We start from the raw sequence: 114,039 nt of genomic DNA, 5'->3' as shown, positions 1-114,039 counted from the left end.
TACCCTTTGGTACTTTTTATATGGATCGTCAGTTGTTCCGTAAATCAAAAAAGTAGAATTATTACAGTTATGATTAGTATGCGCTAATCATTGATGAACGCGAATTGAATTTTGAGTACCGGTTATTAAAGTATTCAGAACTTTTGTATTCGGGTACCTTTAACTCACCATTAGTTTTGCTACTGCATCATGTTCAACCTTTTTCATCACGCTTGTATAACGGTCAACAATAATTGTATCACTAAACTCCAACTCCATTTTTCTACGACCGCATTCACCCATTAATTGTAGTGAAACATCAGAGAACTCCATCATTTGCAGCATTTTATCCGCCAGATCTTCAGGATTGTGTGATTCGCAGAGTAAACCATTAAATCCGCCTACTACAACCTGATTACAACCAGGAACATTAGTGGTAACTATTGGCTTACTCATAGCAGCAGCTTCCATTAACGAGCGCGGTGACCCTTCACGATAAGAAGGCAATACAACACAATCAGCAGCACTTAGATATGGACGTACATCACTCGTTTTACCCAAGTAATCAATAAGTCCCTGCGATATCCAATTATCAATATCAACCAATGGAATTCCTCTTTTATGTTCAGGATCTTTACCACCAAGTAATTGGAACTTTGCATTTACGCCCTTGGCTTTTAATATTTTAATAGCTTCAATATATTCAATGATGCCTTTATCGAAAAGTATTCTTGACACCACAAGAAAAGTAAATGTGTTGTTGCGTTTAAATGGCTGCGGTTCAAATTGATTAAGATCTATACCAGACCCAGGAAGTAATTCTGTTTTGTCATCTCTTATTATTGCCTTGTCTAGAAAAAGCTGAAGGTCATCCGGGTTTTGGAAAAACACTTTTTTAGGGAAACGAAAGGAAATCTTGTATAAGAACTTTGCAATTTTAGACACTAGTCCTTCTTTCAAAAAAACAGTTCCTAACCCACAGACATTGTTAATTGCTGGTATTCCTGCCAATGCAGCGGCCATTGAACCATACACGTTAGGTTTGATTGTATAATGAAGAATTACATCTGGTTTTACTTTTTTGTAAAGCATGGTCAACTCCAGCATCAGGGCAAAATCTTTTAAAGGACTGGCACCTCTGCTATCCATGTAGACATTGTGATGGTTACATCCCACCGCTGTCAAAAGTTTTGTGTAATCATCCTCTGGGGCAATAGTGTGCACCTCATGGCCTTGCTCCAAAAGCGCTTTTACAAAATTCATTCGAAAATTGTAGATATTCCATGACGTATTAATAACAATAGCAACTCTCACACTTCAATGTTTTTCCTACTTACGCATAAATCAGTCCTGAGCGATTTAAAGGTCATTTTCGGCATTTCATCGATTTTTTTTCCTATCCAGAAAGGAAATATTCCCAAAAGTGGAATCATTTTCATGCTGAGTGATAGCTGCATTGTTTAGCTTTGAGCTATGGATTTGCAATATTTTTTCCATCGTTCTAAAAAGCTGAGTGATGAGAACAAAAAATTTCTTACTGGCCTGAAGAAGAAAGACATCCGAAAAGTAGATATAGCTTTTCACGAACTACATGAAGCTGTATTTGAGGAAACCGACTGTCTGGCATGTGCTAATTGCTGTAAAACGACCAGCCCTATTTTTTACCCGGTAGATATAGAACGCGCAGCCAAATACCTCCGCATTAAGCCGGGAGATTTTGTTGAGCAATACTTGAGAATAGATGCAGATAAAGATTACGTACTTCAATCCTCACCCTGTACCTTTTTAGGTGAGGATAATCATTGCACCATTTATGAGAGTAGACCCAAGGCATGTCGTGAATATCCGCATACAGATCGCAAAAAAATGGTGCAAATAATGGAGCTAACACACAAGAATACCCTTGTGTGTCCGGCTGTATTTGAAATAGTAGAGAGACTTAAGAAAGTTGGTGTTTAAAAACCACCTAGGGAAAGACCTATTGTTAGGGTGTTGATGTCCTTACCTTGAATACCTTCACCTTCCTTGAAATTGGTTGAAAGGTTATAATATCCGAATAGGTTTACGTTACCAACTCCGATACGAGCATAAACGCCATAGCGAAAATCATTCAAGTTCCATCTTTGTTTGCTCTTGAATTGTTTGGTTTCGCCATTCTCCTCGTATTTCACCTTAGTAAATGAGCTAATGCGAAAGCCAGGTCTGAATCCAATAGAAGTTTTAAAAGTTCTGGCTTGGTCATCAGGATTTGCGCTGAATCGTAACTCCAGGGGTGCATCGATGTAGTTAGCGATAAACTGGGATTTCAATACAGGTATACCTAACCTTTGCATTTGCAACTCTTCATTTGCATCATACTCCAACACAAGTGCATCCTTAAACTTATAGCGCTCCATACTAAAGCCTAAGCCTGGATGAAAAGAAAACTTACCTTTTAAAATTGGAATTTTAATGTCATGCTGGTAATATAGATTCAGACTTCTTGAACCCCAAAGACCTATATTAAAGGTGTCGGATGCGTTTAAAGCTCTGTTAACGCCTATCTCAACTAAGAAAGTGCCTGGGATATTGGGACGTCCTTTGGAAGTTTTTGCATTATTTTGAGCAAATGCGGCCAAAGTAAGTAAGGCAAAAAGGCCTGAAAGCAATGATTTCTTCATGATTTACCGATCGAATGTTCTAAACAAGATTCAAAAATAGTTTTTTTATGGGGCAACCCAAATAACGATGTTGCGAGAGATAAATTATTCTTTATTTTTGCAACCCGATTCAGTTAAACAACTGTTTGGAACCCGCACTCGTAGCTCAATTGAATAGAGCATCTGACTACGGATCAGAAGGTTCGGGGTTTGAATCCCTGCGAGTGCACTAACGAAGCCCCTTACTTATGTGAGGGGTTTTTTGTTTAATAAATCTGTTGTAATAATTGGGTGGGATGACGAGGGGCTGTGCGGCATGGTCGTGCGTACGAGTAATCCCTGCGAGTGCACTTGATAATGAGCCAGTTACATTAATTTGTAATGGGCTTTTTTATTTAGGATACATAAAAGAATTTTTTCGCTGTTCCAGATGTTCCGAAGGGCATCTGGAACTTTTCATGAACCGGATTTAAAATCCGGTTATTTGTAGTTCGAGATACGCTGCGCTAAACTGTACAACAGCTATAACAACCGGTCTGACCGCTGTATACAATAACAAGAAGCGGTCTGACCGATCGCTGTTGTTGAACCAAAATCAATTTTTAAAATCGCTGAAAACATCTCGAACAGCGCTTTGGGTTTTCACCGACCACGTTGAAATGGCAAGCTTACTCTATCCCTGTATAATTATAAGGAGTAATCGCTTTCAACTTTTTCTTTAACTCTTCCTTAACCGCTAAGCCATCAATAAAAGTGCTGATAGAAGCTTGAGTGATTTTTTCATTCTTGCGTGTCAAATCCTTTAACGCTTCATAAGGATTCGGATATCCTTCTTTACGCAATACAGTTTGTATAGCCTCTGCTACCACCGCCCAGTTGTCTTCTAAATCTGCATCGATAGCCGCTTTATTTAATTCCAGTTTATCAATACCGCGTTGCAGCGATTTAATAGAGAGATAAGTGTGTGCCAATGGTACTCCTATGTTACGCAATACAGTTGAATCTGTTAAGTCGCGTTGCAGGCGTGAGATTGGAAGCTTGGCAGACAGGTGTTCAAAAATGGCATTAGCAAAACCTAAATTGCCTTCAGCATTTTCAAAATCGATAGGATTTACTTTATGTGGCATGGCAGAGCTACCAATTTCACCTGCCTTTATTTTCTGTTTGAAATAATTCATGGCTACATATTGCCACACATCGCGACTGAAATCTATCAACACGGTGTTAATGCGTTTCAAATTATCGAAGATGGCTGCCAGATTATCATAATGTTCTATCTGTGTTGTAGGATGACTTCTGACCAATCCTAGTCTGTGGCTTACAAATTCATTACTGAATTTTTTCCAGTCTACTTCTGGATAGGCAATATGGTGTGCATTGAAATTACCTGTAGCACCACCAAACTTCGCTGAATGTGGAACAGTTTTCAGTAACTCTAATTGCTTATTGATTCTCGCTACGAATACACTAATTTCTTTTCCTAAACGAGTAGGAGAGGCAGGTTGTCCATGTGTACGTGCCAGCATAGCAACATCTTTCCACTCCAGGCTTTTAGCAGATAGTTTTTCAACAAAAGCATTTATGGCAGGTAATAATTCTTTATCCATAAACTCCTTCAGCGAAAGCGGAATAGAAGTATTGTTAATGTCTTGCGAAGTAAGACCAAAATGTATGAACTCTTTAAAATCGGCAAGCCCTAGTTCATCAAACTTTTGCTTAATAAAATACTCTACCGCTTTAACATCGTGGTTAGTTGTGGCTTCAATTTGTTTGATGGCCAAAGCATCAGCTTCAGAAAAATTTTTGTGGATCAGTCGAAGTTTTTCAAGGTCACGGGCCGGAAAGCTCTCCAATTCGTGTAGCACGCCTGTTAAGCTGATAAAGTATTCTATTTCTACCAATACCCGGTAGCGGATTAGACCAAATTCTGAAAAGTAAGGGGCAAGAGCCTGGGTATTGTTAAAATAGCGGCCGTCTATAGGCGAAATGGCTGTAAGCTGATTGAGTTGCACGTTTTATACGTTAAGGGACAAAAGTAATAAAAATCGTTTAGTACAGGTTATAAAAGGCTATGTTCGGTAGGGTGCTGAATGCCACTTTTTATAGCTTTGCGGCCTATGAAATTGAAACTCTTGACGGCACTTTTTTTGATCTCATTTACTGTTTATGCCCAGAAAAATGCTGCAGGTATCGAGTTTTTAGTAAAAAAGGCCAAAGAAACCATCAAAATAGACGGGGAACTGACCGAAGAGAGCTGGCAATCATCGCAAAAGGGTAAGGACTTTTGGGTGGCCAGACCCATAGACTCTATCGCACCGACAAACCCTACTTTTTTTTACATAACCTTCGATGATGATTTTTTATATGTGGGCTTTGAATGTATGTCTGAAGCGCGAGAACCTATTGTAGAATCGCTCAGAAGAGATTTTGACTATGGTCCAAATGATAACGTAGGTATTTATCTGAACACTTACAACGACTTTACTAACGGTTTCTATTTTAACATAACTCCTTATGGTGTGCAGCGCGAGGGCACAGTGGCCAATGCGGGTATAAGCGATGGAGATTATTCATCTTTTTGGGATAACAAATGGTACTCTGCTGTAAAGCGTTATGAAGATAAGTGGGTAGCTGAAATTGCAATACCTTTTAAATCAATTCGATATAATATCGATGAGTGGAATTTTAATGTGCTGCGTAATGATGTAGCACGCAACCAGGTGTCAAGCTGGATTGCAACGCCAGTACAATATATGCCTGCCTCTTTTCAAAATACCGGACGCATTATTTGGGAGCAGCCCTTACCTAAACCAGGTATGAACGTATCTCTTATACCTTACCTTACTACAGAGGCGAATAAAGCAGCAACTGAACCTTCTGACTATGGATTAAATTTTGGTTTTGATGCTAAAATTGGCGTCACGCCTTCGCTCAACTTAGACCTCACCGTTAACCCTGATTTCTCTAATGTAGAAGTTGACAGACAAGTAATTAACCTTACACGTTTTGAAGTTAATTTCCCCGAACGTAGACAATTCTTTTTAGAGAACACTGATTTATTTTCTACGCCTGGTTTTGGAGAGACCAGACCTTTTTTCTCAAGACGTATAGGCCTTGCACAAGACACGCTTGGTAATTTAGCCAAGGTGCCGATTGTATATGGTGCACGCCTGAGCGGTAAGCTTGGTCCTGGTTGGCGCATTGGTGTAATGAATTTACAAACCAGAGAAGAGAAAAAATTGGGCTTGCCTGATCAAAATTATACTGTTGCTGTTGTACAACGCCAGATTTTTAAAAGATCTAATTTCGATTTGGTTTTTATCAATAAACAATCACTTGGTTTAGATAAGTACGATTCAAACCGATATTATAATACCTCAGTACTTCGTAACAAGGTTGAGAATGGTGACACAACCTTAACATTTAATAAATACAATAGAGTAATTGGTGGTGACTTTAATTTATTTACCAAAACTAATCGATGGAATAGTGACGTATACTTTTTTAAATCACTCGATAATTTTACTGAAAGCGATAACTATGCCTTCGGTGCATTTGTAGGGTATTTTAGTCGCAACCTCACAGTATATGCTGGCCATGAAAATCTCGGTAAAAATTATAACGCGGAATCAGGTTATGTGCCACTTATGCAGGTGTACCCTGGTTATGCTAATGGTTTTTTTAGGGTAGAAAATCCTATTTATCCTAAGTCAACGCGTATTATAAATTTTCGTCCCAGCTATGGTTACAATTTTACCATGACACCCGATGGTAAAGTAACTGATCAAACTTTCTCTGCAGATTTTGGAATGTCATTTTCTAATACTTCGGGTTTAGGCATATCCTATTCTCGTATTTTTCAGGTATTACCCGGATCTTTTAATCCCCTTTTTCCAAAACAAGAAATTGCTTTTCAGTCAGGTGAAGAATATACCTGGTACGAGTTAGCTTTTGGCTTTAATTCAGATACACGTAAACTCTTTAACTGGGATGCCGGTGTATTATATGGCACATATTACAGCGGTGAGCGCGTAAATGTGAATGCTGCACTGCGTTACAGGGTGCAGCCATTTGGTAGTATTGCCCTTTCGGCAGACTATAACGATATAAAACTGGGTCAGCCATACGGAAGCGCAGTTTTTGTGCTTCTAAGCCCAAGACTTGACTTTACTTTCACAGATAAATTATTCCTTACTACTTTTGTACAATACAACAGTAGATTTGACAATATCAATCTGAACGCAAGATTTCAATGGCGTTTTAAACCAGCCTCCGATTTCTTTGTTGTATATACTGAGAATTATTTTCCAGAAGGCCTGCTGAGTAAAAACAGGGCATTGGTTTTAAAACTCACCTATTGGTTTAATCTTTAAAATTTTTCATTTTCTAATTCATACAAAATGGCCTTTAGTTTTTTCAAAAAATCCGAATCAAAGAAAGAAGAGCAACACAGTGGTCCACATTATTATGACCTGAAAGTGAAGCGTGTGGTGAAAGAGACAAAAGATGCCATCTCCATTTGGTTTGAACAACCCAGGGATAAAAAAATAGCATATAAGTCGGGCCAATTTTTAACATTAATTATTCCCATAGCAGGTAAAGAAGTAAGACGTGCCTATTCGTTATGCTCCTCACCCTTTACCGATGATGATTTGGCTGTAGCTGTAAAGCGTGTAGACAATGGGTTGATGAGTAACTGGCTACCCGATAATCTTAAAGAGGGGCAAAGCGTTAAGATCATGGAACCCATGGGGCAATTTACTACTGACTATGCCTCAGATAAAAAACGCCATGTTGTTATGTTTGCTGGTGGTTCAGGCATTACCCCAATGTTATCTATAATTAAAAGTTTGCTTACACAAGAACCTGAAAGCATTGTATCATTAATTTATTGTAACAGAGATATTGATAGCATTATTTTTAAAGATGAGCTGAGCAAGTGGGAAACGAAGTACGAAGGACGCTTACATGTAATACATGTACTGGATAACGCCCCTATGAATTGGCAGGGTTACTCTGGTTTATTAAACCATGACATGCTTAAAAAATTATTTGAGCGCATACCTAATTGGGGCATGGATAAGACTACCTACCTGATGTGTGGCCCGGAAGGGATGATGAAGAATGTTGATTCATTATTAGAGCAGCATAAAATTGCCAAGGATAAAATATTTAAAGAGAGTTTTGTACAAGGCACCATCGATAAAGACACGAAGAATGAGGCTATAGCAACTACGGCCAGTGAAGCAAAAACAAGAGAGGTAGTAATTCGCTATGATGGCATGGAGCACAAAATAACAGTGAAGCCATCGGATACAATTTTGGCGAGCGCCTTAGATCAGGGTGTAGATTTACCTTATTCTTGTCAGAGTGGTTTGTGCACTGCCTGCCGAGGTAAAGCGCTTAGTGGTCAGGTTAAATTAGATGAAGAAGAAGGCCTGTCACAATCAGAAAGAGCTGAAGGTTATGTGTTGACTTGCGTTGGCCACCCTATGTCAGATGATGTTGTGATTGAGATTGGTTAGTAGATTGACCTACTGATTTGACTAAGTAAACTTTTGGTGGCTTGGAGGTTATCATTGACGTGTAATGCCAAGCGGCATTAGGCGTTGGTGGTGGGTCTTAAGACATTCCCAGTGGTTTGATTGTAGTTTTTGTTGGGAAAACTTACTAACTTCCCTTCATCAACCAAACCGTCATCTATGGAAAGCACAGAAATTTACCAATCCTGGGATAAATTTATTATTCTTGGCGCCTATGTCAGTTTTGCCATCGCCATTCTTATTCTTTTATATCACGAATTACGACTCCTGCTGCTAAAGGATTTGAAGGAAAAATACGATTATGTAAACCTTCATGAGATACAGTATTTCTGGTATGCTGTAATTGCCTTAATAGTGGGTGTTGCTTTATATACCAATGCCATGGTCGCCAATGTATTCGATGTGCAGGGCATTACCGGAGTCGCAGTACGTGTATTTTATACCATTGGTTTTGCTGCATTGGCCTATGTTTCTCTATCAAGTTTGGTGCGCATTCTTTATCCGCGCGTTGTTGAAAGACGTTTACAAAGAATCAGAAATAAACCCCGTGTTTCTCCTGCTGGCAATGCTATGCGTAAGCTTACAGAAGCAGAAGAAGATGTGCACTTAGACCAGGATCAGATTGATCAGGAGTCGAGTGAAATACATTCTGTTGATTATGATGTGTGGATTGACGAGAAAAGTGGCTACAAGAAAATTGAAAAGTATATGGCATACCAACACGCTGAAGAATGTTCAGAGTGTGGTTTCTTTACATTGAAAATTGTAAACGAAGAAATTGAGGTTAAGCCAACACCAAACGAAACCGGTTTATTGTTAAAGCACTATCGCTGCACTTATTGCCGCCACCGCGAGGCTAAAGAAGTGATTATTGCTAAGCTTTCTACTAACGTGAAATAAGTTTTGTACTTAAACTTATCAGGAGCAGGTTATTCAAAATGAATGACCTGCTTTTTTTATGCGAACCTTATTTTTCAATTATGAGTTATACCAATTATAAAGTTAACTTCGATCTCAATTTCTATGCAGCCACTTCTTATCAGTGATTCATTACTAGTAAAATTAAAATCAATTGGAAGCATGCGCAGGATGGCAGCCGATGCCGTACTCATGAATGAAGATGATTATATTCAAGCTATTCCAATAGTATTGAATGGCTCTATAAAAGTAATGCGTACAGATGATGATGGGAAAGAAATACTACTCTATTACATAAAACCTGGCGAAAGTTGTGTTATGTCTTTTTTGGGCGCAACCTGCAACGAGCGCAGTAAGATCAAAGCTATTGTTGATGAACCTGCTGAAATCTTGATGTTGCCTATTAGCAAAGCTGTGGAATTAATTCGCAGTGCTCCGGAGTGGATTGAATTCATTTTTCAGCTATATAACAGACGTTTCGAAGAATTGCTAGATGTAATCAATGCCATCGCTTTTCAAAAGGTAGATGAAAGACTATGGGAATTGCTAAGGAAAAAATCCGAAATGAATAAAAGCAAGGAATTAGCAGTAACTCACCAGCAAGTTGCAGATGAATTAGGTACAGCACGGGAAGTTGTCTCCCGTTTGCTCAAACAATTGGAGAAGAGTAAAAAGATCACACTTTCAAGAAATAAAATCACAATCCTTTAGCTATGTGACTTAAGTTACGGTAAGCCGCAAGTGAGTACGGTAGTTTTGCATAAAAATTATTGTACATGGAAATTATTGGTTTTGCCGCAGCGATTATTATGGGTCTATCACTTGGCCTGATTGGTGGAGGAGGTTCAATTCTAACCTTGCCTATATTGGTTTATCTTTTTGGTTTAGACCCTGTTTTATCTACTGCCTATTCTTTATTTGTAGTAGGCTTAACAAGTTTTATCGGGTCATTTTCACATTTCAGACAAGGAAATGTTCATTTAAAAACCGCGATTATTTTCGGTATTCCTTCCATTATCTCTGTCTATGCTGTTAGAAAATTTGTAGTACCTATTATTCCTGATCCGTTCTTTAGTGTTGGCGATTTTGTGTTTAGCAAAGCCTTATTTGTTATGGTTTTGTTTGCTGTACTTATGCTGTTGGCTTCTTTTTCTATGATTCGCAAGCCAAAGCAAGAGAAAGAGGCAAAAGGCGAGGTTAAGTATAACTATCCACTCATTTTTGCAGAGGGTTTGTTGGTAGGTGGAATTACAGGGCTTGTAGGTGCAGGTGGTGGGTTTCTAATTATTCCTGCGCTGGTGTTATTGGCAGGTCTTCCAATGAAACAGGCAGTAGGCACTTCGTTGCTTATTATTGCCTTAAAATCTTTAATTGGTTTTACAGGCGATTTAGGGTCCGGTCTTTCAATTGATTATAACTTCATGTTAATGTTTTCTGGCTTTGCTATTGTTGGTATAGTACTAGGTAGCTATTTAACCAAATTTATCCCTAACGAGAAACTAAAACCAGCCTTTGGTTGGTTTGTATTGATAATGGGTGTTTATATTTTAGGAAAAGAGCTATTGTTTTAATACTTATCTGCTAATCTATTTAGACACCACTAGTTTCAAAAGGGTAGAGATTTGGTAAAAGAAACCATCCGTCAGACCACTGTAAGCGGAAGTAAACAGCGGTCAGGCAGATTTAAGGTAAAAAAATATTAACAGTAATACTTATGATGAACAGTAATACAAAGCAATTTGTAATTTGGGGTATTGCCGCAGTAGTTGGAGCAACAGCTGGATTTATCTATTGGTATTTCATTGGATGTAATAGTGGCAGCTGCGCCATTACTTCCTCACCAGTTAACAGTTCTATTTATGGTGGTATAATGGCAATTTTATTAGTAAATGTTTTTGATAAACAAAAAACTAAACCTGAAAATGAAAATCGAAAAACAATTGATCAAAAAGGATAATCCTGATTACCAGATAATCGGTGATGCTATTAAAAGTGTTGAAAGTGTTGTTGGCATTGATGCTAAGCATACCCACATCCTCATCATCAATAAATTACTTGAGCTTGATAAAAAGCTTGACAAGATTAGCAAGCAACTTAATAAGAAGATGGCCAAAAAGAAAAAGCAGAAATAGTATACTACATTTAAGCACAATCTTGTGCAAGTATTCTTATAGTCGTTAATGAAACAAGGCCTTAGAGAAAACTGGAAACAGTTTGCTATACTTATTTTGGTAAACGCTTTCGTTGGTGCCATGATTGGTATGGAGCGTTCTGTATTCCCAGACCTGGCTAAAGAAAAGTTTGGTATGCAAGGGCATACTGCGCTTTTATCTTTTATTATAACTTTTGGTCTGATCAAGTCTATTGCTAATTATGCTGCTGGCCGGTATACAAAATTGATAGGTCGTAAGAAAATGCTAATGCTGGGATGGGTCGCTGCATTGCCAGTACCTTTTCTGCTCATCTTCGCTAATTCATGGAATATGATTTTGCTGGCCAATATTTTTCTAGGTCTTAATCAGGGTCTCACTTGGTCAACCACAGTGTTGATGAAAATTGACTTAGTAGGAGAGAAGAACAGAGGTTTAGCAATGGGCCTTAATGAATTTGCCGGTTATCTTACCGTTTCTTTAATTGCTTTACTCAGTAGTTGGATTGCTGTTGAATATGGTGTTCACCCCTATCCTTTTTATATGGGTATTGGTTTTGCGTTTGCTGGTTTACTTATCACGCATTTTTGGGTAAATGATACTACAGCAATGGCGAAGCTTGAAGCTGGAGGTGATAGTAAGAGCGAGAAGAAAAACATATTCCTCTATACAACTTGGCAACATCGAAATTTGGGTGCAGTAACACAGACAGGCTTCGTTAATAATTTGAATGATGCTATGGCTTGGGGAATAATTCCTGTGTGGATGCATCAACAAAATTATACGTTGGGAGAAATAGGCTTAGTAGCTGCAGTTTATCCAGCCATGTGGGGTATAGGTCAATTATTTTCAGGTAAGCTTTCTGATGTTTTTTGTAAGAAGGATATACTGCTGTACGGCATGATTTTTCAGGCCATGGCCATTTTTCTTTTTCCCTTTATGCAGTCCTTACAAGCCTTGATTATACTCTCGGCTATTTTGGGCATAGGCACTGCGTTGGTTTATCCCACCTTTTTAAGCAGCATAGCAGAAAACACTACGGTAGAAGAAAGGCCTGAGAGTTTAGGCATCTTTCGTTTTTGGCGTGATTTCGGTTACGTAGCCGGTGGTTTAATGGTTGGTCTAACTGCCGATAGGGTGAGCGTTGTATTTTCAATAGAGCTTGTAGCGTTTATCACCTTAATTTCAGGAATTATCATCGCTTTCCGCATGTATTGCCCTACTACAAAATCATTTACCTGTTTTCAGGGTTAACTAAAAATTTCTTGTGTAACTTTTGTTACGGACTGACGAAAGTCATGTTTCTATCTTTGTATTAAATTGAACTAAATATTAAAAGTAACTTATGTTAGAAACCATTCAGCAACCCTGGCCTTGGTATGTGGCAGGCGCTCTTATTGGATTGACGGTACCAGCTTTGCTATTATTGGGGAATAAACATTTTGGTGTTTCCTCTTCTCTGCGTCACATTTGTGCCGCATGTATTCCTGGAAATATTTCTTTTTTTAAGTACGATTGGAAAAAGGAAGTATGGAATTTATTTTTTGTTGCAGGTGTCTTATTTGGTGGTCTTATCGCCACGCAGTGGCTAAGCAACCCTGCCCCTATTGTTGTTTCTGAAAAAACAGTAGCAGCTTTGCAAGTACTGAATATTGAAACAGACAATCAACTGATGCCTGCTTCTATTTTCAGTTTTAACAATCTCTTTACTATTCGTGGCCTCTTGTTCTTTGTTGTAGGAGGCTTTATGGTAGGCTTTGGTACACGCTATGCAGGAGGTTGCACCAGCGGGCACGCCATTATGGGTTTGTCGAATTTACAATGGCCATCATTGGTAGCTACGTGCTGTTTTATGGTGGGTGGCTTTGTAATGGTACACCTTATTTTTCCCTGGTTAATGACACTTTAATTATAAAGAAGATATTGTATGCAAAAAACTAAAGATGAATTTGTAGATACACAGGTGGTTCAACATCCTATTGAATGTGAAGCACCTAATGATCAGGTGGCAAATGAACCACTCATCAGCGCTAACATCAAATACATGGTAGTCGGTATATTGTTCGGGATTGTATTTGTTAAAGCAGAAATTATTTCATGGTATAGAATTCAGGAAATGTTTCGTCTGCATTCTTTTCATATGTATGGAGTAATCGGAACAGCTGTTGTAGTAGGACTTATTTCAGTTCTATTAATAAAAAGATTTTCAATTAAAACCATGCAAGGTGAAAAGGTTGTTTTTCATGATAAGACTTTTCATTGGGGAAATGTTATTGGCGGACTAATGTTTGGCTTAGGATGGGCTATTACAGGTGCTTGCCCAGGCCCTTTGTTTGCACAAATTGGTAGTGGATTTCTAGTGGTGATTGTCACCCTGCTTAGTGCGATTGCCGGAACATGGGTATACGGACTGTTGCGTGATAAACTTCCTCATTAATTTTATACGTACTGTAATCAAAGTCACAGAAAAAGTAAGGACAACAAATGACCTTTGTACGATATAAACAATGAAATTTTATGTTGTCCTTACTCTTCGAAAATAATCATCTCACAATCAAGCATCATAAAACCGATCAATATCTTTTACTGACATGGAAAGGTTTTATACCCAGTACGGAATTCAGGTCGCTTGCTTGTGAAATTATAAAAGCAGTTGAGAAAACCAAAGTAAATAAAATTCTTTCTGATAATACTGAATGGAAAATAATTTCACCAAACGATTATAGTTGGGCTGCAAGCCATTGGTTTCCGAAAGCAGAAGAGAGTGGGATTAAACAAATGGCAACTGTTTTAAGTACAGATGCTTTTAACAGACTGGCCGAAAGAACAGTGCAAAACATGGCGGATATCTCAGGTATGAAAATTCGAAATTTTGAACGTTTAGCAAAGGCTGCTGATTGGCTTACTGCTAATGCAACAGTAAAAGTAGCATAGCATAAGCCTAATGATGTTTATTTAGCAGGTAAAAATGAAAACAGAGTTTAAAGAAATACAAACTGTAACAAAGCTCATTACTAGCTTAATCATCACTTTATTGATTTTGGTTATTATGATGGGTACAACTGTTAGTATTCTCTACATTAAACCAACTTTCTTTTCAGATCTCATTAAAAATAAAGCGAATTCTGCCATAGTTAATAAAATCGAAAAATCAGTATTGTTTTGGAAGGCGCCTGAAGCAAATAACATTCCTGCAACACCCGCAGGTGATGAGATTCGTTATGGACGAGAATTAATTATTCATACAGCTGAGTATTTAGGCCCAAAAGGAAAGGTGTTAAGCATAAGTAATGGAATGAATTGCCAAAACTGTCACTTGGAAGCTGGCACTAAAGTTTTTGGTAATAATTACAGTGCAGTGGCATCCACCTATCCAAAATTCAGGGCAAGATCAGGTTCTGAAGAAACTATTGAAAAAAGAGTTAATGATTGTTTTGAGCGCAGTCTTAATGGAAAGCCCTTAGCCGAAAATAGTAAAGAGATGAAAGCTATTGTGGCCTATATTCATTGGCTTGGCAACGAAGTGCCTAAGGGTGAGGTACCCAAAGGGGCTGGTTTGGTTGAACTGTCTTATTTAGACCGTGCTGCTGATCCAATTAAAGGAAAGATACTCTACGAAGCAAAATGCACTGTTTGCCATGGCACTGATGGGCAAGGCATAATGAATAAGGATGGCAATGCATGGACTTATCCACCTTTGTGGGGTAAAAATAGTTACAATGATGGAGCAGGTTTATTCAGATTATCGCGCTTTGCTGGTTACATCAAAGCAAACATGCCACTGGGAGCAACACATGAAACACCTCTGTTAACTGATGAAGAAGCGTGGGATATAGCAGCCTATGTTAATGATATGGATAGACCCAAAATGGATATCAGCAAAGATTGGCCAGACATTTCTAAAAAACCGATAGACCATCCGTTTGGCCCCTTTGCAGATGGCTTTAATGAAAAAGAACACAAGTTTGGTCCATATCAGTCTATAATGAGCAAACGAAAAGAAGTGTTGGGTAAGAAATAATCAAGTAATGAAGAATGTGATACTGGCGTTCAGCCTTGCACTTTTAAGTGTACAATATACCTATGCCCAGCACCAGGACCCAAGTTGGTCAGTGCGCAGAGCGACTATAAATCTACAACACATGGAGAATGATAGCCTGTGTAACGTACTGCACAAGATGGGTACTTTCGAAGGACACTTACGAACATTTTTCATGGGTACAACTAATCACAATGAATACCCTGATTATTATGCACTTGGTGTTGGTGGTGGCCTTGGTTATTACTCGCCAATTATTAAGAATTTTCAAGTGGGAATGTCGGGCTTCATTATTTATAACATGGCTTCATCACATCTGGGCTCACGCAATGGTTTTACAAACAGGTATGAGCTTGGTTTATTTGATGTCAGCAATCCTGATAACCACGAAGACCTTGACAGGTTAGAAGATTTGTACATTCGATACTATTTAAATGCAGATAAGCATAGCTACACACAGTTTGGTAAATTCCATTTAGTTACACCATTGATTAATCTACAAGATGGTCGCATGCGTCCAAATCTTCAGGAGGGTATTTGGACAGAGTGGAATAATTGGGAAGGAATTAAATTGAAAGGCGGATTTTTTTGGAAGACCTCTCCACGCGGAACCATTCACTGGTATGATATTGGAAAATCCATTGGCGTGTATCCTATGGGCAGGGCGATTAATGGATCAAGAGCAGACTATGCAGGTCATGTAAAGACTTCCGGTATTACTATTCTTAACACGAGCCTAGCATTACATAAAAATGTCAAATCTGAAATATGGAATTACTATGTGCCAGATTTGCAAAACACTTTATTTCATAAGACTGAGTGGAAGAAGAAAAATGATCATGTACAATGGATGATGGGATTGCAATACATTTGGCAGCATGCTCTTTTTAACGATACCCTTGCTTTGGAGAAACAATATGTGAGCAAAGGAGAGCAATCCCATACATTTAGCGGGCGAATAGCAAGAAGTAATGTACATACCGCTGCTGAATGGAATTTGAGTTATACAAGAATAACAAAACACGGACGTTTTCTTTTTCCGCGTGAATGGGGAGTTGAGCCACTCTATACCTTTATGCAACGTGAGCGCATGGAGGGATCTGGTGATGCTAATGCCCTTGTGTTACAACATCAGCGCTATGCTGATAAGGGACACCACGTATTAGTTTCAGCTGGTATTGGTTCATTTTGGATGCCAGATGTAAATAATGCTGTGCTTAATAAATACGCAATGCCTGATTTCTTTCAGGCGAACTTGCGCGCGAAGTATAAGTTTACAGGATTCTTACAAGGATTGCAGGCAGATTTGCTTTATGTGTATAAAGGTAATATGGAAACAAACCTGCAAGAATCAGTGCAGTTTTATCACAACAAAATTGATGTTCATCATCTTTCCCTGGCACTTGATTATTATTTCTAATTGGCTAACTGAATTTAAATTTCTTTCATTCTTTTTCCTTTGACTGAAGTTAGGACAATGATATCAACTTTGATAAGAAGAGAATATTAACGACTTCATCTCCTCCCCATTTTAAAGCTTAATATCCGATTGTACTTTAAGATATTAATGAGATTGTAGTAATTTGTCTAAAGCATTAATGAGCCAATTATTTCATTGAAAGGTCTTTATAGAATAAACCGATCTGGATAAATCATCGTTTGAGCTTAATAGGATATAGAAGTGAATCTATATGTAATATTTTTGAAACACGATAATTTTTTTGTCTAACTGTAACTAAATAAAAGACCACAAAGCAAATTATTATAATACATTAACAATTTAACTTTTTTAAAAATGGAAAAAAACAAAAAAACAATTGAGTCATTTGACAAAAGATTTACAATTGAAAAGCATGCCGACAAAATAGTTGGGGGAATGACATTATCAGGTAACAATAGGCCTGTTGGCGCCAATACTATTTGTGAAACTGGAAATCCCTGGAATAGTTATATGACTGATGATTGTGCTGATGAATTTATAATCTACTTGCCATAAACTCAAGATGTTTATGGTGTTGGTTTAATAGATTTTGTTGCGTTCCGCGTAAATCATTTTAACTAGTATCATCAAGTCCACATGAATTTGATTTTAAATCGCAATTCATGTGGACTTATATTTTGCAGACTATTTATCCTCTTTTAGAGTAAATCCCAAAATCAAAGAATAGGATGCTAAAATTATTTTATTGAATCTATATGATAGCCGTAATTAGTAATGAAAGTGGTGAGCCCTCTACATCTGATGTAATAAATTGGATATCATATTTGGGTCACGATTCTTTATTGCTCTATGGAGAAGATTTCGGAAGGCATTTCAATGTAAATATTGCTTTTTTAGGTAAGAATGAACTGGCGAGTTTTGAGTTGCATGGAAAAGTTTATACACCGGATGACATTTCAATAATCTGGTATAGAAGAGATCGGACTTATTTTCCAGAATCGCTGAATGATATAAGTAACGATACTAATAGAGAGAAAGTAAAACGATTAGTTTTTAATGAGGTCAATGTATTGAGGTCACATTTCTATGCTCTTTTAAAAGATAAAAAATGGCTGTCTGATCCTAAAAAATCACTAGTCAACAAGCTTGATGTGTTGAAAGAGGCGGCTAGTGTAGGGTTAAAAATCCCTGAAACATTAGTTACCACTTCTAAAAGCTCTCTAATAGATTTTTTTCAGAGACATAATAAAAATGTGATTATAAAACCCATGAGTGAAACACTTTTTTACGCCATTAATGATAGGCAATATTCTTTGGCGACTCATTTGCTGACAGATTTGGAAGTTGAAAGTATGCCTGAAACTTTTTTCCCATGTCTTGTCCAAGAATGCGTTGTCAATAGTTTTGAGATAAGAGTCTTTTATCTGGAGGGTAAGTGTTACAGTATAGCCGTTTTCCATAACCAAAACATTGACCAACAATTTGATAACCGAATAGGATACCTTGATCATCATAAATCTTGTTACCAACTTCCGAAACATATAGAAACGAGTATAGATATGCTCTTGAAAAATTTGCAGATGGAAACGGGTTCATTAGATTTTATCCGAACTCCAGAGGGTGAGTTTGTTTTTCTGGAAGTCAACCCAGTAGGGCAGTTTTCAGGAATGGTATCCTACCCTGGGAATTATTACCTCGAAAAAAAAATAGCCCAATACTTAATTAGAAAAAGTAATGAAGAAAAAAGCATTTAAGCCTTGTGAAGTACTTGAAGAGTATACAGGAAATCAATTAAAAGAATTGCCATTGTCACTCAATGTAATGAAAGAAATAAAACATAAAAAAGAATCTAGAGTCTCAAAATCTACAATTAAATCCACCCGACAGAATGATTTCATACTCGCTGCTTTTTATAAACCTGTTTCTCAAATCCTATAAGCTGTAATGACTTGCTTTAAACTCTATTCTGCCTGTATTCCTGTAAGAGGTGCGAGTCGTAGCATCATATGTAATCTTGTAAAAGGTAATTTCAATTATATTCCCAATACCTTGTATGACATTCTTGCTGACTATAAGAACTGTAATATCGAAAAAATAGAAAATGATTTTGATGAACGGTCTCATAAAGAATTGCATAAACATTTCAATTTTCTTGTCGAAAATGGGTTTGGTTTTTGGTGTGATAAACCAGAAGAGTTTATAGACATGGAATTAGATTGGGATCGTTCGTCCCCTATCACAAATGCCATAATTGACATAGATAATCTTAGTAAGTATGATGTTTCAGAAGTCATACGTCAATTAGATAATTTCAGATGCGAAGCATTACAAATACGCTGCTTTAGTGTCATAAGTATAGAAGAAATAAATCGAATTCTTTCAGTTACTACTGAAAGCAATTTTATATCGATCGAATTGTACTTAAAGTATAATCCTATCTACAATGAATCCTTTCTTAAGGATCTATGTGAAAAACACAAAAGAATTCGTTTTGCTATAATACATAGTTCTCCTGAAGAGAAAGTTATATCTTCTGATGATGATTATTACTATGCTTGGTTTGATAAAACAGAATTAAAAGATGAAAGTCATTGCGGTAATATTTCCAGAAAATATTTCAGTCCTAATATTTTACTTTTTACAGAGAGCCAACACTTTAACAACTGCTTAAATCGAAAAATATCGGTTGATAAAGAAGGGAACATCAAGAACTGTCCTTCTATGTTAATGAGTTATGGCAAGATTCAGAATACATCCTTAAAAGAAGCTTTAGAAAAAAAAGGATTTACTGATAATTGGATTATAAAAAAGGATGAAATAGAGGTTTGCAAAGACTGTGAGTTTCGCTATATATGTATTGATTGTCGCGCATATACATCTGATGCAAAAAACAAATATTCTAAGCCTGCTAAATGTACCTATGATCCTTATAGGACTACATGGTCTTAAATTTGCCGAGGATTATTATGCCAATTTGGAATTATTCAATGAGGCAGCAGCTAGATTAAATGGCGGAAGACACGTAAAGCATTAATAAATAAGCATTAATTGAATTAGCCTTTTCACAATTCTACGATGAGATTTCGGTTGTTGGGAAACTCGGAATCCTCAAAGAAAAGCCTCAGCGTTAGATGAATAACTGAAGTGAGACATATTTAACCATAAAAGAGTTATTCTTCTACCTTTTTCAACTTTGTTGGATGACTCAATTTGTAATCCTCGGTCTTCTTATGAAAGCCTAAACTTTTATTTACATAACCCTTTTTATAAGCTTTGATTCTGGCATCAAACTCAATAACATCGCCCGGTTTAAGTGCAAGACTTTCAAAAGCTTTGCTATAAGTAAACCACACATGGTCGGATACAACTTGCTTTAGAGCTACATCAACTACTTGTGTAAAAAGTAGTGTGTCTTCTGAAAACCCATGGTAATTAGTTTTTTTACCCAATCTACTCAGCACGGCTCTGAAAGTTTTTCGCTCTTCTGCCTGTTCAGCTAATTTTTTTCTCACCCTCAAAACTAATGATTTATTAGCTCAGTGGTAAGTATTTACATTAACGTTGAGATTGTTTTTTGATGAAATCAAAAATACTATACCTTTTTTACCGGGCAAGTATTTAACCCAACAAGCGCATATAAAGGGCAGAACCCTACAAGACTGGTTACAAGAAATACTACAGCCAAACCAAGTACCACATAACCTGCAGTTCCGCTTACTGTGTTCGTAAAATAGAGTACTGCAAAAACTACCGCAAGGGAGATGCGGATTACTTTATCGATGTTTCCAACATTGGTCTTCATAAAAATTCTTTTTTTTGATTTGATCCAAAGTAGCTTAATATGCACTTAGCATATTGTGACATTTGTCACATATTGTGCTTTTCTTTTCGATTCCTGACAAAAATCAGCCAATTCCTGTAACGCTTGTCACATGCATTATCATTGCACTTTTTCAAATTTGCCTATAACAAATAACTCAATTACTAAAATTTCAACATATGACAATTGAACAAATATACACCGGTTGCTTAGCAGAGGCTGCTTACTACATCGAAAGTGCAGGGGAGGCAGTAATTATTGATCCATTGAGAGAGACTGCTCCTTATATTGAAAGAGCACAAAAAGATGGTGCAAAAATCAAGTATGTAATGGAAACACATTTCCATGCCGATTTTGTTTCAGGCCATATCGATTTAGCAAAGAAGACTGGTGCTACCATCGTATTTGGCCCTACTGCCAAGCCTGGCTATGAAGCTTATGTGGCGGTGGACGAAGAAGTATTTCCCGTTGGTGATGTAAGTATTACTGTACTTCACACACCTGGGCATACGTTAGAATCCACTACTTATCTTTTAAAAGATGAACATGGAAATCCACACGCAATTTTTACAGGCGATACCTTATTTGTAGGCGATGTCGGTAGACCCGATTTGGTGCAAAAGCTGAAAGCAGAAGTTACGCCACAGTATTTAGCTGGTTTATTATATGATTCACTCCGCAATAAAATTATGACTCTTCCTGATGAAGTAATTGTTTATCCGGGTCATGGAGCGGGTAGTGCATGTGGAAAGAAAATGGACAAGGAAACTGTTTCTACAGTAGGTAGACAAAAAATGTTCAATTATGCTTTACGTTCTGATATGACTAAAGAGGAGTTTATTGAGGCTGTAACAGATGGTTTGACTGAACCACCACAATATTTTCCTGCCAATGTATTGATGAATGTGTTGGGTGGAGTAAAGGGTATAGATGAGGTGCTTAGTGTTGGTACGAGACCTTTAACAGTAAGAGAGTTTGTGGCTGCATGGGAGGGTAATGAGGCTTTAGTAATTGATACAAGGAAGAAAGAGGACTTTGTTCAGGGATTTATTCCTGGTTCAATCTTCATTGGCATTGATGATAGCTTTGCCCCCTGGGTAGGTGCCTTGATTACCGACTTGAAGCAACCTATTTTATTTATAGCAGAAGCCGGACGAGAAGAAGAAGTGGTGACTCGGTTGGCACGCGTTGGCTACGATCATGCCCTGGGTTATCTTAAGGGGGGGATTATAGCCTGGAAAGAGGCAGGTAATGCTGTTGACACACTCGATGAAGTAAGTGCACAGGAACTGGAGTCGCTTACACTACTAGGCGATAAAATGAATATTTTGGATGCCAGAAGAAAAAGTGAATTTGATGCGGAACACCTAGTGTTGGCAGAAAATTTTCCTTTGGACACTATTAACCAGCATATGCATGAGTTGGATAAACATAAGACCTACTACATTCACTGCGCGGGTGGATATAGATCGGTGATTGCTTCCTCTATTTTGAAATCAAGGGGATACCATAACATTGTAAATGTGCGTGGCGGGTATAAAGCCCTATGCGAAACACACTTGTCGCGTACAGAACATAAAGAAATGATAAGTGAGTTGTAATTGCTAATCATCTATTTGTCAATAATCCGTCTGACTGCTTTCTATGATAGAGAAAGTTTGTCAGATGGATTTATTTAATTGGATGACAATTGTGTAATCTTCAAATCAACGAATTATCGAATTACTTTTTCACATCTCCATCCCATCCGGTAATACCCATGGCAAGATTATAGAGTTCACCTTTAAAGCCCTTATCCTCCATAATCTTACAGGCCCTTGCAGAGCGAGCTCCACTTCGGCAATAAACCAAGTAGTTTTTTGATTTGTCTAATTTGACCAATTCACTTTCAAAAAAGGCACCATTAATGTCTAAAAACAAGTTAGCCTGGGGAATATGACCCTCTGCTACCTCTTTTGGGGTTCTTACATCAAGCACAAGCGTATTGGCTTTTTTGAATAATTCTTTGAACTGTTTATTATCTACATTCTGAAACATATAGGAGCTTATTTATAGAAGTGAATTTATGCATTTGTAACCTTAGTCACAGAACTTTTAACGTTTCTTTTTCAGTTTTGTTAATTGTAAATTGAAGCTGCATGAGGAATTTAATCTTTTTACTATTATCAAGTTTATCCTTATCAGCGTATAGTCAGAAAGTGCCCAAAGTGCTTTTTCACCTGCAATCTGCTGATACGCTGGTACATAAATCGGTGGTGACGCAGATTAAGAATCTTAAGCAGGAGATTCCAACGGCAGAGGTATTGGTCGTTTGTAACGGACCGGGTGTTGAATTCACATTATTGAGTAAAAGTACCTATATCAACCGTTTGGCAAAACTGAACCTGCCTAATGTTAAAGTTGTTGCTTGTGAGTTTACCATGGCACAAAGAAAAATAGGCAAAGCTGACCTCAATCCATACAGTGGCACAGTATCTCACGGAATAGTGGAAATCGTTCGAAAGCAAAACGAAAATTGGTTATACGTAAAAGCAGGTTTTTAACAGATAAAAACGGAAGAAATGAAACTACTAGTAACATCTCTTGTTCTTACATTCACGATGATGAACCTAAGTTGTCAGTCGCAGAATAATGCCGTAAAGCAATTAGAGACAGAGGCATTTGCACAAAAGTTAAAGCAAACAAACACATATAATTTAGTGGACATCAGAACTCCTGATGAGTATAAACAAGGGCATTTAGATAAGGCGGTAATGATCGACTATTACAGCAGCGATTTTAAAAATGAATTAAATAAGCTTGATAAATCAAAACCACTTTTTTATTACTGTGCTTCCGGGGGCAGGAGTGGTAAAACAATACCAATACTTCAGGAGCTGGGTTTTAAAGAGGTATATGAATTAAAAGTTGGTTTTAACGGGTGGCGTAGCGCAAATAAACCTTTTGTTAAATAATGCGACTTACCTTATTACTATCCATGCTGACTATTGCTTTAACTTCGAAAGCACAAGTCGAAAATGATGCTTATAATCTAATGCTGAAAACAATGTTATCTCATAGTGTAAATGAGATTTCAGTAGATGAGCTAGCTAAATTAAAAGATGTAGTCTTATTGGATGCAAGAGAAGAAGCCGAATATAAGGTAAGTCATCTCCTGAACGCCAGGTATGTTGGTTATGATAATTTCAATATGGACTCAGTAAAGAATATTGATAAACAAGCAATTGTCATTGTGTATTGTTCTGTAGGCTATCGGAGTGAGAAAATTGCTGAGAAATTGAAAAGTGCAGGGTTTGCCAATGTTTCAAACTTATACGGAGGTATTTTTGAATGGGTAAATCAGGGTAACCAATTAGTGGATAGTGATGAAAAGAAAACCAATAATGTCCATGCTTACAACAAAACCTGGGGTATCTGGTTAAATAAAGGGAGTAAAGTTTATGAGCCATGACAAGATCAAAAACACTATTCAAGATTCTTTTAGTATGTATGATGTGTATTGGCATTATTACAGCTATTGTCTTATTGCTTGATTTAAAGTAGGTATGGAAAAGTATTGGAAAATTGTTGTTGATTCTTATACCGGATATTGGAACTACCTGGTAAACGAAGTGGCATATCCGGGATGGCATAATTACTTCTGGTGGTTGGTTGGTTTATCTCTTTTTGTCTGGTTATTAGAAATCATCGTTCCCTGGCGCAAAGGACAATCAATTGTAAGAAAGGATTTTTGGCTTGATGGTTTCTATATGTTCTTTAACTTTTTTTTGTTTTCGTTAATTGGATATAATGCCATCTCAAACATTGGCGTAAATGCATTTAATGATTTTCTTGCTTTGTTTGGTATCACCAATGTGGTAGCTATCAATGTACAGAGCTGGCCTTTCTGGGCACAGTTGCTAACTATGTTTATCATTGCCGATTTTATTCAATGGAATATACATAGACTACTACATCGTATACCTTGGATGTGGGAATTTCACAAAGTACATCATTCTGTAGAAGAAATGGGATTTGCCGCCCACCTGCGATTTCATTGGATGGAAACAATCATCTATAAGGTTATCCAATACATACCGCTCGCCATGATTGGTTTTAGTCTGCAAGACTTCTTTGTTATACATATTATTGCGGTAGCTATTGGACACTTAAATCATTCCAACCTTAATATCACGTATGGGCCATTCAAATATTTACTGAATAATCCCGCGATGCACATCTGGCATCATGCAAAGAAATTACCCAACCAATATGGCGTTAACTATGGAATAAGTTTAAGCGTATGGGATTATATTTTTGGCACTGCTTATATTCCGAAAAGCGGACGTGATGAAAAGTTGGGTTTTGAAGGTGATGAGAAATTCCCTAAAACTTTTTGGCAGCAAATTATCTATCCTTTATTTAAACAAAAGACTTAGGAATTTAGAATTTAGAATTTAGAATTTAGAATTTAGAATTTAGAATTTAGAATTTAGAATTTAGAATTTAGAATTTAGAATTTAGAATTTACTAATGTCACTAAACAAATAATTACATGCAGAAGAAATATTGGCTAGTACTCATCATTCCTATATTGTTTAATGCTTGCTCGACTGCGCCAACAGCACAAGAAATAGTTGATTCAGCAATACTAGCACATGGAGGTAAAACTTTCGATAAATTCCAGGTTGATTTCGATTTCAGAGATAAACACTATACCGCCATCAGAAAAGGAGGGGAGTTTACCTATATACGTGCCTTTACCGATTCTACAGGAACTTATCGCGATGTCCTTAATAATACAGGTTTCACAAGACATAGAAATGACACTTTACAGTCATTGACTGATGAAAAAAGAAAAGCATTTACTAACTCAGTTAATAGCGTAATTTATTTTGCGCTATTGCCCTTTGGCTTAAATGATCCTGCTGTGGTAAAGGAATTGGTCGGAGAGGAAGAAGTAAAAGGAAAGCGATATTTTGTGATTAAAGTTTCTTTTAAACAAGAAGGTGGTGGTGCTGATTTTGAAGATGAGTTCTTGTATTGGATTAAATCAGAAAACTACACAGTCGACTACCTGGCATATAGTTACCATACCAATGGAGGTGGAATACGCTTTCGAGAAGCAGTTAATCCGCAAAATGTAGGTGGTATACTTTGGCAGGATTATATCAATTACAAGCCTGCAGATGAAAAGGGTACAAGTCTGCTGCAACTCATGCCTATGTTTAAAGAAGGTAAATTAGTAGAGCTTTCAAGTATTGAATTAAAGAATATGCAAGTAAGTACAGACCTTAACTGATCAGAAAGCCTTATGGAAAATCATGTAAAATCGTGTGTTTGTCATTCATGTAATATAGAACGTGTTACCGAAAAGGAGAAACAGTTTCATGTATCTATTTCAGAAGCCAGCAGACGTGATTTTCTTAAAAAAGCAGGCAGTCTGGGATTAGCATTAGGTATTGGTGGGGGCTTGGTGAGCCCACTTGCTGCTTCAGCACTAAATGAGAAAGATGCTGCTTTGAAGAGTAAGGAAATGCAAGGTAATGGTGCCATAAAAAGCGGCAAAGCCACCATGGTTTCCTTACTGCATACTGCTGATATTCACGCTCAGCTTCACATACATGATGAATTTTTCATTGAAAAAGGAAAAGTTGTTTATAAAAAACGTGGAGGATATGCTACGTTAAAATCAATGATCAATAGTTTGCGCTCACAAAACCCTGACAACACCTTCTTAATTGATGGTGGAGATTGTTTTCAAGGTGGAGGAGTAGCTGCTTTAAGCGAAGGTCGTGCCATTGTACCTTTAATGAATAACATTGGTTATGATTTGATGTTACCGGGCAACTGGGAAGTTGTGTACGGTAAAGAGATGATGATGAAAGATATGTTTGGTTATGATGCACCAAAGGTGTGCGCCAATATGTTTCATCAGACAAATGACCAACTGAATGGTGACCTGATTTTCCCTCCTTATTTCATTAAACGGATGGGTGGTATTAAAATTGGTTTTATTGGATACAACGATCCTCTTACACCCAAACGACAATCGCCTGCTTATAGTGAAGGCATACAATTTACACATCCTGAAAAAAATGTTGCTAAATACATACGGTTACTCCGTGAGTATGAAGGCTGCCAAATGGTAATCCTTTTAACACACATGGGGCTTGCTCAACAAATTGGCTTAGCCAACATGTCTTTTGTAAAAGGTGTGGATTATATTTTGGGCGCTGATACCCATGAACGTCTTCGTCAACCCATTCAGGGCACACATGCAAAGGTAACTGAACCTGGTGCTTTTGGCTCCTTTATTGCCAAGCTGGATTTTGTTGTGGAAGACGGAGTGATCAAAGACCACACCTATCAATTACTTGACGTAGATCCTGATGTGTATAAAGAGGATGAGGAAATGAAAGCCTTGGTTAAAAAAGTTCGTGAGCCTTATGCCACAGTACTGGACCGTGTTATTGGCACAACTAAAACCCCCTTGGTAAGGTATTATGTAAAGGAGACCCCTATGGACAACTTCATTACAGACGCCCTCATGTGGAAGTTTACGCCAGACATTGCCCTTAATAATGGCTTTCGTTTTTGTCCGCCACTAGTACCAGATCCGAAAACAGGTATTGCCGAAATATCCATGGATTATTTGTGGAGTATGCTACCTGTAGATAGCGAAGTGAAACAAGGTATGATTACAGGAAAGCAACTATGGGATTGGATGGAAAAAGAGCTGCAAAATACTTTTGCTAAAGATCCCGCGAAACGTTTTGGTGGTTGGTTAGTTCGCTTTAAGGGTATGGAAGTAAATTTCACTATTGCTAATGAAGATGGTAAGCGTGTTAACTGGATAAAAGTAAAAGGCAAAGCTATTGACTTAACTAAATCGTATAGCGTAATATCGTGCGAACGCGAAGGAGACCCGGAAACAACTATTTGTCGTATCGAAAATGTAAGTGAACCAAAACGTCTGAGTTTAACCTTACATCAAACTGTACAGGAATATTTGAAGAAGCACTCTCCAATAGCACCTAAGTTAGAAGGTAGAGCAACGGCTACCGATGCTCCTGATACGCTGCTAACACAATTGATGGGGTTTGGGTATGAGTTTCGTTAGCTGCCCCTTAATGCAGGCAGCTTTCTTTTGCTTCTTTAAAACTTCTCTAAAGCCAATTTTGCCTATGTGACCAAGATCACGGAACTTCTTATCCATCAACTGTAGTTTTGTACTATATATTCAGTTATGGAACAGAAAAAAACATTTCAGGACATTATTAATAGCGAAAAACCTGTATTAGTGGACTTTTTTGCCACCTGGTGCGGCCCCTGCAAAATGATGCAACCCATTTTACAGGAGTTGACAGGACGCATTGGCGATAAAGCCAGCATTATTAAAATAGATGTCGACAAAAATCCGGCAGTGGCTAGTGCCTACCGCATTCAAGGTGTACCTACTTTAATGGTTTTTAAAAATGGAAAAGCACTTTGGAGACAATCAGGTGTACTCAATGCTAATCAGCTTGAGCAAGTGTTAAATCAATTTTCAGAAACAACAAAAAATCAGGCTGTGTGACATCCGTCACTGTAGAAGAATTTCATAATCCTGAACTTTGTATCATCAATTAAATAAGTAAAAAATAACAAATTATAATCTATGTATTTTCAACACGTTTATGATAAGAGCTTAGCACAGGCAAGTTATTTTATTGGCTGTCAGAAAGCAGGTGTAGCCATGGTAATCGATCCGAAGAGAGACGTTGACACCTATCTTGAGATTGCCAAGCAAAACAATATGAAAATAACGCACGTGGCTGAAACACACATCCACGCAGACTTTCTTTCCGGTGCCCGCGAGTTAGCTGCCATCACTGGTGCTAAGATGTATCTATCTGATGAAGGTGGTGAAGGATGGCAGTATGAGTTTCCTCATGAGGGTGTGAAGGATGGCGATATTATAAAAGTCGGTAATCTTAAAATTGAAGTATTACACACCCCCGGTCATACACCGGAAAGCATTAGTTTCTTATTGACGGATACACCCGCCAGCGATAAACCGGTTATGATGTTTACCGGTGACTTTGTGTTTGTTGGTGATATTGGTCGTCCTGATTTATTAGAAGAAGCTGCTGGTATGATAGGCACAAAAGATATTGGTGCAAAACAGATGTTTAAATCTGTTGAGCGTTTCAGAGAACTAGCAGATTATATACAAGTATGGCCTGGCCACGGTGCAGGATCTGCATGCGGCAAGGCTTTGGGCGCAGTACCAAGTACAACAGTCGGCTATGAGAAAGTAAGAAACTGGGCATTGCAATACGAAAACAATGAACCTGGTTTTGTAAAGTATTTATTGGAGGATCAACCTGAGCCACCTAAGTACTTTGCTATGATGAAAAAGTTAAATAAGGTAGATCGTCCTTTACTTACTGAAGTGCCTAAACTGAACAAGTTATCAGCGCAGGATTTAAAATCGGCTATGGATAAAGGTATCAAAGTTATTGATACACGTTTGAAAGGGGATTTCGCTCAAGGCTTTATTCCCGGAAGCATTAACATACAAGGAAACAATGCATTCGCAACATGGATGGGGTGGTTTCTAACATATGAAGAACCATTTATTTTAGTTGCTGAAGAAGACAAACTTGACGACCTCACACGCAAACTTATGCGTATAGGTATGGATAATATTTACGGATATGTAAATAGTGTAAATGTGTGGACAAGCCTTGGCAACAAGCTGGAAAAAGCAAATGTGATTTCTCTGGACGAGTTCCAAAATATTTTAAAAACAAATCATACACAAATTGTTGACTTGCGTGGTGTTACAGAATTTAAGTCAGGACATGTAAAAGGTGCGGAGAATGTATTCATCGGAACACTAGAGAAGAATTTGAGTAAGATCAACAAAGATCAGCAAGTAGTTATTCACTGCCAAGGCGGAGATCGTTCTTCAACAGGTTATTCATTGTTAGCAAAACATGGATTTAAAAATATCAAGAACTATTCAGGGGGTATAAATGAATGGGTAAACAACGGCAATCCCGTTATCACAACAAATTAAAATTAAAGACTCAAAATTATGTTTAATTTATTTTCAATGGGCACTAAGACTTACGAGAACTTAGACGGCCTCGAATTCAAAGAAAAGTTTACAGGAACAGCAAGTGCTGTATTGGTAGATGTACGTACGCCCGGTGAATTTTCATCGGGTACAATCAAAGGTGCTAAGAATATTGACTTTATGTCGTCAAGCTTTAAAGAACAATTTTTAAAACTTGATAAGAATAAAGAGTACTTTCTTTTCTGTCGCAGCGGAAACCGCAGCGGACAAGCTTGCAACATACTATCCAAAGAAGGTTATAAAGTTTATAACCTTGATGGTGGTATTGGTGCTTGGCCACGATAATGGGTTGGTTTGTGTTGAGGTTAAACAGGCAGATCTGGGGACTGCCTGTTTTTTTATGACTTTAAATGTATAATATGAAGATTTGGAATAATTGGCAATTGGTTGCTGTTGCTTGCGTAACACTTGGTTTAGCACCTTTCTTTCCGGAGCCACATATCTGGGGGAAATTAAAATGGATTGCTGGCGGTGCAAATGACATGCAGGCTTTGGATTGGTTTGATACGCTTTTCCATGGTTTGCCATGGTTGTTATTGCTTCGGTTGTTGTTTTTAAAAGGACTATCTCTGGTACAATCTAAAGAACAAAAGATTTAAATGAAGGCAATTACAAATACATTATTTAGCAACTGGCATTTCATGCGCTGGTTGCGTCTGGGCTTAGGTTTATTTGTAGCTTATCAGGCATTTACTTTGCACGATACATTTGCAGGGATTATTGCCGGACTATTTTTGTTTCAAGCATTTACCAACGCTGGGTGCTGTGGATCAGTAGGATGTGCGGTGCCAACAAAGAAAGAAGATACTGCTAACGTTGATCAAGTAACCTATGAAGTAGTGAAATCCAAGGTACGGGAACAACCTGAAAAATCTTGATCTGATTAAAAACAGAAGACCCTTTCTGTGGTTTACTAAGGTTGTAATTTAACTTTACTTGATAAGTTTGTAATTTGCAGCCATGATTAGTCGAACCTTTATTACCCTAGTATTTCTTGCATTGCTTTCGTCTTGTATCGATTCAACCGATACAAAGCTGCAGCGTTTTTTATTAAAAGGTAATGAAGCCCTGATCGAAGGTAATTCGCAACAGGCTTTGTACTACTTTGGCGAATCCTTAAAGCTAGACTCATGCTTTGTCGATGCCCTTAATAATTCTGGCACTATTTATTTTAAACAAGGTCGTTACCCCGAAGCACTTGAATTCTACTCTGCGGTCGTTAGTTGCAAACCAGATTACCTCCCAGTTTATTTCAACAGGTCCAATACATTTTACGAACTGAAAGAGTACTATAGTGCGCTTAAAGATCTTGACAAAATCAGACTAACTAAACCCGATACTTTTCCACTTCATTTTACAGAGGGATTGGTTTATACCAAATTGCGAAACTATGATAAAGCAGAACAAAGTTTCACTAAAGCTTCAGGGCTTACAACAAATAATACAGAAGTGTTAATTAACCTGGCCACACTTGCTTATTATAAAAACGAATTGGATAAGTCTAAAACGTTGTTACAAAAAGCCATTCAGCAAAATGATTCTATCGCCAACGCATATAATACTTTAGCACTGGTAGAATTAGCTTTTAACAATACAAGCGAAGCATTAAAAGCAGTTAACAGCGCTTTGGCTTTAGATAAAGACGATGCGTACGCGTTAAACAACAGAGGCTATATCCATTTAATTGAAAACAGACTTGATGCAGCCTTAGAAGACATTAATCAAAGTATTTTCATTGACCCTTCAAATGCCTGGGCTTACAGAAATAAAGGTATTTATTATTTGAAGGTGAAGGATTATGCTAATGCCTTGCGTTTGTTTAAGCAAGCCAAAAGCATGGATGATTTTGTGGAAAATATAGATAAGTACATTCAAGAGGCTGAAGCTGGAATGGCAAAAAAATCATGACACTTGATCAGCTTACTAATTATTTAACCAAACGACTACAAGCGCCTTTGCCGGGAGTGTTAGCGCATGAGCCTTTGCGCGCCAGGCCGAATGGTTCTATTATTCCTGACTTTACACATAAGTTACCCCCAAAACCCGGAAGTGTACTGATTCTCTTATATGAAGAAAATGGCAATATCAAATTTCCATTAATTAAAAGACCGCAATACTTAGGTGCGCATAGCGGTCAGGTTAGTTTACCTGGAGGAAAAGCAGAGGCTGGTGAAACAATCATTGAGACTGCCTTGCGGGAAGGAGAAGAAGAGATTGGCATTCATGCTTCACAAGTTAAGGTAATCGGCCAGCTTAGTGAGTTTTTTGTAATGCCTAGTAACTTCATGGTTACACCAGTAATTGGTTTTTTAGAAGGATCGCCCCAGTTTAAAGCGGACCCATATGAGGTAGAGCGTATTTTGCAGGCAGATATGCAGGATTTATTAAGAACGGACGCCATACGTGAAAAGGAAATCCTGGCAGCAGGTCGCTTTCAAATGTGGGCACCACATTTTGAAGTAGAGCATGAGATTGTTTGGGGGGCAACAGCCATGATGCTCAACGAATTTAGGATGGTAATTGAGGATATTAATCATTAAATTTATTTGGATTAATTATAAATAGACTTTAGCATTGTAGAAATTTTTACGGCAATGAAGGCTCTTTTATTATCTATTTGTCTAATAATCAGTTCATTAAGCTCTTTTTCTCAAGAATACTATGCTATTGAAGGTGTAGTCACGGATCAGCAAGGACAACCACTACAAGGCATTGATGTCTACGTTGAAGGAATAAATAAAGGGACTGCCACAAATAGAAATGGTTGTTTTAAGTTGATGAGCCTGAGCCCACGGGCCTATCGTTTAAAGGTTTCCGGTATCGGCTACGTTGCCCATGAAGAAGTAATCTCATTACCTGAACAATCTCAACTGCTTACTATAACCCTTAAAGAATCGTTGTACGAGCTGCCTGAAATCGTTATCAGCCGCGAGACATTAACAGGTGGCAGTCAGTTTTTATCAGACGTACCAGGTGCAGCGCATTACCTCAGTGCTAAACAGCTAGACAAGTTTGCCTATTCGGATATCAATAGAATTTTAAGAAATATTCCAGGAATCAATATTCAGGAAGAAGAAGGTTTTGGTTTGCGTCCGAACATAGGTATGCGCGGAAGTGGGGTAGAGCGAAGCAGTAAAATTACCTTAATGGAAGATGGAATATTGGCAGCACCTGCTCCTTACACCGCCCCAGCTGCTTATTACTTTCCGACAGTAGGTCGCATGCAAGGTGTTGAAGTACGCAAAGGTTCTAGTCAGATAAAATATGGCCCCTATACTACTGGTGGTGCTATTAATTTTTTGTCTACAGCTATACCGCAACAATTGTTTGCCAAGGTAAATATTATGGGAGGCAATTACGGAAGAAGAGTAGCACATGCAGCCATCGGACAATCATTTGAGCATGGCGGATTTGTATTCGAAACCTATCAGAATTCAGCTACTGGTTTTAAAGAATTAGATAACGGTGGCCCTACAGGTTTTGTAGCTCAGGATTACCTGGCAAAAGTCAGAATTAACACTAGCGCTGATGCTAGAGTTTACCAAGCACTTACTTTTAAAATTGCTCAAGCTACTGGAGATGCAGATGAAACCTACCTTGGTTTAACTGAAAGCGATTTTGCTGTTAATCCCTTCAGAAGGTATGCTGCTTCTCAAGTAGATAACATTAAAACAAATCACAAGCAGTACATGCTGAAGTACAATATCATTCCATCCGACCATATTGATGTTTCAATTAGTGCCTACAGAAATGAATTCAGTCGTAACTGGTACAAACTAGAACGTATTCGCTTTGATGCTTCACCTTTCAGGCCCGTATCAGATGTGCTGGAAGATCCGAACACCTTTGCCAACGAGTTTTCTATTTTAACGGGAGCCACTAGCCCTTCGCCAAATGCATTACTTGTCAGAAATAACAACCGTGTTTATCTATCACAAGGAGTACAATCACTGGCGGGTTTCAACTTTACATCAGGCGAGATGGAACATGATATAGAGTTAGGACTACGTTATCATTTCGATGAAGAAGATCGTTATCAGGCAGATGATAATTATGCAATGAACAACGGTGTGTTGCAACTCAGCAGCAAAGGAGCACCGGGGTCAGAAAGTAATAGAATAACAAATGCTAAAGCATTTGCAGCTTATCTTCAGTATAATTTTCAGTGGGGTAAATTACATGCACTTCCTGGTTTACGTTACGAGAAAATAGATTTACAAAGAGAAGATTTTGGTAAGACTGATCCATTGCGAACAGGCGCAGCATTAGTCAAGTCGGCAAACGCTACAGATGTTTGGATTCCCGGTATCGGTTTTGAGTATGCGTTAGGAACATTTGCAAAGGCTTTTGCTGGTGTACACCGAGGCTTTGCACCTCCAGGCATTGCAGAAAGTGCGGAACCAGAAAAGAGTATTAATTACGAATTAGGTGCTCGTATAAATAGAGCAGGACTCAATCTTCAATCAGTATTATTCTTTAACGATTACCAAAACTTACTCGGATCAGATTTGGCTGCTGCTGGTGGTGGTGGCACTGGCGATCAGTTCAATGCAGGTGAGGCAATTATTTATGGTGCAGAGTTCGAGCTAAATTACCTGGCTGCTTTTCCAAATAAAAATGGTTTTACATTCCCCCTGGTATTGGCCTATACTTTTACAAATGGTGAGTTTGGAAGTTCTTTTGCAGCTACAAACGAAGATTGGGGAAGTGTTTCGAGCGGAGATCAATTACCTTATTTGTCAAACCACCAGCTTACTGCTAATGCAGGTGTGGACCATCGTTTGTTCAATGTCAACATTAGTACTAAGTATGTTGGGGCTATGCGTGCAACACCTGGTACAGGAAATATTGCAGCCAATGATTTGATTGATGCTAATTTTGTAATTGACGTATCAGGTAGTTATAAAATAAGTAAAGCCGTGTCAGCCTTTGTAAGTGTAACCAACCTGACCGATCAGGTTTACATTGTGGCAAGGCGTCCGGCAGGTGTGCGCCCGGCTATGCCAAGAACTTTTCTGCTGGGTATTAAAGCAAACTTGTAAATCTTATAAAGAGTAGGGAAGAAACTGAGATATATCTCCTTTATACTTATGCACCTCTCTAATGATAGAGGAGTTTATCCATGCAAACTCTGGAGAAGTGATAAGAAAAACAGACTCTAAATCACCATAAAGCTTTCGGTTGATTTGAGCAATGCTGTTTTCGTATTCGAAGTCAGTTGTGTTGCGTAAGCCACGCAGTAAATAATTGGCTTTGTGTTTTCTGGCAAACTCTGCTGTAAGCTCAGCATAAGTCTCAACTTTTATGTTAGGATATTTTTCGAAGGTTGTTTTTATCTTTTCGACCATTTGCTTTACTTCGAAATACCTCATACTCTTGGCACTGTTGTAGCCAATAGAAATAATTATCTCATCGAAAATGTGTAAACCACGTAGTACGATGTCATGATGCCCTTTTGTAAAAGGATCAAAGGAGCCAGGGAAAAGGGCTATCCGCTTCATTAATATTATGCTTTAGCAATCAGGTTAATGCTATATAAATCAAAGAAATGCTGCTCTTGTAATTCGTCAAAGAAATAACTGAAGCGCATAGAAGCAGGTCTGGAACCGAAGTTTACGTTGCTAATGAACTTGTAGAACTCATGATAATGTGGTGAGTTTTTGCCGATATAGCCCCACAAAACAACCTGGCTCGTGCGCTGATCCATCTTGAGGGATTTCATTACCAGCATTATATAACGCACGTAGTCCTGAAACTGATTGATAACAAATTGATTGTAATAAATCAGTTTGCCATTGTTACAAGAAACAATATGAAGTTTGAAGCGATCAATGTAAACGTAAAGTGTGTTGTTATTGTATTTAACAGATTCGGCCAACACGCCCTCAATCAAAGCTGCTGATTGATGCATTAGAACCGGATTGCTGTTTGGATAAACAACTTTTAACCATTCAATCAAATCAGTAGAGACTGCAAATACAGTAACTGTATCTTGCTTGTTGTGCTGTGCTTTAAGAATAGTTTCTGTTTGCTCATCCACCTGCGCATTAAACATCAGGTATTCAAGCATAGAGTCTTCATTGAACAAGGCGGTAGGCACCTGAACAAACTTTTGAGTCTTGAAAGATATTTTAATGTTACCCCAGAAACCTGCGCTTAAAACTGAGTGGCTCTCAAATAATTCTTGTAACGATGTTAGTAGTTCCTGTGGAGAACTTACCTCTGGAAGCACATAATCCTCCAAAAGTAGTACACGTTGGTCATCAGAGACTACCAACACCTGGAAATCACGTATACCTATGTGTAAAAACAACTGGTATTGATGAAGGGCTTCTTCTTCAAACCGGTCGTCTTTTATTTTCTTTAATAGCCTATAGTGTTCCGTTCTTACTTGCACCTTATTCCCAGTTACCAGCAGTACTTACATCTGTACGTGATCCAAAGCGAAGAGGTTTTCTGTTTTTCGCTTCATTTTTCTCTCTACGCTCAGGGTTAATTGGCGCAGGGTCTTTCACCTCAATTACAGAAACCTTAATACCATTTCTATCCTTCACTTCCGCATAAATGTCGAATGTTTTACCACCAGAGCCTGGTACAGTTGCCAAAGTTTTGATATCGACTTTAGGGTTTAACACATAATTCCAGAAGCCGATAATTAGGTCACCCTTGGCAACACGATCACCTCCTTTAGCAGAAGTTACGCTGCTTATAGTTCCCGCTTCAAGGAAATTGTAGTCATCAGCTTTGTCATAACCATCTTTTTTCATCCGGTAAGATTTAGCACCCTTCACTACAACATCACCTTTCTTAACAAACACTTCACGAAGTTCACCATTATCGGCAGCGTTAATAGTGTAGTTCTTTTTAAAAATCTTATCTCTTGCTGAAATGTAGCCGATTGTGTCGATGTCTATAATAACTTCTTCAACACCATATCCTTTAGGAATAATAGTTTCCTTCTTTTCAACAATAGGCACAGAACCGTTTTCAATGAAATTGATCAGTGTGTCCCAACTGCTTGTATATTTTCCATATTGTTCAAGATAAGCTTTCTCGGCTTCACGGATAATACCTAATTTTTCAATTATCTGAGCCTCAGTATTTGCGATAGCTTCGCGCTCCTTAATAGTGGTGTCAATGCTGTTATAAAGATAGTAGGCCAGAAAAATGCTGATGGCCAAAAGTACAAAAGCTATAATCTTGGTGAGGTTCATGGTAAAAGGTTTAAGCTACAAGTATAGGTATTTTCGCGCCTAAATTACAACAATCTAGTATATCCACGCAGTTTTCTTAGTTCAAATGGTGAAGCAGCTATTTTAAAAATACCGTGCCTGTGGGTAGGTGGCATGGCCAGTATTTCCTCATAACTTTTAAAGGCAACCTCCTTCAAAATATTTATCTTAGTTTCAGGGTCATGCCCTACCTGCAGTTTACCGGATTTAAAGTGTACCTCAAAAAATAGTTCAATCCCGTGTAATGGGGGTTTAATTAATTCCGTTGCGAACAGAAAATCACCTACAGAAACATTGAGGCCGGTCTCTTCCCTAAACTCTTTTATTAGAGAATCTTCTGCACTTGCCTCATAATCAATGCCCCCACCGGGCGGAGCCCAGAAATGGTCAGCACCCATATGCTGGTGATCCAGTACCAGCAGGTGATCATTTTGCCAGCAGAGACCACATACACGAACCCGTAGTTTGTGTCCGTAGACTTCTTCTATTTCCTTATTCATATAGGGTTACCTCCACTCATCGAGAAACATCTACCGTTAACGAACTTTAACAGCCAAAAAACCGTAATTCTGGCAGTAATATTGTTAATGAAAGCTTAAATTTGAACAAATTTTATAGAGTATGAAAAAGTTGCTAATGATTGTAGTTCTGTTGGTGTCTGCCAGCGCAGTATTTGGTCAGGCTGGTGTGCCTAAACAAAGTGGCCCTGTTATGACTTGGGACAAGAGCACTCACGATTTCGGTAATATTGTGCAAGGAGATGTAGTGGAGCATACTTTTAAGTTTACCAACTCTGGGAACGAGCCCTTAATTATAACAAATGTTCAGGTAAGCTGTGGTTGCACTACCCCAAAAGGCTGGCCAAGAGATCCTGTAATGCCAGGTGGAACAGGCGAACTCACTGTTGCATTTAACAGCACAGGTAAAATGGGTGCCCAAACAAAGCCCGTTATTATCATTTCAAATGCTGTGAATGACACGAAAATTGTTTTTAATACTGTTGTTTTAGATAAGAAGCCTCAATAAGTCTTTATCGAAATAAAGAAAAAAACCTGCTGAAAGGATCAGCAGGTTTTTTTATGCCCGCTTTATAAAATGCCAAAGTAGGCTTGCCCACCCTGCTATCAACAAGGTGCCACCCACCGGAGTTACCAATACCAGGGTAGTTGAATTTGTCAGGGCTAGAAAATACAGGCTCCCGCTAAAAAGTAAAATACCACTTATAAACAGGCTGGCGCTGAGAGAATGTTTGCGGTCTGTATCTAAGCCGAGGAAAAGTAGGGCCAGGGTATGAAAAAATTGGTAGCGAACAGCTAGCTCAAAAGTATCAACCCTTCCGTATTCACTTAAGGTTTCTTTCAAAGCATGCGCACCAAAAGCGCCAAGGGCTACACACAGCATACCGGAGGCCGCTGCAACAATTAAAATATGTTTTGATGTCATACTGTAGGATAATTTCTTTGTCCAAAAATAGCAGAGCCAACCCTTACCATGGTGCTGCCTTCTTCCATAGCTATTTTATAGTCGCCACTCATACCCATCGATAGTTCTTTTATCACCACATTTTCAGGGAGGGGCATTGATTTTAATTCTTCAAAAAGCTTTTTCAAGCTTTTAAACTCAGACCGCACCTGATCCATATTTTCTGTGAAGCTGGCCATCCCCATTATGCCTACTATTCTAACTGCTTGTAGGTTTAAGAGGGTAGGATCTTTTATAAAATCCATTACCTCAGTTTGAGAAAAACCAAATTTTGTTTCTTCCTGTGCCACATGAATTTGAAGCAGGCAGTCAATAATCCGGTTAAATTTCTTAGCCTGTTTATCTACCTCCTGCAATAGCTTTAAACTGTCGATGGAGTGAATAAGCTGAACAAAAGGAGCAATATATTTTACTTTATTACTCTGTAAATGACCAATTAAGTGCCACTGGATGTCTTTGGGAAGGATTTCGTACTTGGCGGCCATCTCCTGTACTTTATTTTCGCCAAACACACGCTGGCCACAAGCATAGGCCTCCATCACTTTTTCTGCAGGATGTGTTTTACTCACCGCTATCAACGTGCAACCTTTTGCTACCGTTTCCAGTATTTCTTCTAAATTTTGTTTGATAATCATGTATTTTTAGCGGTTCAAAAATACAGTGTAAACTTCATTTAACGATGGCTATACTCGGGACCTTATTAAAAAAGGGAATTCGCTTACGCGAAATGCTTGAAGAAGAATACACCTCTCCAGGCGATTTGCAGAAAAAAGAACTTAAGGAGTTGTTAATGACTGCCAGTGGGACAGAGTTTGGAAAGCATTATCATTTTCCGTCCATACTCAAGTCGTTCCGAAAGGGTGGCCATGAATACTATAGACAGTACAAAAATTCGGTACCCTTACATACCTATGATAAAATGTACAGCGATTGGTGGAAACTATCGCTCCGTGGTGTTAAAGATGTTTGCTGGCCTGGCAGAGTAAAATACTTCGCGTTAAGTTCGGGTACCTCAGAGTCGGCCTCAAAATATATACCCGTCACCAAAGACATGACTAAGGCCATACAGAAAACAAGTGTGCGTCAGATTCTAACACTTTCTAAATACGATTTACCACCCAGTGTATTTACTTCAGGTATTATGATGTTGGGTGGAAGCACTCACTTAAATAAACGTGGAAGTGTGTTTGAAGGTGACTTAAGTGGTATACAAGCTGCACGCCTCCCTTTTTGGTTTCAACATTTTTATAAGCCGGGAAAAAAAATAGCCAAGAATAGAAATTGGGATGCCAAGCTTGATGAGATTGCGGCAAAGGCAAAAGAGTGGGACATAGGCATTATCGTAGGTGTACCTGCCTGGCTCCAAATTTTGATGGGAAAAATTATTGAGTACCATAAAGTAAAAACCATACACGATGTGTGGCCAAACTTATTGGTTTATGTGCATGGTGGTGTTTCTTTCGATCCATATAGAAAAGGTTTTGAAAAACTTTTAGGCCGACCTATACACTACATTGAAACTTACCTCGCATCAGAGGGCTTTATTGCTTTTCAGGCTTTTCCAAACAGACGCTCGATGCGTTTGGTTTTGAATAATGGAATTTTTTATGAGTTCATTCCTTTTGAATCTAAAAATTTTGATGCCAATGGTGATATCTTACCTGATGCAGAAACGCTGATGATTGATGAGGTGGAGGAAGGTAAAGAGTATGCCATACTCTTATCAAGTTGTGCAGGTGCCTGGCGTTATTTGATAGGGGATACCATCAAATTCGTTTCTAAAGAAGAAGCCGAGATTGTAATTACCGGAAGAACAAAACACTTTTTAAGTTTATGTGGTGAACACCTTTCAGTAGATAACATGAACAAAGCTATTGAACTTGTCGCTGACGAACTTAATGTGGCTATTCCTGAGTTTACCGTTGCGGGTATACCGTTCGAAAACTTATTTGCACATAATTGGTATGTGGGTACTGATAATGAGGTTGATGCAAAAGTACTCAAAGAGAAAATAGACGGTCATTTAAAAGTGTTAAATGACGATTATGCTGTTGAGCGCAGCGCTGCACTAAAAGATATACATGTGGAGGTGTTACCCTTAAAAACTTTTTATGCCTGGATGGAATCAAAAGGTAAAGTAGGTGGACAAAATAAATTTCCCCGCGTATTGAAAAACACACAGTTGGCCGACTGGCAATCTTTTATTCAAAATTTTAGTAATGGAAATCGTTCTTAATGGAGTGATCTCCGGAGTGGTACTGGCTTTTTTAATTGGGCCTGTATTTTTTACAATTCTGCAAACCAGTATTGAGCGAGGATTTGTTAGTGGCGCTTGGGTAGCAGCAGGAGTTTCGTTAAGTGATGCATTGTATATCATGATCTCATACCTGGGTCTTTACCAGTTTTTTGAAAATGAAACGTCACGTCTTTACCTGTCTTATGTCGGAGGGGGTATCTTGTTAATCTTCGGTCTTTATTATCTTTTTATAAAAAGCAGGAAGCTGCAGGAATATCATCCTGAACATATTAAGTCTCGCAGCCCTCTTCGATTAATGGCAAAAGGTTTTCTGATTAACGGCTTAAGCCCAATGGTATTAATTTTCTGGATAGGTACAGTGGGATTGGCCACAACAGAATTTGGTTACGTAGATGACTGGCAGGTAGCTACTTACTTCTCAGCTATTGTTGCTACCGTATTTGCTACTGATTTAATAAAAGCAAAACTGGCCGATAAGTTACGGATGGTAATGACTAGGCAAACCATAAGAAGATTGAATATTGTGTTGGGAATTGTACTGCTATTTTTTGGTGCCCGCCTTATTCTCTATGCAGATAAATTGGTTTAATTAATCCTGCAATATGTTGCTCATAAAGCTTGATTTTAATGCAAGCCAGAGTAAAAAAAACAAGATGGCCCAAACCAGGTAGTTGTAGTAATAATCTGATGTGTCCTTAAACCTTGTTTCTTTTATTTCTGCTTTTTCGAAAGCATCTATTTGCGCAAACACGGTCGAGAGGGCCTCATTGTCGGTAACACGGAAAAACTGACCACCTCCAATGTCTGCAATTTTACGCATTGTAGTTTCATCAACGGTATTTTCAACCATGTTCGGTCTTCCAAAAAAATCTTTACCAAAAGGCACCATACCTTCTTTACCAACAATAATGGTATAAATTTTAATGCCATACGCTGATGCTAATTCTGCAGCCGTAATCGGATCAATGTTACCGGCAGTATTATCACCATCGCTAATCAGAATTGCTACTTTCGATTTAGATTCTGATTCACGCATACGATTGGTAAGTACACCAAGCGCACTGCCAATTGCAGTGCCCCGGTTTTCAATCATTTCAAAATTAATTTCATCGAAATAGTTTTTTAACAAATCATAATCCGTGGTAAGCGGTGCTAAAGAAAACGCATCACCAGAGAATACGACAATACCAATTCTATCTTGCGTTCGCCCACTCACAAAGTTATGGGCAACCTCTTTCGCTGCAGCTAGTCTGTTAGGGGTAAAATCTTCAATCTGCATGGATTGCGATATATCCAAAGCCAGCATAATGTCAATACCTTCAGTCCATTGTTCAACTTTTTCATTTGTTTTTTGCGGGCGTGCTAATGCAATAAGTAACAACGCCATCATCAATATAAAAACTACTTCAGGCAGTAAACGAAACCATGCAAGTGCCGTGCTATTCAAGTCTTTTTGAGCAAGTGCTACTGGTAATTTCTGGTTGTAATAATAACGCATTAACCAACGTATGATGAATAATATCAAAACACCTGGAATACCATATAGCACCAAGGGTTGCCCCCAGGTAAAAGCAGAAAGAGTAGAAGGAGAAAACCAGGTTAGTGAGTACCAGGGATCAGTTGTATTTAATTCATCCATGTTTTACCTGCTCTAGTTTTTGTTGAAAAGTACTCATGGCATGTTCACGCAAAAAGGCAACCGGCTGATCTATCTGTTGATTGTTACCATAAACAGAAGCATCGACTAATCTCAATTGCTGCCCAAGACTTTGATTTTGTAAGAGTCGTTCGGTCTCTTTTGAGGTGAGTTTAGTGTAGGGTTTTCTATCCAGTGACTCCATATACTTTTTCCAAAGAAACAGTAGTTGCTCTGCCTGTCTTGGATTGAAAGTCTGCTTTAATGTTTGGTAATGCTGGTCAAAACTATTGATAAAGAATTCGTGCTCTTTAATAAGGCGTTTTGCAGTAAAGTGCTTGCGAATCCGTTTACCAAATATTAACCAGAGCACAACTAGTAAAACTAAAAGTCCGCCACCAATGTAAATCAGTAGGGGATAGTTTAGTAGCCAGTCAACTGGTTCATAGGCGGTGTTGCTTATTAATGGTAAATTTTCTGCCTTGAGTGTGTCAGGTAGTGGTATGGTTACAAGCTCTTTTAAAAATACAGTATCTGTTTCTGTGGTAAAGGCTGTACAATCCTGCTGGTGGAGTACAAATGCAGAAAGTTGAAGCGTCTGAATTGGGTCCACTTCGAAAGTGCTTAGCGTATAAACGGCACTGTCGTAGCTTATGCTATCACTTGTGGTAGTGGTGAAATATTTTTTCTTAACAAATTCAAATGGAGCAAAATTGTAAGTAGAATCAGGGAAGATCACCTGAAGTTTTCTTGGGTAAGTAGCAGATAGGTAAAAAGCAGCTTCGTCTCCAATCAGCACGCTGTCGGGTAAAAATGCACCCCTTACTGTTACCTGACCAAAAGAGGAGATTGTAGTTAAAGATGCTAAAACAAGAAGGATACAACGCAGGTACATAATGGAACTTCTCATAATTAAACCTTCATCGTACGATTACGAATTTTAAAGAGTCGAAGTAACTTGGGAACATAGTCATCTTCGGTACTTAACGATACAAAGTTAATTTGGTGTTTGCGCGAAAATTTATCGAGTTCATCTTTTCGACTCACAACCTGATTAGAAATTTTCTGTCGAAAATCACCAAAGGAGGTATTGATCCAGAGTGTCTTACCGCTTTCTTTATCCTGAACAGGAATGATGCCCAGTTTTGGCAAATTGGTTTCACGCGCATCGCTTACATGAATCATCACCAGGTCGTGTCGCTTGGCCAATGCTTTTAAATCGTGAAAGAAATCACCACCATCGATAAAATCAGAAATCATAACAATAACACTTCTGCGTTTGATGATATTGACTGCAAAAGAAATAGCCTTACTTAGATTGGTTGTTTTTGATTGTGGCTTTAGTCGGGCAAGTGCTGAAATGATTTCATAAGCTTGACTATTGCCCTTTGTGGGCTTCATGTATAATTCATTTTTATCGGAGAAGCAGATAAGCCCCACATGACTCGATTCTTTGGTAGCCGCCAGTGATAAGACGCCACAAATTTCTTTGCCTATATCACTTTTGGTTCGCCCCTCGTTTCCAATATTCTGAGATGCACTTACATCCAGTATAAAGAATACAGTTTGCTCTTTATCTTCTCTGAAAGTTTTTACAAAAAGTCCATGCCCTTTAGCGGATACATTCCAGTCGATACTACGAATATCGTCTCCGTATTGGTAAGGCCTTACATCGTCAAATTCAAGCCCCGAACCCTTAAAAATAGAGTGGAAATCACCCATCATATGGCTATTGATAGCCTTGCGAATCTGGATTTCGTACTTTCTTAACTTCTTCAACAGGTCTTTCATCTGCAATCAGGCAGTATATTTGCTTTTCTTTTCAAACTACCCCAAACTGAGCAGTGCTCACTAGAGGTAGATAGCTCAAAAATAATTATTTGCCTCTATTTTAAAGGTTTTTATGCTACAACTACGTGATTCTTTCTTTCAAGGGCTTGTTTGCCTGATAATGTCACTTTTTATACTTGCCTGTTCAAACGAAAAGAAGCCTGAACGGTTATTAAGCGAAGCCGAAATGACTCGCGTGATAATAGAAATTTACATAAACGAAGAGAGAATTAACCGGATGAACCTTAGACGGGATTCAGCTGAAAAAATATTTAGCCTAGCCAAACCAATAATTTTTGAAAAAATTGGGGTCAGCGATACCTTATTTCGCGAGTCATTAACCTATTATGCTGCTAATCCTGTGGCTTTGGAAAAAATTTATGCAGTGGTTGTAGATTCTCTCAATTTAATGGAGCAGCGCCTCACGGTTAAGCCAGAAGAAGTACAATGATCTACCCTGACAACCTTGAAGCTAAATTAGGATTCGATCAAATCAGGCAACGACTCACCAACTATTGTCTTTCTACGGCAGGAGAGCGTTTGGTGGCCGCCATGAAGTTCAGTGCAAAGTTTGAGTTTATTACGCTTCAACTTAGGCAGACTGCTGAATTTAAGGCTATCGAGGAACGCTCGCTCGATTTCCCCGCAAGGCATTTTGTTGATCCTGAATCATGGTTTGCCAGAGCATCTATTGAAGGTAACTTTTTAGATGAACAGGATTTTTTGCAGATCGTAAACTCATTAACAAGCATACAGGGTTGTAAAAACTTTTTGATTAAGTATCAGGAAGAATTTCCTGAGTTGAATAAACTGGCTTTGCCTGTGGGTAACACACAAGACCTACAACGTGAAATAGCGAGTAAGATAGATGATACAGCTCATGTAAAAGATAATGCTACTGCGGAGCTCCAAGCCATCAGAAGAAAGCTGCGCGATGAACAGAGTCGGTTGCGAAGAGTAGCCGAACAGATCTTCAGACAGGCAGTGCAAGAGAAATGGGTGCCTGAAGGGGCCCTGCCTACTGTTCGTGATGGTCGTGTGGTAATACCCATTTTAGCAGAGCATAAACGCAAGCTTAAAGGATTTATACAAGATGAATCTGCTACCGGACAAACCGTGTTTATGGAGCCTGCAGAAATGTTGGATACCAATAACGAGATTCGCGATCTGGAACACGCGGAGAGAAGAGAGGTGGTTAGAATCTTAACCGCTTTAACTACCAGGTTAAGATTTGAGTTACCTATACTCAAAACTGCTTATGCTTTTCAAGCTGTTATCGATTTTATAAGAGTAAAAGCAAAGCTGGCGAGAGATATAGAAGCGGTGTTGCCATTAGTTGAGAACCGCCCTATTGTGGAATGGTTTAATGCAAAACACCCTGTACTGTTTTTAAGTTTGAAAGGAAAAAGAGAAGTTGTACCACTCACCATCAAGTTAGATGATACAGACAGAGTTTTGCTTGTATCAGGACCAAATGCCGGAGGAAAGTCTGTTTGTTTAAAAACGTTGGGCTTACTTCAATACATGTTGCAATGTGGTTTGCTAATACCCATGGCAGATCATTCTCGTGTTGGTATTTTTAAAGACATCTTTTTAGACATTGGCGATCAGCAGTCACTGGAAAATGACTTGAGTACATATAGCAGTCATTTAAAGAACATGCATGCATTTTTAGAGAATGCTACAGGTCAATCGATGGTGTTAATGGATGAGTTGGGTTCGGGCACAGATCCTAATTTTGGTGGTGCTATTGCACAGGCTATTCTCGCATCATTATTAGAGAAAAAAGTATGGGGTTTGGCAACAACCCATTATTATAACTTAAAACTTTTTGCAGATCAGGCCGATGGCATTAAAAATGCCGCCATGCGATTTGATGAAGAGCATTTACAACCGCTCTACCAACTAGAAATGGGTAAACCAGGCAGTTCTTTCGCGTTGGAGATTGCTCGCAAAACGGGTATGTCTTCGGCTACTTTAAAAGTGGCAGAAAGTTTAGTGGGTACTGATTTAGCTGGTTTTGAAAAACTGTCACGTACGCTTGAACAAGAGCGCAAGGAGAATGAAGAGAAGGCTAAGCAAGTAGAGAAGTTACAGGCTGAGTTAAAGCAAACACTTGCTAAATACCAGACATTATCCAGCGAATTAGAGTCTAAGAAAAAAGACATTATTGGTAAGGCTAAAGAGGAGGCCATGACTTTGTTAAAGACCACTAATAGAGAAATTGAAAAAACAATCAGGCACATTCGTGAAAACAAAGCCGAGAAAAAGGAAACATTAAAAGTCAGAAAGTCGCTACAAGATTTGTCGCATAATGTAGCTAAAGGCATGCAAGAGAAATCTCTTCCGAAATTCGAAAAGATGGAAGAAGGTGATCGTGTACGGATTATGGGTCAACAAGGAAGCGGTATGATTCTTTCGCTTCAGGGTAAGAATGCGGTGGTACAATTTGGTGAGTTAAAATCTACCATAAGCTTAACCAAGCTGGAGAAGGTTGAGGGAGCCATACAAAAAGAACTGGCTGTGAAATTGAGAAGCAGTGGTATTAACCTTTATGAAAAACAAGCAGCCTTCAATCCATCACTTGATGTACGTGGAAAAAGAGTAGAAGAGTTAATGTCTGTGTTGGAATCATTTATGGACTCCGCAATTTTATTAGGACATGGTGAATTAAAGATTTTACACGGAAAGGGGGAGGGTGTGTTGCGTAAAGTGATCAGGGATCATTTGAAGCAATACAAAGAAGTAGCTTCTTTCAAGGATGAGCATGTAGATAGAGGAGGCGATGGTATTACTATAGTTGTTTTAAAATAAAAATAAGGCTCCCAAACCTCGGAGGTCTTTGGAGGCGAATATCAAGACCTTCGAGGTTTGGGAGCTTTAAATAAAAAAGGTGCTTCGTTTGAAGCACCTTTTTTAATATTTTAAAAGGTAAAGCTTAGTTAGTCGTAAATACGAACTCCCAATTACCCTCCACTTCGTTAGTACGTGAGCCAGCCCATCCTGTACCGGCTACAGTAAAGTTTAAAGTCAAGGTTTTAGCATCAGCAGACAACACATAAGACATCTGTACTTCGTTAGTACCAGAATCTCTGATAATGGTAGTCTTAGCACCTTCACCATCAGCAAAAGACCATGAGCCGCTTGCAGGCCAAGGGCTTGGGTTAGGTCTTGTTCCATTTACAGTGTATTGATAAGGCCCCTCAGGTGAGCTGGCATTAAAAGTACCTGCCAATACAAGTGATAGTGTGCTGAAATCAGTACGAGGTGTGGTACCTAACTTGGCTGAAGAGATTGTCCAGGTTTTGGCAAATTTACCAAGTTGTACTTTTTCAAATGGATCTGGATCATCTCCAGGCTTACAACTTGATACAATAATGACTGTTGCCAGAACTAAAACAAGGGGGATATTTCTTAAAAACTTCATATTGATCTTTTATAATGTTCAAAAATAGGGAAAATGTCGGTTTCTGAAAGTTTTTTAATCAGATGGATGTAAATTGATTTAAGCACACACTGGTAACCCCTTAAAATTTAAAGTCACCCATTTTGATGCTTTCATGGCTATTCTCATACTCTCTGGGGTCGTTTGAGGCTACAAAAATCACTGAATCAGTGATTAAGTTAAGTTGGTTTTTGTACCAGTTAATTGCTTTTTCATCCAAATTAGTGAATGGTTCATCTAAAAAAACAAAACTGGCTTCGGTAAACATAGCCAATCCAAGTTTTACACGTTGCCTCATACCAGAAGAGTAGTTACCTATTAATTTGTCTTTAGCATGCGCCAGCTCCAAAAGCTCAGGCAACTCTTTCATGGAAAGTCCAGGTCGCAGTTTTCTCATTTTAAAATGAAAATCCAATAATTCAATCAGAGTAAATTCTTCGATTAAATCTAAATAGGGTGTAGCAATACTGACGTGCTCAAAAATATTGTCAATAGGTTGTGCAATACCATTTACCTTATAGGAGAGTGTTCCTGCACTAGATGGTACCTGCCCCCATAAAACCTGAAGTAAAGTTGATTTACCTGAACCGTTTGGTCCTGTAATGGCGTAGGTTTTACCGGCATTAAAGCGGTAAGTCAGTTCTTTAAAAATCCACTCCCGGTTAAATCGCTTACCGAGTTTTTCTGTTTGTAGATAAGTGTCAAGATTAGCCAAGGCTGCTGAAGCACTTAGTTACCGTACCCTTTCATAATACCCCGCTCTGATTCTTTCACAAAATTAAGAATCAATTCTCGCTCATCGCTCATTGGCAATTCTGCTTCAATCATTTCGATGGCTTTAGAATTGTTAAGCCCACGCATAAAAATGTAGCGGTATATTTCCTGGATCTCGTTAATCTTATCCGAAGTGAAACCCCTTCTTTTTAAACCAACCGAATTGATGCCTGCATATGTTAATGGTTCTCTTGCAGCTTTTGTGAAGGGTGGGATATCTTTTCTTACAAGCGAACCACCAGAAACCATAACATGTGCACCGACTTTTACAAATTGATGCAAAGCACTAGCACCACCGATGATAGCCCAATCCTCTATAGTTACATGTCCTGCTACTTGTACCGTATTAACTAATATACAGTTGTTACCAATAATGCAGTCGTGTGCCACATGGACATAGGCCATAAGCAAGCAGTTCTTACCAATAGCCGTTTTCATTTTGTCTGTTGTGCCCCGGCTTATGGTTACGTATTCGCGGATAACGGTGTTATCACCAATAATGGTCTCGGTCTGCTCACCTGCAAATTTCAAGTCTTGCGGGATTGAAGAAACAGAGGCTCCAGGATAGATTTTCACATTTTTACCAATGCGTGAACCGTCCCAGATAACAGCGCCTGGGCCAATCCATGAACCATCTTCAATAACTACATCTTTTTGTACGGTAGCAAAGGGTTCAATCACTACATTTTGGCCTATCCTGGCTTCAGGATGTACGTTGGCTAAGGGATATTGGCTCATGAATTTTTACGGACTATGCTAGCGGTCATGGTTCCTTCACAAACAAGGGTGTTACCTACATAGGCACGTCCTGTCATTTTTGCGATGCCTCTTTTAATAGGTGCAAGTAAATCGCACTGGATCACCAGTGTATCACCAGGAAGCACCATTTTTCTGAAGCGGAAGCTTTCTATACCTAAAAAGTAGGTCCAATAGTTTTCAGGATCGGGAACGGTGTTAAGTACCAGAATACCACCGATTTGTGCCATGGCTTCTACTTGAAGTACGCCAGGCATAACGGGGTTACCAGGAAAATGACCTTGAAAGAATGGCTCATTCATGGTCACGTTCTTTACACCGGCTACACTTTCGTTATCGAGGTAAATAATTTTATCAATCAGCAGGAATGGATAACGATGAGGCAGGGTAGCTGCAATCTTATTGATATCCATTACCGGTGGTAAGTTCGGATTGTATTTTGGTCTGCCTTGCTTATCGGCTTCAGCCATAGCTTTTTTCAGTTTTTTGGCAAAAGCCACATTAGCTGCATGGCCGGGACGAGCAGCTAAGACTTGTGCTTTTAACGGACGGCCAGCCAAGGCCAGGTCACCTACCACATCTAATAACTTGTGGCGTGCAGGTTCGTTTTTATAACGTAACTCCACATTGTTCAGAATCCCTTCATGCTTAACTTCAACTTTTGGTTTACCAAGCATTTGGGCAATATTAGCTAGTTCATCATCCTTTACGATCCTGTCTACAATTACAATGGCATTGTTCAAATCGCCACCCTTGATAAGGTTGTTTTTGTAAAGCATCTCAAGTTCATGCAGGAAACAGAAAGTTCTACATGAAGCGATTTCAGTTTCAAACTGGCGGATATCAGTTATAGAGGCATGCTGACTGCCTAAAACGGGTGAATTATAGTCAACCATAACAGTTACCCTATAATCGTCTAAAGGAAGGGCCGCAATTTCAACGTTACGGGCTACCTCTCTATAGAAAAGAGGCTCTTGCACATCGAAGAAATCTCGTAAGGCATTTTGTTCTTCTGCGCCTGCTTCTTTTAGTTTATTAACAAATTCAATGGAGCTGCCATCCATAATAGGACATTCAGGGCCATCCAGTTGAATTAATACATTGTCGATCTCAAGCCCGACCAAAGCAGCTAAAGTATGTTCAATAGTGCTTACTCGGCCACCACTTTGTTCAATCGTTGTACCCCTCGAAACATCCACCACATTGTCACAATCTGCGTCAATAATGGGGGAGCCCGGCAGATCAATTCGTTGAAATTTAATCCCGTGGTTAGGTTTTGCCGGTATGAAGGTCATTTTGGTAGGAGCACCTGTGTGGAGGCCTACACCTGCGAGTGTTACCGACTTTTGAATGGTCTGTTGTTTGATATTAAGCATCTTTTGGTTCCTGCAAAGTCGACAAAGTTAAGCCCAATTATTGGGATATTCCAAAAAATGCAGCAATTGGTGATTCAAGCGGCTTTAGAGACTATGGCCGTTGCTTTTATAAGAATGGATCTTTTCCTCAAGTTCCCTTATGCGTAAGTTCAGGTCAGGTAATTTTTTAAAGACAGCATAAGATTTAAAGTAATCTTTTACATCATAAGCCGGAGACCCCATTATTTTTTCGCCTTCTTCTTCCACTGATTTAGAAATACCAGCCTGTGCGCCAATACCAGTTTTATTGGCTATTACTAAATGTCCTGCAATGCCCACTTGCCCGGCAATAATGCAGTTTTCACCAATTTTAGTGGATCCTGAAACGCCAGATTGGGCAGCTATAACAGTGTTTTTACCAATTTCTACATTATGCGCTACCTGAATAAGGTTGTCGAGTTTAACACCTTTGCGGATAATGGTGGAGTCGCCAAATAATGTAGCACAGTCAATTACGGTGTTTGCACCAATAACCACGTTGTCTTCAATAATTACATTTCCTAATTGAGGAATAGTTTTATAGGTACCATCTGCCTGAGGTGCAAAACCAAAACCATCGCTGCCGACAACGCTGCCTGCATGGATTACACAGTTGCTACCGATTTTTGAATCGGAATAGATTTTTACACCTGCATGTAAAATAGTGTTATTGCCTACAATGCAATTGTCGCCAATAATTGTGTTGGGATGGATTTTTACATTATCTCCAACTTTTACATTATTACCAATATAGGAGAAGGCACCGCGATAAATGTTGGAACCACAAGTACTACCCTGTCCCAAAAAAGAAGGCTCTTCAATACCAACTTTCTGGAAGCTGATCATTTTATGGTATTCCTCTAGCAATATTGTAAAGCTAGAGTATGGATCTTCCACTAGAATAAGACTTGTTTGGAGTTCTTTTTTAGGTACGAAGTCTTGCTTTACAATAACAGCTGAAGCATGTGTTGTGTAAATGTATTGTTCGTACTTGGGGTTTGACAGAAAGGCAATTTGTCCGGGCTTGGCATCCTGAATTTTTGCCAGCATATTGATTTTAGCCTGTTCGTTACCTTGTACCTGACCGCCAAGCATGGCAGCGATTTGCTGTATGGTAAATTCCATAGTTTATTGAGGCATCCATTAAATACTATTCGATATAGTTATTTGTGTGTTGTGGATGCGTAAGCAACCGGCTCGGTATAACAGGTAAATAACTAACCTTATTTACAAAGATACATTTTTAGGCCAGCACAAATAGTTTTTTTTCACTGTTTTGGATAAGGCCTGAATGCTGGGTAAATCGGAAGCTTGTGCTATATCTACCACCTCTCCGCTTTTCATCAATATGTTAATTTTCTGACCTTCAGTATACGCTTCATTGCTCACAAATCCATAAGAAAACAGATATGGTGCCTCAGCCCTGAGTACCTTGTAATGCTTTGATACGGCCTCTTTTACGTTATTAACATCCTCTTTGCGAATAGCTGCATTACTGAATTTAATCCTGAAGAGTTTTCGTTCAATTAGCATTCTTGATAAGGTTGACAAAATTTTATCTGGATCATTTTGCCAGAACTTGATAGCACCCCAGATGTCATTGTCATCCAGATTACCAAAATGGCTGAGCAGCTGTGGCTTACCCTTAAACTCTTCGAAGGAGACAGGTTTCTCCAAAAATATTTTAAGCGATTCACTCGCGGCAATCGACTGGCCTGATTGGGCTAAATGTTTAGCCCGGTTAATTAAATTAACAAGCAGACGCTCTGCAGCGACAGAAGTTTTATGCAAGTAAACTTGCCAGTACATCAAGCGCCTGGCCGTGATGAAGTTTTCGATGCTGTATATTCCTTTTTCTTCTACAACCAGTTCATTGTGATGCACCGTTAGCATAGCAATGATGCGGTCAACACCGATCGTTCCTTCTTCAACACCGGTAAAAAAACAATCGCGCTTTAAATAATCCAATCTGTCCATATCCAATTGACTGGATACGAGTTGGTGAAAGAATTTTCGTTTGTACGAGTTTCTAAAAATCTTCAGGGTCAAATCAAGAGCTCCTTTAAACTCTTTATTGAGTGCATTCATAAACAGGTAGGAGAGACTTTCGTGTTCGATGGATGGGAGCAAGGACTCTTCCAATGCGTGCGAGAAAGGACCATGACCAATATCATGAAGTAGAACAGCCAGCTGCGCAGCTTCCATTTCTTCGGCACTGATGTCGACTTTTTTGTTACGAAGGTTTTCAAGTGCCCTCCCCATCAGGTGCATGGCACCTAGGGCATGCTGAAAACGCGTATGCATAGCGCCAGGGTAAACAAGGTTAGCCAAGGCCAATTGTTTAATATGGCGCAATCGCTGAAAATATGGATGCTGAATGATGTCGTAGATCAGTTCGCTCTGTATGTGAATAAAACCATATACAGGGTCGTTTATTATCTTTTTCTTATTCACTTCGCGTTGGAATTTGTAACTTGGTGAAAAACGTTTTCATGCAAAGATACACGATACTGTGGGCAGATGATGAGATTGATTTATTGAAGCCACACATCCTCTTTTTAGAGCAGCGAGGCTACGACATAACGCCCATCAATAATGGTACTGATGCAGTAGAACTATGCGAAGATAAAAACTTTGACATCGTTTTTTTGGATGAGAATATGCCAGGTATGTCGGGTTTGGAGGCCTTGAGCCAGATTAAGAACCTGAAGCCTAACCTGCCGGTGGTTATGATCACCAAAAATGAAGAAGAGCAGATTATGGAGGAGGCGATAGGCTCCAAAATAGCCGATTATTTAATCAAGCCCCTGAACCCAAGTCAGATTCTACTTTCGGTAAAAAAGATATTAGATAATAAACGCCTGGTAATTGAGAAGACAAACCTGAATTACCAACAGGATTTTCAACGCATCAGTATGTCCTTTCAAGGTGAGTTGAACCACGATGAATGGGCAGATGTATATAAAAAGCTTGTGTTTTGGGAATTGGAAATGGACCAAAACGACAACCAGGATATGTCGGAAGTACTGACTATGCAAAAGACAGAAGCCAATGCGAGTTTTTGTAAATATGTAATGCGTAATTATGAAAAATGGCTTAACGATGCCAATGCGCCTAAACCATTGTTATCTCATCAGGTATTAAAGCGTAAGGTTTTTCCGATGTTGGGTAAAGAGCCGGTGTTTCTTTTTTTGATTGATAATTTAAGATACGATCAATGGAAAGTGTTGGAGCCGATTATTAATGAATATTTTGCTATTGATGAGGAGGAAACCTACTACTCTATTCTACCCACAACAACTGCCTATGCGCGAAATGCCATTTTCTCAGGTATGCTACCATCTGATATGGCAAAATCGCAACCCGACATTTGGGTAGGTGAAGATGATGAAGAGGGAAAGAATAACCATGAACATGATTTTTTGGAGAAGCTATTGCGAAAAAACAATCTGAACATAAAACATTCATATCACAAAATAAAAAATTTAGAAGAAGGACGTCAGTTGGCGGATTCAGTTAACAATCTTTTTCAAAATGATTTGAATGTGATCGTCTATAATTTTGTAGACATGCTATCGCATGCCAGAACAGACATGGCAATGATTCGCGAACTAGCACCTGATGAATCGGCCTATCGGTCAATAACAAAATCATGGTTTTTGCACTCACCTTTATTGGACATACTAAAAAAGGTTGCCGAGAAAAAAGTGAAAGTGGTGATTACAACTGATCATGGTACCATTCGCGTAAAGCGTCCTTTTAAAATTGTGGGTGACCGAGCAGTGAATAGCAATTTGCGTTACAAGCAAGGAAAAAATTTAGGTTACGAAGGCGCCAAAGTAATGGTGGCGACTAAGCCTGAAAAACTTTTTCTGCCTAAGCTTAACGTTTCTACTTCGTATGTATTTGCGATTGAAGATCAGTTTTTCGCTTACCCCAATAACTATAATTATTACGTTAATTTTTATAAAGATACTTTTCAGCATGGAGGTGTGAGCTTGGAGGAGATGATCATTCCCTTAATTTCTTTAACTTCGAAAAATGCGGGTTAGTGAAGAGACAGTAGTGTTGCATGATGTAGGTATTGATCAACTTGCTGAAGTTGCCAGTATTTTTTTGCAAAAAGCAGGATCAGAAAGAATCTGGCTTGTGGAAGGAGAGATGGGGGCAGGCAAGACAACATTTATTAAAGCACTATGTGTTTTGTTGGGTGTGAAGGATAATATGAGTAGTCCTACGTTTTCTATTGTAAATGAATACGAGACTGTAAATAGCGAAATTGTTTTTCATTTTGATTTTTACCGATTGAAAAATGAAAGAGAAGCAATCGATATAGGTATAGATGATTATTTTTATTCAGGAGCCTATTGTTTTATTGAATGGAGTGAAAAAATTAAAAACCTTATACCTGATGACTATGTAGTTGTCAACATCCAACCCATAACCGAAACCACAAGAACCTTATACTTAACCATCCATGGCCGAGAAGAAAAGCGGATTTGAAGCATTGGCGAAATCAGCCATCTCCACACAAGAACAACTAATGCCTGTAAAGACAGGGAATCATTCATTTTTTATTGGATTACCAAAAGAAGTCTCCTTACAGGAAAACAGAATCAGTCTCACGCCAGACGCAGTGGCCTTGTTAGTAAACAATGGTCATGATGTCTGGATAGAATCGAAAGCTGGGTTGGGGTCTAAATTTACCGATAAGCAATACAGTGAGGCCGGTGCCAAGATTGTTTACTCAGCGCAAGAAGTATATAAAGCAGAGGTGATTTTAAAAATAGAACCACCTACACTAGAAGAGATTGAAATGATGCGGCCGGGTCAGGCCCTAATATCAGCAATTCAATTGGGACATTTAAAACCAGACACCATTCAGGCGCTGATGAAGAAGCGGGTTACAGCACTTGCTTATGAATTTATTGAAGATAAGGTAGGGGGTATGCCCATTATCCGTGCTATGAGTGAGATAGCGGGTAGCTCGGTAATGCTTATTGCGTCTGAATATTTGAGTACAGCGAATAATGGAAGAGGTATTATTTTAGGAGGTATTACAGGTGTGCCACCTACAAAGGTTGTGATTATTGGTGCGGGAACAGTTGGTGAGTATGCAGCGCGAGCTGCTTTAGGATTAGGTGCCGATGTGCAGATTTTTGATAATCATTTGTACAAGTTGAGAAGGATTAAGCAATTATTGAGTCAACAGATTTACACATCTACTATTGACACTTTAACACTAAGCGATACTCTAAAAAATGCAGATGTATTAATTGGTGCTTTGCGGGCAGAGAAGGGAAGAGCCCGACATGTGGTGAGTGAAGAAATGGTAAGCAGCATGAAAGCTGACTCTATTATTATTGATGTGAGTATTGATCAGGGGGGATGCATAGCAACTTCGGAAATGACCACATTGGGTAAACCCATTTACAAAAGACACGCTGTGATTCATTATTGTGTTCCTAATATTGCATCACGCGTAGCACACACAGCATCCACAGCTTTAAGCAATATTTTTACACCCACTATCTTGCGCGCAGCAGAAGAAGGTGGAATGGATAAAATGATTTTTTCTCACAAAGGTTTTATGAAAGGTGTGTACACTTATTCAGGCGGATTAACCAATGAATCGTTAGCACGAAAGTTTGGCATGAAGTATAAAAATATTGAGTTGTTGGTTGCAGCACGTTTTTAAGGGTTGGTTTAGGTGAAGAGAAAAAATTTAAGCTAATTCAGCAAAACACTATCTATGAGATTTCTCTTTTTGCCATTAATCGTCATTACATTTTTAAGTAGTGGTCAGCATACAGAAGTAGATTTTACTGCAGATATTAAATCTGACTTTGAATTAGTTAATTATGGTTTTTCGTTAAGTCATTTGCTGGACTCTTTAAAATTGGAAAAAACTGATTTGAAGATAGTTGTTTCTAAATCCAAATATTTATTGTTTGTAGTAAAGGATAATTTGATTGTAAAAAGTTATCCAGTTGTATTTGGGTTTAATGCCATTGATGATAAGTTGAGAGAGGGAGATGGTGCTACACCAGAAGGAATTTTTAAGATAAGAGCTATGTATCCGCATAGATATTGGTCTAAATTTATTTGGTTTGACTACCCGAATGAATTATCGTGGGTGAAACATAGAAAAGCTAAAAAACAAGGTGCAATACCTGTTAACTCAAGTATTGGAGGAGAGGTTGGAATTCATGGTGTGCCTATTGGTTCCGACTATGCTATTGACCAAAAGCAAAATTGGACATTGGGTTGTGTTTCGTTAAAAAATAAGGACATTGATGAGATTTATAAATTTGTCTTTGTTGGGATGGAGATAGAAATATTTAAATAAATTAACATTTAGAATAACAAAATCTATGAGGGAGCAGTTTGTTAAACTATTGGTAGTAATATTAATTTTCTCCATTATGTACACCTTCTTGATTAAATCCCCTAGTAATGCTACGTCTTTTGATATGGGTTTTGTAGCTGGTACTTTCTTTGGGCAGGCCACTAAAATCATTGGTGTTATTGGACTAATCGTGTATGCTAAGAAGAAGTATAGTCCCAAACAATTATCTTAACAAAACTGATTTGACTTTTGCTGAATTTATCCAGTTAAGCATCAACCAGCTATTGTTAGTTGAACATTTTCAGTTGTAGATTTTTTAGTCATTACATAATAACTATTTTGCTATCTTGAGGATTCCCTTGCATCGTTATGGAATTATACTTTACGTTCTCTATACTTATTGTTCTCTCTGCAATCTTCTCTTACCTCAATAGTCGATATCTCAAATTGCCACCTGCCATTGGCATAATGCTTTTGGCGATTATTACCTCTATCGCACTCATTGCAGTTGGTAAAACCTATCCTGTATTTTCAACTTATGTTTCAGGATTGGTTAGTAGTATAGATTTTCCATCTGTACTGATGGGAGCAATGCTTAACTTCTTATTGTTTGCAGGAGCTATTCACATAAGTATGCAAGACTTGGCAAAGCAAAAATTGCCAATCCTGATCTTATCAACATTGGGGGTTATTGTATCTACTTTTCTTGTGGGTTCACTAATGTATGCCTTATTGTTACAACTTGGTTTAGATGTTCCCCTCATACAATGCCTTGTGTTTGGTGCGCTGATATCGCCAACGGATCCACTAGCGGTTATTGCTATTTTAAAACGAGCTAAAATTCGTAAACATCTTGAAGTTAAAATTGCAGGCGAGTCCCTTTTTAATGATGGTGTGTCAGTTTTACTATTTGCTATTCTTTTGCAATTGGCACAAGGAAGCGAAGTTGATATCACGTTTAAAAATGTGGCAGGTTTGTTTGTTCAGGAGATGATTGGTGGATTGGTTATTGGTTTTTTACTCGGTTATATAGGTTCACAAGGCATTAAGAGAATCAATGATTATCAGGTTACAGTATTGATTACGGTTGCGATTGTGATGGGAGGATACATGATTACTCGTTTCTTACATATTTCAGGGCCGCTCACCATGGCTGCTGCGGGCCTTGTTATTGGTAATTATGGCAAAAAGACGGCTATGTCTATAACCGATAAGGATTATCTGGATAAATTTTGGGAGATGATTGATGAAATTCTCAACGCCATATTGTTTATGATTATTGGCCTTGAACTTTTATTAATTCCAAATATTCAGCAGGATTGGATAATTGGCCTTGTCAGTATTCTGATTGTATTATTAAGTCGCTACGTATCCATTTGGCTGCCCATGTGGGTGATTCCAAAAATTGAAAGGTTTGATGGTAGGACAATGGCGGTATTGGTATGGGGTGGCTTACGTGGAGGTGTGTCTATTGCATTAGCCTTATCTATAGATACTCACCTTAACCAGAATCTATTTTTATCAGCAACGTATTATGTAGTTGTTTTTTCTATAGTTGTACAAGGGTTGAGTATGGGTAAGCTTATTACTTTTATTAATAGGAAGCAGAAGGTGTGACTAGAATTTAGAATTTAACTCTCACTTGGCATTTAACATCAGTGCGTACATTGCCTTCTATTGCATCGAGTCCTGAGCCCATACTTTCTACACCATTAATACGAATATGTGCATAGCGAAACCAGAAGCTCAACTTTTTGTTGAAATCATATTGTAATAGTATGTAACGCCTCACTCCCTCACCAGCATACGGCTGAAATGAATAGGCTAGCCACATATCTTTTTCTATTGCATATTGTCTGTTATCGAAATCATCTGTATTGAATAGCGCATAACGTCCACTAATTTTTAGCTTACCAAAATCATAAGTCAGATCCTGAATAATTGCCATACCTTGAGTGGCGTTTTGATTAAATTCATACTGAGTATATTGAATACGACTCCGCATGGTAAGTTTTGGTGCTACAGTGTAATCTACGTTTATAAAGAGATTTCTTTTTTTACCTTGACTAGTTAGGTAAAGTGGATTTTCAATAGTTAGGTTTCTTTGTTTAGATTCTTCGCGTAATTGTAAAGAATAATTAATTGTTTTGGTAGGTTGATACTGCAATCTGAACAGCCATTCATATCCATGAGACGGGCTATAGTTTCTTAATTGTAACCAGGGGAATTCAAAAAGATCAATGTAAGCGGAAGTTTGCCAATGTTTGTGGATTTTATATTTTAATCCCCAATACAAACCTCTTTCATTTTTCGGTTGACTGGCTTCACTAAAAGCATTGGCAGAAAACGTGTAAAAGTTACGTGGGTAGTTCCTTACAAGTATGGCTATATCAAAATAGGGAGATAAACTACCAAGCGTGCCTGCAACAAAAGCAATTGTAGCAGGATTCTGATAAGCCAGTTCTCCAAAAAATGCAAAATTGTAAAAAGAATAATTAACAAATGCAGATGCTGTTTGATTTTCTTTACCACGAAAAGCAAATTGGTTATAAAGATTTTCAGCAGGTGAAAGAACTTTATTGAAATTAATGTATTGATAAATGATTCCAGTTTGCAAGGCACCTTTTATATATTGAGATGTGAAACCAATACGTTTTTCATTTAGTACTTTTCTGTCAATAAGTTCATTAATATTTCTGTGAAACCCAGTACTTTGCAAAGAAGAGACTATATTGTTTTCAAGGCTTTCGTTTGAAACGTTAGCATCACGGTTGATAATAGAAATGAAGGGGGTCAATTGAATTGTAGGTTTGACCTGATAGGTTAGTGTTAATCCACGCAGACCAAAATTTTCTAAAGCAGAAGTGAAAGGCACAGCAAGTATATTGCTTCTTCTTATACTGTTTATTGTTTCTCCCCCTTTACCAGTGCCAAACGCACCGCCTAACACCAAGCCTTGTCCTGATTGTAGTTGATAGTCGCCTACGATTAAATTTTTTATTTTTCCCTTATTCTGTATTTGAGCATGAAAGGATAAGTAATCAAATCCAAATTGTTTTTTATGTGGAATCCATTCAAAAGCTTCGCCTGCATCTTGTTCTGCGGTTATACCAAAACTAAAGTCGTTGGCTATGCTATTACGGTAGCGTAAGTAATATTTTTGAGGATGACCTAGAAATCTGCGTAGACTATCATCTTCTTTAAAGCCTGCGCGTGTTTCAAGCCCTAGTTCTGATCGTACTACTAAATAGTTATTTGGGTTGTAACGAATACGCTTAAGAAGTTTGCTATTCAATTGTTCTTCCGGATTTCTAACAATTATAAAGGGCAAAATCTTTTCTATACTTCGTAAATCGAGATTGGGAATGGATTGTAGTTCATACTCAGATAATAGCGCACCATTTTCGACTCTGTATTTTATCAAGCTGTTGACTTGTAATTCATTTAGAATATAGAGATTTCTTAGTTGCTCTGTTGTGGCATTATTAATATCCAGTGGATGATTGAGTAGATCAAGATAATTTTCGTAAAGTTCCTCGTAGTTGGCATCTTCATCCTGATAGCTGATTAACTCATCTATAAGACTTTGTACGTCAACATCTTTCCGGTTTATGAATTGTGCTTGTAGATTAAAACAAGGAATTAGATACGCAATAAACAATAGTTTCTTCATCTCTCTTTCCACTTATAGGTCAACGAAGCCTGATGGCTTTCTCCTAGTCCAGTAAGGGCATATTGATAAGCATAGTTTATGCTTAGTTTACTTTGAGTAAATCCAATTCCAAAAAAAATATTGTTTGGGTAAAGTGAAAAGCCTGTTCTTGTAGAAAACTTTTTAGTGGCTTTGTATTCCATCCCTGTTTTAAAAGTGGCGTTATGATCTATTTCTTTAGAGATTTCAGTGCTTAGTAGTACTTTTTTTGTAGGTATTATGCCTATACCAAGACTTAATCTTGTTGGTACTTTTTCATCTTCAATTTCTGAAAGTAAAGGCTGATTGATATTTAGAATATATGCGCCTATCGATATACTTTTACTCAGTTCTGCTATACCGCCTGCGCTAATTGTTAATATTGCCTTTGTGCCAAAACCCAATGCGGTATATTGTATGTAGTTTATTGTAGCACCCAATGAAGCAAGTCCAAGTTGATTACTGAAACCTACCAAGAGTAATTGTTCATTGTAAAATTTATCACCAAAATGTAAAGCACCTGCCCCCAATACGCCAATTTTAGTGGGTAAGACAATTGCTACTGCACTGCGATTGGCACCTTCTAACCTTGGTTTAGCATCATAAGCTGATGTGGCGGTTGCTTGTTCTAGTGATGCGAGACCTGCTACATTGTTAAACAGACTCCACTCATCTTGTATACAAGAAGATGCGTATGCCATACCTGCTGTTCGACCTCCAATCTGTTGGCCGTAAGCAGTTGTAAATAATATTACAAATAGCGTAGTGGATACTAAGTGCTGCACAAACAATTATTATTAACCGAAGTTAAATAATTGTTACATGATAAAATTGATTTTAAAATTCTTTTTTCAAGTGAAAGAAAAATCCTTGCTCACCTTCTCCGTTAAAGGAGTATTCCAAACGCATGGTAGCATCGTGGGAGCTCACAAAATCTAGTCCAAAGCCCACGCCATTGATTAACTTGTCTGTGAGTAGTCTTCCATTAACATAACCGGGATAGTTCCAGACATAACCAAAATCTGCATATGTTTTAGCATAAATAGTTAGTGGTACTTCTTGAAATTGCTCAAGTCGACCACCAAGACTGAAGACATGTGAAAAAATCTGCTTCTTAAAAGTTGTTTTGTTAAAAGCAAACTGTGGTCCTTCAATTAAGTAAACTTCGTAGCCACGTACAAATTGTCTGTTATAACCCAGTGCGCTATAATTGGCATAGGGTAATTGGTCTTGCATACTCAAGTATGCACTGGAGTAGTTTGACAGGTAGTAATTTTTACCTAGGGAAAGATAGCGTGCATAGGTAATATTCATGTCAGAGCGATTGATATCATCTTTAGCAAATACACCTTGATAGCGTAATGCTGCAGATAAAAAACTTCCCTTTAAGGGATAGCTTACAAAATCACGATTTTCATAAATGTACTGATAGCCTAGTGTTGTAAACTGTTGGCTGCGTAAAGCATTATTACCAAGGTATTCTGGATTAAGGCTTATCAATGAATCACTCACTGTATTTTTAGTATACTCTATACTAAATCCATGAAAATGGTAAAATGAATTTCGATATGTATAAGTGAGTGATGCGCCACGTGTAGTTCTTAAATTATTTTCAGTTCGTGCAAATTCTAATATGTTGCCAAGGGTTTGAAATGCCAGATTCTTTCTCTCATCGTAATTGAGATCAAGAATTAATCCTTGTTTACGTTTTTTGTCAAGGTAGGGCATTCGATAACTAAGCTTAAATACTTTGGTAAAACCAAACTTGGCTGTTAGTAACATAGTCTCATTTCTGCCTCTGAAATTATATTGATATAATTTGAGACCATAATTCAACCTTCTGAAATCGTGATTATAGTTTTGCCACCACTCATTAAAGTTTCGATCTGCTAATTCTACTATAGGTACAGGGAAGGTATACCAGCGTTCACTTACTTCTATGAATAAATCTGCGTAACCATTTCCGTAATCCAGCGGTCGCATGTTTACGGTATTAAATAATCTTGTGTTGAGTAATTTGCTTTTATCTTTTTCGATAATAAGCGTAAGCGCTTGCGTACTTACTGTGTCGCCTGTTTTTAAAGTCAGCTCTCGTTCAATAATAAAATCACGTGTAATTTTATTCCCCACAATCAGAATTCGATTAATGGTTAGAATATTTGAGGTGTCAACGGCTAATCTATTCTTATTTTTTTGTCGTGTAGAATCAAATGCACCCTGAGCATCAGTAATGCATTGCATACAAACACAAATAATAAAACTGATTCTCAGGGCCCACATGCTTACAACTTCTACCGATCCGTTACTTTAGCTTTTAAAGCGACTAAACGCTTTGTTCTTTGTTCTTTTTTAATGAGTAGATTAAGAGCACCACACCAGCAATAACTAAAGGAATACTTAAAATCTGCCCCATGTTAAGGGTAAGTTCATCTTCAAAGGCAACTTGATTTTCTTTTAGGAATTCATAAGCGAAGCGTAAGCCAAAGCATACAATTAAGAATATACCTAGTAAACTACCAGGAGCTAGCTCATTTTTCTTTTTACTCCATAGCCAGAATAATAGAAGAAACAATAATACACATGAAATTGATTCGTACAATTGTGCGGGGTGACGTGGTATCATATTAGTGTATAATATTGCATGGTATTGATTTCCTTCTTTACCTAAGCGATAACGCAATGCACCGGACTGATAAACGTGTTCTGCAATACCTGTATTATACGAAAGCATGGACTGCAGACGTCCGCTGATATAACTATTCAGTTGATCTTCTGTATAGGTTTCATCTTGTTTAAAAGTAAGCAGAATTTTTACCGGTTTTGCAGGGCCAACATTAGCAGCGGTATCAATAGCTACATAGTCGACATCTTCCACGTATCCATCAAACTTGATAAGGTCTGTTACATTGCTGGCGAAGACAACGCCATAATTTGATTCAGTAGGTTTACCAATAATTTCGGAGTTGAAGTAATTGCCAAAACGAATTAATGCACCAGTAATAGCGGTAACAATTACAATTCTATCAACAACCTGTAAATAGCTTTGTCCAGGTCTTTTCTTTCTTGCGTATAACCATAAGGCAAATAAAATACCAAATGCACCTCCATGGCTAGCCAGGCCTGTAAAGCCTGTAAACCTGAACTTTGGAGAAAATTCGACAGGAAGGATTATGCTGAGTGGATTTTCTAAAAATAATTCAGGTTGATAGAAAATGACATGGCCTAAGCGAGCTCCTAATATGGTCGCTACGATCATGTAAATAGTCAGCGTATCAACATCACTTTCCGGCTTGCCCTCTTTTTTATAGATATAGTATAAAACCTGCTGGCTAATTAAGAAGCCAAGTGCGAAAAGCAATCCATACCAGCGAAGCGAAATACCCCCCAGGTTGATAATTTCGGGAGAACCATTCCAAATGATGTAAGTCAGATAAGTCATAACGACAAATATAATTACAAATGGGAAAGCACAAATGGCTTTAACCACTTGTTAGCAGCTTTTTAACGCCTTAATTATAGGGTATTTAGCTCTTCATCAAAGCCTCCGGAAAGAATAGGGAAGCGACACCAAGAGCGGGGGTCCACATTGAGGTCGTCTAAATGGAAGGAGGGGGCTAAACGCTCTCGTTTCCATTGGTTAATTGACCATAATCGGAAGAATTTTTTGATGTTGCTTTTCAATACCTCATCTTCATTGCCATTATTCAGCGTACTGTAAACTTCTTTTGGCGATTTACGCTGTTTTATAGCCAATAATTCGATCTGTTCTAATACTCCATAAGGCATAAGATCAGCTTCATCTGTCTGATGCCTCTCTAATGGTCTTAATTCTGCGGTTGGCTTTAAATCGTTTACAAAGCTTAGTCCTTTATACTCAAGCTCTTGCTCAGCCCATTGCAGCCATTGTAAAACAAAGGGTTTGCTTAAGCTAGCAATGGGAGCCAGACTTCCGGAGGTGTCACCATCCATTGTGGCATAACCAACGTTACCTTCGCTTCTGTTAGAAGTAGTAAGCAATAAGGCTTGTTTAATATTGGCCAGCATCCAAATAATAGGAGAGCGTGAGCGTGCCTGAATATTTTGCAGAGCAATGTCATCTTTTTCCCAACTTAAACTTCTACCTAGCGCTTCTTCAATTTTGCTGGAATATGAATTAACCTCTTCTTCAATTGACCAATGGTGAAAGGTTGCTCCAATTGATTTAGCCAATTCTTCGGCTGCCTGTAGGGTGTGGGTTGACGAATTTTTTGTACCCTGATAAACGCAGGTCAATATTTGCCCTACTACTTTTTTTGCATTGTTTTCTAATGGCAGACCAAGACTTTTGCAAAAGTTCTCAGCACCTAGTTCATGAATACCTCTTCGCACCATTTCGGCCACAAAGGTTGCAATGATTGATGAATCCGCTCCGCCACTTAACGACAACACAAATCCTTTGGCCTTGCTCTTTCGCAGGTAGTCGTAGAGTGCCAAAGATACAGCCTGTGCTAATTCTTCATTCTTTTCTTTGCTATCGATTTCTATTGCAGGTATAGTGGCGTTGGTGTCATCAATATTTACATCGCAGTACAATACGTCATTGTGTTGGAAGGTCAATCGTCTGTTAAGTGCTTTTATTTCACCACGCTGAGCAAGAATAACATCACCATCATAAATAATTCTGCCAGCTTCATTACCTAACTGATTAACGTAGAGGTATGTGCAATTGAATTTCTCTGAACTACTCCTAATTAATTCTTCGCGAATATTGCTTTTGCTCATGGCAAAATGACTAGCACTTGGATTTAGGATGATATCTACACCTTGCTTACATAAGCGTTCGCCCGGACGGTTAGTGAGCACCCATGCATCTTCACAAATTTCAAAAGCAATGCGTACCCCATTTACATCGTAAACCAGGTCACCAACCTGAATTTTGTTTCCAGCTCTTTCTATGGTTATTACTTCCCCGGATTTCCAGGCTTCAAACCATCTTGGTTCATAGTGTATGCCATCCTTGGGCAGGTTTTGTTTAAGAGTAATGCCTAGTATTTTTTTATTGTGAATAAGGCAGGCACCATTGTATGTTTTGCCATCTATGCGAACGGGTAAACCTATTGCTACAGTAATGTTATCGCAATACGCTACAACCTCAAGTAATTTATTCCATGCCGTCTCGGCTAACCATTCACTTAAGAATACGTCTTCGCAGCTATATCCCGTTAGGGTAAGCTCAGCAAAACAAAGCAAATCTACCTTGCTACTTTTAGCTTTTTCGAGGGCATGCCTTATGTTGGCTACATTATGTTTCCAGTCGAATGGCGTCTGGTTAAGGGTAGCACCTGCTAGGATCAATTTTCTCACAGTCTGTAAATTACTCAAAGTAACAAATCAGATGCGAATATCGTTTAGATGTATCAAAATTTTGTCTGGTGCTTACTCAAAACAACGTTATTTTCTCCTATTACTTTAAAGGTGACAAGTGTACCCGAGTTTGAGAAGTCTATATCTAGGATTCCAAAATTTCGTTTAATAATCAGTTCACCGATTCTGTACTTATTATCTTCTTCCCAGGTTTCACTCCAGGTATGGCTAAGTCCGCTGGCAGTAAAATCAAAAAGAGGGTAGGGCAACCCCTCAATATTTCGCTTTGATAATTCCGCAATATGACGGTCGCCACTGATAACAATTACCTTTTTATGCAGATAACGTTTCAGTAAATCGAAAAAGCGTTGTTGCGCTTGTGGTAATGTGGCCCAACGCTCAAAACGATGTTCTTCGGCAAGCAGTTGTACGCTGGAATTTATAATGAAGAGAGATGCGTCTGTGTTCTTCAATTCATTTTCGAACCACTGCCATTGAGCTTCCCCCAACATATCACCTTCTGGATTTGCGGGGTATCGGTAAGTACTTTTTTTGGTAAGGGAGTCTATGTAATACACTTTTTTAATGGTGTCTCTAAAATAGCGTGTGTCGAGATTTATTATATGTATACTTCGTTCGCCTTTTTTAAGCGAAATGCTGTTGTAGAGGCCCTCATGTTTCCAAATAGAATGGCTTTCGTCAAAACCGAGAAAAGTAGCGGCTAATACTTTACTTTCTTTTTTCTTAGAAAAATTTTTTCCGCCATCGTTAATGCCATAATCGTGGTCGTCCCAGGTGCCAGTAACAGGGCAGGTTGCCAGCAGGTTTTGGTAACCGGGATTCTCTTTCTGTTTTTTATACTCACCTGCAATGAAAGTCATGTCGTGGGAGTCCCCATAAATATTATCGCCACCCCAAATCCAGATTTCTGGTTGTTGAGACACAATTTCCTCCCAAAGTTGTTGGGGAAGGTATTGTCTGGAACATGAGCCAAAAGCTATTTTAAAATGCTCCTGAGCGTTAGTTTGAAATGAAACAATACTTAAAACAAGTATAATGATATTTTTCATGGCATTAAAATAGAACCGCTTATCGTTTTACAATTGCTTTACTAATTATCTTATTGTTAAATTCCATCAAATTTAACTTATGAAACAATTGGTAACCTTGCTATTGGTTTGCGCCTTTTCTTTCGCAGGCGCGCAAGATATAAAACAAGATTCGATTTATATGCGCCAGCATTACGATCAGGTAGAATATATGATCCCAATGCGCGATGGTATACGACTTCATACTTTATTGTATGTCCCTAAAGATAAGAGCAAGACATATCCCATTCTGTTAAACCGGACTTGTTACAATGCATCTACCTATGCAGATTGGAAGACTTACTCACATCCCTCACCTTACTTAATAAAGGATAAGTACATTTTAGCATTTCAGGATGTACGTGGTCGTTATATGAGCGAAGGAGAGTTTAATAATATGACCCCAAATATTCCGGGTAATAATGTTAAGGATAAAAAAGCAATTGACGAGAGTTCTGATACTTACGATGCTATTGACTGGATGATCAAAAATATTAAGGGGAACAATGGCAAGGTAGGTATGTTTGGTATTTCATATCCGGGTTTTTATACGGCTGCTGCCATACCCGATGCACACCCAGCATTAAAAGCTTCATCACCTCAGGCACCCATCTCCGATTTTTTCTTTGATGACTTCCATCACAATGGTGCCTACCTTCAGAGTTATACTGCCGCTTTTGCAGTATTCGGTTATCAAAAAGATAAGCAGACCAAAGAAGATTGGTACATGGATAAGCTCATGCGCTTTTATGGCCAAACCATTTCCGATGGGTATGACTTCCATTTAGCGCAAGGGCCGCTTAAAAATATTACGAAAGATTACCACAATGATAATTTTTTCTGGCAGCAGATAATAGACCATCCTAATTATGATGAATTCTGGCAGAAGCGAAATTTATTGCCACACTTGAAAAATGTGAAGCATGCAGTAATGACCGTTGGTGGTTGGTTTGATGCTGAGGATTTATACGGCCCATTAAACATTTACAAAACTATTGAGAATACAAGTCCAGGTGCATACAACACTATTGTTATGGGGCCTTGGGGTCATGGTGACTGGGCAAATGAACAGGGTCAGCATTATCACAACCACATTTATTTTGGTGATAGTATCTCTACTTTCTATCAACGGGAAATTGAACGCAAATTTTTCGCGTTTCATTTAAAGGGAGAAGGAACTGCAAATCTACCAGAAGCTTACATGTTTGATACAGGAAAGAAGGAGTGGAAGAAATTTGATGTGTGGCCTCCTAAAGACGTTGCTCCGTTGCGTTTGTACTTTGGTGAGAAAGGTCAACTTTCCATTAATAAACCAATTGATGAAAAAGCCAGTTTTGAGTACATCAGCGATCCTGCCAAACCAGTACCTTACACATCCCAAACCGAAGGCTTAACCTTTACCCCACGTTCTTTCATGAGCGATGATCAGCGTGAAGCATCAAGAAGACCAGATGTACTTACTTTTGAGACGGAAGTATTGACCGATGATATAACTGTGGCCGGTGAAATAATGGCTAAATTGAAAGTGGCTTTAAGTAGTACGGACGCTGACTTTTTTGTAAAACTGATTGATGTATATCCGGCTAATCATCCAAACTATTCTAAAAATCCTAAGAATGTAAAAATGGGAGGGTATCAGCAATTGGTGCGCAGTGAGGTTTTAAGAGGACGGTTCAGAAACAGTTTTGAAAAACCAGAGCCATTTAAACCAGATGAAATTACAGATGTGAATTTCGCTTTACAAGATGTGCTGCATACTTTCAAGAAAGGACATAAGATGATGATTCAGATTCACAGTACCTGGTTCCCTTACGTAGATCGCAATCCACAAAAGTATGTAGATAACATTTACAAGGCCAATGAGGAAGACTTTGTGAAAGCTATCATTAAAGTCTATGGCAATTCTGTAGTTGAGGTAGGTGGCGAACAAAAGATGAAGGCTAGAATTGATGTTAAAAAGTAAAAATTTGATGTGAAAACGTAGTAGCGTTTGCTTGGCAAGCGCTACTTTTGTTTTTTAGGATTTGTAATTCTATGTCGTTTTAATGTTTGGTATATGAGGCTTTTATTTTTTGCGCTGTTAGTCATCTTTTCATCATTGGCAGCAAATGCTCAGTTTAAAAATATCAAATTAGCAGAGGCAAAAGCAGGTGATAAATTCCAGCCTTGCGAGCCAAGCATAGCTATTAACCTGAAGGACAAGAACAATATTGTAGTTGGGGTAATTCTTGATAGGATTATTTACACAGAAGACGGAGGTACTACCTGGAAGGACGCAACGGTTACTTCACCTTTTGGCGTTTATGGAGATCCGGCAGTTGTTTCAGATAGCAAAGGCGATTTTTACTTTTTTCATTTAGCTGACCCTTCTGGTGAAGGGCGTAGCAACGAAGCCTGGCTGGATAGGATAGTCGTCAATAAATCTAAAGATAAAGGAGCCAGTTGGGGAGAGGGTTTTTCCATAGGGCACAATCCTCCCAAAGATCAGGATAAGCAATGGCCAGTGATTAGTCCGAAGACTGGAAATATTTATGTTGCATGGACACAGTTTGATCAATACGGCTCTAAAGATCCTGCTTGCCAGTCGAACATCATGTTTAGTAAATCGGCTAACAAAGGAGAGAAGTGGTCTACACCTATTATACTTTCTCAAACACCTGGAGATTGTATTGATGATGACAACACCGCAGAAGGCGCTGTACCGGCTGTAAGCAGCGATGGTAAATTATTCGTTGCATGGTCAAATCAAGGTAAAATCTTTTTTGATCGCTCCTTCGATAGTGGTGACACCTGGCTGCGTAACGACTTGGCTATTTTTGAGCATGTAGGGGGGTGGGCCATGGATATACCAGGCATCATGAGAGCCAATGGTATGCCAGTACTCGTTTGTGATAATAATCCGAAGAGCAGTGCCAGCGGTATGTTGTATTTAGTTTGGGCCGATCAGCGTAATGGAAAAGACAACACAGATATTTTCTTTTCACGCTCCAATAACTTTGGCGACAATTGGACACAACCTACCTTAATTAACAACGATACTTCTGGTAAGCATCAGTTTTTTCCTTGGGTAACAATAGACCATAAGACTGGATATATATATACTGTTTTTTACGACAGACGCGAACAAGATGGAAATGCAACAGATGTTTACCTGGCTTATTCAATCAATGCAGGTATATCATTTACCAATGTAAAAATAAGTGAAACTTCCTTTGTTCCGGATGAAGACGTGTTCTTTGGCGACTATACAAACATTGCTGCACATGATGGAGTCATTGCTCCGGTCTGGACAAGAATGGATGAGGGTAAGACCAGTGTTTGGACTACCATTATAAAACATGAGGATTTGGTGAAGTTGGCTGAAACGAAGAAATAGTATAGACTACGAAGCCTTTGCATGTCTCTTTTCCAACACATTCTCAACATCACTTAATGTAAAGCCCTTAGCAGCTAACAAAACAAGGTAATGGTACATTAAATCAGCTGCTTCGCCTAAGAATAATTCTTGGTTATCGTCTTTACTTTCTATAACTAATTCTACTGCCTCTTCTCCCACTTTTTGTGCTACTTTATTAATACCAGAAGCTAAAAGTTTATTGGTATAAGAACTTGCAGTTGGATTTGATTTTCTTTCCTGAACAATTTCCTCTAGTGAATGAATAGACCAGTTTTTTCGATTGACTTCATTGAAGCAAGTGTCAGCACCTGTATGGCAAGTGGGGCCTTGGGGAATTGCTTTAATAAGTAGCGTATCCTGATCGCAATCAATAGCGATAGAAACTAAATTAAGATAATGTTGTGTTGTTTCACCTTTTGTCCATAATCTCTTTTTGCTTCGGCTATAAAAAGTAACTCTTTTCTCCTGCAGCGTTTTGGTATAGGCTTCTTCATTCATGTAACCGAGCATTAACACTACTTGAGTATTGGCATCCTGAACTATGCAGGGTACAAGTCCGTCATTCTTCGAAAAATCAATTGTAAGTTTCTCCATATTATCGGATACTAATGTTTCTATCTTTTAAATATTTTTTTAGATCAGGTAGCGGTACTTCGCCAAAGTGAAAGATACTTGCGGCCAACGCAGCGTCTGCTTTTCCGAGCAGGAATACGTCCATGAAGTGGCCCATATTGCCTGCTCCACCAGAAGCGATAACGGGTATACTTAATAATTGATTTAGTTTACTTAATGCATCGATGGCAAATCCGTTTTTGGTGCCATCATGATTCATACTTGTAAACAAAATTTCACCAGCACCGCGTTGCTGTGCTTCTTCTGCCCATGAGAATAATTTTTTGTCGGTTGGTTTTTTACCACCATGCGTATGAACAATCCACGGATTATCCACTTTCTTTGCATCAATTGCAACAACCACAAATTGAGATCCGAAAGCCTTTGCCATTTCATCAATCAACTTAGGATTGCGAACAGCAGCAGAGTTAATGCTTACTTTATCTGCTCCTGCTTCTAATAACGCACTGGCATCCTCAACCGAACTGATGCCACCACCGACTGTAAACGGTATGTTGATATATCTCGCAATTTCTCGAACCAGGCTGGAAAATGTTTTTCTATTTTCATTTGTGGCAGCAATATCTAAGAAAACTAACTCATCTGCCCCTTGCTGTGCGTAAAGTGAAGCGAGTTCTACCGGATCACCGGCATCCCTTATGCTTTCAAAGTTAATTCCCTTAACAGTGCGACCTTCTTTAATATCAAGACAAGGGATGATGCGCTTAGTTAACATACTTACTTAATTCAGTGAGTGATATTTTGTTTTCATAAATCGCCTTACCAATGATGACACCGTCTACTTGTAGTTTTAACAGGGCATCGAGATCGTGAGTAGCACTAACACCACCACTAGCTGTAATACTGGCATCAGGAAATCTTTCTTGGATATTTTGATACAGTGCTAAGTTCGGCCCTGACAACATACCATCTGTAGCAATGTCTGTGCAAGTTACATACAAACGTTTTGAAGGGAATAGCTGAAGGAAATCATAAATGGATAATAGTGATTGCTCTTGCCAGCCATGCAATGCAATTTTTTCATCGCGGACGTCCGCACTAATTATAATTTTTTCTGGTCCAAAATGATCTAGCCATTCATTTACCAGATCCGGATTTTTAGCAGCAATACTGCCGAGGTTTACTTGCGCAACACCAATGTCTAAAAGTCTTTGAATATCTTCTTGTGTTTTGATGCCACCACCTACATCAATCTGCAAATTTGTTTCTTTTGCAAGCTTTTCTATGGTAGAGAAATTTTGGATGCTGCCTGCTTTAGCGCCATCAAGGTCTACAACATGCAGGTATTTGATTCCGACTGCTTCAAACTCCTTGGCAACTTCTATTGGATTATCATTATATATCTTTTTTTGCTCGTAATCGCCTTGTGTTAATCGTACACATTGACCGTTTATGATATCGATAGCAGGAACAATTTTCATGATTGAATATTTAGAAATGAACGCAATACATTTTCACCAACTGTGGCAGATTTTTCAGGATGAAATTGAACCGCATAAAAATTATCTTTTTGCAATGCGGCACTAAAGGGTTGAATATAATCAGTAATAGCTGCTGTGTTTTGGTTTACTGGAACATAGTAACTGTGCACAAAATACATGTAAGCTTCGTCTAGAGAGGCATCAATCCAAGAATTACTGAGTGCTATTGAGTTCCAACCCATGTGCGGAACCTTCTCTGCATTCTTGGGAATAAACTGTTTCACTGTTTCGTCAAAGATACCCAAACACTTTGTATCATTCTCCTCCGAATAAGCGCACATCAATTGCATGCCCAAGCAAACACCCAATACAGGTTGCTTTAAATCTTTGATCAGTAAATCCAACTTAAGCGCTTGCAGGTAATCCATTGTAGATCGCGCTTCACCAACACCGGGAAAAATTACTTTATCAGCTGTTTTTATTTCCTCTTGATTGTCGGTAATGCTATAGTCAATACCAAGTCTTTCCATAGCAAAAGCCATGGAGCGTATGTTACCTGCATTGTATTTGATTATAACTACTTTCATATTTACGAATTACGATTTACGATTTACGAAATTTGAAATTGACTTCTCCATTCGTCATTTCAAATAATTCCCTTCGTAGTTGGTAGCTCATTTCCTTCTCTTTTCAACGCCATTTTAATTGATTTAGCAAAAGCTTTAAAAATGGCTTCTATTTTATGGTGTTCGTTATTGCCCTCTGCTTTAATGTTCAAATTACATTTAGAAGCATCAGAGAAGGATTTAAAAAAGTGAAAGAACATTTCAGTTGGCATTTCACCAATTTTTTCCCTTTTAAATTCTGCTTCCCACACTAGCCATGGTCTGCCTCCAAAATCGATGGCAGCCTGCGCCAGACAATCATCCATAGGTAAACAATAGCCGTAGCGTTCTATGCCACGTTTATCACCCAATGCTTTTCCAAAGGCTTCACCTATGGCAAGTGCTGTGTCTTCTATTGTGTGGTGTTCATCGATGTGCAGATCTCCTTTTACATCAACAGCTAAGTCGATATTTCCGTGCTTAGCCAATTGATCCAACATGTGATCGAAAAAACCTAAACCTGTTTTATTATTGGCAATACCAGTACCATCAAGATTCAAAGAAATCTTAATGTCAGTTTCCTTTGTTTTGCGAACATGCTCTGCTTTGCGCGCTGGTTTAATCAGGAAGGTTGCAATCTCCAACCATGAGCCGGTAATCAGTGAACAATACTCTTCCAGTGATTTTTCTTTAAGCGTTTGTAGCAAAGAGCCATCGTTGATAAGTATCCCTTTGCAACCAAGATTTTTAGCAAGTTCAATATCAGTAATTCGATCACCAATAACGAAGGAAGCATTGAGATCGTAATCTTTCGAGAAATACTGAGTCAGCATAGCGGTACCAGGTTTCCTTGTTGCTTTATTTTCATGAGGAAAACTCCTGTCAACATGAACAGCTGAAAAGTTGATATTCTCATTTGACAGCGTTTTCAGCATTTTATTTTGTGCAGGCCAGAAAGTGTCTTCTGGAAAGCTGTTAGTGCCTAGGCCATCCTGATTAGTAACCATGACAAGTTCAAAAGCATTAGCAGCCACCACTTGGGACAAGCCAGCGAAAACACCTGGATAAAATTCCAATTTCTCCAGACTGTCGATCTGTTGATCTGGCGGTTCTATAATCAATGTCCCGTCTCTATCAATGAATAAAACTTTTTTCATATCTGCTTTAATGAATTTATCAATTTCTTATTTTCTTCAGGTGTACCGATAGTGATGCGCAATGAACTCTCGCATAGCACTACCGTTGATCGATCTCTCACAATAATTCCTTGTTGCATCAGTTTCTGATAAGTCACAGACGCATTTTCTATCGCCACTAAAACAAAATTAGCATCTGATGGATATACTTTAATGACAAATGGAATTTGATTAAGCGTATCAACCAATTGGCCTCGCTCGGATAGAATTTCTGCAACTGCTCTATCTTTTGAATCAGCATTTAATAACGCCTCTGCAGCAAGCTCCTGCGTTTTAATGTTAACATTATAAGGATATTTTACTTTATTAAGCAAGTTAATAATAGCTTCCGAAGCAAAACACATCCCCAAACGAAGTCCAGCCAGACCCCATGCTTTGGAGAAGGTTTGTAAAATAACAAGGTTAGGATACTTTTTAAGCTCTTTGATTAAGCTAACATCTCCTGCAAAATCGATATAAGCTTCATCCACGACTACCAAGCCGGAGAAATTATTAAGCACTTTAGAGATATCATCAACGCTAAGCAAGTTCCCGGTAGGATTATTGGGCGAACATAAAAAAATGATTTTTGTATTTGGTGTGACTGCTTTTAATATTCCTTCTGTATCAAGTTGATAATCTTTTGTCAACAAAACATTTTGAATAGCTACCGCATTGATGTTAGCACAAACCCTGTACATCCCATAGGTAGGTTCTGTTATCATAACACTGTCCTGATTCGGTTCGCAAAATACACGGATCAATAAGTCGATTGCTTCATCGCTGCCATTACCTAGAAAAATTTGTTCAGCTTTAACTTCTTTTTGTTGGGCAAGCAATTCTTTCACTTTCCATTGTAGTGGATCTGGATAACGGTTATAACCAGAAGGGTACGGGTTTTCATTGGCGTCAAGATACACCTCTGCTTCACCCTTGAACTCATCACGGGCAGAAGAGTAAGGTTTTAAGGCAATAATATTTTTGCGAACCAATGTGTTTAAATCAAAATTCTGCATGGCAAGATTTTATTTGCTTGTCAATAATTTTTCAAGGCGTACACTTACTGCTCTTTTGTGCGCCACCAGCTGCTCAGCTTCCGCCATGTATTCAATAGTAGGTCCTATATTTCTGATGCCTTCCTTACTGATGCGCTGGTAAGTAATATTCTTCACAAAACTATCGAGTGAAACTCCGGCATAGGCTTTCGCATAGGCACTCGTTGGCAAGGTGTGGTTTGTACCTGATGCATAGTCTCCAGCGGCCTCAGGGGTATAGTTACCTAAAAAGACGGAACCTGCATTTGTAATTTGCTCTGCTACTTCTTCATCATTTTTCAAATTAATGATTAAGTGTTCAGGGGCATATTCATTAACAAAATCAATGGCCTCCGATAATTCTTCAAACTGAACGACTCTGCTGTTTTCCAGTGCCTTTACGGCAATTGCTTTTCTGGGTAACAGCTCAAGTTGTTTGCTTACTTCTTCCTGAATATCTTTCAGTTTATTTTTATTTAGCAGAACAAGCATCACCTGACTATCGGTTCCGTGTTCTGCCTGCGACAATAAATCCGCAGCGACAAAGGAAGCTTCTGCGCTCTCATCGGCCATTACCAATACTTCAGAAGGTCCTGCTGGCATATCAATGGCCGTGCCTTGTTGATTAACTAATTGCTTGGCCATTGTTACATACTGATTACCTGGCCCAAATATTTTATAAACTTTGTTCACACTTTCTGTGCCATAGGCAAGGGCAGCGATGGCTTGCGCACCTCCAACCTTTACAATTTTTGTAACACCTACTAAATTGGCGGCAAATAGAATGGCTGGATTTACTTTTCCGTTTTTATCAGGTGGCGTACACAAAATTACTTCTTTGCAACCAGCCAGTTTAGCGGGCGTGCCCAACATTAATACTGTTGAGAACAAAGGAGCAGTGCCTCCTGGAATGTAAATGCCAACCTTATCGATGGCTACGGCCTTTCTCCAGCAGTTAACTCCGGGCATGGTTTCAATAACATGCTCCGTTTTTATTTGAGATGCATGGAATACTTCAATGTTGCGCTGTGCCGTAATAATGGCTTGCTTTAACTCAACACTTAACACTTCTTCTGCTACTGCTATTTCTGATTCACTAACCAATAAACTATCAAGTTGTACACCATCCAGCTGAAAGGTTAGTTCTTTTAAGGCAGCATCACCACCAAGTTTAACTCGGTTTAAAATATTTTTTACGGTACTCTCCAGAAAATCAAGTTCAAGTGCTGGTCTTGCTGTTAACTCTGCCCAGGTTGTTCTGTTTGGATTATTAAAAATTTTCATATTCGATTTCTTTAGTCTAACCGATCATCTTCTCTATAGGAATGACCAGAATACCTTGTGCGCCAAAGGATTTCAGTTGATCAATTTTATCCCAGAAATCATTCTCGTCTACCACAGAGTGTAATGACGACCAACCTTCGCGTTTTAAGGGTAGTATTGTTGGACTATTCATACCCGGAATTACAGAAGTGATTTTGTCGATTGCATCGTTAGGGCAATTGAGCAATATGTACTTGTTGTTTTTTGCTTTCTGAACCGATTCGATTCTGAATAAGAGTTTATTAAGTATGGTCTTTTTCTCATCTGATAATTGCGGACTGGCAATCATTACGGCTTCCGAATAAAGAACTGTCTCTACTTCCTTAAGACCATTGCTGAGTAAAGTACTACCTGTACTGACGATATCACAAATGCCATCTGCCAAACCAATACCTGGGGCAATTTCGACAGAACCACTGATTTCGTGTATGCCGGCTTTTATATTATTCTTATTTAAAAATTGTTGAACAATAGCAGGGTAGGAGGTTGCAATATTTTTTCCTTCAAACCACTTAAGTCCTGTGTAATTCTCAGAGCGTGGAATGGCCAGACACAATCTGCATTTAGCGAAATCTAATTTTTTAATAAGTTGATTTTGCTTCTGCTTTTCAACAAACACATTTTCTCCAACAATACCAATATCGGCTACGTTATCCTCTACATATTGAGGAATATCATCATCGCGCAAGAAGAGTACTTCAACCGGAAAATTGCGTGCTTGCGTTTTCAGTTGATCACGACCATTGCTGATCGAAAGACCGCTCTCTTTTAAAAGTGCAAGTGAACCTTCTTGTAAGCGACCTGATTTTTGGATGGCGATTCTAAGTAACGTATTGCTCATGTTTATCTAATTATCTTTTTCAAAGTTTGATTAAAACAAAAAAGGCTTGTCACATCGTGACAAGCCTTTTAATTGGTTTTATAGTTCAATCAAAACATAGCGCAGCCACGATCCGCATGGTTAACATGATGATGGTGGTGAAGGTTTATGTTTTGTGTGTTTTTCATGATTTGATGGTGCGAATAAAGGTAAGGATTGTCAGAAATCAAAATTTCTCTGTCAGAAGGTTGTTTTTTTGTTTGAATCGCGATTTAAAAGCTCAATAAGGGTTTTCCTTGTAAAGCCAGGTAATGCATTAACAGACAAACCAATGCATATCCCACTGAAAAAAGTAGCACAAGCAACGTTTTCCTCCTTTTATGGTCAGGAAGCACATAAGCAAATAGGGGTATCAGTTGTAAACCATGAAGGGTAAAAAAGTGCGCTGCACGCATATCGCCCGCTTGCGTGCTCCAATTGGTAAAAGGAATACCCGGTCCTCCGTCAACCGTACCAAATGTATGGCCCATATTGGCAATCATCAAACCTCCGGATATGCTACCTATCAAAAACAGGAGAAGACCTGCACGCCAGGCGAGTAATTGATAGCCATTAATGGTAACCTGACTCTTAATCATAAAGAGTAATAGCGTAAAAGCATTGATGAAAGTATTGATCCCAATGAATACCCCCATCAAACCAAAGAGCATACCATTCAGCGCAGTGGATATATTATAATGAGATATTTCACCTCTGGCCGCCTGAGTAATGATAATGACATTTTCCACTAGCATGGTGATGACCACAAACCAGCTGACAATACTGACCATTACTTTATTTTTAAGATAATGGAGTGCCCAACTGAAGGTCCAAGAATAGATGGCAATACTTAAAGTGAACTTCATAGGCTTAACCCAGGCATTGATGCCAGTAACAATGGTATCGTCAACGAAGTAAAGCAGCAAGCAAACCACAAAGGCAACAAAGTTCAGCCAGCCGAAATAGTACAGTAGCTTGTTTCTGTTTTTCAGTGAGGCGAGGAACTCAGAAATTTTCATGCAATACTTTTTTAGTCTTTATCGCTCTAACAGTGTAATAAAGAAGTAAACCTACTGGCCCAAGCATGAAAGTGAAGAACAAACATGGTATTAAAAGTAAATGAGCGATGTTATGTTTCTGGCCATTCGTCAAAATCCAACTGCCTACAAATAAATCAAAAGCTAAATAATGCACCCATCCTACCACCAAAGCATAGTCGTTGGCAAATAAAGATTTGATGCCTTGCAAAGAGCCAAAATCACCAAAAGAAATACCCCCCATAGATATGATAATGCCTAAATAAACAAAGGCAAATAGTAAAGGTATAATTCCATAAAGCACTGCATAACGTGTTCCTTTCCAACGGGGGGCTACTAGTAAAAGGATCCAACCCAGAGGTGCTACTGAGTTGCAAAGTGAAAAGAGGAGTTCAGGGGTCATGTCTTTTTTAAACCAAGGTAATCATAAATTGAAATACTCTCGGTTGTTGAAAATCTTATTTAAGTAAAATGCCCGCCTTAAACTTAAGGGACGGGCATCTTTTATAATTAACCAGGTATGGTTAAAAATGTTTTACTAAACTATAATCTAAGCTTCCGTTTCTACCTTAAGCTTACGGGCAACCCATAAAGAAACCAAACTGAAGAACACTGCTATTAAACCCACATATTCATAATTCACCAATGCCTTTGCATCTGTTGAGAACAGTGACGGCTTTTCAGATACAATTACGCCCGCTATAAAAGCTGCAAAGCCTGAAGTAAGTTGTTGAATGGAAGAACGTATACTCATGTAGCTTCCTCTATTTTCAGGCTTAATAATAGCAGTCTCCATCGTAGTACTAGGCACCATACGACCATTGGCAAAAACAAAGAACACAGCTGCAACAACCAACGCTGCCCATAATGGCCAGGGTGGCATGTTTGTAATAGCGATGATGGGAATTAATACAAGTGAACCAAAAATGGTAAAGATTTTTAAACGACCATGTTTATCAGCCATTTTACCAACCCAAGGTGAAAAGAAAATGGTACTTGCACCGCCTACTAAGTAGATATACATCAGTTCGCCTTCACTAAAACCAACATTACCTACCATATAAGGAGAAATAAAAGGAACAATAGTGAAATGACCTAGCATCAGTACAGCTGAGAAGGTCAATCCTAGCCTTGCATTTTTATTTCCAAAAATGGCAGTTAATACTTCCCATGGATTTTTATGATTACCATCGGCTGCAATATGGCCACGCATAACAGGGATGAAGAAGACAACAAGCACGCAAATTACTGCAGAGAAAATCCCAAGAAATAAAAATGGTGCATGCCATGTAAATTCACTGGCTAGAAACAATCCGAAGGGCACGCCAAATACAGAAGCAATAGAAAAAGAAGCCATTACAATACCAATACCTTTGGCTCTTCTTTCTAGCGGCACAGCATCACTTACCATGGCAAGAATAAGTGCACCTAACACGCCTCCAAAAGCACCAGCAAGCGAGCGAGTGATTAATAGTATTGCATAGGTTGGAGCAAAAGCACAAGCGATGGTACCAACAGTAAAACCGATGTACATAAACAATAATGTATTCTTACGATCGAAACGATCGATGGCGAAGGCAGCAATAAATCCAGTAATACCCGCGGTAATGGTGTACGATGAAACCAGTAAGGCAAATTGCTGTGGACTGATATCGAATATGCGCATGAGCTGCGGCCCAAGCGGCATCATAATCATAAAGTCCATAATGTGGGTAAACATTATTGCTGCCAGAATAAACAGCAGAATTCTTTCGTTTTTCATGAAGGGAGAATGGTGTAAAAGGTTTTAAACACATCACGACCGAAAAAGGTTGACCAAGAGGAAAAAACTTATTGCTTTTTTCCGATATAAATGATTTCCCCCTTCACCAATCCAAAGCGTTGCCGTTCTGCTTCACTTAATTCATTAACAAAATTCTCCTCGATGGCCTGAAGGCCAGCTTGTCGGATTCGTTGCGGATAATCATGACCGTATTTACGAACGTGATCATCCTGCCCAAAAATTCTTTCTCTTTCTCTTTTATCGGTAATGTTATTGTCTTCAAACGTTTGTTCTTGTACAGGATTAAAAAAGGGTACTTGCAAAATGGCAAAACCTCCAGGCTTCATCACCCTGTAAATTTCACGCAAGGCTTGTATATCATCTCGCACATGTTCCAACACATGATTACAAAGCACTACATCAAATCGATTGTCCTCAAAAGGTATTTGGTGAATATCCATTTTCACCTTTGCCAATGGCGATTCTATATCGGCAGTAATGTAACCTTCTCCATGTATTTTCTCGAATCGCGGAATAAAACAAGCTTCCGGTGCTATGTGTAAAACAGCCTGCGTCTTAGTAAAAAAGCTGGTTTTCTCCTGTAGATAGCGGTAGATAAGTCTATGGCGCTCCAACGACAAACAATTCGGGCAAAGGGCATTAGACCTTGTATTGATGCGACCATAAGGCAAGAAAATTCTGTATTGATGATCGCAAACCGGACAACTAACATTTGTCCCCCTGTAAAAGAGCGCTCCTGTAACTTTTAAACCAGCTCCCCCCACCAGTTGGAGGTACTTGCGGGGAACAAAACGGATCAGAAAAGCAATAATTTTCTTCATAAAAGGCGCAAGATAACACGGATGGTCAATAGTCCATAGTTAATAGACCATAGTCAACTGTCAATTGTCTATGGACTCTCGGCCATGGACCCTTATCTAGCGATAAAATAATATTTTTGATACACTTAAAACTTTTTGCTCAACAGCTCCATCTTTATAGCGTAATCGATTAGAAGCGTTTAAACCTTTAAAACAACTGAATTTGTGGCTGAAACTTTACTGGACATTGCCATGATGCACTCCGACTCCCTGCTTTTGCGCGCACGGCAAGGTGATAAGAATGCCCAGGGAAAGCTGGTGCAGCTTTGGTACAAACGCATCTATAATTTCGCTTTCAAGTTTTTTCAGGACCATGATATGGCAATGGAAGTGGCGCAAAAGACCTTCATTTCCATGTGCAAAAACCTGGAAGGCTTGCAAGACACCAGCAGATTTAAGTCCTGGTTGTATACCATTGCGGTTAACTATTGTCGAGAGGAACTGAGAAAGAAAAAATCGAATAGGTCTGTTCCTTTTGAATTTGTGGTGAACCCTGAAGCTGAGAATTCTCCGCGGTGGGAGGGTAGCTCAATGCGACATGAAAATCCGGAACGACAATTTCAGCAAGCAGAGTTGTCGGAAATATTGCAACAGGCCTTGATGACACTGAGTGAAGAGCAGCGTGAAGTAGTGATCATGAAAGAGTTTGAAGGATTGAAATTTAGAGAAATAGCAGAAGTGTTAAATATTTCGGAGAACACGGTGAAGTCCAGAATGTATTACGGACTTGATGGATTAAAAAAAATTTTAGAACAACGTAACATAACTAAAGATACAGTGCATTATGAGCTATAAACCAAACGAAGCAGCGTGGATGGCTTACTTATACGGTGAGATGGAGAGCGAAGAACGCGAGCGCATGGAGCTTTATTTAACAGCGAATGCGAATGCCCGACTTGAATTGGAGAACATGAAAGCACTTCAACAAATGCTACGCACTGTTGAAGATAAGGAAGTGATTGCCCCACCGATAGTTGTGGATAACAACAAAACAAGAAGCCTGTGGGATTTTCCTTATGCCAAAACAATTGTTAGCATAGCAGCATCACTGTTGTTAATCATGGTGGTGGGTAGGTTAACGGATACATCCATATCAAGTGATGACACTGGTATACACATAAGCTTTGGATCAAAAGTTATAACTCCACCTGTTGACAATACACCAATGCTTACACAGACTGAAGTGCAGGATATGATTAACGCATCCTTACATCAGAATAATGATACATGGCAACAAAACTTAACAGAAAACCGATTAAAAATTGATGAATCTATTCGTAAAAACCTTGCTGCCAATAATCGCAATAGTGAAAGAGTAGATGCTCTGGTTCAGCAAGTAGCAAGTGCATCTAACGATCAGATTGCTGCTTATGTAGCCAGTTTACAGACTGAGAATATGAGAATGATGCAGGATTATATGAAGCTGACAACCAATGAGCAGAAAGATTATATGGAAAATTTGTTGGTAGATTTCTCTAAATATCTTCAGCAACAGCGAAATGATGACTTGCGATTGCTACAAACTAAAATTACAGATGTAGAACAAAACAATAATCTCTTCAAAGCAGAAACAGAACAAATATTAACAAGCTTAATCAGTAACTCAGGTACTAGTTTTCAGAAATCCGGAATCAGGAATTAGTACATCAATGTCGTTTAGTTAAGCTTCTATACTCATCCTCTCCTTTTGGAGAGGACAGGAGGTGAGGCCACAAAAAAGCTTAACTAAACGACACCCGAGTAGTAAATAACAATGGTTTAAATCAATAAATAAATAAGAATTCTAATAAATAGAAGATATGAAAAAGATGATGTTGAATGTGGTGTGTCTGATGTTAATGAGCACCCTTGCTTTTGCACAGACCGATGAAAGAATGGAGCGCGATATTAAGGTTGCAGAGGGCGTATTAAGTTCCCTGATTAAACAGCAGCTTGAAAAAGATGCTTGGTTTCCTATTTCGGTTGAAGGTACTTATCGAAGTGGTTATGGTATAACTTTTTCGGTGCCTAACTTTTCAAATTTCCCCATGAACTACATGGTTACCCCACGAGCACCGATGGCTCCCAGGGTACACGTGCAGGGTGGACAAGGTTTTGGCTACACTTACTCAATTGAAACAGATGAGGAAGGTGATGTGATAACAGAAGAATTGAGGGGAAAAGCTGTCGAAGAAATGGAGGAAGCGGAAGAGCAGATGGCAAATGCAAAACAACGAATGGCTGAAGCTGAAGTAGCTATGCGCGAATCAGAACGTGAGATGCAACGCAGTCTCAATGGGGTTACGGTAGTAAGATCTGGTGCCAGGGAAAAGGATAAAGAAGAACTCAATAAAATGTTAACAGAAGCTGCAAAGACTTTTCTTGCTGACTACAGCTCAATTCTAAGCCAGTTAAAACCTGATGAACGTATAATCATAACTAACCGTGCTACTAATGAAGGTGGTAACCGATACTGGCGCTTTATGGGTGATGAAAAACGTTTCTTCCTATCCATAGAAGCCAACGGTACTGATATTAAGCAATACCAAACTAACAAGCTAACAAGAGAACAGTTTGTTGCTAAAGTTAAAGTGGTAGAAAGTGAAGTGCTTAATGAACGTGTACAGGATCTTGAACTGCTAACAACAATTATCGACAGGTTGTATCAACCCGATTTATCAAAAACTTTTTTCACAGAACAAAATACTTATTATGAACGCCTGAAAGATTTTGGCGCAATCTATCACATGCAGGTTTTCTCTTCTAATCAAATGGAGCGTGGCTATTTTACAATGCCAACACAAAGTGCGCAGAAGGTTACAGAGGAAGAACGTAATAAGAAAGTGAAAGAGTTGTACCCAACTTTTGAAAAGGAACTAAAAGAAAATATTTTAGAATATGGACGCACGATTAAAAGCTTAAAACCTGAAGAGTCATTAGTGTTTAATGTCCGATTGACTAAATGTAAAGAATGTGGAATTCCCTCGACTATAGAAATCACGACCAAAGCTTCCGTATTATCGGACTATATGAGTGGTAAGTTAGATAGGAATGCTGCACTCGCTAAAATGGAAGTAAAGAAGGGACCTAATCAGTAAGGATTGTCTATTAAAGTAAGAAAGCGAGGTGTCTGAAGATACCTCGCTTTTTTTTATGACAGTGTTTTCAACCATTCATATAATTCTGAAGCATCTTAACTTCTCTAAATCCCGAAAATAAAGCAGCCCCCGCCTGAATAGTAAATTAGACCTATCTTACTGAACTATTCAAAACTAATTCTTATGAAGAAAACTATACAATGTGCTATGGGCATTTTGTTAATCCTGTGTGGATTAACAGGCTTTGCCCAGAAACTGGACATGGAAAAACTTAAGGGCTTAAAACCTCGGGCCATTGGTCCCGCAGGTATGAGTGGTCGTATTACTGCGATCGATGCTGTTGTCAACAACCCTGATATTATTTATGCAGGCGCAGCATCTGGTGGTGTGTGGCGTTCAAATAGCGGAGGTGTAACATGGGAACCGCTCTTTGATTCAGAGTCTACTTTGTCAGTTGGTGCTATTGCTATTCAACAAGACAACCCCGCTGTGGTATGGGTTGGTACTGGTGAGGGAAACCCACGCAACAGTTTAAATGGAGGTGATGGTTTATACAAAACACTTGATGGTGGAAAGACCTGGAAAAAAGTTGGTCTTGAAAAAACCAGACACATTCACAGAATCCTAATCGATCCTAAAAATCCAAACACAGTTTATGTTGGCGCTATTGGGTCTCCCTGGGGCGAACATCCCGAACGTGGTGTCTATAAGACTATCGATGGTGGCGCAACATGGGAACGTATATTATTTGTTGATAATAAAACAGGCTGTGGTGAACTGGTGATGGATCCTGCTAATCCTAATAAGTTGTTTGCCAATATGTGGGAACACCGCAGAATGCCTTGGACTTTTAGTTCAGGTGGACCAGGATCTGGTTTATATGTTACCCATGATGGTGGAAAGAACTGGAAAAAACTCAGCAAAAAAGAAGGCTTACCTGAAGGTGATGTTGGAAGAATGGGTTTAGCTATCTCACGTAGCAAACCAAATGTTGTATACGCTTTGATGGAAGCAAAGAAAAATGCTTTATATCGTTCTGAAGATGGTGGTGAAAAATGGACTATGGTAAATGATAAAGGCGAAATTGGTGACAGACCATTTTATTACTTTGAAATTTACGTTGATCCAAAAAATGAAAACAGATTATACACCATTTTCTCCCGAGTTAATGTGAGTGAAGATGGCGGTAAATCATTTAGTCAATTATTGCCTTATTACGGTGTACACCCCGATCACCATGCATGGTGGATCAATCCTGAAAATCCTAACATGATTATTGATGGTAATGATGGTGGTTTGAATATTTCACGTGACATGGGTAAAACATGGGTATTTGCGGATAACATTCCTGTTGGTCAATTCTATCATATCAATGTAGACATGGCACACCCTTACAATGTATATGGTGGTATGCAAGACAATGGTTCATGGGTAGGCCCGGCTTACGTTTGGAGAAACGGTGGTATCAGAAATTCATACTGGCAAGAAGTGCTTTTCGGTGATGGCTTTGATGCTGCTCCCGATCCTGACGATAATCGTTATGGCTATGCCATGTCACAAGGTGGAAACCTGGCTCGTTTCGATTTGCAAACAGGCTTTACAAAAAATTTAAAACCTACCCATCCTAATCCTGATTTGAAGCTTCGTTATAATTGGAATTCTGCACTGGCTCAAGATCCATTTAATACAGCTACTATTTATTATGGAAGCCAGTTTGTTCACAAATCAACCAACAAAGGGGACACATGGGATATCATCTCTCCTGATTTAACCACAGATGATAAGTCAAAGCAAAAGCAACATGATAGTGGTGGTATGACCATGGATGCTACAGGTGCTGAAAATCACTGTACCATTTTAACCATTGCACCAAGTAAAGTAAAGCAAGGTGTAATATGGGTTGGTACTGACGATGGACAAATACAAGTAACACAAGATGGTGGCAAGAGCTGGACAAATACCACGGCTAAAATTGCTGGTATGCCTAAGAATGCCTGGGTAGCACAGATACAGGCTTCAACCTATAATGCAGGCGAAGCTTTTGTAGTGGTAAACAACTACCGTTTGTTTGATTACAAGCCTTACTTATTTCATACAAAAGATTTTGGTGCAACGTGGGTCAGTATTGTAACAGGGACACAGGTAGGCGAGAGCAACTATACACTTTCAGTGGTGCAAGATCCGGTAGAACCAAAACTGATGTTCTTAGGAACTGAAAATGGTTTGTTTGTAAGTATTGATGCTGCTAAGAACTGGACTAAGTGGACTAACGGATATCCTGCAGGTGTTCCAACCATTGATATGGTTATTCACCCACGCGAACATGATTTAGTGATTGGTACTTTCGGTCGTGCTTTATATGTGTTTGATGATATTCGCCCATTGCGCGAAATGGCAAAATCCACTAACGTGATGACCAAGACTGCACACATCTTTACACCACCTGATGCTTACCTTGTTTCAATACAGCAACCTTCAGGTCCTCGCTTTGATGCTAATGCTGTATTTAATGGAGAAAATCGTCAGTCAGGTGCCATGATTACCTATTCGGTTAATAAACCTGCCGCAGTAGAAGCCAGCAAACCTGCTGAAAATGCTAAAGTGAAAAAGGGAAAAGAAGAAGCAAAACCTGTTGCACCGGCTCCAGCAAAATCTACAGTGAAGTATGACTCAGTAAAACTCGAAGTCTACAGCGACAAAGGTGTATTAATTAATACACTTCGTCAGAAGGCACCAGAAGAAAATGGCGTTTACCGCATGAGCTGGATGATGAATGAAAAAGGCGAACGCCAGCCTGCACGTGAACAACGTGGTGGTGGCGGTGGCGGAGGCTTCGGTGGTTTTGGCGGCACCAGCGTTTTACCAGGCACGTACAAACTTCGTTTGCTGTATGGCGATCAAAAGGACTCAACTATGATTACAGTAAAAGCAGATCCTCGCATGGAGGTTGCATCATCAGTATATGCGGATAGATACAACATGCTTAAAGATTTGCAAAATCTTCGTGCATCAGCTACAACAGCAGCAGATCGTTTGCGCGAATCAAAGGAGATAGTAGAGGAGTATGAAAAGAAAATGAAGGAAGCTAAACGTAACGATCTGAAAGAAGCCATGGATAAAACCAAAGCGATGAAAGATTCAATTGAGGTTATCTTCGATTTTATGTTCGGTAAAGTAGACAAGCGTCAGGGGATAGTTCGTTCACCTGATCCTACACCGATATCTTATATCCAGACCGCACAAGGTTACGTGGGTCGTTCACGCGATCCTATCAGCGACACTGATAAGCGCGTATACCAGCACGCTGTTGATAAAATGGCAACCTTGACTAAACGCGTTAACGATTTCTATGAAACACAATGGAAACCATACCGTGCTTTAATGGAGAAGGTTAACCTCTCACCATTTAAAGATTACGACCCTATTAAATAATCGACTTACATTGTTTTAAGCAGGAGAGTCAGGTATTTTGCCTGACTCTTTTGTTTAATACTAATAATAGTTAAATTGCAACATTGTTGCATTAAGATATGATTGAGGTTAAAGGTTTAACATATACTTACAATGGCCAAAAAGCCATTTCTTTCCCTGATTTTATCATAAATCAAGGAGAACATTGTCTGTTATTAGGTTCTTCTGGGTCTGGAAAAACCACACTACTACACCTGCTTGGTGGCTTATTACGTAATTATCAAGGATCAGTCATCACTGCAGAACAGGAGCTGTCACGACTCTCAGAAAGCGCATTAGATGCTTTCCGTGGCAAGCAAATGGGGTTCATTTTTCAGAAGAATCATTTAATTACAGCACTTAACGTTGAAGACAATTTGAAACTGGCGCCTTACTTGGCGGGAGCAAATATTGATGAAAAAAGAATCGAAGAAGTTTTGACTCGATTAGGTATAGCATCTAAACGTACTGCAAAAGTTACGGAGATTAGTCAGGGGCAGGCACAACGAGTGGCTATTGCCCGGGCAGTAATGCACAAGCCAGCAATTATACTTGCTGATGAACCTACTTCGGCTTTGGACGATACCAGTTGTGAACAGGTTATTCAACTCTTAATGGAAGTAGCTAAAGAAAATAAAGCCTCGTTAATTGTAGCTACACATGATCAGCGTATCAAAAACTACATTAGTAAACAAGTTATTCTAACACCTCAATACTAGTACCTTATGTCAGTCATTAAACTTGTTTGGAACTACCTGCTGGCTAAACCACTCAACACCTTTTTAAATATTGTGTTGTTGGCCCTTGGTATAGCAGTGATTACACTCTTATTACTTTTTAATAATCAATTACAGGAAAACATTGCCAGGAACGGGCGTGGCATAGACCTGGTGGTAGGTGCAAAGGGAAGCCCGCTTCAACTTATTCTCTGCAATATTTTTCATATTGATTTCCCGACAGGCAATATCAAATTGAATGAAGCGGAAAGGATTGCGAAGAACAGACTGATTAAACAGGCTATTCCTTTGGCGTTGGGCGACAGTTATAATGGATTTAGAATAATTGGTACCAATCAGCAATATGCCGACTTATACGAAATGCAATTGCAGGAAGGCGTTTGGTGGAAGAAGAACCTGGAGGTAACCATTGGGAGTAACGTAGCCACTATTGGTAAATTAAAAATCGGTGATGCCTTTGCCAGTGCCCACGGCATGACAGAAGGCGGACATAGCCATGATGCACACCAGTTTAAAGTGGTGGGTATTATGAAACCTTCCAACACCGTTATCGATAATCTGATTTTTACCAATGTGGAAAGCGTCTGGATCATGCATGAAGAACATGCTGAGGGAGAAGAAGCAGATCACCATCACGATGATGAAGAAGATCATCACCATGAAGTAGCGGCTGATTTCAAACCATCTGTCTTAGTACCCTCAGTTTCGGCTAATGATTCAACCCACGAGATAACTGCTATGCTACTGGATTACCGCTCGCCTATGGGTGCGGTGCAGATGCCACGCATGGTTAATTCGCAAAGCTCATTACAGGCAGCTTCACCCGCTTTTGAAACAGCACGCCTTTTCTCAATATTAGGTGTAGGGGTAGACATCCTGATGGCTTTTGCTTACGTGCTCATTTTCATTTCGGCATTGAGTATTTTCATTGCCTTGTATAATTCTTTAAAAGAAAGACGCTATGATTTGGCCATTATGCGCTCTATGGGTGCCAGCCGTTTAAAACTTGTGTTTACTATTTTGCTGGAAGGGATGGTACTAACTGTGCTTGGCAGTTTGTTGGGGCTGGCTTTAGGGCATTGTGTTTTAGCATTAATGACTAACCTTGTGGAAGAAACACAAAAAGCTGGTATAACAGCCCTTGTATTTTATACAGAAGAATGGATACTTTTGGCCGGAAGTTTGTTATTAGGTCTGCTGTGCGCGATTATCCCTGCTTTGCAAGCTTATAGAACAGATATATCGAAAGTATTGGCAGGAAATTGATTTGAAGAATACCCGATTTGAAAATTTGAAAATGTGTTTATGAAGAAGCTGTTAGTTTTTGTTTTTTTGATTGTTGGAGTTGCCGCATCAGCACAGACCAAGGATATGTGGAACGAATTTGCCAAGACCAAATTTGAACCTAAGTATTATGATAAAATTGGTGAATATTTATTCTACCCAAACTTTACAGAAGAGTTGAATAAACTGGTTGGCAAAGAAGTAACAATCCAAGGTTTTTATGTTCCCTTTGCACCTGAAGATGGTAATTACATTATCATATCGAAGTATCCTATGAGTCAGTGTTTCTTTTGTGGCGGTGCCGGTCCTGAATCTATTGCGGAAGTTACTTTTATTAAAGGCATGCCTAAGTTTGAAGTAGATGATTTGATTACCGTAAAAGGTAAATTGAAACTAAACGCTGAAGACATTGAGCACGTTAATTTTATTTTGACTGATGCAGTGCTGGTAAGTAAGTAAATTTGAGTAATTGACAATGGTCTTTTTTCCATCAACCATTGTCAATTCTTTTATTCCCCTTCTTCCAGTTCAAAAAGTTCTTCTACTGACTTCTCAAATACCTTTGCCATTTTTAATGCCAATACTGTAGAGGGTACGTATTTGCCAGATTCGATTGTGTTAATTGTTTGCCGCGAAACACCGATGGCTTCTGCTAATTGCGCTTGCGTAATATTTTTTACAGCACGCTGAATGCGAATAGTATTTTTCATGCTTAATCGTTTTCAGGGGTTTGTAAATGGCGGTACATCAGAAAATTAAATCTGCCAATAAAAAACAGCAATATGGTGTACATGTTGTAGATGATCACATCCAAAAAGAAGTTTCCATATACAAAGAAGAAGGCGAGAATCAAGAGAATGTAATTCACATAGACAGCCCAAAGCAGCGACTCCAGTCTCATCTTACTGACAAATTCATCTTCAATTTTTTCTCTTGAAAAGGCCAGCATCATCAAACCGATAATTAGTCCGCCACCAAGGATCTCATCAGTTAGCTCATTGCGACTGCCACCGGGACCAAAAATTCCGGGCACTTCAAAAGGAGTATAAAGCTCGAACATGAATTGGAAATACATATTGGCGATGCCAAAGCCTATAAAAATGACAGAAATAAGAAGCCCAATGTATTTGAAGTTGCGGGGTAAAAGGAGTTTTGTTTTCATAATATGTAAAGTTTATTTGACAATTATACGATAAAATGTAAAATAAAGTTTACATTTAATCAAATAAAATTGACATTTGGATGAAAATCAACCCTTTCTGTCCATTTCTTTAAATTAACTATTGACCATTGTCAATTGAATGCTAATACTCCAATTCAAAAGCACTTTTATAAAAATCATTTTTTTGAACGTACTCTAACCACTGTAAATAGAATGGATGAGCGCCAAGTGTAGCGCTATCACCAACAACAAGTAATTTTTTGCGGGCTCGGGTCAAGGCTACATTGGTTCTGCGGATATCGCTGAGAAAACCAACTTCACCCTTATCGTTAGACCGCACAAAGCCAATGGCTATCACATCTCTTTCTTGCCCTTGAAAAGCATCAACTGTATTAATGCTTACCAGGTGTTTCAGGTTACTTAATTCTTCCGATTGCTCTGCCAGTTTAGTTAAGTATTCAACCTGGGCACTGTATGGTGCAATAATGCCCAAAGTAATTTTCTCTTCCAGCCAACGCTCTTCACCCATTTCTCGGATCAACCGTTCAACACTGCGCATGAGCAACTCTGCTTCTTCTTTATTAAAGCGGCTGAGTGTTTCCATGTCTTGTTCTTCATTATACCCACAACCGGCAGTGTCGATGAACAAAACAGGTGCTTCTTCATCTTTTAACAAATGGTGTTTCACACTTTCATCTGCAATCAATTCACCTTTATAAAAATAGTCTGAAGAAAAACGCATGATGGCCTCATGCATTCTGTATTGGATTTGTAACATACTGGCCGTATCCGGTTGATGGCGAATACATTTTTCCATTAGAGTTTCTGCCAACCCAGCCTTTGCCGCTTCAAATGATTTAATGGTAGGAGGGAGCTGCTGATGATCGCCTGCGAAAATGATGCGTTGCGCTTTCAAAAGCGGAATCCAACAGGCAGGTTCGAGAGACTGAGCAGCTTCATCGATAAAAACACTTTTAAATTTTTTACCGCGCAATACATAATGAGAAGAACCAACCAGCGTACAGGCAATCACATCACTTTTTTCAATCAGATTGTTTGTAATATAAAATTCTAACACATCGGCATCTGCCTTAAGGGCTTTTACTTCATTCAGTAGAAGTTTTCTTTGTTCACGCTCTTCATAGCCAAACTTGCGTTTAAACTTGAAGGCCAATGTTTTGAGTTCTTCCATCTTCCTGCGCATGCCACGCAGGTCTTTATAGTATTCGTGATTGGCAATTCTTGAGTCGAGCGTTTTGCTTAAAGTCTGCTCCGTTACCCGGGCAGGGTGCCCTATCCTTAATACATTCAATCCTTGCTCACTGAGTTTCTCCACCAATAGATCAATGGCAGCATTGCTGGGGGCACAAACCAGTACCTGCTTTTCTTCAGCTACTGTTTGTATGATGCCCTGAACGAGTGTGGTCGTTTTTCCTGTACCTGGAGGACCGTGAATAATACCTACGTCATTTGCACTTAAGACTTTTTCCAACGCCTTCTGCTGACTGGCATTTAACCTTGCAACTGCGCTTGTTGTGGATGAATTTTCTAACGCTATGTTTATAAAAGTTGCTTTTTGATAACCAAGTAAAATATCTCTTAATTCAACTATTCGGCCTTCCTCTGCTTTCATTACAGTCTTCAGGGCAAACTCCATTTCACGGTAGCTGATCTCATCAAACATAACATCTACACCGAGTGATCCGTCTTCAATCCAGTCGGGGAGTTCGTCAACATTAAGTGTAATCACCATGTTGTTGTCTCGAACAAAGTTGATAACCCCGCTAACATGATCTTTCTGGGGCGTATTGGTAGCATTAGAGAAAACACTAACAGCTTTACCTGATTGAAAGGAATGCCTTTGCTCGAAGTTATTAGTTCGTTGTACTTCAATAATTAACCGCTCGCCTGTTCCTATGTAAGTCTTGTCTAGTTTAACAGGATACCAGCATACACCATCTTTCTTTTTTTGTGTAATGGATTTTTGTAATACTTTTTGCTGATACTGTTGCAAGTCGGCTTGTCGCTCTTGCTTAATCAGTTCAAATGTTTTTTTTAAGTCGTCTAGTGCGGCCATGAAGTACAGCATCGTTTAGCCAGAGGCTATTCGAAAGCATTGAAGGATTAAATTAATTTTTGTTGTTTGATAATGTCTTTGATGTATTGTTTAAACTCAGGGGGAGAGGAAATTGTTATTTCATCTGCTAAGCCCATTACAAAACGACCAATACCTTTAAAGTGCAAGACAGGTCCATTGAATAAGTAACTCTTGCCTTCCGATTCATTATCCTTCTCAATGTACTTTACCGAGAGTGGAAATTCTTCCCTTAATAACATGCAGGCCTTAAGACTGAGGCGCATGCTCACCCATATTTGTTTGCGCCCGCTAAGACCAAACATATCGGTTGCATTTTTCTGGTGCAGCGCTTCAAACTTATATGGTTTGTCTAACACTACCACTTCACCAATTCTCTCCAGCTTAAAGTATTTGCTTTGTTTGTCTTTTGTATCAAGTGCCAACACAGATTGAAATCCTTCACCAAATTGAAAAGGTTCTACCAAGCGGTCATTAATTTCCTGACTGTTGGCAGAGTGGTAACTTTTTAAAAGTATCTGTTTTTTTCCTTCGATGGCTTCATTAATCGTTCTGAATAATTTGGCCACACGCATTTTAAGGAACTGCTCAGGCAGATCTCGTGCTTCTGAGTGAAATGATAGTTTGCGAAGCATGGCTTCCTGCAAAGGATGGCCACTGGCTCCGCTTTGTAGCAACTGACGCATCATGGTTACTTCTTCCAGCGAGAAACGATCTTCTGGATTTTCGCCTTCTTCGCGGTGTATAAAAAATTTGCCATGAAAATCCTGGTCTATCATAAAACCCAGTTCTTCCAGCAGCTTAAAGTAACGATAAATGGTTCGGGCATTGGCATCTAATTGTTGCGCAAGTTGGTTAACTGTACGACCGCCACTTTTTAGGAGGCCAATCAATTGAAAAACCCTTAAAATTTTAGCCTGGGGGATATCGGCTGTTTCTTTTGCTTTCGCCATAATGGCTACGAGTTACGTGTATTTTACGATTGACACAAGCTGTCAAGGGTCTTTGTTTACTTCGTATCATCAATTAACACAAAAGGATATGAAAACGGCCACAACAAGCATCGCATCTGAGTTAGTAATCAAGCGTTTTTACAAAAATGTAGTGACTGGTTTTGGATATGAGCCGAGCCGTGCGCATTTTTTTAATTATCCGGAGCAAAAGCCCCTTTCTGAAACAGAAATTTTAGAATATATCGAGGCGCATTTTGCCGGTTTGCCTGCAAATCGCATTTACCTGGGTCAAGGATATTATATAGAAGAAGATTTTTATGTAGAAGCTCTGCGCGGTATGATAAAAAGCTTCGAAAAACGAGAGGAATATGAAGTGTGCAATCGCATTGCCCGCCTTTTATTTAAAAATCAAGGCCAGTTAAAGAAAGTAGCCTAAGGTAATTTTGAATTTCAAATTTGAAATTTAAAATTCTGTTAATGCCCCTTCATATTGTTAACCTTGAAATTATAAAAATTTAACAAGCAAAACTATTATCCGTCAGACCGCTGAAAACTGAAGCAAACAGCGGTCAGACGGATTGCCACGCTATTTGATTTCAGATTTCAAATTTGAAATCTGGAATTTGAAATTAATAATTTAACGTTGCCATAGCGTTGAAGGGATGTGTGCTGTAAAGCCACATCCTTTTTTTATTGTAGTTTTGTGTGTGCTGCTTGACCTTGACATTATACGTAAGAAAAGTGAAGAACTGCGCGAAGAGAATAAACGCTTCAAAACTTTTCTGAAACCCATACCAACACGTATGGTTGATAACTATGTACAGGAGTTAGATAAAGAAATTGCGGCATCCATTGATTGTACCACTTGTGGTAATTGTTGCAAGGTATTGGAGCCACCGGTTGATAATGATGAAATTCAACGACTTGCTAATCTGAAAAAAATAAGTGCTGATGAATTTGAAAAGCAATATGTTGGAAAAGAAACCGGGACAGATATTGATTTTTTGAAATGCCAACCTTGTATTTTTTTACAAAGTGATTCTTGTACTATTTATCAGGACAGACCAGCATCCTGCGCGGATTACCCTCACTTGCATCAACCTAATATTAAATTCAGGTGGAAGAGCCTGATGGACAATTATGCGATGTGCCCGATTGTCTACAATGTAGTGGAGGCTTTAAAAGAAAAGACTGGCTTCCGTATTGATGTGCTGATTCGTTGATGAGTTAATTCGTTGATTAAATAAATAAAAATATTTGCGCGTCATACAATGAACGAAGCGCTGAGTGTGCAGGGGTGAGGAAGCAATCTAAGTTGATGTGCTGGTGTGCTGATGAGTTAATTCGTTGATTAAACAAATAAAATTATTTACACGTCATGCAACGAACGAAGTGTTGAATGTGTAAAGCAATGACGAGTCCTCTTACTTTTGAGATGGACTCTAGTCCTTCCTCTTAGAGCAATTTCATTAGCCACTCACCAAGGAAATATCCTACAGCCGCTACTCCAAAACCCACTACTAACATTTCCCAACCACTCTTCCACAAACCTTTTCCTGTAAAGAAGCTACGTGCAGCACCAACAGCAAAGTGAGCAAGCATGGCCAAGGCAAAAGACAACCAGGCTGCTGTCATGCCTTCCAGAAAAAAGAAAGGCACAACAGGAATGATGGCTCCAATGGCAGTCGCTAAACCTGTTATCCAGGCTTCTTTCATCGGACTGATTTCGGCAGCGCTGATACCCAACTCTTCTTTTACTTTTTCTTCCAGTGCTCTTACAGGGTCAGACATTACTTCTTTTGCCATGCTCATGGCGCGAGATGCTTCTATGCCTTTTGTTTCATAAATAGCGGCAAGTTCTTCAGTTTCCAATTCAGGCATCAGCCTGATTTCATCGGCTTCCATTCTGCGTTCTTTCTCATACACTTCCTTCTCACTTTTAGCTGCGAGATATCCCGAAGAACCCATAGACAATGCATCAGCCAAGGTGCCCGCTAAGCCACTTAATAAAATAATATGCGGTTGTGCACTCGCCCCTACAATGCCAGCCAATAAACCGAAGTTGGCAGTAAGGCCATCATTAAATCCGTACACAACGTTGCGTAATAAGCCACCTGAAGAAGTGCGATGCCATGGCTCAGTACTGGTATTACTCATTTTTCCCAGTTGCTCTGCATGCATGGCAGAATCTTTTGCCAGTTTTAAAGCGAGATTTTTTGTACCTGCATCCTCAGTTGTTTTGTAAAGATTGAGATATGATTTTACCTCCGAACTTTCTTCTTTTTTCAACCAGTCGGAGAGCAGGGCAGGGCCAATCGTATCGGTAATCTTTGCCAATGCCCGGGCTTTAAAAGAAGGCTTACGGTCTTGAACAGTTGTACCTTGCTCTTTCAGTAGTTTTTCCCAGGCCTGCGCATGTTTGTCTTCAATAGACGATAATTTGAGATAAGCACTTTTCTCTTTCTCATCAATTGTTTTACCTGCCAGTACCTGATAGAGAAAAGCTGCGTCAACTTCTTCCTGCCAATATTCTTTCCAAACCTTAGTTCCTGATCCCATTTTCTGATAATTGGTACTAAACTACTAACAATCTTTAATTTTTGATCTGCTGATTTGTGTATTTACCTAAAATCCGCCTGACCGCTGTTTTCTTGGTAATAAAGCGGACTGACGGATTGCCATAATATTTTAAATCTGTAGGGTATCCAAAGACTTAACAAAATTTTTAACAATTCAATAGCCTAATGGTTTGTGACTTTTATCATGATTATGAATTATAGGTTCAAACATGTTTCATTCAGTTGTTAACGCAATTGAATTTGCCGCGCGGTTCAATAGTATTTACCTAAACCTTTACTATATGGAACCGAAGAAAAATCCTGTGTACGATGTACACCATTACCGTCCCTTGATTTTTGGGGCAAGCCTTAGTGTGAGTTTACTTGTTGTAATTATTCTTTTCGAATGGAGCGTTCGAAAGATTGATAGGATGGTGCTTCCACAAGAAGCTTCTTTGTCCGCGACACCGTTGTTGGAGAATTTGTTGCATGAAGTAAAACCAGAAGAACCAGTCAAGCAAAAAATACAAGAAGTAAATCCCGATAAAATTGTTGAAGTAAAAGACGACCCCACCATTACCCAGGATGATCCTGAGTTAGTGGTAGAACCTATTACCAGCAACGTACCGCAAATAAATGTAGAGATTGATCCTTTACCTGAAGAACCAGTGGGTGAAGATATTTTTAGAATCGTAGAAAATATGCCAGAACCGGAGGGAGGCTTAGAAGGCTTTTACAAATTACTGAAGAAGCATATGAAGTATCCTTCAAAGGCACAACGTAATCATACAGAAGGAAGGGTGTTTGTAGAGTTTACCGTAGGTAAAGATGGGAAACTCACCAATATGAAAGTAATCAAGGGTGTTGGAGATGGTTGTGATGAAGAGGCATTAAGGGTGATGGCCATGTCTAAATGGAAGCCAGGAAAACAGAGAGGTGTGCCAGTTAATGTACGAATGGTGCAAGCAATTAATTTTCAGCTTCGGTAGGTCACTAATTTATCAGACTGCTAAGTAGAACGTAAAACAGCAGTCTGATAAATTTAGTTTTTAATAGGTAAAAAGCCTGGCGTTTTTTTGCATTGCAAAGAAATGTGAAGTCCATGCCAACTCAGCTTGAAAAAATACCAGACACTTTTTAGTTTTATAGAGGTTATTGTAATAATCATATCAGGGTAATTTGAATTCGGGATTGTAAATTAAACCAATACAATTTCCCCAAGGATCCTTTACAGTGGCTACCATAATTTCACCACCAACATTATTGGGAGCCTCATGTGCCGTAGCGCCAAGTTCATTAAAGTGTTAGTAAGCGTCTTCAATATTTTTCACGCCCCAATAGGTTACTATATTATCAGCTTTAGCTGTTGAGCCCTCTTCAGGAAGCAAGCCTAATTCGTAACCACCAATATTGAAACCCACATAAAAGACTTCATTAAAATAGGGTGCTTGCTTAAAAGCTTTAGTATACCATGCAGTTGCTTTCACCAAATCATTTACTTTATAAATGACTGTTCTTAAACCGAGAATATTTGTTTTCATATTTTTTTAGAATTGTTATAAATAGAAACTTATTTAAACTGCTAATCTGCATCTTTATCTAAAATCCGTCTGACCACTGTTTACTTCTGCTTTCAGCGGTCTGACAGATGATTCATTTTATAAAATCTCTACTGTTTTCGAAACTAGTGGTATCCAAACGGATTAGCAGGTTATTTAATATCGAATACATGAAATTACGAATAGCTGTTTTACATGAATAGTTATATATTGGCGGCAATTCCAACCTACAACCATGATCAATTTTATTATTCACAAGCTCAAACGTTTCGCCTGGTTCAAACGACTAAATGCCAAAGTCACTTACGAATTATTGGCTAAAAAGATTCCTGCCAAAGACTGGCACTTTATGAATTATGGCTATGCACCCAATAGTCAGGAAACTCAATTAGATTTACCTGCAGATACTATGCAGCGCTATCCATTGCAAATGTATCACTACCTGGGTGCGAAAGTAAGCATGGAAGGAAAACAAGTGTTGGAAGTGGGCAGTGGTAGGGGTGGGGGTGCCCGTCACTTAGCTACTTATTTTAAGCCTGCTTCTTACGTTGGTCTTGATTTAGCGCAGAGTGCTGTTGATCTGGCGAATTCGCTTCATGCATTGCCCAATCTGAAATTTATTCAGGGAAGCGCAGAGGCTATTCCATTGCCTGATAGTAGTGTTGATATAGTGGTGAATGTAGAATCATGTCATGCGTATGGCTCGGTATCAAAATTTTTAAGTGAAGTAAAACGTGTGTTAAAGCCAGGTGGACATTTATTGATGGTGGATTTTCGCAATCAGGCAAATGTTGAAAACATGGAAACATTACAACAACAATTACAGGATACGGGTATGAAGATGTTGGAAGAGGAAAATATTGGCCCGAACGTAATCCAATCAATAGAAGAAGAAGACAATAGTAAACAAGAAAGAATAAGAGCACTTGTACCTGAGAAGTGGCAAAAACTTTTTGCCGAATTTGCAGGTGTTGTAGGCTCCAAATTCTACCTGACTTTAAAAGACGGTAGTAGAAAGTATTATCGTTTTGTATTACAAAAACCTGTCTGAGAGACAGGTTTTTTTATTTGTACCAGGTTACTTCAACCATAAACTTAGGGTCGATAGCACTTAGTCTGTCGTATGCAGATTTGGAGACTTTAATAACCAGTTTATCGTTACCTCCTGTATCTGGTAGTTGGCCGATAACACGCACAAAGACTTCACGATCGTTAAGCTGATTCTTCACTTTCAGGATTGTGCCAATAGGAGCGTTGCGGTGTAAGGCTAAATATTTTCTATTACCTTGCGTACCCTCAATTAGTTCTGCCAGACCAGCTTCCCGCACTTCTTTACCATCTTTATAGGCTTCTGAAATTTTAACAGGGGAAGAGATTACAGGTTGTGCATTTGCAAGCGTGGTTTCTTTAGGCTGTTCGGCCGGAGTTACAGCTTGTGCAGGACTAGTAGTTGTCGTTTTGACTGGTGGTTGCTCTGTAATAGTTGTGTTAGTGGTTTTCATACCCTGATTTTCAGGAGCTACAACAAAAAGCGTCTGGCCTAAGCTTAGTTCAGTTCCTGTCAGGCTATTCCATTGTTTTAACTGATCTATGCTTACGCCATATTGTCTTGATATAGAGAAAAGGGTCTCTTTGCTTGCTACAGTATGCACGCCTTTAAGCGATTGAGCGGGTTGAGGATTACTTTTAATCACCGGTTGTTCTGAAAGATTGCTTCGCTTTACAGTGAGTTCCTGACCAATAGATAACGCATCGCTAGTCAGTTTATTCATTTGACGCAGATCGTCCACAGAAATGCCATAAAGACGGGCAACAGAGTACAATGTTTCCTTCTCGGCCACAATATGCTTACCTGCTGAATTACTAACTTTTTTTGGAGAGCTGACATAAGGGACTTTGATGATCTGTCCCACATCTAAACCGCCATCTGCTGTAGGATTTTGTTGCAGAATAGCCTCAACCGTTGTTCCGTAACGCTTTGAAATACCATATAACGTCTCTTTTAACTCTACTTTGTGCAGCACATAAACCTTTCCGTTGATGGTTTCTTTACCAACAGAGTCTACGGGGTGAGTGAAAATTGAAAAAGATGTGATTAGTGCAAAAAGTGTCATCATAACGCTACAAACAAATCTTTAAACGATGTAAAGTAACAAAGTAATATCAAAATACCGGCCAAAATTCTAATAAACAGACGCTCAAATCTTTCAAATGATGCACTTGGTCGATTCATTGCATTTTTATGAATTAATCCATTTTTCATGCTGTTCTCTTTCCGTATTTTTAAGAAAAAAGAGTTGTATGAAATTACTGAACTGGATTGCCTTTTTCTTGCTGCCAATGGCTGCTTTGGGTCAAACAAGCCCAACAAAGGTGATGGTAATGGAGATAAAGTCGGAGATTGACCCAAGAACTAACCGCTATGTGGAATTGGCCTTGGAGCATGCCAGAAAAACAGAGGCTGACATTATCATCATAGAGATGGATACATATGGAGGTGTGCTTACCGATGCCAAAGAAATAGTTGATAAGATCATGGATGTGGAGAAACCGGTTTGGGTGTTCATCAACTCAGATGCTGCCTCGGCAGGTGCACTGATATCAATCGCCTGTGATAGCATTTATATGTCGCCAGGTGCCAGCATTGGTGCGGCTACAGTGGTGGATGGCAGTGGTGAGAAAGCGCCTGACAAGTACCAGTCTTATATGCGTGGTATTATGCGATCTACTGCAGAACAGAATGGGCGTGATCCTAAAATTGCGGAAGGCATGGTGGATGAGAGCATTGTTATTGAAGGCATAAAAGAAGAAGGAAAAATTATCACATTCACCACATCAGAAGCAATCAGGTATAACTTTTGTGAAGCAAAAGTTGAATCAGTTGAAGAGATATTGAAAAGAAATAATGTGAGTAGTTATGAGATTGATCGCTTTGGCTTATCGGCAACCGATAAAGTAGTGGCTTTTTTCTTAAATCCTTTTATTTCAGGATTACTCATACTAATTATTATTGGTGGTATTTATTTTGAACTACAAACACCCGGAGTTGGATTTCCACTTGCAGCAGCTACAATAGCACTCATTTTATACCTGGTACCCTATTACCTGAATGGTCTAGCAGAAAACTGGGAGATCATTGCACTATTCATTGGTCTTGCGCTGGTAGCAGTAGAGATATTTGTATTACCCGGCTTTGGCGTGGCTGGTATTTCAGGTATTACACTCACTGTTGTTTCACTTATTTTGATAATGGTTAACAATGACGCTTTTGACTTTCACTTTGTCCCTACAAATCAATTACTCTACGCAGCGGCAGCTGCTTTTGGGGGTTTGTTTGGAGGTGTGTTAGTGCTTTTTATTGGTGGTGCTCGATTAACAGAATCAAAAAGTTTTCAAAAAATTGCTTTGATGCAAACTCAGGATAAGGCACTGGGTTATGTAGCCACTTTTTTCCCTGAAGTAATGAAAGGAAAAAGAGGAACTACACAAACCATTATGCGACCCAGCGGTAAGGTAATTATTGACGATAAATTGTACGATGCTTTCACCCGAGGAGAGTTCATAGACAAAGGAGAAAGTATAGAGGTAATAGGAGAGGATACAACAAGTTTGATCGTTAAGAAGGCATGAAGATTTTAGGAGTAATTCCCGCGCGTTTTGCGTCAACCCGTTTTCCTGGTAAGCCATTAGTGGACATAGCCGGTAAAACCATGGTGCAGCGTGTGTACGAGCAAGTAAAAAAAGCAACCTTGATTACAGAGGTAGTAGTGGCTACAGATGATGCGCGCATCTTGGAGCATGTAGAAGGTTTTGGTGGTAAGGCTGTGCTTACGAGTGTTGATCATCCAAGCGGCACCGATCGTTGCTTTGAGGCATATCAAAAGTTAAATGAAGATTTTAATTATGTCATCAATGTGCAAGGTGATGAGCCCTTTATTAAACCGGAGCAAATTGATTTGTTAGCAGCACTGCTGAATGGCGATACTTTTATTGCAACATTGGTAAAAGAATTTAAAGACCAGGAGAGTTTATTTAATCCTAATGTAGTTAAGGCAGTAATTAATGTAAAGAAGAAGGCCTTGTACTTTAGTCGTTCACCAATACCACATGCCAGAAATATAGAGGAAGAGGCTTGGCTATCGCAACATAAATACTATAAACATATTGGTATGTATGCCTACCGCACTGATGTGTTAGAGGAATTAACCAAACTGCCTGTTTCAGCTTTAGAGAAGACAGAGTCATTAGAGCAATTGCGCTGGTTAGACAATGGTTATGAAATATTGACTGCGGAGACTAAATCGGAAACCATTGGTATTGACACACCAGAAGATTTGCAAAAAGCGTTGGCTTATCTGAAAGAAAACCCAGAATAATTTAAACATCAGGCTATTAAGTTTGGCCTTTTATTTAATAATCTGGTCTGTGTCCCCACAGACCAGCAGTACCTTATTGTGTTTGTTTCGGTCTGTGAAGACACAAACCGAGGTGTAGGATTTACAAAAAGCGCTGGCTTTTCTGAAGTAAAATCCTGACTAATAAAAATCTTCTACCCTGGTCTGTGTCTACACGGATCAGCATCATATGTTATGTTTTTCGGTCTGCGAGGACACAGACCAAGGTGTAGAAATAATTGGCATTGATGCCAGAAGATTTGCAAAAAGCACTGGCCTTTCTACAGGAAAAACCGGAATAATAAAAAACGCCAGACTATTTAGTCTGGCGTTTTTTTATTTATCTACCCTGGTTTGTGTCCCCACAGACCAGCATTATTTGGTTATGTTTTTCGGTTTGTGAGGACATAGACCGAGGTAGTATTACCGATTAACAGAACTCATCAAACACATCTACAAGATGCTGTCCGATAAGCTGTGCGTTGCGTCCTTCAATGTGGTGACGCTCAACAAAATGCACCAACTCACCATTCTTAAATAGTGCAATGGCAGGAGATGAGGGAGGGTAAGGCAACGTATACTCACGTGCTTTCGCCACAGCTTCCTTATCAACACCCGCAAAAACAGTAGTCAAGTGATCAGGCTTTTTAGCTGAGTTTTGAATAGCCCACTTAATACCGGGACGCGCAGCACCTGCCGCACAACCACACACTGAATTGATTACCAAAAGCGTTGTGCCTTTATGATCTTTTAATTCATTATCTACTTCTTCTGAAGTCTTTAATTCTTTGAAGCCCGCCACTGTTAAATCAGTGCGCATAGGGGCTACGAGTTGTTCAGGATACATATTAATTTCAAATTTAAAATTCCAAGTATAAAATTCTATAACTATTTCAAAACAAAACTTAAGGTTTTACAATTCAACTAATTTTGAATTTCGAATCTTGCATTTTGAATTTACATAAAGCCTAATTCCAAACGTGCCGCCTCACTCATCATTTCCTGCGTATAAGGCGGGTCGAAAGTAATCTCTACCTTAACATCACTTACACCTTCAATCTCTTTTATTTTTTGCTCTACTTCACCAGGTATTTGCTCGGCAGAAGGGCAGGAGGGAGATGTTAACGTCATGAGCACATGCACATTATTGATAGGGTAGATATTGATTTCATAAATCAACCCCAGTTCATAAATATCTACAGGAATTTCAGGGTCGTAAACATTTTTAATGGCAGCCAATACCTGATCACGTAAGTTTGGTACTGTTGCGCTTTCTAATGTTTGACTTGTATTACTTTGTTCACTCATTTTCCTGCTTCTATTTTGGTTTTAAAGGCAAGTGCATAAAGCTTCATTTGCTTTACCATAGATGCGAAACCATTAGAACGTTGTGTTCCAATAAATCGTTCCATGCCTATTTTATGCATAAAGTAGAGGTCAGCATTTAAAATAGTATCTGCAGACTGACCGTTAAATATTCTAACTAAAAGACTTACCAAACCTTTAGTGATGGCTGTATTGCTATCCGCTTCAAAATAAAGTTTATCATTTTGCAGATCAGCAGTTAACCACACCTTCGATTGGCAACCTTTTACAATGTTATCTTCAGTTTTTTGCGTCTCAGGCATCTCTTTTAATTTCTGCCCTAGTTCCATAATGTAGAAGACAGTCATTTCCATGTCTCCATCCAATAAAGAGAACTCACTGATAATTTCGTCTTGAACTTCGTTTAAACTCATTTCATGAAATTGATAACGCGTTCTAAAGCTTCTACCAATTGATCTACTTCTTTTCTGGTGTTATAAATAGCAAAAGAAGCTCTTACAGTTCCTTCAATTTTAAAGCGATCCATCAACGGTTGTGTGCAATGATGTCCAGTTCGAACTGCTATGCCTCTCGCATCCAGCATCTGACCAATATCAAAAGGATGAATGCCATCCACTGTGAAGGAAACAACACTTAACTTCTCAGCACCTGTGCCATATATTTTTACACCCTTTAATTGACTGATGCGCTCTGTGGCATAAACAAGTAAATCATGTTCATGTGCCGCCATTACTTCACGACCTGTTTCTAAAATGAAAGTCATGGCATAATGAAAGGCGACTACATCGGCAATGTTAGGTGTGCCTGCTTCAAATTTATAAGGAAGATCGTTGTAAGTCGTTTTTTCGAAACTTACTTCTTTGATCATTTCACCACCACCATGATAGGGTGGCATTTTTTCAAGTAAGGCTTTCTTACCATATAAGATGCCTGTACCAGTAGGGCCGTACATTTTATGCGCTGAAAGACAATAAAAATCACAATCAAGCGCCTGTACATCTATTGGAAGATGCGCACCAGATTGAGCACCATCAATGAGAACTACAGCGCCAACTTCGTGTGCGAGGTCTATAATTTCCTTAACAGGATTGATAGTACCAAGACTGTTAGAAGCATGGTTAACGGCTACAAGCTTTGTCTTGTTGGAAAGCAATGCTTTGTAAGCTTCTATATCCAGTGTGCCATTATCCTTTACAGGAATAACTTTAATTGAAGCACCGTTCGATCCGCAAGCCAATTGCCAGGGAACAATGTTAGAGTGATGTTCTAAACCAGAGATAATAATTTCATCTCCTTTTGTTAGGAAAACTTTTGCATAAGAAGAGGCTACCAGATTAATACCTTCCGTTACACCTCTGGTGAAAATGATTTCTTCAGTAGTAGCAGCATTAATGAATTGCTTGGCTGTTTCTCTTGTTTGCTCGTAAGTCTTTGTTGCTTTTTCTGCCAAAGTGTGAATACCACGGTGGATATTCGCATTGTAACCTGTGTAATAGTCAACCAATGCATTAATAACAGCACGTGGCTTTTGGCTGGTAGCTGCATTGTCAAGATAAACCAGGTCGCGTCCGTTTACCTGTTGATTTAATACAGGAAACTGCTCTCTTAACCTGGCAATATCCAACTCCGTAAGCAACCTGCTACCAATCATGTTAAAAGTTTTTATGTAAGCGTTCGCTGACTAAATTATCAATATAGTTGCGAAGTGTTTCGTTACTGATTTTTTCGATGACTTCACCTGCATAAGCATATAGTAGAAATGCACGTGCTGAATCTTTTGATATTCCTCTTGACTGCATATAAAAGAGCGCTTCTTCATCTAGTTGCCCGGAAGTACAGCCGTGCGAGCACTTCACGTCATCCGCCCAAATCTCTAACTGAGGTTTGGTGTTAACAGTCGCTTTATCGGATAATAAAATATTCCTATTCGACTGAAATGCATTTGTTTTTTGTGCCTGCGGGCGAACATAAATCTTTCCATTAAATACGCCTTTCGAGTTGCCATCCATTACACCTTTATACAGCTCATTGCTAATGGAGTTTGGTTTACGGTGATCTGCAACGGTGTGGTTATCGGCCAATGTATCGCCTGTAAGAAGGTATAAACCATACATGTGCGAGTCGATGCCTTCACCATCCAGCGAAAGCTGTAAATTATTGCGAATTGCTTTACCATTTAATGAAAGTGTAAAGCAGTTAACACGGCTGTTGCTTTCTTGCTGTATGCTGGTGTGGTTAAACTGATAACGCTGACCACCATCATTCTGGATGAGTGTATAGGTTAGTCCTGCATTTTCTGCTACGAAAACTTCGTTAACGGTAGTAGAAAAATTGGCTTCACCGATAGAATCATATTTTTCAATAATGCTAACCTCGCTGCTTTTACCCACAAGTATAAGGTTGCGTGAAGCTGTAATTATTTTGCTTTTGCTGGCATCGTTGATCTGGTGAATCAGGATCGGTTTTGTAACCTGAACATTATTCTTTATTTCAATCAACAAGCCATTATTCCAAGTGGCAGTGTTGAGTGAAACAAAAGCATCAGCTTTGGTGTCAGCCAGTTTACTAAAGTATTTCTCAACAATTTCTTTACGTTCAGCAAGTGCAACCGCTAATGGTTGAATGTTAAGCTCTTTAGTAGAGAACGAAGATTGTGCTTGATCAAACTCACCATTGATGAATACTAATACATGCGCATCTAAATTCTGTATACGGAATGTATCAGCAACAACATTACCTTTACTTGTACTTACAGCCAGGCTCTGAAAATTCTTTTCTAACAAACGACTTATGGCAGTATGCTTGTATTCCTCTGTTTTAGAAGTAGGCAAACCAAGTGAGTGAAGCGAATACAGCGCCTGATGGCGTATAGCACTCGTACCATCACTGGGGACAGCGATGTTTTCAAGTAAATTATTTTTTACAGCTAAATCCATTGTAAGTGCTTAAGCAAGTTCAACCTCTTCTTTAATCCAATCGTAACCTTTTGCTTCAAGTTCAAGCGCAAGCTCTTTTCCACCTGATTTTACAATTCTTCCTTTATACAACACGTGTACAAAATCAGGAACGATATAATCAAGCAGGCGCTGATAGTGCGTTACCACAATGGTGGCATTATTCTTTGACTTCAATTTATTCACACCATTCGCTACAATTTTCAGGGCATCAATATCAAGACCTGAATCTGTTTCGTCCAATATGGCGAGCTTTGGTTCAAGCATTGCCATTTGGAATATTTCATTTCTCTTCTTTTCACCACCTGAGAAACCCTCATTCAATGAACGGTTCAATAAAGACTGATCGATTTCAACCAGTTTCATTTTTTCTTTCATCAGTTGAAGGAAAGAGACAGCATCGAGTGCTTGCAGGCCTCTTGCTACACGAATCTGGTTTAAAGCAGTCTTCATAAAATTGACTGTGCTTACCCCTGGTATTTCTATTGGATATTGAAAAGCTAAGAACACACCTTCACGAGCGCGTTCTTCGGGTGCCATTTCTAATAAGTTTTTACCAAGGAAGTTTACATCACCACTGGTTACTTCAAATTCTTCTCTTCCGGCCAATACAGAAGCCAGTGTACTCTTGCCAGAACCGTTTGGCCCCATAATGGCATGTACTTCGCCTGGTTTGATTTCGAGGTTAATACCCTTTAAAATTTCTTTTTCCTCTATCCGAGCCTGTAGATTTTTTATTGACAACATTATTTTTAAATCTTAAATCTTAAATCTTAAATCTTAAATCTTAAATCTTAAATCTTTTATCCTACACTTCCTTCTAAAGTTAAAGCCAGTAATTTCTGTGCTTCTACTGCGAATTCCATTGGTAATTGGTTTAATACTTCTTTAGCATAACCATTTACGATAAGGGCAACGGCAGACTCTTCGTCAATACCGCGTTGCTGGCAATAGAAAATCTGATCTTCACCAATCTTTGAAGTAGTGGCTTCGTGTTCAATTTTTGCAGAGCTATTTTCTACATCAATGTATGGGAAAGTGTGTGCACCACACTGATCGCCCATTAACAATGAATCGCATTGAGAGAAGTTGCGTGCATTGTCTGCACGTTTCATAATATGTACTTGACCACGATACGAGTTCTGTGATTTACCAGCAGAGATGCCTTTCGACACAATTCTTGATTTGGTGTTTTTGCCAATGTGAATCATTTTGGTGCCAGTATCTGCCTGTTGCATGTTGTTAGTAACCGCTACAGAATAGAACTCACCGGAAGAATGATCGCCTTTAAGAATACAAGATGGATACTTCCATGTAATGGCAGAACCAGTTTCTACCTGTGTCCATGAAACTTTAGAATGATCTCCGGCACACAAAGCGCGCTTGGTTACAAAATTGTAAATGCCACCTTTACCTTGTTTATCGCCAGGGTACCAGTTTTGAACAGTTGAATATTTAACATGCGAATCTTTCATCGCAAAGATTTCTACAACAGCAGCGTGTAATTGATTTTCGTCACGCTGAGGTGCTGTACAACCTTCCAGGTAACTTACGTATGAACCCTCGTCTGCCACAATAAGCGTTCTTTCGAACTGACCTGTGTTAGCAGCATTGATACGGAAGTAAGTTGATAATTCCATCGGGCATCTTACGCCTTTGGGTATATAGCAGAAAGAACCATCAGAGAATACAGCAGAGTTAAGTGCTGCAAAGTAATTATCGTTTACCGGAACAACAGAACCTAAGTATTTTTTGATGAGTTCCGGATGCTCACGCACAGCCTCGCTAAATGAGCAGAAAATAATGCCCATTTCAGCCAATGTAGATTTGAAGGTGGTAGCTACAGAAACGCTGTCAATAACAGCATCAACTGCTACACCAGTCAATCTCTTTTGTTCGGTAAGGGAAATGCCCAGCTTCTCAAAAGTCTTTAAAAGCTCAGGATCTATGTCTTCCAGGTTTTTAGGCTTGGCCGCTTGTTTAGGAGCGGAGTAATAAATGATATCCTGATAGTTGATTGTTGGATATGTTACGTTGGGCCATTTCGGCTCTGTCATCTTAAGCCACTGACGATAAGCACTTAAACGCCACTCCAACATCCACTCTGGTTCATTTTTTCTGGCAGAAATAAAACGAACAATATCCTCACTCAAGCCTTTAGGGGCAGAATCTGTCTCTAAATCAACATTCCACCCATGTTCGTACTCTTTTGAGGTGATTTCCTCCAATACTTGGTTGTCCTTCGCCATATGTCTATTTAGACTTATTTTAATCTACAAAAGTAAAACAAAAGGGGGTACTATAAGTTCTTTTTGGATGCATTCTTTGAACAAAAAATACATCAGAGCCTTTGAAAGGGCATTTATTGCTATCAGGTAGTCAGATCCAGATTTCTGTCGAGGCTTTCTTCAAGAGAAATCATGGTTTCAGTTCGTTCTATGCCTTCAACCTGCTGCATTTTATCGTGTAGTACCAATTTGAGGTGGTTTGTATCACGGCAATGGATACGTACAAACATCGAATAGTTGCCCGTTGTATAATGGATGCTAGTGATTTCTGGTATTCCCTTTAATTTGGCCAGCACCTGATCGTATAAAGCACTCTTTTCCAGGTAGATACCAATAAAGGCTGTAATGTCGTAGCCTAGTTTGGCATAATTAAGTTTCAAGGTTGTTTTCTCCACAATACCTGCTTCTTCCAGTTTATTCATGCGCACATGAACGGTACCACTAGATACAAAGGCCTTTTTAGCCACCTCAGTAAAGGGCTTTTTGGCGTCTTGCATTAGTATTTCTAGAATTTTGAGGTCGGTTTTATCGACTTGATAATTTTCAGCCATTTTAGCGTGTCTGTTTTATTATATTTTCAGTATTTTATAAAAATATTAAAAATTATGTAATAATTAATACTAAGTATTGAACAGATTAACAGTTATAGCTTGCTTTGCTTAACAATTCGACACTGAAGGGTGTTGGAATTTGGCAGACAAGCCCTCCGGTCTCGGGGGTGGGGGTAAACAGGAAAAAGCCCGGTTTACCCATCCTGACGGTAACCGCCAGGATGGGATCTTATCGCGGCCTAACTGCCTCTTGGAGGTTCGAGTCCTCCCCCTTCAGCAAAAGTCCCGGCTTCGGTCGGGACTTTCTTTTTTTATGCGGGCCATTAATAAATTACCGATCATTCTGAAGAGCCTCCTTACAAAATGGGCTTAGGTTATTCCTCAAAATTTTTAGCTTTGGAATCGATTTCGATTTTTTTAACAAGACTAGATACTATGCAAGATTTTCCCTGGTTCAAGCTTTACCCTGCAGGCATTCCACATGAAATAAAAGAGAACGAGTATAGTTCTATTATCGAATTGTTTGAAGACAGTTGTAAGAAATTTACTGATCGTGTAGCCTTTGAGAACATGGGCATTACCATGACTTTCGGACAGGTTGATCAATTATCAAGAGATTTTGCAGCTTACCTGCAACAGGATTTAAAACTCCAAAAAGGTGATCGCATTGCTATTCAAATGCCTAACCTTTTGCAATTCCCTGTCGCTTTTTTCGGATCACTTCGTGCAGGGCTTATTGTAGTGAATACAAATCCCTTGTATACACCCAGGGAAATGGAGCATCAGTTTAAAGATGCAGGGGTAAAAGCCATTGTGATTGTTGCCAACTTTGCCCATAGTCTTGAACAGATTCTTGCGCACACCTCTATCAAGCATATTATTGTAACACAACTGGGCGATATGCTGGGCACTGTAAAAGGTGCTCTGGTGAATTTTGTTGTGAAACGAATAAAGAAAATGGTGCCGGCTTATTCTTTGCCAACTGCTTTAAGTTTTAATACAGTATTAAAAAGAGGTGCTGAGCTTTCGTATACCAAACCAGTTGTAACCAACGATGATATAGCAGTTCTACAATATACCGGAGGTACTACTGGTATTTCCAAAGGCGCACAACTATCGCATGGCAACATTGTGGCACACAATGCTATGATTAAGAATTGGTTTAAACCTTATTTGGAGAAACAAGTTGAGGGCGGTGATTTAATTATCACGGCTATTCCCATGTATCATATTTTTGCGCTTACCGTCAATGGCATGCTCATGTTTAACACAGGAGTAAAGAGTGTGCTGATTACCAATCCTAGAGATATTAAAGGTTTTGTAAAAGAATTAAAGAAGCACCGCGTAACCATCTTTACAGGTGTTAATACTTTATATAATGGTCTGCTTAATAATCCTGATTTTAAACACCTCGATTTCTCTGTATTAAAAGGTGCTATCGGTGGCGGTATGGCTGTGCAGGATGCCGTGGCTACACGCTGGAAAGAAGTAACAGGCACACCTTTGATTGAAGGTTATGGTTTAAGCGAAACATCGCCTGTATTGTGTTGCAACCCTTTAGATGGTAATCACAAACAAGGCACCATTGGTCTGCCTATGCCCAGTACAGAAGTGGCCATCTTTGATGATGATGGCAAGCAGTTAGCCACAGGTGAAAGAGGAGAAATATGCGCAAGAGGCCCACAAGTGATGAAGGGCTATTGGGAGAAAGATAATACTGGTGTGTTCTTTCCGGGTGGCTGGTTCCGTACGGGAGATATTGGTTTAATGGATGCTGATGGCTTTTTCAAAATTGTAGATCGTAAAAAGGATATGATTAAAGTTTCGGGCTTTAACGTATACCCGAATGAAATTGAAAATATTATTGCCGGACATCCAGGTGTGCTTGAAGTTGCAGCCATTGGAGTACCTGATGAAAAATCAGGAGAGGTGATTAAGGCTTTTATTGTGAAGCGTGACCAAAACCTGACTGAAGAAGATGTAAAGGAATTCTGTCATAAAAACCTTACCAATTATAAGGTGCCTAAATACTTTGTCTTCAGAACTGAGTTGCCTAAAACCAACGTGGGTAAAATCCTGCGCAGGGCGCTGAAGGAAGAAGAGGCTAAATCCTAAATGCTGATTTAATGATACGTTCTATACTTTTTGTTTGCTGTATACTTTTTTTAAGTGCAGCTGCTTCTTATAATTCTGTTCATGTTGTCTCATCCACTACAGATTCATTATTGTATCAACAGGAAAAGCATTTTAGGAATTTACGACAGCTCACTTTTGGTGGCGATAATGCTGAAGCGTACTGGAGTTTCGACAGTAAACGTGTTGTTTTCCAATCAAACTTTTCCAATTGGGGTGTTCAATGTGATCAGATTTTCACTACGGCTATTGAAGGTGCATCATTAAAGGATAACAAACCTGCGATGTTAAGTACAGGAAAAGGAAGGACGACTTGTTCTTACTTTTTACCGGGTGATAAAACGATTGTATATGCATCAACGCATTTGGGTGGTGACGATTGTCCGAAAGAACCGGAGCGCACACCAGGCGGGAAATACCTCTGGTCTGTTTTTCCTACCTATGATATTTTTGTGGCTGATCTGAATGGAAAAATTATAAAGCAATTAACCAGAACTGAAGGGTATGATGCTGAGGCTACAGTATCTCCGAAAGGAGATAAGATCGTATTTACCTCAGTACGTAATGGTGACCTGGATTTATACACCATGAATATTGATGGCAGTAATGTAAAGCAGATCACGAATACCATTGGTTATGACGGTGGTGCTTTCTTTTCGCCAGATGGCAAGAAAATTGTTTTTCGTGCCTCGCGCTTTAATACAGAAGAAGAGAAGACCGAATACAAAGAATTGCTTAAGCAAGGTTTAGTGGCTCCGACTAACATGGAAATATTTATTTGTAATGTAGACGGCAGCGATTTAAAGCAGGTTACTAATTTAGGTAAGGCCAATTGGGCTCCTTTTTATCACCCCAATGGTAAGAAAATCATTTTCTCCTCTAACCACCACGGACAGCGTGGGTTTCAGTTTAATTTGTTCATGATTAACGAGGATGGTACTGGTTTACAGCAAATCTCTTATGATAACGTTTTTGATTCATTTCCAATGTTTTCACCGGATGGCAAAAAGATAATTTTCTCCAGCAACCGCAACAATGGAGGTACACGCAACACCAATTTATTTGTGGCAGACTGGGTTGATTAACTATAGTACTAATCCCTGTAATTTGAAGAACCAAAATTTCAACCAGTAAACTATCCGTCAGACCGCTCTTTTGCTTAGCAAACAGCGGTCAGACGGATTTGTGGTAAATACACTGACTACCGTTTTAAATATTAGTAATTTCTAGTTAAGAAATGTAAATTCGAACTCTTCAACCTGATTTTATGCAAGGCTTTTTCGAACACCAATACCTTACTTACAAAAAGAACCACATCAAAAGCTTGCTGGCTTTGGCCAAAGCCGATGATCACATGCACGAAAGTGAAATTGCTCTACTTTTTAAAATAGGGCAGAATTATGGATTAAAAGACTGGCAAGTACAAAATCTGCTGGATTCAGCAGAGAAGTTTGAGTTGACGGTTCCTGATAATTTTAACGATCGAATGAATCTACTCTATGATTTATTATTGATGGTGTATGCTGATGGGGTAGTGGAGCAGCGTGAAATTGACTTTTGTGAAGATGTAGCCAAGCGTTTCCATATGAAGAAGGGAATTGTTAACTGGCTTATAAAGATTTTTGAAAAGGGGACACCACCACCTGCTGATGAGTGGATAGAAATAAAACGCGAGGCACAGGAACGATTCGAAGAAAAGTAAAGTAAGATTATATTTAAGATCAATGAAAGCCGGAATATCCGGCTTTTTTATTTTTTAGCCTGATCAATTAAAAGATCAAAATCTTTTTTTAAATCCGGATTACTTGGACGTTTTGCATTAAGTTCAAAAAACTCACCATTCTGCTTAATTAATAAGTAACGGGGAATAGTGGTAACATCAAAGAACTTCAGAAAATCTGCGGTAGGCCCAATTCTAAAGTGTGAGAATCCAGGCAAAACTAATTTGAATTTAGCCAATGCCTTTTTCCAGGCGTCTTCATCATCATCAATCGATAAAAGAACAAAAGTGATTTTATCTTTGTACTTATCTAAAAGTTTTTTTGAATGATGGAATTCTGCAACACATGGACCACACCAGGAAGCCCAAAAGTCAATGTAGAGTATGCGCGATCCTTTACTTTGTTCAAAGAAACGTTCGAACTTATCAATGTCAGTGCCGTACTCGTCAATGGACTTCTTTACAATACTGTCATAGATGACGAATTGCTCTTTAAGTGATTGTTGTCCTCCCAGATCACGAACAATTTTTTCTTCTAATGGAGTTTCCTTTAAGATATTATAATTATTCCAGAAAGTTGAATCATACTTGATGGAATACAATTCTTTTTTATCGGGCTCTTTACCTTTAAATTTTTCAAAATCCTTTGTCTGAAACTCATTCACCATAAGATCAAGGTGGTAGGTGTGCGTAAAGTTTCGTGGTTTAAGGTAACTGCTTCCTTCTTTGGAAATATGTTTCAAATAATATTTGCCTAGG

Annotated in this window: 118 protein-coding genes and 1 tRNA gene (2 of these 119 running past the window's edge); 64 read left to right on the top strand and 55 right to left on the bottom strand. The window is 38.9% G+C overall.

All coding sequences use genetic code 11. From position 1 onward, the window contains the following. Positions 1 to 56, top strand: partial view of a DUF3817 domain-containing protein gene (locus SanaruYs_RS08995; protein WP_127122222.1) — the end only. It extends 256 nt beyond the left edge of the window; 56 of the gene's 312 nt are visible here — the last part of the coding sequence; its start codon lies beyond the left edge, outside the window; its stop codon occupies positions 54 to 56. 103 nt (positions 57 to 159) lie between these two features. Here the strand turns inward: SanaruYs_RS08995 and SanaruYs_RS08990 are convergent, their stop codons facing one another. After that, positions 160 to 1,293 (bottom strand): glycosyltransferase family 4 protein, encoded by a 1,134-nt coding sequence (locus tag SanaruYs_RS08990; protein WP_127122221.1) that lies wholly within the window; start codon positions 1,291 to 1,293, stop codon positions 160 to 162. 159 nt (positions 1,294 to 1,452) lie between these two features. On the opposite strand from SanaruYs_RS08990, the gene SanaruYs_RS08985 reads away from it, so the two are divergent. After that, positions 1,453 to 1,938: a YkgJ family cysteine cluster protein gene (locus SanaruYs_RS08985; RefSeq protein WP_127122220.1), complete on the top strand. Its 486-nt coding sequence runs from the start codon at positions 1,453 to 1,455 to the stop codon at positions 1,936 to 1,938. Here the strand turns inward: SanaruYs_RS08985 and SanaruYs_RS08980 are convergent. Next, positions 1,935 to 2,639: an outer membrane beta-barrel protein gene (locus tag SanaruYs_RS08980; RefSeq protein ID WP_127122219.1), complete on the bottom strand. Its 705-nt coding sequence runs from the start codon at positions 2,637 to 2,639 to the stop codon at positions 1,935 to 1,937. The genes SanaruYs_RS08985 and SanaruYs_RS08980 overlap by 4 nt on opposite strands. A 134-nt stretch (positions 2,640 to 2,773) precedes the next feature. Between SanaruYs_RS08980 and SanaruYs_RS08975 the strand changes: the two genes are divergently transcribed. Then, positions 2,774 to 2,847, top strand: a tRNA-Arg gene (locus tag SanaruYs_RS08975). Between the two features lie 439 nt (positions 2,848 to 3,286). Here the strand turns inward: SanaruYs_RS08975 and purB are convergent. Beyond that, on the bottom strand, positions 3,287 to 4,630 hold the full coding sequence (gene purB, locus SanaruYs_RS08970; RefSeq protein WP_127122218.1) for an adenylosuccinate lyase: 1,344 nt from the start codon (positions 4,628 to 4,630) through the stop codon (positions 3,287 to 3,289). 105 nt (positions 4,631 to 4,735) lie between these two features. Between purB and SanaruYs_RS08965 the strand changes: the two genes are divergently transcribed. The 17 genes from SanaruYs_RS08965 to gwsS all read left to right on the top strand — a co-directional run bounded on the left by SanaruYs_RS08965 (position 4,736) and on the right by gwsS (position 19,658). Next, complete coding sequence (locus tag SanaruYs_RS08965) at positions 4,736 to 6,991, top strand: DUF5916 domain-containing protein (protein WP_127122217.1); 2,256 nt, start codon at positions 4,736 to 4,738, stop codon at positions 6,989 to 6,991. 27 nt (positions 6,992 to 7,018) lie between these two features. After that, positions 7,019 to 8,143 (top strand): 2Fe-2S iron-sulfur cluster-binding protein, encoded by a 1,125-nt coding sequence (locus SanaruYs_RS08960; protein WP_127122216.1) that lies wholly within the window; start codon positions 7,019 to 7,021, stop codon positions 8,141 to 8,143. A gap of 177 nt (positions 8,144 to 8,320) precedes the next feature. Continuing rightward, the gene (locus SanaruYs_RS08955) at positions 8,321 to 9,061 is read left to right on the top strand and encodes a hypothetical protein (protein WP_127122215.1); all 741 of its coding nucleotides are present in this window, start codon (positions 8,321 to 8,323) and stop codon (positions 9,059 to 9,061) included. 123 nt (positions 9,062 to 9,184) lie between these two features. After that, the gene (locus SanaruYs_RS08950) at positions 9,185 to 9,790 is read left to right on the top strand and encodes a Crp/Fnr family transcriptional regulator (RefSeq protein ID WP_127122214.1); all 606 of its coding nucleotides are present in this window, start codon (positions 9,185 to 9,187) and stop codon (positions 9,788 to 9,790) included. 65 nt (positions 9,791 to 9,855) lie between these two features. Further along, entirely contained in the window at positions 9,856 to 10,650 is a 795-nt protein-coding gene (locus SanaruYs_RS08945; RefSeq protein ID WP_127122213.1) for a sulfite exporter TauE/SafE family protein, read from the top strand. A gap of 143 nt (positions 10,651 to 10,793) precedes the next feature. Continuing rightward, a complete protein-coding gene (locus tag SanaruYs_RS08940) occupies positions 10,794 to 11,036 on the top strand; it encodes a DUF6132 family protein (RefSeq protein ID WP_246011881.1) in 243 nt (80 codons plus the stop codon). After that, positions 11,002 to 11,211, top strand: a complete 210-nt coding sequence (locus SanaruYs_RS08935) for a hypothetical protein (RefSeq protein WP_127122212.1) — start codon at positions 11,002 to 11,004, stop codon at positions 11,209 to 11,211. The genes SanaruYs_RS08940 and SanaruYs_RS08935 overlap by 35 nt, the downstream gene beginning before the upstream one ends. Before the next feature lie 48 nt (positions 11,212 to 11,259). Then, positions 11,260 to 12,483 carry an MFS transporter gene (locus SanaruYs_RS08930; protein WP_127122211.1) on the top strand — a complete coding sequence of 408 codons (1,224 nt, stop codon included), beginning with the start codon at positions 11,260 to 11,262 and terminating at the stop codon, positions 12,481 to 12,483. Positions 12,484 to 12,574: 91 nt separating this feature from the next. Beyond that, positions 12,575 to 13,138 carry a YeeE/YedE family protein gene (locus SanaruYs_RS08925; RefSeq protein WP_127122210.1) on the top strand — a complete coding sequence of 188 codons (564 nt, stop codon included), beginning with the start codon at positions 12,575 to 12,577 and terminating at the stop codon, positions 13,136 to 13,138. Positions 13,139 to 13,156: 18 nt separating this feature from the next. Then, positions 13,157 to 13,666, top strand: a complete 510-nt coding sequence (locus SanaruYs_RS08920; protein ID WP_127122209.1) for a DUF6691 family protein — start codon at positions 13,157 to 13,159, stop codon at positions 13,664 to 13,666. An 80-nt stretch (positions 13,667 to 13,746) separates the two neighbouring features. Continuing rightward, positions 13,747 to 14,163 carry a hypothetical protein gene (locus tag SanaruYs_RS08915; RefSeq protein WP_127122208.1) on the top strand — a complete coding sequence of 139 codons (417 nt, stop codon included), beginning with the start codon at positions 13,747 to 13,749 and terminating at the stop codon, positions 14,161 to 14,163. A 34-nt stretch (positions 14,164 to 14,197) separates the two neighbouring features. Beyond that, a complete protein-coding gene (locus SanaruYs_RS08910; RefSeq protein WP_127122207.1) occupies positions 14,198 to 15,250 on the top strand; it encodes a c-type cytochrome in 1,053 nt (350 codons plus the stop codon). A 7-nt stretch (positions 15,251 to 15,257) separates the two neighbouring features. Then, positions 15,258 to 16,688, top strand: coding sequence for a hypothetical protein (locus tag SanaruYs_RS08905; protein ID WP_127122206.1), 1,431 nt, complete (start codon positions 15,258 to 15,260; stop codon positions 16,686 to 16,688). A 375-nt stretch (positions 16,689 to 17,063) separates the two neighbouring features. Then, positions 17,064 to 17,264, top strand: a complete 201-nt coding sequence (locus SanaruYs_RS08900; RefSeq protein ID WP_127122205.1) for a hypothetical protein — start codon at positions 17,064 to 17,066, stop codon at positions 17,262 to 17,264. Positions 17,265 to 17,464: 200 nt separating this feature from the next. After that, positions 17,465 to 18,463 carry a grasp-with-spasm system ATP-grasp peptide maturase gene (gwsG, locus tag SanaruYs_RS08895; RefSeq protein WP_127122204.1) on the top strand — a complete coding sequence of 333 codons (999 nt, stop codon included), beginning with the start codon at positions 17,465 to 17,467 and terminating at the stop codon, positions 18,461 to 18,463. After that, a complete protein-coding gene (locus SanaruYs_RS08890; protein WP_127122203.1) occupies positions 18,444 to 18,647 on the top strand; it encodes a hypothetical protein in 204 nt (67 codons plus the stop codon). The genes gwsG and SanaruYs_RS08890 overlap by 20 nt, the downstream gene beginning before the upstream one ends. Positions 18,648 to 18,653: 6 nt before the next feature. Then, a complete protein-coding gene (gene gwsS / locus SanaruYs_RS08885) occupies positions 18,654 to 19,658 on the top strand; it encodes a grasp-with-spasm system SPASM domain peptide maturase (protein ID WP_127122202.1) in 1,005 nt (334 codons plus the stop codon). A gap of 221 nt (positions 19,659 to 19,879) precedes the next feature. Here gwsS and SanaruYs_RS08880 read toward each other — a convergent pair whose 3' ends face one another. Both SanaruYs_RS08880 and SanaruYs_RS08875 read right to left on the bottom strand, forming a co-directional pair. After that, positions 19,880 to 20,221 (bottom strand): hypothetical protein, encoded by a 342-nt coding sequence (locus tag SanaruYs_RS08880; RefSeq protein ID WP_127122201.1) that lies wholly within the window; start codon positions 20,219 to 20,221, stop codon positions 19,880 to 19,882. A gap of 80 nt (positions 20,222 to 20,301) precedes the next feature. Then, entirely contained in the window at positions 20,302 to 20,511 is a 210-nt protein-coding gene (locus SanaruYs_RS08875; protein WP_127122200.1) for a YgaP family membrane protein, read from the bottom strand. Positions 20,512 to 20,708: 197 nt separating this feature from the next. Between SanaruYs_RS08875 and SanaruYs_RS08870 the strand changes: the two genes are divergently transcribed. Further along, on the top strand, positions 20,709 to 22,130 hold the full coding sequence (locus SanaruYs_RS08870) for an MBL fold metallo-hydrolase (protein WP_127122199.1): 1,422 nt from the start codon (positions 20,709 to 20,711) through the stop codon (positions 22,128 to 22,130). A gap of 121 nt (positions 22,131 to 22,251) precedes the next feature. On the opposite strand, the gene SanaruYs_RS08865 is transcribed toward SanaruYs_RS08870, so the two are convergent. Continuing rightward, complete coding sequence (locus SanaruYs_RS08865; protein WP_127122198.1) at positions 22,252 to 22,566, bottom strand: rhodanese-like domain-containing protein; 315 nt, start codon at positions 22,564 to 22,566, stop codon at positions 22,252 to 22,254. Between the two features lie 101 nt (positions 22,567 to 22,667). Here SanaruYs_RS08865 and SanaruYs_RS08860 point away from each other — a divergent pair, with 101 nt between their 5' ends. The 14 genes from SanaruYs_RS08860 (at position 22,668) to SanaruYs_RS08795 (ending at position 34,677) form a co-directional block, all read left to right on the top strand. Beyond that, on the top strand, positions 22,668 to 23,072 hold the full coding sequence (locus SanaruYs_RS08860; RefSeq protein ID WP_127122197.1) for a DsrE family protein: 405 nt from the start codon (positions 22,668 to 22,670) through the stop codon (positions 23,070 to 23,072). A gap of 18 nt (positions 23,073 to 23,090) precedes the next feature. Continuing rightward, the gene (locus SanaruYs_RS08855; RefSeq protein WP_127122196.1) at positions 23,091 to 23,483 is read left to right on the top strand and encodes a rhodanese-like domain-containing protein; all 393 of its coding nucleotides are present in this window, start codon (positions 23,091 to 23,093) and stop codon (positions 23,481 to 23,483) included. Continuing rightward, complete coding sequence (locus SanaruYs_RS08850; RefSeq protein ID WP_127122195.1) at positions 23,483 to 23,980, top strand: rhodanese-like domain-containing protein; 498 nt, start codon at positions 23,483 to 23,485, stop codon at positions 23,978 to 23,980. The genes SanaruYs_RS08855 and SanaruYs_RS08850 overlap by 1 nt, the downstream gene beginning before the upstream one ends. Positions 23,981 to 24,074: 94 nt before the next feature. After that, complete coding sequence (locus tag SanaruYs_RS08845) at positions 24,075 to 24,947, top strand: sterol desaturase family protein (RefSeq protein WP_127122194.1); 873 nt, start codon at positions 24,075 to 24,077, stop codon at positions 24,945 to 24,947. 116 nt (positions 24,948 to 25,063) lie between these two features. Continuing rightward, a complete protein-coding gene (locus SanaruYs_RS08840) occupies positions 25,064 to 25,810 on the top strand; it encodes a DUF6503 family protein (protein WP_246011880.1) in 747 nt (248 codons plus the stop codon). A 12-nt stretch (positions 25,811 to 25,822) separates the two neighbouring features. Beyond that, positions 25,823 to 27,631, top strand: coding sequence for a bifunctional metallophosphatase/5'-nucleotidase (locus SanaruYs_RS08835; RefSeq protein ID WP_127122193.1), 1,809 nt, complete (start codon positions 25,823 to 25,825; stop codon positions 27,629 to 27,631). Between the two features lie 126 nt (positions 27,632 to 27,757). Further along, on the top strand, positions 27,758 to 28,087 hold the full coding sequence (gene trxA / locus SanaruYs_RS08830; RefSeq protein ID WP_127122192.1) for a thioredoxin: 330 nt from the start codon (positions 27,758 to 27,760) through the stop codon (positions 28,085 to 28,087). An 81-nt stretch (positions 28,088 to 28,168) separates the two neighbouring features. Continuing rightward, on the top strand, positions 28,169 to 29,575 hold the full coding sequence (locus SanaruYs_RS08825; RefSeq protein ID WP_127122191.1) for an MBL fold metallo-hydrolase: 1,407 nt from the start codon (positions 28,169 to 28,171) through the stop codon (positions 29,573 to 29,575). 18 nt (positions 29,576 to 29,593) lie between these two features. After that, entirely contained in the window at positions 29,594 to 29,920 is a 327-nt protein-coding gene (locus SanaruYs_RS08820; RefSeq protein WP_127122190.1) for a rhodanese-like domain-containing protein, read from the top strand. A 74-nt stretch (positions 29,921 to 29,994) separates the two neighbouring features. Continuing rightward, entirely contained in the window at positions 29,995 to 30,234 is a 240-nt protein-coding gene (locus SanaruYs_RS08815) for a hypothetical protein (RefSeq protein ID WP_127122189.1), read from the top strand. After that, positions 30,235 to 30,513 (top strand): hypothetical protein, encoded by a 279-nt coding sequence (locus tag SanaruYs_RS08810; protein ID WP_174842766.1) that lies wholly within the window; start codon positions 30,235 to 30,237, stop codon positions 30,511 to 30,513. A gap of 82 nt (positions 30,514 to 30,595) precedes the next feature. Next, positions 30,596 to 31,543, top strand: a complete 948-nt coding sequence (locus SanaruYs_RS08805) for a tetratricopeptide repeat protein (RefSeq protein ID WP_127122188.1) — start codon at positions 30,596 to 30,598, stop codon at positions 31,541 to 31,543. Continuing rightward, positions 31,540 to 32,175, top strand: coding sequence for an NUDIX hydrolase (locus SanaruYs_RS08800; RefSeq protein WP_127122187.1), 636 nt, complete (start codon positions 31,540 to 31,542; stop codon positions 32,173 to 32,175). Before SanaruYs_RS08805 ends, SanaruYs_RS08800 begins: the two co-directional genes overlap by 4 nt. Positions 32,176 to 32,229: 54 nt before the next feature. Further along, a complete protein-coding gene (locus SanaruYs_RS08795) occupies positions 32,230 to 34,677 on the top strand; it encodes a TonB-dependent receptor (protein WP_127122186.1) in 2,448 nt (815 codons plus the stop codon). 3 nt (positions 34,678 to 34,680) lie between these two features. Here the strand turns inward: SanaruYs_RS08795 and coaD are convergent, their stop codons facing one another. Genes coaD through SanaruYs_RS08775 form a run of 4 tightly spaced genes read right to left on the bottom strand, consistent with a single transcriptional unit; the run spans position 34,681 to position 37,367 of the window. Then, complete coding sequence (gene coaD, locus SanaruYs_RS08790; RefSeq protein WP_127122185.1) at positions 34,681 to 35,136, bottom strand: pantetheine-phosphate adenylyltransferase; 456 nt, start codon at positions 35,134 to 35,136, stop codon at positions 34,681 to 34,683. 5 nt (positions 35,137 to 35,141) lie between these two features. After that, the gene (locus tag SanaruYs_RS08785) at positions 35,142 to 36,032 is read right to left on the bottom strand and encodes a DUF3822 family protein (protein WP_160118619.1); all 891 of its coding nucleotides are present in this window, start codon (positions 36,030 to 36,032) and stop codon (positions 35,142 to 35,144) included. A 1-nt stretch (position 36,033) separates the two neighbouring features. After that, positions 36,034 to 36,849, bottom strand: coding sequence for a hypothetical protein (locus SanaruYs_RS08780; protein ID WP_127122183.1), 816 nt, complete (start codon positions 36,847 to 36,849; stop codon positions 36,034 to 36,036). 44 nt (positions 36,850 to 36,893) lie between these two features. Beyond that, positions 36,894 to 37,367, bottom strand: coding sequence for an NUDIX domain-containing protein (locus SanaruYs_RS08775; RefSeq protein ID WP_127122182.1), 474 nt, complete (start codon positions 37,365 to 37,367; stop codon positions 36,894 to 36,896). 121 nt (positions 37,368 to 37,488) lie between these two features. Here SanaruYs_RS08775 and SanaruYs_RS08770 point away from each other — a divergent pair, with 121 nt between their 5' ends. Then, positions 37,489 to 37,893 carry a DUF1573 domain-containing protein gene (locus tag SanaruYs_RS08770; RefSeq protein WP_127122181.1) on the top strand — a complete coding sequence of 135 codons (405 nt, stop codon included), beginning with the start codon at positions 37,489 to 37,491 and terminating at the stop codon, positions 37,891 to 37,893. 51 nt (positions 37,894 to 37,944) lie between these two features. Here the strand turns inward: SanaruYs_RS08770 and SanaruYs_RS08765 are convergent, their stop codons facing one another. Further along, positions 37,945 to 38,310, bottom strand: a complete 366-nt coding sequence (locus SanaruYs_RS08765; RefSeq protein WP_127122180.1) for a DUF423 domain-containing protein — start codon at positions 38,308 to 38,310, stop codon at positions 37,945 to 37,947. After that, the gene (locus SanaruYs_RS08760; protein WP_127122179.1) at positions 38,307 to 38,984 is read right to left on the bottom strand and encodes a YggS family pyridoxal phosphate-dependent enzyme; all 678 of its coding nucleotides are present in this window, start codon (positions 38,982 to 38,984) and stop codon (positions 38,307 to 38,309) included. Before SanaruYs_RS08760 ends, SanaruYs_RS08765 begins: the two co-directional genes overlap by 4 nt. Before the next feature lie 44 nt (positions 38,985 to 39,028). On the opposite strand from SanaruYs_RS08760, the gene SanaruYs_RS08755 reads away from it, so the two are divergent. Together SanaruYs_RS08755 and SanaruYs_RS08750 are read left to right on the top strand one after the other, a co-directional pair. Continuing rightward, a complete protein-coding gene (locus SanaruYs_RS08755) occupies positions 39,029 to 40,585 on the top strand; it encodes a GH3 family acyl-acid amido synthetase (protein WP_127122178.1) in 1,557 nt (518 codons plus the stop codon). Continuing rightward, complete coding sequence (locus tag SanaruYs_RS08750) at positions 40,569 to 41,195, top strand: LysE family translocator (protein WP_127122177.1); 627 nt, start codon at positions 40,569 to 40,571, stop codon at positions 41,193 to 41,195. Before SanaruYs_RS08755 ends, SanaruYs_RS08750 begins: the two co-directional genes overlap by 17 nt. On the opposite strand, the gene SanaruYs_RS08745 is transcribed toward SanaruYs_RS08750, so the two are convergent. The 3 genes from SanaruYs_RS08745 to SanaruYs_RS08735 are packed head-to-tail and all read right to left on the bottom strand — an operon-like array spanning position 41,196 to position 44,033. Next, positions 41,196 to 42,245, bottom strand: a complete 1,050-nt coding sequence (locus SanaruYs_RS08745) for a vWA domain-containing protein (protein ID WP_127122176.1) — start codon at positions 42,243 to 42,245, stop codon at positions 41,196 to 41,198. Beyond that, positions 42,238 to 43,152 carry a hypothetical protein gene (locus tag SanaruYs_RS08740; RefSeq protein ID WP_127122175.1) on the bottom strand — a complete coding sequence of 305 codons (915 nt, stop codon included), beginning with the start codon at positions 43,150 to 43,152 and terminating at the stop codon, positions 42,238 to 42,240. The genes SanaruYs_RS08745 and SanaruYs_RS08740 overlap by 8 nt, the downstream gene beginning before the upstream one ends. Before the next feature lie 2 nt (positions 43,153 to 43,154). Further along, positions 43,155 to 44,033, bottom strand: a complete 879-nt coding sequence (locus tag SanaruYs_RS08735; protein WP_127122174.1) for a DUF58 domain-containing protein — start codon at positions 44,031 to 44,033, stop codon at positions 43,155 to 43,157. 160 nt (positions 44,034 to 44,193) lie between these two features. Here SanaruYs_RS08735 and SanaruYs_RS08730 point away from each other — a divergent pair, with 160 nt between their 5' ends. Both SanaruYs_RS08730 and SanaruYs_RS08725 read left to right on the top strand, forming a co-directional pair. After that, positions 44,194 to 44,523, top strand: a complete 330-nt coding sequence (locus tag SanaruYs_RS08730; RefSeq protein WP_160118618.1) for a DUF4296 domain-containing protein — start codon at positions 44,194 to 44,196, stop codon at positions 44,521 to 44,523. After that, on the top strand, positions 44,520 to 46,886 hold the full coding sequence (locus tag SanaruYs_RS08725; RefSeq protein WP_127122172.1) for an endonuclease MutS2: 2,367 nt from the start codon (positions 44,520 to 44,522) through the stop codon (positions 46,884 to 46,886). Before SanaruYs_RS08730 ends, SanaruYs_RS08725 begins: the two co-directional genes overlap by 4 nt. A gap of 124 nt (positions 46,887 to 47,010) precedes the next feature. Here the strand turns inward: SanaruYs_RS08725 and SanaruYs_RS08720 are convergent, their stop codons facing one another. The 6 genes from SanaruYs_RS08720 to SanaruYs_RS08695 all read right to left on the bottom strand — a co-directional run bounded on the left by SanaruYs_RS08720 (position 47,011) and on the right by SanaruYs_RS08695 (position 52,895). Further along, positions 47,011 to 47,499, bottom strand: coding sequence for a hypothetical protein (locus SanaruYs_RS08720; protein WP_127122171.1), 489 nt, complete (start codon positions 47,497 to 47,499; stop codon positions 47,011 to 47,013). A gap of 100 nt (positions 47,500 to 47,599) precedes the next feature. Continuing rightward, on the bottom strand, positions 47,600 to 48,232 hold the full coding sequence (locus SanaruYs_RS08715) for an ABC transporter ATP-binding protein (RefSeq protein WP_127122170.1): 633 nt from the start codon (positions 48,230 to 48,232) through the stop codon (positions 47,600 to 47,602). 14 nt (positions 48,233 to 48,246) lie between these two features. Then, a complete protein-coding gene (gene lpxA / locus SanaruYs_RS08710) occupies positions 48,247 to 49,029 on the bottom strand; it encodes an acyl-ACP--UDP-N-acetylglucosamine O-acyltransferase (protein WP_127122169.1) in 783 nt (260 codons plus the stop codon). After that, on the bottom strand, positions 49,026 to 50,423 hold the full coding sequence (locus SanaruYs_RS08705) for a bifunctional UDP-3-O-[3-hydroxymyristoyl] N-acetylglucosamine deacetylase/3-hydroxyacyl-ACP dehydratase (protein WP_127122168.1): 1,398 nt from the start codon (positions 50,421 to 50,423) through the stop codon (positions 49,026 to 49,028). The genes lpxA and SanaruYs_RS08705 overlap by 4 nt, the downstream gene beginning before the upstream one ends. A gap of 84 nt (positions 50,424 to 50,507) precedes the next feature. Then, a complete protein-coding gene (lpxD, locus tag SanaruYs_RS08700; RefSeq protein ID WP_127122167.1) occupies positions 50,508 to 51,566 on the bottom strand; it encodes a UDP-3-O-(3-hydroxymyristoyl)glucosamine N-acyltransferase in 1,059 nt (352 codons plus the stop codon). Between the two features lie 102 nt (positions 51,567 to 51,668). After that, positions 51,669 to 52,895 carry an HD domain-containing protein gene (locus SanaruYs_RS08695; RefSeq protein ID WP_127122166.1) on the bottom strand — a complete coding sequence of 409 codons (1,227 nt, stop codon included), beginning with the start codon at positions 52,893 to 52,895 and terminating at the stop codon, positions 51,669 to 51,671. Between the two features lie 38 nt (positions 52,896 to 52,933). Between SanaruYs_RS08695 and porX the strand changes: the two genes are divergently transcribed. The 6 genes from porX to SanaruYs_RS08665 all read left to right on the top strand — a co-directional run bounded on the left by porX (position 52,934) and on the right by SanaruYs_RS08665 (position 58,407). Continuing rightward, on the top strand, positions 52,934 to 54,493 hold the full coding sequence (porX, locus tag SanaruYs_RS08690; RefSeq protein ID WP_127122165.1) for a T9SS response regulator signal transducer PorX: 1,560 nt from the start codon (positions 52,934 to 52,936) through the stop codon (positions 54,491 to 54,493). Continuing rightward, positions 54,483 to 54,944 carry a tRNA (adenosine(37)-N6)-threonylcarbamoyltransferase complex ATPase subunit type 1 TsaE gene (gene tsaE, locus SanaruYs_RS08685; RefSeq protein ID WP_170177231.1) on the top strand — a complete coding sequence of 154 codons (462 nt, stop codon included), beginning with the start codon at positions 54,483 to 54,485 and terminating at the stop codon, positions 54,942 to 54,944. The genes porX and tsaE overlap by 11 nt, the downstream gene beginning before the upstream one ends. After that, positions 54,919 to 56,139, top strand: a complete 1,221-nt coding sequence (locus SanaruYs_RS08680) for an alanine dehydrogenase (protein ID WP_127122164.1) — start codon at positions 54,919 to 54,921, stop codon at positions 56,137 to 56,139. Before tsaE ends, SanaruYs_RS08680 begins: the two co-directional genes overlap by 26 nt. Positions 56,140 to 56,193: 54 nt before the next feature. Next, complete coding sequence (locus SanaruYs_RS08675; RefSeq protein ID WP_127122163.1) at positions 56,194 to 56,790, top strand: L,D-transpeptidase family protein; 597 nt, start codon at positions 56,194 to 56,196, stop codon at positions 56,788 to 56,790. A 25-nt stretch (positions 56,791 to 56,815) separates the two neighbouring features. Further along, positions 56,816 to 57,022, top strand: coding sequence for a hypothetical protein (locus SanaruYs_RS08670; protein WP_127122162.1), 207 nt, complete (start codon positions 56,816 to 56,818; stop codon positions 57,020 to 57,022). A gap of 137 nt (positions 57,023 to 57,159) precedes the next feature. Then, the gene (locus SanaruYs_RS08665) at positions 57,160 to 58,407 is read left to right on the top strand and encodes a cation:proton antiporter (protein WP_127122161.1); all 1,248 of its coding nucleotides are present in this window, start codon (positions 57,160 to 57,162) and stop codon (positions 58,405 to 58,407) included. Positions 58,408 to 58,414: 7 nt separating this feature from the next. On the opposite strand, the gene SanaruYs_RS08660 is transcribed toward SanaruYs_RS08665, so the two are convergent. The 6 genes from SanaruYs_RS08660 to SanaruYs_RS08635 form a co-directional block, all read right to left on the bottom strand. Then, a complete protein-coding gene (locus tag SanaruYs_RS08660) occupies positions 58,415 to 60,463 on the bottom strand; it encodes a ComEA family DNA-binding protein (RefSeq protein ID WP_127122160.1) in 2,049 nt (682 codons plus the stop codon). Next, positions 60,460 to 61,266: a PorV/PorQ family protein gene (locus SanaruYs_RS08655; RefSeq protein ID WP_127122159.1), complete on the bottom strand. Its 807-nt coding sequence runs from the start codon at positions 61,264 to 61,266 to the stop codon at positions 60,460 to 60,462. The genes SanaruYs_RS08660 and SanaruYs_RS08655 overlap by 4 nt, the downstream gene beginning before the upstream one ends. 52 nt (positions 61,267 to 61,318) lie before the next feature. Next, positions 61,319 to 62,722 carry a BamA/TamA family outer membrane protein gene (locus tag SanaruYs_RS08650; protein WP_218022405.1) on the bottom strand — a complete coding sequence of 468 codons (1,404 nt, stop codon included), beginning with the start codon at positions 62,720 to 62,722 and terminating at the stop codon, positions 61,319 to 61,321. A gap of 82 nt (positions 62,723 to 62,804) precedes the next feature. Further along, on the bottom strand, positions 62,805 to 63,920 hold the full coding sequence (locus tag SanaruYs_RS08645) for a prolipoprotein diacylglyceryl transferase (RefSeq protein WP_127122157.1): 1,116 nt from the start codon (positions 63,918 to 63,920) through the stop codon (positions 62,805 to 62,807). Between the two features lie 74 nt (positions 63,921 to 63,994). Next, positions 63,995 to 65,824, bottom strand: coding sequence for an NAD(+) synthase (gene nadE / locus SanaruYs_RS08640; protein WP_127122156.1), 1,830 nt, complete (start codon positions 65,822 to 65,824; stop codon positions 63,995 to 63,997). A 53-nt stretch (positions 65,825 to 65,877) separates the two neighbouring features. Continuing rightward, positions 65,878 to 66,894, bottom strand: coding sequence for an alkaline phosphatase D family protein (locus SanaruYs_RS08635; protein ID WP_127122155.1), 1,017 nt, complete (start codon positions 66,892 to 66,894; stop codon positions 65,878 to 65,880). 79 nt (positions 66,895 to 66,973) lie between these two features. On the opposite strand from SanaruYs_RS08635, the gene SanaruYs_RS08630 reads away from it, so the two are divergent. After that, positions 66,974 to 68,875, top strand: coding sequence for a CocE/NonD family hydrolase (locus SanaruYs_RS08630; RefSeq protein WP_127122154.1), 1,902 nt, complete (start codon positions 66,974 to 66,976; stop codon positions 68,873 to 68,875). A gap of 93 nt (positions 68,876 to 68,968) precedes the next feature. Then, positions 68,969 to 70,288 carry a sialidase family protein gene (locus tag SanaruYs_RS08625; protein WP_246011879.1) on the top strand — a complete coding sequence of 440 codons (1,320 nt, stop codon included), beginning with the start codon at positions 68,969 to 68,971 and terminating at the stop codon, positions 70,286 to 70,288. Positions 70,289 to 70,294: 6 nt separating this feature from the next. Here SanaruYs_RS08625 and hisIE read toward each other — a convergent pair whose 3' ends face one another. The 12 genes from hisIE to SanaruYs_RS08565 form a co-directional block, all read right to left on the bottom strand. Further along, positions 70,295 to 70,903 (bottom strand): bifunctional phosphoribosyl-AMP cyclohydrolase/phosphoribosyl-ATP diphosphatase HisIE, encoded by a 609-nt coding sequence (gene hisIE / locus SanaruYs_RS08620; RefSeq protein ID WP_127122153.1) that lies wholly within the window; start codon positions 70,901 to 70,903, stop codon positions 70,295 to 70,297. 1 nt (position 70,904) lies between these two features. After that, positions 70,905 to 71,657 carry an imidazole glycerol phosphate synthase subunit HisF gene (gene hisF, locus SanaruYs_RS08615; protein WP_127122152.1) on the bottom strand — a complete coding sequence of 251 codons (753 nt, stop codon included), beginning with the start codon at positions 71,655 to 71,657 and terminating at the stop codon, positions 70,905 to 70,907. Continuing rightward, positions 71,647 to 72,363 carry a 1-(5-phosphoribosyl)-5-[(5-phosphoribosylamino)methylideneamino]imidazole-4-carboxamide isomerase gene (hisA, locus tag SanaruYs_RS08610; RefSeq protein ID WP_174842765.1) on the bottom strand — a complete coding sequence of 239 codons (717 nt, stop codon included), beginning with the start codon at positions 72,361 to 72,363 and terminating at the stop codon, positions 71,647 to 71,649. Before hisA ends, hisF begins: the two co-directional genes overlap by 11 nt. Then, positions 72,360 to 72,950: an imidazole glycerol phosphate synthase subunit HisH gene (gene hisH / locus SanaruYs_RS08605; protein WP_127122150.1), complete on the bottom strand. Its 591-nt coding sequence runs from the start codon at positions 72,948 to 72,950 to the stop codon at positions 72,360 to 72,362. Before hisH ends, hisA begins: the two co-directional genes overlap by 4 nt. A 59-nt stretch (positions 72,951 to 73,009) precedes the next feature. Beyond that, positions 73,010 to 74,125 carry a bifunctional histidinol-phosphatase/imidazoleglycerol-phosphate dehydratase HisB gene (gene hisB, locus SanaruYs_RS08600; RefSeq protein WP_127122149.1) on the bottom strand — a complete coding sequence of 372 codons (1,116 nt, stop codon included), beginning with the start codon at positions 74,123 to 74,125 and terminating at the stop codon, positions 73,010 to 73,012. Continuing rightward, on the bottom strand, positions 74,122 to 75,159 hold the full coding sequence (gene hisC / locus SanaruYs_RS08595; RefSeq protein ID WP_127122148.1) for a histidinol-phosphate transaminase: 1,038 nt from the start codon (positions 75,157 to 75,159) through the stop codon (positions 74,122 to 74,124). The genes hisB and hisC overlap by 4 nt, the downstream gene beginning before the upstream one ends. 9 nt (positions 75,160 to 75,168) lie before the next feature. Further along, the gene (gene hisD / locus SanaruYs_RS08590; RefSeq protein ID WP_127122147.1) at positions 75,169 to 76,461 is read right to left on the bottom strand and encodes a histidinol dehydrogenase; all 1,293 of its coding nucleotides are present in this window, start codon (positions 76,459 to 76,461) and stop codon (positions 75,169 to 75,171) included. A gap of 16 nt (positions 76,462 to 76,477) precedes the next feature. Then, the gene (gene hisG, locus SanaruYs_RS08585) at positions 76,478 to 77,341 is read right to left on the bottom strand and encodes an ATP phosphoribosyltransferase (protein ID WP_127122146.1); all 864 of its coding nucleotides are present in this window, start codon (positions 77,339 to 77,341) and stop codon (positions 76,478 to 76,480) included. A gap of 251 nt (positions 77,342 to 77,592) precedes the next feature. Next, positions 77,593 to 78,378 carry a hypothetical protein gene (locus SanaruYs_RS08580; RefSeq protein ID WP_127122145.1) on the bottom strand — a complete coding sequence of 262 codons (786 nt, stop codon included), beginning with the start codon at positions 78,376 to 78,378 and terminating at the stop codon, positions 77,593 to 77,595. Beyond that, on the bottom strand, positions 78,365 to 78,799 hold the full coding sequence (locus tag SanaruYs_RS08575; RefSeq protein WP_127122144.1) for an ABA4-like family protein: 435 nt from the start codon (positions 78,797 to 78,799) through the stop codon (positions 78,365 to 78,367). The genes SanaruYs_RS08580 and SanaruYs_RS08575 overlap by 14 nt, the downstream gene beginning before the upstream one ends. 147 nt (positions 78,800 to 78,946) lie before the next feature. Continuing rightward, positions 78,947 to 80,158, bottom strand: coding sequence for an MFS transporter (locus SanaruYs_RS08570; RefSeq protein ID WP_127122143.1), 1,212 nt, complete (start codon positions 80,156 to 80,158; stop codon positions 78,947 to 78,949). Between the two features lie 68 nt (positions 80,159 to 80,226). Continuing rightward, complete coding sequence (locus SanaruYs_RS08565; RefSeq protein ID WP_127122142.1) at positions 80,227 to 81,000, bottom strand: class I SAM-dependent methyltransferase; 774 nt, start codon at positions 80,998 to 81,000, stop codon at positions 80,227 to 80,229. Positions 81,001 to 81,204: 204 nt separating this feature from the next. Here SanaruYs_RS08565 and SanaruYs_RS08560 point away from each other — a divergent pair, with 204 nt between their 5' ends. From SanaruYs_RS08560 to SanaruYs_RS08530, 7 genes are all read left to right on the top strand, one after another. Continuing rightward, positions 81,205 to 81,834 carry an RNA polymerase sigma factor gene (locus tag SanaruYs_RS08560; protein WP_246011878.1) on the top strand — a complete coding sequence of 210 codons (630 nt, stop codon included), beginning with the start codon at positions 81,205 to 81,207 and terminating at the stop codon, positions 81,832 to 81,834. Continuing rightward, positions 81,824 to 82,681 (top strand): hypothetical protein, encoded by an 858-nt coding sequence (locus tag SanaruYs_RS08555; protein WP_127122141.1) that lies wholly within the window; start codon positions 81,824 to 81,826, stop codon positions 82,679 to 82,681. The genes SanaruYs_RS08560 and SanaruYs_RS08555 overlap by 11 nt, the downstream gene beginning before the upstream one ends. 157 nt (positions 82,682 to 82,838) lie before the next feature. Then, positions 82,839 to 84,116, top strand: coding sequence for a hypothetical protein (locus SanaruYs_RS08550; RefSeq protein ID WP_127122140.1), 1,278 nt, complete (start codon positions 82,839 to 82,841; stop codon positions 84,114 to 84,116). Positions 84,117 to 84,299: 183 nt separating this feature from the next. Next, positions 84,300 to 87,548 carry a WD40/YVTN/BNR-like repeat-containing protein gene (locus SanaruYs_RS08545; protein WP_246011877.1) on the top strand — a complete coding sequence of 1,083 codons (3,249 nt, stop codon included), beginning with the start codon at positions 84,300 to 84,302 and terminating at the stop codon, positions 87,546 to 87,548. A 98-nt stretch (positions 87,549 to 87,646) separates the two neighbouring features. Continuing rightward, positions 87,647 to 88,285 carry an ABC transporter ATP-binding protein gene (locus SanaruYs_RS08540; RefSeq protein ID WP_127122139.1) on the top strand — a complete coding sequence of 213 codons (639 nt, stop codon included), beginning with the start codon at positions 87,647 to 87,649 and terminating at the stop codon, positions 88,283 to 88,285. A 6-nt stretch (positions 88,286 to 88,291) separates the two neighbouring features. Beyond that, a complete protein-coding gene (locus SanaruYs_RS08535) occupies positions 88,292 to 89,569 on the top strand; it encodes an FtsX-like permease family protein (protein ID WP_127122138.1) in 1,278 nt (425 codons plus the stop codon). A 39-nt stretch (positions 89,570 to 89,608) separates the two neighbouring features. Next, on the top strand, positions 89,609 to 90,046 hold the full coding sequence (locus SanaruYs_RS08530; protein WP_127122137.1) for a hypothetical protein: 438 nt from the start codon (positions 89,609 to 89,611) through the stop codon (positions 90,044 to 90,046). Between the two features lie 50 nt (positions 90,047 to 90,096). Here SanaruYs_RS08530 and SanaruYs_RS08525 read toward each other — a convergent pair whose 3' ends face one another. From SanaruYs_RS08525 to SanaruYs_RS08510, 4 genes are all read right to left on the bottom strand, one after another. Then, complete coding sequence (locus SanaruYs_RS08525) at positions 90,097 to 90,297, bottom strand: helix-turn-helix transcriptional regulator (protein ID WP_127122136.1); 201 nt, start codon at positions 90,295 to 90,297, stop codon at positions 90,097 to 90,099. 2 nt (positions 90,298 to 90,299) lie between these two features. Further along, the gene (locus SanaruYs_RS08520; protein WP_127122135.1) at positions 90,300 to 90,749 is read right to left on the bottom strand and encodes a hypothetical protein; all 450 of its coding nucleotides are present in this window, start codon (positions 90,747 to 90,749) and stop codon (positions 90,300 to 90,302) included. A 142-nt stretch (positions 90,750 to 90,891) separates the two neighbouring features. After that, entirely contained in the window at positions 90,892 to 92,826 is a 1,935-nt protein-coding gene (locus tag SanaruYs_RS08515; protein WP_127122134.1) for an AAA domain-containing protein, read from the bottom strand. A 47-nt stretch (positions 92,827 to 92,873) separates the two neighbouring features. Next, a complete protein-coding gene (locus SanaruYs_RS08510; RefSeq protein WP_127122133.1) occupies positions 92,874 to 93,797 on the bottom strand; it encodes a helix-turn-helix transcriptional regulator in 924 nt (307 codons plus the stop codon). Between the two features lie 88 nt (positions 93,798 to 93,885). Here SanaruYs_RS08510 and SanaruYs_RS08505 point away from each other — a divergent pair, with 88 nt between their 5' ends. Both SanaruYs_RS08505 and SanaruYs_RS08500 read left to right on the top strand, forming a co-directional pair. Further along, entirely contained in the window at positions 93,886 to 94,233 is a 348-nt protein-coding gene (locus SanaruYs_RS08505) for a hypothetical protein (RefSeq protein ID WP_127122132.1), read from the top strand. 226 nt (positions 94,234 to 94,459) lie between these two features. Continuing rightward, positions 94,460 to 95,020, top strand: a complete 561-nt coding sequence (locus SanaruYs_RS08500; protein ID WP_127122131.1) for a YkgJ family cysteine cluster protein — start codon at positions 94,460 to 94,462, stop codon at positions 95,018 to 95,020. A gap of 232 nt (positions 95,021 to 95,252) precedes the next feature. On the opposite strand, the gene SanaruYs_RS08495 is transcribed toward SanaruYs_RS08500, so the two are convergent. Further along, positions 95,253 to 96,356, bottom strand: coding sequence for a VIT1/CCC1 transporter family protein (locus SanaruYs_RS08495; RefSeq protein ID WP_127122130.1), 1,104 nt, complete (start codon positions 96,354 to 96,356; stop codon positions 95,253 to 95,255). A 301-nt stretch (positions 96,357 to 96,657) separates the two neighbouring features. On the opposite strand from SanaruYs_RS08495, the gene SanaruYs_RS08490 reads away from it, so the two are divergent. Continuing rightward, positions 96,658 to 97,344, top strand: coding sequence for an energy transducer TonB (locus SanaruYs_RS08490; RefSeq protein ID WP_160118617.1), 687 nt, complete (start codon positions 96,658 to 96,660; stop codon positions 97,342 to 97,344). Between the two features lie 315 nt (positions 97,345 to 97,659). Here SanaruYs_RS08490 and SanaruYs_RS20320 read toward each other — a convergent pair whose 3' ends face one another. Then, the gene (locus SanaruYs_RS20320; protein WP_246011876.1) at positions 97,660 to 97,896 is read right to left on the bottom strand and encodes a VOC family protein; all 237 of its coding nucleotides are present in this window, start codon (positions 97,894 to 97,896) and stop codon (positions 97,660 to 97,662) included. 253 nt (positions 97,897 to 98,149) lie between these two features. On the opposite strand from SanaruYs_RS20320, the gene SanaruYs_RS08480 reads away from it, so the two are divergent. Further along, complete coding sequence (locus tag SanaruYs_RS08480) at positions 98,150 to 98,965, top strand: class I SAM-dependent methyltransferase (protein WP_127122128.1); 816 nt, start codon at positions 98,150 to 98,152, stop codon at positions 98,963 to 98,965. A 13-nt stretch (positions 98,966 to 98,978) separates the two neighbouring features. Here the strand turns inward: SanaruYs_RS08480 and SanaruYs_RS08475 are convergent, their stop codons facing one another. Beyond that, a complete protein-coding gene (locus SanaruYs_RS08475) occupies positions 98,979 to 100,031 on the bottom strand; it encodes a LysM peptidoglycan-binding domain-containing protein (protein WP_127122127.1) in 1,053 nt (350 codons plus the stop codon). Between the two features lie 184 nt (positions 100,032 to 100,215). On the opposite strand from SanaruYs_RS08475, the gene SanaruYs_RS08470 reads away from it, so the two are divergent. Beyond that, positions 100,216 to 101,544, top strand: a complete 1,329-nt coding sequence (locus tag SanaruYs_RS08470) for an NfeD family protein (RefSeq protein WP_127122126.1) — start codon at positions 100,216 to 100,218, stop codon at positions 101,542 to 101,544. Beyond that, on the top strand, positions 101,541 to 102,290 hold the full coding sequence (gene kdsB, locus SanaruYs_RS08465) for a 3-deoxy-manno-octulosonate cytidylyltransferase (RefSeq protein WP_127122125.1): 750 nt from the start codon (positions 101,541 to 101,543) through the stop codon (positions 102,288 to 102,290). Before SanaruYs_RS08470 ends, kdsB begins: the two co-directional genes overlap by 4 nt. 448 nt (positions 102,291 to 102,738) lie before the next feature. Here the strand turns inward: kdsB and SanaruYs_RS08460 are convergent, their stop codons facing one another. From SanaruYs_RS08460 to SanaruYs_RS08425, 8 genes are all read right to left on the bottom strand, one after another. After that, positions 102,739 to 103,155: a BrxA/BrxB family bacilliredoxin gene (locus tag SanaruYs_RS08460; RefSeq protein WP_127122124.1), complete on the bottom strand. Its 417-nt coding sequence runs from the start codon at positions 103,153 to 103,155 to the stop codon at positions 102,739 to 102,741. 110 nt (positions 103,156 to 103,265) lie between these two features. Then, complete coding sequence (locus SanaruYs_RS08455; protein WP_127122123.1) at positions 103,266 to 103,616, bottom strand: SUF system Fe-S cluster assembly protein; 351 nt, start codon at positions 103,614 to 103,616, stop codon at positions 103,266 to 103,268. Further along, entirely contained in the window at positions 103,613 to 104,047 is a 435-nt protein-coding gene (locus tag SanaruYs_RS08450; RefSeq protein ID WP_127122122.1) for a SufE family protein, read from the bottom strand. Before SanaruYs_RS08450 ends, SanaruYs_RS08455 begins: the two co-directional genes overlap by 4 nt. Continuing rightward, positions 104,044 to 105,285: an aminotransferase class V-fold PLP-dependent enzyme gene (locus SanaruYs_RS08445; RefSeq protein WP_127122121.1), complete on the bottom strand. Its 1,242-nt coding sequence runs from the start codon at positions 105,283 to 105,285 to the stop codon at positions 104,044 to 104,046. Before SanaruYs_RS08445 ends, SanaruYs_RS08450 begins: the two co-directional genes overlap by 4 nt. Position 105,286: 1 nt before the next feature. Next, the gene (sufD, locus tag SanaruYs_RS08440; RefSeq protein ID WP_127122120.1) at positions 105,287 to 106,570 is read right to left on the bottom strand and encodes a Fe-S cluster assembly protein SufD; all 1,284 of its coding nucleotides are present in this window, start codon (positions 106,568 to 106,570) and stop codon (positions 105,287 to 105,289) included. A 9-nt stretch (positions 106,571 to 106,579) separates the two neighbouring features. After that, entirely contained in the window at positions 106,580 to 107,335 is a 756-nt protein-coding gene (gene sufC, locus SanaruYs_RS08435) for a Fe-S cluster assembly ATPase SufC (protein ID WP_127122119.1), read from the bottom strand. A gap of 56 nt (positions 107,336 to 107,391) precedes the next feature. Continuing rightward, positions 107,392 to 108,837, bottom strand: a complete 1,446-nt coding sequence (gene sufB, locus SanaruYs_RS08430) for a Fe-S cluster assembly protein SufB (RefSeq protein ID WP_127122118.1) — start codon at positions 108,835 to 108,837, stop codon at positions 107,392 to 107,394. 122 nt (positions 108,838 to 108,959) lie between these two features. Then, positions 108,960 to 109,427, bottom strand: a complete 468-nt coding sequence (locus SanaruYs_RS08425; protein ID WP_127122117.1) for an Lrp/AsnC ligand binding domain-containing protein — start codon at positions 109,425 to 109,427, stop codon at positions 108,960 to 108,962. A 435-nt stretch (positions 109,428 to 109,862) separates the two neighbouring features. Here SanaruYs_RS08425 and SanaruYs_RS08420 point away from each other — a divergent pair, with 435 nt between their 5' ends. The 3 genes from SanaruYs_RS08420 (at position 109,863) to SanaruYs_RS08410 (ending at position 113,262) form a co-directional block, all read left to right on the top strand. After that, positions 109,863 to 111,542, top strand: a complete 1,680-nt coding sequence (locus tag SanaruYs_RS08420; protein WP_127122116.1) for an AMP-binding protein — start codon at positions 109,863 to 109,865, stop codon at positions 111,540 to 111,542. Positions 111,543 to 111,553: 11 nt separating this feature from the next. Beyond that, positions 111,554 to 112,645: a TolB family protein gene (locus tag SanaruYs_RS08415; RefSeq protein ID WP_127122115.1), complete on the top strand. Its 1,092-nt coding sequence runs from the start codon at positions 111,554 to 111,556 to the stop codon at positions 112,643 to 112,645. A 182-nt stretch (positions 112,646 to 112,827) separates the two neighbouring features. Then, the gene (locus tag SanaruYs_RS08410; RefSeq protein WP_127122114.1) at positions 112,828 to 113,262 is read left to right on the top strand and encodes a tellurite resistance TerB family protein; all 435 of its coding nucleotides are present in this window, start codon (positions 112,828 to 112,830) and stop codon (positions 113,260 to 113,262) included. A 47-nt stretch (positions 113,263 to 113,309) separates the two neighbouring features. Here SanaruYs_RS08410 and SanaruYs_RS08405 read toward each other — a convergent pair whose 3' ends face one another. Continuing rightward, a protein-coding gene (locus SanaruYs_RS08405; RefSeq protein ID WP_127122113.1) for a carboxypeptidase-like regulatory domain-containing protein crosses the window boundary here: on the bottom strand, positions 113,310 to 114,039 show its final stretch. 959 nt of this gene lie beyond the right edge of the window; only the last 730 of its 1,689 coding nucleotides appear in the window; its start codon lies off the right edge, out of view; it ends in the stop codon at positions 113,310 to 113,312.

It is taken from the genome of Chryseotalea sanaruensis, assembly GCF_003990915.1.
Classification (GTDB): Bacteria; Bacteroidota; Bacteroidia; order Cytophagales; family Cyclobacteriaceae; genus Chryseotalea; species Chryseotalea sanaruensis.
This window is presented reverse-complemented; position numbering and strand designations above follow the sequence as displayed.

What these genes read in the sequence shown, in the direction of transcription:
- sufB (WP_127122118.1), bottom strand. Translation starts at nt 108,837, where the DNA reads ATGGCGAAGGACAACCAAGTATTGGAGGAAATCACCTCAAAAGAGTAC.
- SanaruYs_RS08490 (WP_160118617.1), top strand. Translation starts at nt 96,658, where the DNA reads ATGGAACCGAAGAAAAATCCTGTGTACGATGTACACCATTACCGTCCC.
- coaD (WP_127122185.1), bottom strand. Translation starts at nt 35,136, where the DNA reads ATGAAGCGGATAGCCCTTTTCCCTGGCTCCTTTGATCCTTTTACAAAA.
- SanaruYs_RS08510 (WP_127122133.1), bottom strand. Translation starts at nt 93,797, where the DNA reads ATGGCGAAAGCAAAAGAAACAGCCGATATCCCCCAGGCTAAAATTTTA.
- SanaruYs_RS08545 (WP_246011877.1), top strand. Translation starts at nt 84,300, where the DNA reads ATGAAGAAAACTATACAATGTGCTATGGGCATTTTGTTAATCCTGTGT.
- SanaruYs_RS08725 (WP_127122172.1), top strand. Translation starts at nt 44,520, where the DNA reads ATGATCTACCCTGACAACCTTGAAGCTAAATTAGGATTCGATCAAATC.
- SanaruYs_RS08855 (WP_127122196.1), top strand. Translation starts at nt 23,091, where the DNA reads ATGAAACTACTAGTAACATCTCTTGTTCTTACATTCACGATGATGAAC.
- SanaruYs_RS08865 (WP_127122198.1), bottom strand. Translation starts at nt 22,566, where the DNA reads ATGTTTCAGAATGTAGATAATAAACAGTTCAAAGAATTATTCAAAAAA.
- SanaruYs_RS08735 (WP_127122174.1), bottom strand. Translation starts at nt 44,033, where the DNA reads ATGAAAGACCTGTTGAAGAAGTTAAGAAAGTACGAAATCCAGATTCGC.
- SanaruYs_RS08450 (WP_127122122.1), bottom strand. Translation starts at nt 104,047, where the DNA reads ATGAGTTTAAACGAAGTTCAAGACGAAATTATCAGTGAGTTCTCTTTA.
- SanaruYs_RS08565 (WP_127122142.1), bottom strand. Translation starts at nt 81,000, where the DNA reads ATGAAGAAAATTATTGCTTTTCTGATCCGTTTTGTTCCCCGCAAGTAC.
- hisG (WP_127122146.1), bottom strand. Translation starts at nt 77,341, where the DNA reads ATGAGCAATACGTTACTTAGAATCGCCATCCAAAAATCAGGTCGCTTA.
- SanaruYs_RS08670 (WP_127122162.1), top strand. Translation starts at nt 56,816, where the DNA reads ATGAGGGAGCAGTTTGTTAAACTATTGGTAGTAATATTAATTTTCTCC.
- SanaruYs_RS08570 (WP_127122143.1), bottom strand. Translation starts at nt 80,158, where the DNA reads ATGAAAAACGAAAGAATTCTGCTGTTTATTCTGGCAGCAATAATGTTT.
- SanaruYs_RS08820 (WP_127122190.1), top strand. Translation starts at nt 29,594, where the DNA reads ATGTTTAATTTATTTTCAATGGGCACTAAGACTTACGAGAACTTAGAC.
- SanaruYs_RS08635 (WP_127122155.1), bottom strand. Translation starts at nt 66,894, where the DNA reads ATGAAAAATATCATTATACTTGTTTTAAGTATTGTTTCATTTCAAACT.
- SanaruYs_RS08875 (WP_127122200.1), bottom strand. Translation starts at nt 20,511, where the DNA reads ATGAAGACCAATGTTGGAAACATCGATAAAGTAATCCGCATCTCCCTT.
- SanaruYs_RS08840 (WP_246011880.1), top strand. Translation starts at nt 25,064, where the DNA reads ATGCAGAAGAAATATTGGCTAGTACTCATCATTCCTATATTGTTTAAT.
- SanaruYs_RS08680 (WP_127122164.1), top strand. Translation starts at nt 54,919, where the DNA reads ATGGCCGAGAAGAAAAGCGGATTTGAAGCATTGGCGAAATCAGCCATC.
- sufD (WP_127122120.1), bottom strand. Translation starts at nt 106,570, where the DNA reads ATGGATTTAGCTGTAAAAAATAATTTACTTGAAAACATCGCTGTCCCC.
- SanaruYs_RS08835 (WP_127122193.1), top strand. Translation starts at nt 25,823, where the DNA reads ATGGAAAATCATGTAAAATCGTGTGTTTGTCATTCATGTAATATAGAA.
- SanaruYs_RS08630 (WP_127122154.1), top strand. Translation starts at nt 66,974, where the DNA reads ATGAAACAATTGGTAACCTTGCTATTGGTTTGCGCCTTTTCTTTCGCA.
- SanaruYs_RS08920 (WP_127122209.1), top strand. Translation starts at nt 13,157, where the DNA reads ATGCAAAAAACTAAAGATGAATTTGTAGATACACAGGTGGTTCAACAT.
- SanaruYs_RS20320 (WP_246011876.1), bottom strand. Translation starts at nt 97,896, where the DNA reads ATGAAAACAAATATTCTCGGTTTAAGAACAGTCATTTATAAAGTAAAT.
- SanaruYs_RS08420 (WP_127122116.1), top strand. Translation starts at nt 109,863, where the DNA reads ATGCAAGATTTTCCCTGGTTCAAGCTTTACCCTGCAGGCATTCCACAT.
- SanaruYs_RS08550 (WP_127122140.1), top strand. Translation starts at nt 82,839, where the DNA reads ATGAAAAAGATGATGTTGAATGTGGTGTGTCTGATGTTAATGAGCACC.
- SanaruYs_RS08455 (WP_127122123.1), bottom strand. Translation starts at nt 103,616, where the DNA reads ATGAGTGAACAAAGTAATACAAGTCAAACATTAGAAAGCGCAACAGTA.
- kdsB (WP_127122125.1), top strand. Translation starts at nt 101,541, where the DNA reads ATGAAGATTTTAGGAGTAATTCCCGCGCGTTTTGCGTCAACCCGTTTT.
- SanaruYs_RS08930 (WP_127122211.1), top strand. Translation starts at nt 11,260, where the DNA reads ATGAAACAAGGCCTTAGAGAAAACTGGAAACAGTTTGCTATACTTATT.
- SanaruYs_RS08815 (WP_127122189.1), top strand. Translation starts at nt 29,995, where the DNA reads ATGAAGATTTGGAATAATTGGCAATTGGTTGCTGTTGCTTGCGTAACA.
- hisD (WP_127122147.1), bottom strand. Translation starts at nt 76,461, where the DNA reads ATGAAAATTTTTAATAATCCAAACAGAACAACCTGGGCAGAGTTAACA.
- sufC (WP_127122119.1), bottom strand. Translation starts at nt 107,335, where the DNA reads ATGTTGTCAATAAAAAATCTACAGGCTCGGATAGAGGAAAAAGAAATT.
- SanaruYs_RS08810 (WP_174842766.1), top strand. Translation starts at nt 30,235, where the DNA reads ATGAAGGCAATTACAAATACATTATTTAGCAACTGGCATTTCATGCGC.
- SanaruYs_RS08445 (WP_127122121.1), bottom strand. Translation starts at nt 105,285, where the DNA reads ATGATTGGTAGCAGGTTGCTTACGGAGTTGGATATTGCCAGGTTAAGA.
- SanaruYs_RS08915 (WP_127122208.1), top strand. Translation starts at nt 13,747, where the DNA reads ATGTTGTCCTTACTCTTCGAAAATAATCATCTCACAATCAAGCATCAT.
- SanaruYs_RS08890 (WP_127122203.1), top strand. Translation starts at nt 18,444, where the DNA reads ATGAAGAAAAAAGCATTTAAGCCTTGTGAAGTACTTGAAGAGTATACA.
- SanaruYs_RS08555 (WP_127122141.1), top strand. Translation starts at nt 81,824, where the DNA reads ATGAGCTATAAACCAAACGAAGCAGCGTGGATGGCTTACTTATACGGT.
- SanaruYs_RS08985 (WP_127122220.1), top strand. Translation starts at nt 1,453, where the DNA reads ATGGATTTGCAATATTTTTTCCATCGTTCTAAAAAGCTGAGTGATGAG.
- SanaruYs_RS08500 (WP_127122131.1), top strand. Translation starts at nt 94,460, where the DNA reads ATGTGTGCTGTAAAGCCACATCCTTTTTTTATTGTAGTTTTGTGTGTG.
- SanaruYs_RS08745 (WP_127122176.1), bottom strand. Translation starts at nt 42,245, where the DNA reads ATGGATGAATTAAATACAACTGATCCCTGGTACTCACTAACCTGGTTT.
- SanaruYs_RS08520 (WP_127122135.1), bottom strand. Translation starts at nt 90,749, where the DNA reads ATGAAAACAAAACTCCTTTTACCCCGCAACTTCAAATACATTGGGCTT.
- lpxA (WP_127122169.1), bottom strand. Translation starts at nt 49,029, where the DNA reads ATGAGCCAATATCCCTTAGCCAACGTACATCCTGAAGCCAGGATAGGC.
- SanaruYs_RS08540 (WP_127122139.1), top strand. Translation starts at nt 87,647, where the DNA reads ATGATTGAGGTTAAAGGTTTAACATATACTTACAATGGCCAAAAAGCC.
- SanaruYs_RS08775 (WP_127122182.1), bottom strand. Translation starts at nt 37,367, where the DNA reads ATGAATAAGGAAATAGAAGAAGTCTACGGACACAAACTACGGGTTCGT.
- SanaruYs_RS08535 (WP_127122138.1), top strand. Translation starts at nt 88,292, where the DNA reads ATGTCAGTCATTAAACTTGTTTGGAACTACCTGCTGGCTAAACCACTC.
- SanaruYs_RS08480 (WP_127122128.1), top strand. Translation starts at nt 98,150, where the DNA reads ATGATCAATTTTATTATTCACAAGCTCAAACGTTTCGCCTGGTTCAAA.
- trxA (WP_127122192.1), top strand. Translation starts at nt 27,758, where the DNA reads ATGGAACAGAAAAAAACATTTCAGGACATTATTAATAGCGAAAAACCT.
- porX (WP_127122165.1), top strand. Translation starts at nt 52,934, where the DNA reads ATGCAAAGATACACGATACTGTGGGCAGATGATGAGATTGATTTATTG.
- SanaruYs_RS08755 (WP_127122178.1), top strand. Translation starts at nt 39,029, where the DNA reads ATGGCTATACTCGGGACCTTATTAAAAAAGGGAATTCGCTTACGCGAA.
- SanaruYs_RS08900 (WP_127122205.1), top strand. Translation starts at nt 17,064, where the DNA reads ATGGAAAAAAACAAAAAAACAATTGAGTCATTTGACAAAAGATTTACA.
- SanaruYs_RS08870 (WP_127122199.1), top strand. Translation starts at nt 20,709, where the DNA reads ATGACAATTGAACAAATATACACCGGTTGCTTAGCAGAGGCTGCTTAC.
- SanaruYs_RS08740 (WP_127122175.1), bottom strand. Translation starts at nt 43,152, where the DNA reads ATGAGAAGTTCCATTATGTACCTGCGTTGTATCCTTCTTGTTTTAGCA.
- SanaruYs_RS08750 (WP_127122177.1), top strand. Translation starts at nt 40,569, where the DNA reads ATGGAAATCGTTCTTAATGGAGTGATCTCCGGAGTGGTACTGGCTTTT.
- SanaruYs_RS08505 (WP_127122132.1), top strand. Translation starts at nt 93,886, where the DNA reads ATGAAAACGGCCACAACAAGCATCGCATCTGAGTTAGTAATCAAGCGT.
- SanaruYs_RS08460 (WP_127122124.1), bottom strand. Translation starts at nt 103,155, where the DNA reads ATGTATCCTGAACAACTCGTAGCCCCTATGCGCACTGATTTAACAGTG.
- SanaruYs_RS08705 (WP_127122168.1), bottom strand. Translation starts at nt 50,423, where the DNA reads ATGCTTAATATCAAACAACAGACCATTCAAAAGTCGGTAACACTCGCA.
- hisB (WP_127122149.1), bottom strand. Translation starts at nt 74,125, where the DNA reads ATGAAAAAAGTTTTATTCATTGATAGAGACGGGACATTGATTATAGAA.
- SanaruYs_RS08860 (WP_127122197.1), top strand. Translation starts at nt 22,668, where the DNA reads ATGAGGAATTTAATCTTTTTACTATTATCAAGTTTATCCTTATCAGCG.
- SanaruYs_RS08765 (WP_127122180.1), bottom strand. Translation starts at nt 38,310, where the DNA reads ATGACATCAAAACATATTTTAATTGTTGCAGCGGCCTCCGGTATGCTG.
- SanaruYs_RS08665 (WP_127122161.1), top strand. Translation starts at nt 57,160, where the DNA reads ATGGAATTATACTTTACGTTCTCTATACTTATTGTTCTCTCTGCAATC.
- SanaruYs_RS08955 (WP_127122215.1), top strand. Translation starts at nt 8,321, where the DNA reads ATGGAAAGCACAGAAATTTACCAATCCTGGGATAAATTTATTATTCTT.
- SanaruYs_RS08410 (WP_127122114.1), top strand. Translation starts at nt 112,828, where the DNA reads ATGCAAGGCTTTTTCGAACACCAATACCTTACTTACAAAAAGAACCAC.
- SanaruYs_RS08720 (WP_127122171.1), bottom strand. Translation starts at nt 47,499, where the DNA reads ATGAAGTTTTTAAGAAATATCCCCCTTGTTTTAGTTCTGGCAACAGTC.
- SanaruYs_RS08425 (WP_127122117.1), bottom strand. Translation starts at nt 109,427, where the DNA reads ATGGCTGAAAATTATCAAGTCGATAAAACCGACCTCAAAATTCTAGAA.
- SanaruYs_RS08645 (WP_127122157.1), bottom strand. Translation starts at nt 63,920, where the DNA reads ATGACTTATCTGACTTACATCATTTGGAATGGTTCTCCCGAAATTATC.
- SanaruYs_RS08625 (WP_246011879.1), top strand. Translation starts at nt 68,969, where the DNA reads ATGAGGCTTTTATTTTTTGCGCTGTTAGTCATCTTTTCATCATTGGCA.
- SanaruYs_RS08675 (WP_127122163.1), top strand. Translation starts at nt 56,194, where the DNA reads ATGAGATTTCTCTTTTTGCCATTAATCGTCATTACATTTTTAAGTAGT.
- SanaruYs_RS08910 (WP_127122207.1), top strand. Translation starts at nt 14,198, where the DNA reads ATGAAAACAGAGTTTAAAGAAATACAAACTGTAACAAAGCTCATTACT.
- SanaruYs_RS08805 (WP_127122188.1), top strand. Translation starts at nt 30,596, where the DNA reads ATGATTAGTCGAACCTTTATTACCCTAGTATTTCTTGCATTGCTTTCG.
- hisC (WP_127122148.1), bottom strand. Translation starts at nt 75,159, where the DNA reads ATGCAGAATTTTGATTTAAACACATTGGTTCGCAAAAATATTATTGCC.
- SanaruYs_RS08660 (WP_127122160.1), bottom strand. Translation starts at nt 60,463, where the DNA reads ATGAAGAAACTATTGTTTATTGCGTATCTAATTCCTTGTTTTAATCTA.
- SanaruYs_RS08945 (WP_127122213.1), top strand. Translation starts at nt 9,856, where the DNA reads ATGGAAATTATTGGTTTTGCCGCAGCGATTATTATGGGTCTATCACTT.
- SanaruYs_RS08850 (WP_127122195.1), top strand. Translation starts at nt 23,483, where the DNA reads ATGCGACTTACCTTATTACTATCCATGCTGACTATTGCTTTAACTTCG.
- hisIE (WP_127122153.1), bottom strand. Translation starts at nt 70,903, where the DNA reads ATGGAGAAACTTACAATTGATTTTTCGAAGAATGACGGACTTGTACCC.
- SanaruYs_RS08980 (WP_127122219.1), bottom strand. Translation starts at nt 2,639, where the DNA reads ATGAAGAAATCATTGCTTTCAGGCCTTTTTGCCTTACTTACTTTGGCC.
- hisA (WP_174842765.1), bottom strand. Translation starts at nt 72,363, where the DNA reads ATGAAAATTGTTCCTGCTATCGATATCATAAACGGTCAATGTGTACGA.
- SanaruYs_RS08580 (WP_127122145.1), bottom strand. Translation starts at nt 78,378, where the DNA reads ATGAAAATTTCTGAGTTCCTCGCCTCACTGAAAAACAGAAACAAGCTA.
- SanaruYs_RS08470 (WP_127122126.1), top strand. Translation starts at nt 100,216, where the DNA reads ATGAAATTACTGAACTGGATTGCCTTTTTCTTGCTGCCAATGGCTGCT.
- hisF (WP_127122152.1), bottom strand. Translation starts at nt 71,657, where the DNA reads ATGTTAACTAAGCGCATCATCCCTTGTCTTGATATTAAAGAAGGTCGC.
- SanaruYs_RS08415 (WP_127122115.1), top strand. Translation starts at nt 111,554, where the DNA reads ATGATACGTTCTATACTTTTTGTTTGCTGTATACTTTTTTTAAGTGCA.
- SanaruYs_RS08965 (WP_127122217.1), top strand. Translation starts at nt 4,736, where the DNA reads ATGAAATTGAAACTCTTGACGGCACTTTTTTTGATCTCATTTACTGTT.
- SanaruYs_RS08845 (WP_127122194.1), top strand. Translation starts at nt 24,075, where the DNA reads ATGGAAAAGTATTGGAAAATTGTTGTTGATTCTTATACCGGATATTGG.
- SanaruYs_RS08800 (WP_127122187.1), top strand. Translation starts at nt 31,540, where the DNA reads ATGACACTTGATCAGCTTACTAATTATTTAACCAAACGACTACAAGCG.
- SanaruYs_RS08950 (WP_127122214.1), top strand. Translation starts at nt 9,185, where the DNA reads ATGCAGCCACTTCTTATCAGTGATTCATTACTAGTAAAATTAAAATCA.
- SanaruYs_RS08475 (WP_127122127.1), bottom strand. Translation starts at nt 100,031, where the DNA reads ATGATGACACTTTTTGCACTAATCACATCTTTTTCAATTTTCACTCAC.
- SanaruYs_RS08925 (WP_127122210.1), top strand. Translation starts at nt 12,575, where the DNA reads ATGTTAGAAACCATTCAGCAACCCTGGCCTTGGTATGTGGCAGGCGCT.
- SanaruYs_RS08960 (WP_127122216.1), top strand. Translation starts at nt 7,019, where the DNA reads ATGGCCTTTAGTTTTTTCAAAAAATCCGAATCAAAGAAAGAAGAGCAA.
- SanaruYs_RS08575 (WP_127122144.1), bottom strand. Translation starts at nt 78,799, where the DNA reads ATGACCCCTGAACTCCTCTTTTCACTTTGCAACTCAGTAGCACCTCTG.
- SanaruYs_RS08825 (WP_127122191.1), top strand. Translation starts at nt 28,169, where the DNA reads ATGTATTTTCAACACGTTTATGATAAGAGCTTAGCACAGGCAAGTTAT.
- gwsG (WP_127122204.1), top strand. Translation starts at nt 17,465, where the DNA reads ATGATAGCCGTAATTAGTAATGAAAGTGGTGAGCCCTCTACATCTGAT.
- SanaruYs_RS08760 (WP_127122179.1), bottom strand. Translation starts at nt 38,984, where the DNA reads ATGATTATCAAACAAAATTTAGAAGAAATACTGGAAACGGTAGCAAAA.
- gwsS (WP_127122202.1), top strand. Translation starts at nt 18,654, where the DNA reads ATGACTTGCTTTAAACTCTATTCTGCCTGTATTCCTGTAAGAGGTGCG.
- SanaruYs_RS08730 (WP_160118618.1), top strand. Translation starts at nt 44,194, where the DNA reads ATGTCACTTTTTATACTTGCCTGTTCAAACGAAAAGAAGCCTGAACGG.
- SanaruYs_RS08795 (WP_127122186.1), top strand. Translation starts at nt 32,230, where the DNA reads ATGAAGGCTCTTTTATTATCTATTTGTCTAATAATCAGTTCATTAAGC.
- tsaE (WP_170177231.1), top strand. Translation starts at nt 54,483, where the DNA reads ATGCGGGTTAGTGAAGAGACAGTAGTGTTGCATGATGTAGGTATTGAT.
- SanaruYs_RS08495 (WP_127122130.1), bottom strand. Translation starts at nt 96,356, where the DNA reads ATGGGATCAGGAACTAAGGTTTGGAAAGAATATTGGCAGGAAGAAGTT.
- hisH (WP_127122150.1), bottom strand. Translation starts at nt 72,950, where the DNA reads ATGAAAGTAGTTATAATCAAATACAATGCAGGTAACATACGCTCCATG.
- SanaruYs_RS08935 (WP_127122212.1), top strand. Translation starts at nt 11,002, where the DNA reads ATGAAAATCGAAAAACAATTGATCAAAAAGGATAATCCTGATTACCAG.
- SanaruYs_RS08940 (WP_246011881.1), top strand. Translation starts at nt 10,794, where the DNA reads ATGATGAACAGTAATACAAAGCAATTTGTAATTTGGGGTATTGCCGCA.
- SanaruYs_RS08515 (WP_127122134.1), bottom strand. Translation starts at nt 92,826, where the DNA reads ATGGCCGCACTAGACGACTTAAAAAAAACATTTGAACTGATTAAGCAA.
- SanaruYs_RS08650 (WP_218022405.1), bottom strand. Translation starts at nt 62,722, where the DNA reads ATGCAATGCATTACTGATGCTCAGGGTGCATTTGATTCTACACGACAA.
- SanaruYs_RS08770 (WP_127122181.1), top strand. Translation starts at nt 37,489, where the DNA reads ATGAAAAAGTTGCTAATGATTGTAGTTCTGTTGGTGTCTGCCAGCGCA.
- SanaruYs_RS08780 (WP_127122183.1), bottom strand. Translation starts at nt 36,849, where the DNA reads ATGAACCTCACCAAGATTATAGCTTTTGTACTTTTGGCCATCAGCATT.
- SanaruYs_RS08530 (WP_127122137.1), top strand. Translation starts at nt 89,609, where the DNA reads ATGAAGAAGCTGTTAGTTTTTGTTTTTTTGATTGTTGGAGTTGCCGCA.
- SanaruYs_RS08525 (WP_127122136.1), bottom strand. Translation starts at nt 90,297, where the DNA reads ATGAAAAATACTATTCGCATTCAGCGTGCTGTAAAAAATATTACGCAA.
- SanaruYs_RS08905 (WP_127122206.1), top strand. Translation starts at nt 15,258, where the DNA reads ATGAAGAATGTGATACTGGCGTTCAGCCTTGCACTTTTAAGTGTACAA.
- lpxD (WP_127122167.1), bottom strand. Translation starts at nt 51,566, where the DNA reads ATGGAATTTACCATACAGCAAATCGCTGCCATGCTTGGCGGTCAGGTA.